This window comes from Roseivivax sp. GX 12232 (assembly GCF_021272185.1).
Taxonomy (GTDB): Bacteria; Pseudomonadota; Alphaproteobacteria; order Rhodobacterales; family Rhodobacteraceae; genus Roseivivax.
Window position 1 is genome coordinate 618,973 of the sequence record NZ_JAJSEC010000001.1, and the last position, 111,874, is coordinate 730,846.

Below are 111,874 nucleotides of genomic sequence, written 5' to 3' on the forward strand. Positions count from 1 at the left end.
CCGCGGATGTTGGCGGCGGCGACCTGCATGGTCAGCTCGCCCTGCGTCACTTCCCAGGAGACGACGCAATCGGGGCGCTTGGCCTCGATGTAGCCGCCGAGTTCCTGCATTTCGCTGCTCATGGGCGGGTCTCCTTCAGCGTGTCAGCGTGCCGGTGCGGCGGATCTTCCGCTGCAGCGCCATGACCCCGTAGAGCAGCGCCTCCGCGGTCGGCGGGCAGCCGGGCACATAGACGTCCACCGGCACCACCCGGTCGCAGCCGCGCACGACGCTGTAGCTGTAGTGGTAATAGCCCCCGCCGTTGGCGCAGGAGCCCATCGAGATCACGTAGCGCGGCTCGGGCATCTGGTCGTAGACCTTGCGCAGCGCCGGCGCCATCTTGTTGGTCAGCGTGCCCGCGACGATCATCACGTCGGACTGGCGCGGGCTGGCGCGCGGCGCCACGCCGAAGCGCTCGAGGTCGTAGCGCGGCATCGAGGTCTGCATCATCTCGACCGCGCAGCACGCCAGGCCGAAGGTCATCCAGTGCAGCGAGCCGGTGCGCGCCCAGTTGATGATGTCCTCGGTCGAGGTCAGCAGGAAGCCCTTGTCGGTGAGCTCCCGGTTGAGGTCCTGAACGGCGACGTCGCGGTCGGCGGCGGCCTTGTTCGCGCCTGTCATCACTCCCATTCGAGCGCCCCTTTCTTCCATTCATAGGCGAAGCCGATGGTGAGAACCGCGAGGAACACCATCATCGACCAGAAACCCGCCATCGAGATGTCCTGGAAGCCGACGGCCCAGGGGAACAGGAAGGCGATCTCGAGATCGAAGATGATGAACAGGATCGACACCAGGTAGAAGCGCACGTCGAACTTCATGCGTGCGTCGTCGAAGGCGTTGAACCCGCATTCATAGGCCGAGAGCTTCTCGGGGTCGGGGTTGCGCACGGCCAGCACCAGAGCGGCGAGGATGAGCACCAGGCCCAGGCCGATGGCAATGGCGAGGAAAACGAGGATCGGGAGGTATTCCCTCAGCATCTCTTCCACGGGGGTCTGTCCTTTCCATTCGCTGGCCGGAGAGCCTACGGATTACGGCGCGGATCACCGGTTGCTAGTCGGTCTTGCCACCATCTATCCGCGCCGCCATGGGGGGTCAACGGGGCGCGGCGAAGTGCCGGGGTCCCCGGTGCCCCCCATCGGGGCGCGGCGCTCCGGGCGCGGCGCGCGGCCTGTGCCTGCCGCCGGGGGCTCTGCGCCTGGGCGCGGGGCCACGGGCAGGCCGGCGGGCGCGGGCCCGGTGTCGTCGTGGCGGAAGCATAACAGACCACCCGGCGGCGGAGCAAAGAGGTGGGACGGCGGGGCGATTCCGTGACGTGGCGGCGGGGGTCGCGGCCGCGCGGGTGCCGGGTTTTTGATCGTTTAGCGTGGAGTTTGGGGGCTGTGGTGCCTCCTTAGGCCATCGGATGGCGTTCCATCACCCGTTGCGTCGGAAGAGCAGCGCTCCCCTGCCCCGCCTTACGCGCCGAGCCGGACGTCCGTTCAGTCCCCACCCATGCGCGACCAAACATCCCCCCTGCCCCGCCCGCCCAAACAAAAATGCGCCCGCCGAAGCGGACGCATTCTTGCACTCAATCGCGCGCGGAGGGTCTTCACCCGCGGCTCATTCCCCTGACCGCGGATCACCGCGGCGCGATCACTGACCACTTGCACAATTGTCCCGCGAACAAATCGGGAGTCCGCGGATGTCCGAGACCCGGACGTCACTGGTCCAACCCATCGGGCCGCCCGGAGCGTCCTACCCGCGCTTGCCCGCACATTGGACAAGGCTGGAGGCCCGGCACACCGACCCGCACTGACACTATACCACACTCGTTAAGGCCATTGTTTCCCTGGCCGGTCACTCGTCACGCCCCTGCGCTCCATACGCCACGCTCCGGGGCTCACCGTTTCAGGGTTCGCCGCCGGGACACCCCCGCGTCCCGGCCGGCTCCCCGGCGCGCCGCTCCGTCACACTCGGACCGGCGCGCGCCGCCGGAAGACCTCTCATCTATCTCCCGGCAGGGATGACACTAGCAGCTCGCCCGCGGCGCTTCATGGCAACGGGAGCATAGGAAACGCGCATTTCGGATCGCCGACCTATCCCTTCGGATAGGAATGTGGGCGGCAAGGGGCCGCGAGGCCCGGCGGAGGCGGATTTCCTTTAAGCTTCAAAGGGTCACGGGCGCCCGAATGCGAGGTGCGCCGCGAATCTGGCGCGGCGCACGCGGGCCCGCAGGTGACAGCGCCGCAGGCAAAGAGGCACGGCGCGCGGGGCCCCGCAGACGACAACGCCGCACCCCGAGGGGCGCGGCGCAGCTCTTAGCATGGCTCCCGGCGCTCGAGCGCTCTCAGCCCCCGGCCCAGCGCGGCTTGCGCTTGTCGAAGAAGGCGGTCAGCCCCTCCTCGGCCTCCGCCGTCTCCCAGCGGTCGGCCAGCGCGTCGATCGCCATGTCGACATCCGCCTCCGAGACCCGGCCCGCCAGCGCGGCGAGCAGCGCCTTGGCCTCGGCCACGGCCCCCGGTGCGCAGGTGAGATAGGGCGCGACCTCGGCCTCGACCGCGGCATCAAGCGCCTCGGGCGCCACCACGTCCTTCAGGAGGTTCAGCCGCACGCCTTCCTCGGCCGGGAAGATCCGCCCGTTCATGAAGATCTCGCGGGCCTTCGCGGCGCCCATCTTGGCCACCACGTAGGGGCCGATGTTGGCGGGCAGGAGCCCCAGCCGCACCTCGGTCAGCCCGAGCTTGGCGCCCACCACCCCGATCGCCGCGTCGCAGACCGAGATCAGCCCGACGCCGCCGCCGAAGGCATTGCCGTGGATGCGCCCGATCAGCGGCTGCGGCAGACGCGCCAGCGCGCCCAGCGCCTCGGCGATGCGGCGGCTTTCGCGCTTGCGCGTCGCGGCGTCCATCTCGCGCTGTTCGCGCATCCAGGCCAGGTCGCCCCCGGCGCAGAAGGTGGGCCCTTCGGCGGCCAGGATCACGACCCGGACCTCGGGGTCGCGGGCCAGCGCCTCGGCGGCCTCCACGAGCTCGGTCATCATCTGCGCCGACATCGCGTTGTGTTTCTCGGCCCGCGCCAGGGCCAGCGTGGCCACGCCGCGCGCGTCGCGGCTGACATTCACCAGGTCTGCCAAAGTCCTCTCCCTTACGTCTTCGCGCCCGCGGACGCCTGCCGCAGCCCGCGCGCGATCTCGGCCGCCTCGGCGATGCGCGCGAGGTCGAGCCCGGTCTCATAGCCCAGTTCCGCAAGCCGCGCCGCGACCGTCTCGGTTGCCACGTTGCCCTTGGCGCCGGGCGCATAGGGGCAGCCGCCGAGCCCGCCGACCGCCGCGTCGAAGACCCGGAGCCCGCGCGCCAGCGCCACCTCGATGTTCTCGACCGCGCGGCCCGATGTGTCGTGGAAATGCCCGGCGAGCCGCGCCGCCGGCATCTCCTCCAGCACCGCGCCCAGCATGGCGTCGACCGCCTCGGGGCGGCCCTGCCCGATGGTGTCGCCGAGGCTCACCTCGTAGACGCCCATCTCGCGCAGCGCAGCGGCGACGCGGGCCACCGCCTCGGGCGCCACCGGCCCGTCGTAGGGGCATTCGACCACGCAGGAGATATAGCCCCGGACCGGCAGCCCGGCCGCGCGCGCCGCCTCGGCAACCGGGGCGAAACGCTCCAGGCTCTCGGCGATGCTGGCGTTGATATTGGCCTTGGAGAAGCCCTCCGAGGCCGAGCCGAAGATCGCCACCTCGTCGGCGCGGGCGGCCAGCGCGCCCTCGAGCCCCTTCATGTTCGGCGTCAGCGCCGCGTAGGAGACCCCCGGCGCGCGCCGGATCGCGCCCAGCACCTCGCCGGAATTGGCCATCTGCGGCACCCACTTGGGGCTCACGAACGAGGCCACCTCGATGCGCCGGAAGCCCGCCGCGCTGAGGCAGTCGATCAGCCGCACCTTGTCGGCGACGGAGATCTCGCCCTTTTCGTTCTGCAGCCCGTCGCGCGGGCCGACCTCGAATATCTCGACCGTCTCGGCCATGGCTCAGCCCTCCCAGGCGGGGTAGAAATCCTTGGCGTAAAGCCGCGCGCCTTCGCCCGGCAGGCTCGCTGCGAAGGCGGGCCGCGCGGTCATCCGGGCATACCAGGCCGCGAGCCGAGGGAAGTCCTCGATCGGCGCGAAATGCCGCGCCATGTAGATCGCCTGCGCCACGCCGATGTCGGCGGCGGTGGCGCGCCCGGCGGCCAGGTGGTCGCGCCCCTCGAGCCGTGCCTCGAGCGCGGCGTAACATTTGCCGAGCCGCGCCGCCTCGAGCTTCATCACCACCGGCGAGCGCATGGCGTCCTCGTAGAGCATGATGTGCTGCTGGGTCAGCGCCGCGGCGTGCTGGCTGAGGGTCTCGGCGAAATGCAGCCAGATCAGCCAGTCGGCCCGGCCCTCGTCGCCCGGCGCGACGCCCAGCCCCGCCTCTGGGAAGCGCTCGCAGAGGTATTCGGCGATGGCGCCGGTCTCGAAGAGGATCTCGCCGTCGATCTCGAGGCTCGGCACCCGGCCCGCGGGCGACAGCGCCAGGTAGTCCGGCGCGCGCAGGCTCTTGTCGAAGGGACGCTCCACCACCTCGAAGTCGAGGCCCAGCTCGTGCAGGAGCCAGAGCGTCCGCATCGAGCGGGTCTGGGGCGCGTGGTGCAGCCGGATCATGCCGCCGCCTCGCCGTCCTCTTCGAGCCGCAGAAGCGCGGCGCCGGCCTCGACCTGGTCGCCCTCGGCGACCATGACCTCGGCCACGGTGCCGGCGCGCCCGGCCTTGAGCCCGTGCTCCATCTTCATGGCCTCCAGCACCGCGAGCCGCTGGCCCGCCTCGACCGCGTCACCGGCGGCGACCAGCACCTGCGCCACCCGGCCCGGCATCGGCGCCTCGATCACATCGGCGGAATGCGCGGCGGCGGCGCGGGCCAGCGGGTCGACCACCTCGAGCCCGATGCCGTGATGGGCAAAGACGGTGATCCGCTCGCCGTGGCGCACGCCGCCCTGGGCGGGCATCCCGTCGAAGCGCCAGGCGTGCCCATGGCGTTCGGCCAGGACCGTGGCGCCGGGCAGCTCGACCTCGATCCGGTCGGCGCCGCGAGCACGCAGGTAGACGACCAGGTCCTCGCCGCCGCGCTTCAGCACCAGGCGCTGCGAGAGCGGCTGCCAGAGCGCGAAGCCCTGCTGCGGGGTCGCGGGACCGTCGAGGCCCGCCGCGATCAGCGCTGCCTCGGCCAGATGCGCCGCCGCCAGTTCCGGCACCTCGGTCAGCGCCTCGAGGTCGCGGTCGATCAGCCCGGTGTCGACATCGCCGGCCGCGAAGCCCCGATGCGCGGCCAGCGCGCCCAGGAAGGCCAGGTTGGTGACCGTGCCCGCCACCTCGGTCTCGGAGAGCGCGCGCGCCAGCCGCCGCAGCGCGATGGCGCGGGTCGGGCCCTGGGTGACGATCTTGGCGATCATCGGGTCGTAATATGGGGTGATCACGTCGCCCGAGCGCACCCCGGTATCCGAGCGCGCGCCCTCGGGAAAGCGCAGGTGATCGAGCCGCCCGGTCGCGGGCAGGAAGCCCTTGGGCACGTCCTCGGCGTAAAGCCGGGCCTCGAAGGCATGACCCTGAAGCGGGATCTCCTCCTGGCCCAGCGGCAGCGGCGCCCCGGCGGCGACGCGGAGCTGCCATTCCACCAGGTCGAGGCCGGTGACCGCCTCGGTCACCGGGTGTTCGACCTGCAGGCGGGTGTTCATCTCCATGAAGAAGAACCCGTCGGGCGAAAGCCCGCCCGAGCCGTCGACGATGAACTCCACCGTGCCCGCGCCCTTGTAGCCGATGGCCTCGGCGGCGCGCACCGCGGCGGCGCCCATGGCGGCGCGCATCTCGGGCGTCATGCCGGGGGCCGGGGCTTCCTCGATGACCTTCTGGTGGCGGCGCTGGAGCGAGCAGTCGCGTTCATAAAGATGCACCGCCGAGGTCCCGTCGCCGAAGACCTGCACCTCGATGTGGCGCGGCTTGGTGACGAATTTCTCGATCAGCACGGCGGCATTGCCGAAGGCGCCCTTGGCCTCGGCCCGGGCCGAGGCCAGCGCCTCGGCGAAATCGCCCTCGGCCTCGACCTTGCGCATGCCCTTGCCGCCGCCGCCCGCGACTGCCTTGATCAGCACCGGGTAGCCGATGCGTCCGGCCTCGCGCGCCAGGAGCGCGTCGTCCTGGTCGGCGCCGTGGTAGCCCGGCACCACCGGCACGCCGGCCTCTTCCATCAGCGCCTTGGCCGCGTCCTTGAGGCCCATGCGCCGGATCGCATCCGCCGAGGGGCCGATGAAGGTCAGCCCGGCGGCCTCCACCGCCTCGACGAAATCGGGGTTCTCGGAAAGGAAGCCGTAGCCCGGATGGATCGCCTCGGCGCCGCTTGAGAGCGCGGCCTCGATGATGCGCTCGCCGTCGAGATAGCTTTCCGAGGGCGCCGGCGGGCCGATATGCACCGCCCGGTCGGCCAGCGCGACGTGCCGCGCGTCGCGGTCGGCGTCGGAATAGACCGCCACCGTGCCCACGCCCATGCGCCGGGCGGTCTCGATCACGCGGCAGGCGATCTCGCCGCGGTTGGCGATCAGGATCCTGTCAAACATCCGCGCCGCCTTTCCCTTGCTTGTGCCAGTGGTTCCGCGCGCCGGATCGGGTCTCGTTGATCATCATCGGGGCCCTCCTCACATCCGGAACACGCCGAAGCGCGTGTCCTCGATCGGCCGGTTCAGCGCCGCGCGGAGCGAGAGCGCCAGCACCTCGCGGGTCTTGCGCGGGTCGACGACACCGTCGTCCCAAAGCCGCGCCGAGGCATAAAGCGGGTGCGACTGGCGCTCGAACATCTCGATGGTGGGGCGCTTGAACTCGGCCTCGGCAGCCTCGGACCAGCTTTCGCCGGATTTCTCCATCGCTGACCGCTTGACCGTCGCCAGCACGCCCGCGGCCTGTTCGCCGCCCATGACCGAGATCCGGCTGTTGGGCCAGGTCCAGAGGAAGCGCGGGCTGTAGGCCCGGCCCGCCATCCCGTAGTTGCCCGCCCCGAAGGAGCCGCCGACCAGCATGGTGATCTTCGGCACGCTGGTGGTAGCCACGGCGGTCACCATCTTGGCGCCGTGCCGGGCGATGCCCTCGTTTTCGTATTTCCGCCCGACCATGAAGCCGGTGATGTTCTGCAGGAAGACCAGCGGGATCTTCCGCTGCGAGCAGAGCTCGACGAAATGCGCGCCCTTCTGCGCGGCCTCGGAGAACAGCACGCCGTTGTTGGCGACGATGCCCACCGGGCAGCCCTCGACATGGGCGAAGCCGGTGACCAGCGTGTCGCCGAAGCGCGGCTTGAACTCGTCGAAGCGCGAGCCGTCGACGACGCGGGCGATGACCTCGCGGATGTCATAGGGCGTGCGCAGGTCGGCGGGCACCACGCCGAGGATGTCCTCGGGGTCGTAGGCGGGCGGCTCGGGGCTTTCCCAGCGCACGCCCGCGGGCTTGTCGCGGTTGAGCCCGGACACCGCGCGGCGGGCAAGCGCCAGCGCGTGGTAGTCGTCCTCGGCGAGGTAGTCCGCGACGCCCGAAAGCCGGGTGTGCACGTCGCCGCCGCCCAGGTCCTCGGCGCTGACCTCCTCGCCGGTGGCGGCCTTCACCAGGGGCGGGCCGGCGAGGAATATCGTGCCCTGGTCCTTCACGATGATCGTCACGTCGGACATCGCCGGCACATAGGCGCCGCCGGCGGTGCAGGAGCCCATGACCACCGCGATCTGGGGGATGTTCTTGGCGCTCATCTGGGCCTGGTTGTAGAAGATCCGCCCGAAGTGGTCGCGGTCGGGGAAGACCTCGTCCTGGTTGGGCAGGTTAGCCCCGCCCGAATCCACCAGGTAGATGCAGGGCAGATGGTTCTCCTCGGCGATCTCCTGGGCGCGCAGGTGCTTCTTGACGGTCATCGGGTAATAGGTGCCGCCCTTCACCGTGGCGTCATTGGCCAGGACCATGCAGTCCTGCCCAGAGACCCGCCCGATGCCCGCGATGGCGCCCGCCGCGGGCGCGGCGCCGTCATACATGTCATGCGCCGCCGTGGCGCCGACCTCGAGAAAGGGCGAGCCGGGGTCGAGCAACCCCGCCACCCGGTCGCGCGGCAGCATCTTGCCGCGGTCGAGATGGCGCTGGCGCGCCCGCTGGCCGCCGCCCGCCGCGGCCTGGGCCGCCGCCTCCTCGACCACCCGCAGCGCCTCGAGATGGGCGGCGCGGTTGGCCTTGAACTCCTCCGATCCGGCCATCGCCTGGGATTGCAGTTTCACGACCGCTCCTCCTTGGTCTCGGCCCGGGCCCGGGCCTTCAGTTCCTTGCGGATCACCTTGCCCGTGACCGTCATCGGCAGGGCATCGAGAAAGGCGACCTCGCGGGGGTAGAGATGGCTGGCGAGCCGCGCCCGGACCCAGCCTTTCAGTTCTTCGGCCAGCCCTTCCGTCTCTGCGCCGGGGCGCGGGACGACATAGGCCTTCACGATCTCGCCGCGGATCTCGTCGGGCTTGCCCACGACGCCCACCGTGGCAACGGCGGGATGGGTGAGCAGGCAGTCCTCGATCTCGGCGGGGCCGATGCGGTAGCCCGCCGAGGCGATCACGTCATCCTCGCGCCCGACGAAGCGCAGGTAGCCGTCCTGCCAGGTGCCGCGGTCGCCGGTCAGCATCCACTTGCCGCGGAACTTGGCCGCCGTGGCGCGAGGATTGCGCCAGTATTCCAGCATCATCGCCGCCGAGCCGCGCTTGACCGCGATGTCGCCCTCGCCCTCGGTCTCGAGGCCCTCGGCGTCGATCACCGCGAGCCTGTGGCCGGGCACCGGGCGGCCGATGGCCCCGGGCTTCGGCTCGAAGAGCGCCGCGCAGGAGGAGGCCACCATGTTGCATTCGGTCTGGCCGTAGAACTCGTTGATGGTCACGCCCAGCGCCTCGCGGCCCCAGGCCAGCATCTCGGGGCCGAGCGGCTCGCCGCCCGAGGCGACCGAACGCAGGCCGGGGATCGTGGCGCCCTCGGCCTTGAGCATGCGCAGGACGGTGGGTGGGAAGAAGACGTTCTTCACCCCCGCCTCGGCGCAGATCCGGGCGCAGTCGGCGGGTGTGAACTTCGCCGTCCGCGCCGCGACCACCGGCACGCCCAGCGCCAGCCCGGGCATCAGCACGTCGAAGAGCCCGCCGATCCAGGCCCAGTCGGCCGGCGTCCAGAGGACGTCGCCGCGCTGGCCGAGGAAATCGTGGCTCATCTCCACGCCGGGCAGATGGCCGGTCAGGATGCGGTGGCCGTGCAGCGCGCCCTTGGGCCGCCCGGTGGTGCCGCTGGTGTAGATCAGGACCGCCGCGTCGTCAGGTTCGGTCGGCACGCCGGCCTTGGTGCCGCCGGCGTGGCGCGGCAGGCTCTCTCCGGTGACGAGCCCCAGCCCGAAGCCCGCGAGCGCCGCCTGCCCCTCGGCGTCGGTGACCACCACGCCCAGGCCCGAATCGTCGATCCGGGTCTCCAGCGCCTCGCGGCCGAAGAGCTTGAACAGCGGCACCGAGATCGCGCCGAGCCGCCAGGCCGCGACATGCGCCGCCGCGCAGAGCGGCGATTGCGACAAGAGCACGCCGACCCGGTCGCCGCGCATCACGCCCTTCTCGATCAGCGCCACCTCGACCCGTCGCGACAGCTCCCAGAGCTGGCCGTAGGTCACGTCGCGCCGCCCGCCGCCGGAGAGGTCGATCAGCGCGATGCGCTCGGGCTCGACCGCCGCCCAGCCGTCGCAGACCTGATGCGCCAGGTTCAGCTCTTCCGGCAGGTCCCAGTGGAACCCGGCGAAAAGCGCGTCATAGGGGCGTTTTCGCAGCATCAGCTCAGCCGCCTTCCGGCCCGACCTGGCGTTCCAGCCCGCCGAAGCGGTTGACGTAATAGGTGTAGTGCCGCGCCGGGTCGTGCGGCTCGGACCCGCAGATCACCACCAGCCAGCCCGCCCCCTCGGGCGCGGGCCGCGCCCGGCAGTCCGACGGCGCCCCGGGCCCGGTGCCCGCCGCGCGCCGGTCGGCCAGGTAGCGCTCGGCATAGGCCGCGATCACCTCGGTCTCGGAGACATTGGCCACGAGCCAGCCCTGCCGCCAGCCGAAGAGGCCGGCGAGCGCGACGATCAGCGCGAAGGGCAGGAACAGGGCCCATCTGGGCATCACCCCATCGCCGCCATGAGCTCTCGGCCGACCAGCATCCGCCGGATCTCGGAGGTGCCGGCGCCGATCTCCATGAGCTTGGCGTCGCGGAAGATGCGGCTCACCGGGGTCTCGTTCATGAAGCCCGCCCCGCCCATGGCCTGCACCGCCTGATGCGCCTGTTTCATCGCCTCCTCGGAGGCATAGAGGCAGCAGGCGGCGGCGTCCTGGCGGGTGACCTCGCCGCGGTCGCAGGCCTTGGCGACCTCGTAGACATAGGCGCGCGCCGAGTTCATCGCCGTGTACATGTCGGCGATCTTGCCCTGCATGAGCTGGAACGACCCGATGGGTTTGCCGAACTGCTTGCGCTCGGCCAAATAGGGCATGATCTCGTCGAGGCAGGCGGCCATGATGCCAAGCCCGATGCCCGCCAGCACGACGCGCTCGTAATCGAGCCCCGACATCAGCACCTGCACCCCGCGGCCCTCTTCGCCGAGGACGTTCTCGAAGGGCACCTCCACGTCCTCGAAGACCAGCTCGGCGGTGTTCGAGCCGCGCATCCCGAGCTTGTCGAAATGCGGGCTGGTGGAGAAGCCCTTCATCTCCTTCTCGACCAGGAAGGCGGTGATGCCCTTGGAGCCCGCGTCGGCGTCGGTCTTGGCATAGACCACCAGCGTGTCGGCGTCGGGGCCGTTGGTGATCCAGTATTTCGAGCCGTTCAGCACGTAACGGTCGTTGCGCTTCTCGGCGCGCAGCTTCATCGAGACGACATCCGAGCCCGCGCCCGCCTCGGACATGGCCAGCGCGCCGACATGTTCGCCCGAGACCAGCCGCGGCAGGTAGTGCTTGCGCTGCTCCTCGTTGCCGTTGAGCCGGATCTGGTTCACGCAGAGGTTGGAATGCGCCCCGTAGGACAGCGAGACGCTGGCCGAGGCGCGGGCCACCTCCTCGATGGCGACGGTATGGGCCAGATAGCCCATCTCGGCGCCGCCAAACTCCTCCTCGACGGTCACGCCCAGAAGGCCCAGCTCGCCCATCTCGCGCCAGAGCTCGTTGGGGAAGGCATTGGTCCGGTCGATCTCGGCGGCCAGCGGCTTCACCCGCTCCTGCGCCCAGCCGTGCACCGTCTCGCGCAGGGCGTCGACATCCTCGCCCAGGTCGAACTTCATCACCGCGTTGAACATCGGCCTGCCTCCTCCCGGCATTTATTGAACAACCGTTCTATTCCCTACTCCCCCGGCCCCGGTCCCGTCAATGGCCCCGGAACCTCGGCCCCGGGGGCAGGGTTGCATGGGAAGCACCTGATCGAAAGGATTTCCACATGGCAACCGACCTCAAGGATATGTTCTGGAAACGCATGGATGACGTGCAGGCGGGGCTGCTCTCGGCCGCCGGCGAGCGCCCGGTGCCCATGGCGCCGCATGCCGACCGCGACGAGAAGGCACTGTGGTTCATCACCGCCCGCGGCTCGGCCGCCGATCGCGCCGGGCACAGCGGCGACGACGCGAGCTTCCAGGTCGCCGATCCGAAGGCGAACCTCTATGCCAACCTCGACGGCAAGATCACCATCGTCGACGACGGCGACAAGCTCGACGAGATCTGGAGCGCCGTGGCCGGGGCCTGGTTCGAGGACGGCCGCAACGACGAGGCGGTGCGCCTGGTGAAGTTCACCCCGCACGAAGGCGAGGTCTGGGCGACCGAGAAATCGGCCGGGTTCCTCTACGAGATCGCCCGCGCGCAGGTCTCCAACCACACGCCCGACGCGGGCGAGCACGGCCGGCTGGCGTTCTGATCGCCGCCGCTGAATGGTTCAGAGAGAAGGCCCGGTCCGGCGCGACCGGGCTTTTTCATTAGGGGGAAGAGGGTGTGCGGGCTGGCGCTGAAGGGGGCCGGGACCGTCCGGCTTTCTCAGCCGGCCTTGGTTGGCGGACCTCGGCGCGGGAGAGCTGCCAACGCGGGGCGCACCGTCAGTCTGGCACCCGGATACGCGACCACCAGCCGCCGGGCAGATGCCCTGCCCCGCCCATCTCTCCGCTCCCACAACCGCCCATCACGGCGCCAACGCGGCGATCTCCTCGTGCAGGATGCGGGCGATGAGCTGGCAGTCCTCGACCGTGAAGGTCAGCGGCAGCCGCAGGTCCATCAGCCCCTTCAGCACCCGGTCGGTGCGCCGGAGCGGCAGCGGCGCGGCGTAGTGCCAGTGATCGTAACGCGAGGTGAAACCGCGCGGCGTCTCGGCGCCGAACCACTTCAGCTCCACGCCCCGCGCGCCCGCGCGGCTCACCAGCTCGGCCAGCCGGTCCTCGGGCCAGTCCAGCGCCAGGAACTGGAAGCTCGACCCGACGAACGCCTCGGCCTCGGGGCGATGCGGCAGGGTGATCCCCGGCGCGCCCCAGAGCCCGGCCTCGAGCGCGCGGTAGCGCTCCAGCCAGTCCGCCGCCCGCGCCTCGAGCCGCGAGAGCTGCGGGCGCAGGATCGCCGCGCGCAGGTTGTCCATCCGCCCCGAGATGTTGGGCACCTCGTAGCGCAGGTTCTCGAAAGCCTCGGGCCCCGGCGCGGCGAGGTGGCGCTCATACAGCATGTAGCTGCCCGACAGCAGGATCATCCGCGCCGCCAGCCCCTCGTCGTCGGTGATCAAGAGCCCGCCCTCGCCGGAATTGGCGTGTTTGTAGGTCTGGGTCGAATAGCAGCCGATCACCCCGTGCCGCCCCGAGGGCACACCGTTCCAGCGCGCGCCCATGGTATGGGCGCAATCCTCCACGAGGATCAGCCCGGCCTCGCGGCAGACCTCGGTCAGCCGGTCCATGTCGGCGATATGGCCGCGCATATGCGAGAGCATCAGCACCCGCGCCTCGCCCGCCTTTTCGGCCAGGTCGTCGAGGTCGATGGTCAACTCCTCGGTGGTCTCCACGAAGACCGGCCGGGCACCCAGCGCGGCGATGGCGCCGGGCACCGGGGCCAGCGTGAAGGCATTGGTCAGGACCGGCTCGCCCGGCCCCACGCCCAGAGCGCGCAGCGCCGCGCCCAGCGCGTAGCCGCCCGAGGCCACCGCCAGGCAGTAGCGCGCGCCGGTCAGCGCTGCGAAGTCCTGTTCGAGAAGCGCGGCCTCGCCCAGCTCGCCCTCGGCGAGGTTGTAGCGGTGCAGCCGCCCGTGGCGCAGAACCGCGAGCGCGGCCTCAATCCCTTCCTCGGGGATGGCCTCTTGCTGGGTGAAATTGCCGGTAAACCTGTCGCTCATGGCGCCCGAGAACACGCGCAAACGCAGCCCGCGTCAATCGCTCATGCGGCGCCGAGCAGGCGGCCTGCAGTCGCGGGCAGCTCGTCGAAATGGTCGATCACCGCCTCGGGCAGGAGCCGCGAGATGCCGCGCCCCTCGGGGCCGAAGCCCACCAGGATCGAGGGCAGCCCCGCCGCGCGGGCGGTCTCGCGGTCGGTCTCGGTGTCGCCGACCAGGCAGGCGCGCCCCGCCGTGCCCCCGGCGGCGGCGATGGCCGCGTGCAGGGGCGCGGGATCGGGCTTGCGCACCGGCAGCGTGTCCGCCCCGATGAGCGAGGCGAAGGCCCCGCGTACGCCCAGTTCACGCAGGAGTGCCTCGGCCAGGGCCTCGGGCTTGTTGGTGCAGATCCCCACGGCGAAGCCCTCGGCCGCCAGCCGCTCCACCGCCGCCATGGCGCCTGGATAAAGCGTGGTGTGGACGGCGATGCGCGCGCCGTAATGCTCCAGCAGGCGCGAATACCAGCGGTCGACCTCGGCCTCATCCGAGCTGCCGGCGCGCTCGAGACCCAGCCGCAGCATCGCCCGCCCGCCGCGGAAGGCGGTCAGCGCGTCGCCCTCGGGGTCGAGCCGCGCGGCGAGTTCCATCTCCGCGAAACAGGCATTGGCCGCGGCGATCAGGTCGCCGCTCGTGTCGGCCAGCGTGCCGTCCAGGTCGAAGATCACCGTGCGCATGTTTCCGCCCTCTTGTCACAGCCCGACACAACCCGTGATGGAGAATGCCTTGCTGCCATGAGCCGTCCGGTTAAAACGGGCCCGGTGTCAAAGCAAAGAGATTTTTTATGAGCATTGCCCTCGTCATTCTGGCCGCCGGCAAGGGGACCCGGATGGACTCGGACCTGCCCAAGGTCCTGCACAAGATCGGCGGCGCGCCGATGCTGCATCACGCGATGCAGGCCGGCGCCAGCCTCGAGCCCGAGCGCTGCATCGTCGTCGCGGGCCATGGCGCCGAGGCGGTCACCAAGGCGGCGCGGGACTACGACCCCGACTGCGAGGTGGTGATCCAGTCCGAACAGAAGGGCACCGGCCATGCCGTGGCCCAGGCCGAGGCGGCGCTGGCCGATTTCGACGGCGACGTGATCGTGCTGTACGGCGACACCCCCTTCATCAGCCACGAGACGCTCGAGGCCATGGCGGAGGCGCGCGGGCGCTCGGACGTGGTGGTCCTGGGCTTCGAGGCGGCAGACCCGGGCCGCTACGGGCGGCTCGTCACCAACGGCGACCACCTCGAGAAGATCGTCGAGTTCAAGGATGCGACCGAGGCCGAACGCGCCATCACGCTGTGCAACTCGGGCGTGCTCTCGGCCGATCGCGCGACGCTTTTCGGGCTGATCGGCAAGACCGGCAACGACAATGCCTCGGGGGAATATTACCTCACCGACATCGTCGCGCTGGCCCGCGCCGAGAACCTCAGCGCCACCGCGGTGACCTGCGCCGAGGCCGAAACCCTGGGCATCAACTCGCGCGCCGAGCTGGCCGAGGCCGAGGCCGCCTTCCAGGCCCGCGCCCGCGCCGTGCTGATCGGTGACGGGGTGATGATGCAGGCCCCCGACACCGTCTTCCTGAGCTTCGACAGCGTCATCGGCCGCGACACCGAGATCGAGCCCAACGTGGTCTTCGGCCCCGGCGTCACCGTGGAAAGCGGCGCGCACATCCGCGCCTTCAGCCACCTCGAAGGGGCGCATGTCTCGCGCGGCGCGGTGGTCGGCCCCTATGCCCGCCTGCGCCCCGGCGCCGAGCTGGCCGAGGACGTGCATGTCGGCAATTTCGTCGAGATCAAGAACGCCTCGCTGGCCGAGGGCGCCAAGGCCAACCACCTGAGCTACCTGGGCGACGCCGAGATCGGCGCCGGCGCCAACATCGGCGCGGGCACGATCACCTGCAATTACGACGGGGTCTTCAAGCACAAGACCTCGATCGGCGCGGGGGCCTTCATCGGCTCCAACACCATGCTGGTCGCCCCGGTCAGCGTGGGCGACGCGGCGCTGACCGGCTCGGGGTCGGTCATCACCGAGAACGTGCCCGACGGCGCGCTGGCGCTCGCCCGCGCGCGCCAGGACACCAAGCCCGGCTACGGCAAGCGTCTGATGGAGATGCTGCGGGCCAAGAAGCGCAAACTTCAGGAAGGAGCACGCTGATGTGCGGGATCATTGGAGTCCTGGGCCGCCATGAGGTCGCGCCCGTTCTGGTCGAGGCGCTGCGCCGCCTCGAATATCGCGGCTATGACAGCGCCGGCATCGCGACCGTGCACGACGGCACGCTCGACCGCCGCCGCGCGGTGGGCAAGCTGGTGAACCTCTCGGACCTCCTGGTCCACGACCCGCTGCCGGGCAAATCCGGGATCGGGCACACCCGCTGGGCCACCCATGGCTCGCCGACCGAGGTCAACGCCCACCCCCACAAGGCCGGGCCGGTCGCCGTGGTGCACAACGGCATCATCGAGAACTTCCGCGCCCTGCGCGCCGAGCTGGCCGAGGACGGCCGCGGTTTCACCACCGAGACCGACACCGAAACCGTGGCGATGCTCTGCCAGAAATACATCGACGGCGGGATGAACCATGTCGCCGCCGCCGAGGCCACCATCGCCCGGCTCGAAGGCGCCTTCGCGCTGGTCTTCCTGTTCGACGGGCAGGAGGACCTCATGGTCGCCGCCCGCAAGGGCAGCCCGCTGGCCGTCGGCCACGGCGAGGGCGAGGTCTACGTGGGCTCCGACGCCATCGCGCTGGCGCCGCTGACCGACCGGATCACCTACCTCGAGGAAGGCGACCGCGCGGTTCTGACCCGCGAGACCGTGGAGATCCGCGACGAGGCCGGCAACCTGGTGAACCGCCCGGTCAAACAGGTGCGGATCGACGCCGCCCGCGTCGACAAGGCGGGCCACAAGCATTTCATGGCCAAGGAAATCGCCGAACAGCCGACGGTGCTGGCCAGCGCGCTCAACGCCTATCTCGACGGCGACCATATCAACCTGGTCGAGGGCGGGCTCGACCTGACCCGGGTCGAGCGGCTGACCATGGTCGCCTGCGGCACCGCCTTCTACGCCTGCCTCACCGCGAAATACTGGTTCGAGAAGCTCGCGGGCCTGCCCGTCGAGGTCGATATCGCCTCGGAGTTCCGCTACCGCGAGCCGCCGATCAGCCCCGGCACCACGGCGCTTTTCGTCAGCCAGTCCGGCGAGACCGCCGACACGCTGGCCGCCCTGCGCTACTGCCGCGACCGCGCCGACCGGATCCTGTCGGTGGTCAACGTGCAGGAAAGCTCGATCGCGCGGGAAAGCGACGTGGCCCTGCCGATCCATGCCGGCGCCGAGATCGGGGTGGCCTCGACCAAGGCCTTCACCTGCCAGCTCAACGTGCTGCTGCTCCTGGCGCTCGAGGCGGCGGTGCAGCGCGGGCGCATGACCCCCGAGGAGAAGGCCCGGCACCTCGCCGACCTGCGCGCCCTGCCCGGCGTCTTCAACGTGGCTCTGGAGCGCGACGCCAGCATCGCCGAGGCCGCCCGCGACATGGTCGAGGCCCGCGACGTGCTCTTCCTGGGGCGCGGGCTGATGTATCCGCTGGCGCTGGAAGGCGCGCTGAAGTTCAAGGAAATCAGCTATGTGCACGCCGAGGCCTATGCCTCGGGCGAGCTGAAGCACGGGCCGATCGCGCTGATCGACAACAGCGTGCCGGTGGTGGTCATGGCGCCGCGCGACTCGCTCTTCGACAAGACCGTGTCGAACATGCAGGAGGTCATGGCGCGCGGCGGACAGGTGCTGCTGGTGACCGATGCGCCGGGCGCCGCCGAGGCCGCCGAGAACGTCTGGCGCAGCATCGTGCTGCCCGAGGTCTCCGAGGTGCTGGCGCCGCTCCTCTACGCGCTGCCGGCGCAGCTCCTGGCCTATCACGCGGCGGTGGCCAAGGGCACCGACGTGGACCAGCCGCGCAACCTGGCGAAATCCGTCACGGTGGAGTGAGGCCGGGGGGCCTCTGGGCTCTGGCCTCTGAGAGACAAGGAAAGCCCCTGGCGCCGTGGGATGCGACAGGGGCTTTTTCATCTGCGGGGCCAGGGGCTTGGCGGGGCGGCCCTACCGCCCTTTCCGCTCGGCCTTTCGACCGCACGGAGGGGCGTCTCGGTATGGGTCCACAGCGCAACGCGCTCGCCCTGCCCCTGACAAGCCCCGCCTTACGCGCCCTCGGCGCGGGTGTAGACCGTGACCTCGGGCAGATCGGTCAGCGCCACGCCCAGAAGCCGCATCGCGGGCAGCGAGAGGCGGCTGCCGCTGCCCTCGGGCGCGGGGCGCAGCTCGACCTGGGCCGAGGTGCCGTCGGCCAGTTCCACCCGCCCCGGCGTCACCGCGTCGACCAGCGGCGTCTCGAGCCAGAACCCCGGCTCCGCCGGCGCCCCGAGCGAGACCACCACCGTGCCAAGCGCACTGTCCCCGGCCGATCCGGGCGCGGCGGCGGCGGCGCGCTCCTCTTCGCTGGTGGTGTCGAAGGCCTCGGCGCTGGCCGCCCCGGTGGGCGGCGCGGCGCGGGCCGGGCTCTGCGCCTCGGCGCCCGCTTCGGCCGAGGCCCCGGCGCTGCCCCCGGCGCCCGAGGCGCCGAAGCCCTCGACCTGGGAACAGCCCGCCAGGAGGCCGGCACAGAGAAGCGATGCGATGCGGATGGACTGCATGTGGATAGACCTTTGTCGTGCCTGTGACTCACCGCGGATACTTGCCCGCGTGACCGCGAATTACTAGGGTCTCACCATGACTCCCAAGCTCATCGATCCGTTCCATCGTCCGATCAGCTACCTGCGCGTCTCGGTCACCGATCGATGCGACTTCCGCTGCGTCTATTGCATGTCCGAAAACATGCAGTTCCTGCCCAAGAAGGAGCTTCTGACGCTGGAAGAGCTCGATCGCATGTGCTCGACCTTCGTGCGGCTCGGCGTCGAGAAGCTGCGCATCACCGGCGGGGAACCGCTGGTGCGTCGCGACATCATGACGTTTTTCCGCGCCATGACCCGGCATCTCGACGCGGGCGACCTGAAGGAGCTGACGCTGACCACCAACGGCAGCCAGCTCGAGCGCTTTGCCAAGGATCTTTATGACGCGGGCGTGCGCCGGGTGAACATCTCGATGGACACGCTCGACGAGGGCAAGTTCGCCGACATCACCCGTTGGGGCCGCCTGCCCCAGGTGCTGCGCGGCATCGACGCGGCCCAGGCCGCAGGCCTGCGGGTGAAGATCAACGCCGTGGCGCTCAAGGGCTTCAACGAGGACGAGCTCTTCCCGATGACCGAATGGGCGGCCGAGCGCGACATGGACCTGACCTGGATCGAGGTCATGCCGATGGGCGACATCGGCAACGAGGACCGCATCGACCAGTACTGGAAGCTCACCGACCTGCGGGCGCGGCTGGCCGAGGAGTACACGCTGACCGACCTGCCCGAGAGCACCGGCGGGCCGGCGCGTTACGTCCGGCTCGAGGAGACCGGCCAGAAGATCGGCTTCATCACGCCGCTCACCCATAACTTCTGCGAGAGCTGCAACCGCGTGCGGCTGACCTGCACGGGCGAGCTGTTCATGTGCCTCGGCCAGGAGGACAACGCCGATCTGCGCAGCGCGCTGCGCAACCATCCCGGCGACGACGCGCCGCTGGAGGCGGCGATCCGCTCGGCGATCGACCGCAAGCCGCGCGGGCATGACTTCGATTATTCGCGCCAATCCGTCGACGGGCGGGTGTCGCGCCACATGAGCCATACGGGCGGCTGACCTTGCGGTGAAAGACAGCGCCTCTCTTCTGAACGAGATCGGCCCGGAGATCTGGGTCGCCGAGGGGCCCGTGCTCACCGCGCTGGTGGGCTTTTCCTATCCGACCCGGATGACGGTGATCCGGCTGGCCTCGGGCGAACTGGTGCTCTGGTCGCCGGTGGCCTATTCCAGCGCGCTGCACGACGCGCTCCGGGCGCTGGGGCGGCTGCGCTACCTGGTGGCGCCGAACACGCTGCACGACAGTTTCATCGACCAGTGGATCGGCGCGGCCCCACAGGCGGCGCTTCTGGCCCCGCCGCGGCTGGCCGAGATGCGGGGCGACCTGCCCTTCTCGGGCGCGCTGGAAGAGCCGCCCGCCGCCTGGGCGGGAGAAATCTCGCTGCAGGTGATCGAGGGCAATGCCATCACCGACGAGGTCGTGGCCTTCCACCACCCCAGCGGCACGGTGATCTTCACCGATCTGATCCAGCAGTTTCCCGAGGATTGGTTCACCGGCTGGCGCCGGCAGGTGGCCAAGCTCGACCTGATGACCGGGGCGCATCCCGAGGTGCCTCGCAAGTTCCGCAGCACCTTCGGCGACCGCAAGGCCGCGCGCCGCGCGCTCGAGACGGTCCTGGCCTGGCCCGCCGAGCGGCTGGTCATGGCGCATGGGCCGGTGATCCACAGCGGCGCGCAGGCCGAGATCGCCCGGGCCTTCCGCTGGCTGATGCGGGAGTGAGGCGGGGCGGGCGCTGAGGCGCCGGCCGGAGGGGGCTAGGCGCTGTGGGCATAGCCCTCGGGGGCCGAAGGGTGGCGCAGGCGAAGAGCCCTAGCGCGCCGAAGGGTAGCGCGAAGGCTTAACCTCAAAGACCTGAAGGACGGCCCGCGGGCTTCGCCCGCTGCCCCGTGACCGTCTGCCCTAGACGCCCGGCCCCAGCCCGCAAAGGCCAAAGCCCTCCTGCCAAAACAATCCCCGCGACGGCCCGGCCCTCACCCTTTCAGGCGTCAGGCCCGGCCCGCCGCGGGGCGCCTCTCACTCGTTCCAGGCGCGGTCCTCGCCGCCGAGACCGCCGATCTGCATCCGCGTCGGAAGGCCGATGCGGTCGAGCACCTCGAAGAAGGGCTTGGGGTCCAGCTCCTCGACGTTCTTCATGGTCTTGGCGTCCCAATCGCCCTGGGCGATCAGCATGGCCGCCGCGACCGGCGGCACGCCTGCGGTGTAGGAGATGCCCTGGCTGCCCACTTCCTCGTAGGCTTCCTTGTGGTCGGCGACGTTGTAGACGAAGAGCTCGACCTCCTCGCCGTCCTTCACCCCGCGCACGAGGTCGCCGATGCAGGTCTTGCCGGTGTAGTCAGGCGCCAGGCTCGAGGGATCGGGCAGGCAGGCCTTCACCACCTTCAGCGGCACCACCTCCTGGCCCTCGGCCAGGGTCACCGGCTGCTCGGAGAGAAGCCCGATGTTCTTCAGCACGGTGAAGACGTTGATGTAGTGATCGCCGAAGCCCATCCAGAAGCGCACGTCGGCCTCGGGATAGTTGGTCGCCAGCGAATGCACCTCGTCGTGGCCCGACTGGTAGGCGCGCTGGCTGCCGACCACCGGCAGGTCCCAGTCGCGCCCGCTCTCGAACATCGACTTCTCCTTCCACTGGCGGTCTTCCCAGTAATAGACCGTGCCGGTGAACTCGCGGAAGTTGATCTCGGGGTCGAAGTTGGTGGCGAAATACTTGCCGTGCGAGCCCGCGTTCACATCCACGATGTCGATCGAGCGGACCTCGTCCATGCGGTCGATGGCAAAGCGCGCGAAGGCGTTCACCACGCCCGGATCGAAGCCCGCGCCGAGGATCGCGGTCACGCCCTTCTCGGCGCAGAGGTCGCGCTTCTTCCACTCGTAGTTGGCATACCACGGCGGGGTCTCGCAGATCTTGTCGGGCTCTTCGTGGATCGCGGTGTCGATATAGGCCGCGCCGGTCTCGATGCAGGCGTCGAGGACATACATGTTCACGAAGGCCGAGCCCACGTTGATCACGATCTCGGCGCGGGTGTCGCGGATGAGCTGCGCCACGGCGGGTGTGTCGCGGGCGTCGATCTCATGCGCCGAGAGCGCCCGATCGGTCTTCATCGCGCCTTTTTCGCGCACGCTGTCGATGATCGCCTCGCATTTCGAGAGCGTCCGCGACGCGATATGAATGTCGCCCAGAATATCGTTGTTCTGCGCGCATTTATGCGCCACGACCTGCGCGACGCCGCCGGCGCCGATGATGAGAACGGAATCCGTCATGGCGGTCCCCCTTGTCGTCTCGGGTGGGTTTGCCCCGCTCAGGAGAGCGCGGCGCGGAAATCCTCGTAGCCGAAGTCGCGCACCAGCCTCTCGGTGCCGTCGAGCTCGCGGATGGCGATGGCGGGCATCTTCACGCCGTTGAACCAGTTTTTCTTGACCATGGTGTAACCGCCCGCGTCGGCGATCGACAGCCGGTCGCCCGGCGACAGCGCCTGAGGAAAGCGGAACTCGCCGAAGATGTCACCGGCGAGGCAGGACTTGCCGCAGATCATCCATTCCTCGGGGCCGGCGTCGGGCAGCATCTTGCCGCTCTCGCGGTAGATCAGGAGGTCGAGCATATGCGCCTCGACCGAACTGTCGACGATGGCGAGGTTCTTGCCGTTGTGCAGCGTGTCGAGCACCGTCACCTCGAGCGAGGTCGAATTGGTGATCGCCGCCTCGCCGGGCTCGAGGTAGACCTGCACCTCGTTCTCGCCCGCAAAGCGCTTCAGCCGTTCGGCCAGCTGCTCGAGCGGATAGCCCTCGCCGGTGAAATGGATGCCGCCGCCGAGGCTGATCCAGTCCATCCTGCGGATCAGATGGCCGAAGCGCGCCTCGATCTGGTCGAGCATGGCGTCGAACCGGGCGAAATCGGCGTTCTCGCAGTTGTTGTGGAACATGAAGCCCGAGATCAGATCGGCCACCGGCTCGATGTCCTCGGGCGCATGTTCGCCCAGCCGCGAGAAAGGCCGCGCGGGGTCGGCGAGGTCGAAATCCGAGGTCGAGACGCCGGGGTTCACCCGCAGCCCGCGGGTGTGCCCGGCGCTGCGACCTTCGAAGCGGCGGAGCTGGTTCGCGGTGTTGAAGATCACCTTGTCGGAGACCGAGAGCACCTCGTCGATCTCGTGCTCGGCCCAGGCCACGGAATAGGCATGGGTCTCCTTGCCGAAGGTCTCGGCGCCGAGCTTCACCTCGAAGAGCGAGGACGAGGTCGTGCCGTCCATATACTCGCGCATGAAGTCGAAGACGCCCCAGCTGGCAAAGCACTTCAGCGCCAAGAGCGCCTTGGCCCCGGAGGCCTCGCGCAGCCAGGCGATCTTCTCCATGTTGGGCTGAAGTCGGGCCTTGTCGATCAGGTAATAGGGCGTCTGCATCGGGCGCTCTCCCCTCCTCGCTGCCGCGGCGTTGCGCGCCATATAAGTCCCCGTGCCGCGGGGGGCAAGAAACTGCGGGGAATGGCGGGGGATATGGCTGTTGGGGAGGCTCCCTGCGGGCGGACCGGGTGGTGGTTTGCGCAAACCCCGTGCCATGCGCGTGGCGGGGTGCGGGCGCTGGTGGGTGGCGGTGACGGGTGGAGTGTGGCGCGGTCCGGCGTGGGGCTGGGTCTTATGCTCCGCCGCCTACGCTCCGAGGTGAGCCGGGCGGAGCGATTGGCTCTCCGCGCCCCCCGGCCCTGGGCCACTCACCCTCAGCCCGATCCACACAGCACCACCCCACCAACCGCCTTCCCCCGCACCGAAAACCCACACCCGCGGCGGGATGTCGCATTCGTGAGTGAACTCGCCCCGCTTCTCTGCTACCGTTTTCATAGCGTTAAGGGACGCGGTCCGGCCTACCGGGCGATGGTGGTCTTCTCCCGGATGTGGCTGGCACATCGGAGGATGCCCTATGGTCAAAACAATCGGAAATCCGCTGTCATGGACGATGCACGGCCTGGCCGATGCGGCGGGTCATGTCACCCAGACGGTCGAGCGCATCGGCGGGCAGGAGCATGTCACGCCCAGGGTCAGGGCCCTCACCCACGAGGACCTGCGCGAGGCGCTGCGACGGGGCCGGGCGGATTTCGCCGCGGCGCGGACCGACGTGATGTTCATCTGCCTGATCTATCCCGCCATGGGGCTGATGCTGGCGGCCCTCGGGCTCAACATGAACATGCTGCCGATCCTCTTCCCGGTGGCGGCGGGCTTCGCGCTCCTGGGCCCCTTCGCGGCGGTCGGGCTCTACGAGGTGAGCCGCCAGCGCGAGGCCGGACAGGAGGTCTCCTGGCTGGCGGCGCTGAACGTTATCCGCTCGCCGAACTTCGGGGCCATGGTGGTCCTGGGGCTCTATCTCGCGGCGCTCTTCCTGGCCTGGCTCCTGACCGCCCATGCGATCTGGGCGCTGACCCTCGGCCCGGTGCCGCCGGCCTCGATCGCGGAATTTGCCAGCGCGGTCCTGACGACAGGCGCGGGCTGGGCGATGATGGTGATCGGCATCGCGGTGGGCTTCGTCTTCGCGCTGGCGGTCCTGGTGACCAGCGCGGTGAGCTTCCCGCTGCTGCTCGACCGCAACATCGGCGTGCCGGCGGCCATCGCCACCTCCTACAAGGTGTTCCGCGCCAATCCGCGGATGATGATGACCTGGGGCGCCATGGTCGCCACGCTCCTGGTCTTGGGCTCGATCCCGGCCTTCATCGGGCTGATCATCGTGCTGCCGCTCCTGGGCCATGCGACCTGGCACCTCTACCGCCGCGCGGTGCGCTTCTGAGCGGAGGGTTGTGCGGCCGGTTTCGGGGAACCGCTAGAGAGTGAAGGGGCGCGCTCGGGCAGACCCGGCGCGCCCCATTCTTTAGCGGCGGGCCCGCGATCCGATGACCGCCCTGCCCGCCGAGCAGCAGCTTACCGCGTCCCGGCCCGCGCCGCGTAAAGCGCCACGGCGGCGGCGTTGGAGACGTTCAGCGAGCCGAAGCCGCCGGCGAAGTCGATGCGTACCAGCGCGTCGCAGGTCTCACGGGTCTTGGGGCGCAGCCCCGGGCCCTCGGCGCCGAGGACCAGGGCGACGGCGCGGTCGCCGGCCTCCTCCAGCGCCACCTCGAGGCTGACCTCGGCGGTGCCGTCGAGGCCGAGCACCAGGTAGCCCATGTCCTTCAGCTGCTCCATCGCGCGGGCCAGGTTCACCTCGCGCAGGTAGGGCTGGCGTTCGAGCGCCCCCGAGGCGGTCTTGGCCAGGGCGCCGGTCTCGGGCGCGGAATGATGCTTCGTGCCGATCACCGCGCGGGCGCCGAAAACCTCGGCGGAACGCAGGATCGCGCCCACGTTATGCGGGTCGGTCACCCGGTCGAGCAACACCACCCGCGGCGGGCGTGTGCCGTCGCCCTGGGCCACCTCGACAAGCGGCCCCCAATCGAGCGGCTTCACCTCGAGCGCCGCGCCCTGGTGCACAGAGCCCGGATCGAGCGGTGCCGCGAACTTGCGCGGATCGCTGATCTCGGGCTCGATCCCGGCCTGCGCCAGGGCCTCCTTCAGCTTCTCCGCGGCGTTCGGCGTCAGCACCAGGCGCAGCTTCTCGCGCGCGGGATTCTCCAGCGCGTCGCGCACCGCGTGCAGGCCGAAAAGCCAGACGGTTTCGCCCGCCGAAGCCCGGCGCGCCTGTTCCTTCTCGATCACCCAGCGGGGTTTCTTCGCCATCGCTCATGCCCTTCGCGTTAAGGCCTTTCCCCTGTCGAAACCCGCGGGCCAAAGCAAGGGATTTTCCGGTTGACGGGAAATTGGGCCATCTGTATTCGACCCACCACGCGCCGGGGCAGCCCGGTGTCGGGCGACGAGCTGCAAGGTGCGGCAGCGGACTGTAAATCCGCCGGGGAGACCCACGCCTGGTTCGATTCCAGGGTCGCCCACCACTTCCCCCCTTCCTTTTCAGGCACCTTGTTCCGCCGCTCAGCGGGTCAGGCCGAAGCGCGCCGCGCCGTAGGGCGCGAGGTCGATATTGGGCCGCCGGTCGAGCATCGCCTCGGCCAGGAGCCGCCCGGTCTTCGGGCCCGCCGTCAGCCCGACGTGGTGATGCCCGACCCCGGCCCAGAGACCCTTCGGCCCGACCTCGCCCAGAAGCGGCAGGCTGTCGGGCAGACCGGGGCGATGACCCATCCAGCGCGTCGCGCCCTGCCAGTCGAGCCCGGGGAAAGCCCGTGCGCCTTGCTTGCGGATCAGCGCGAAAGGCGCCTCGGACGGGCCCGCCTCGGTGCCGCCGAACTCCAGGACACCGGCGAGCCGGGTGCCCGCGGCCATGGGCGTCGCGACAAAGGCGCCCTCGGCGACCATGAGCGGCTGGCGCGGGCCGCCGTCACCGCTGGCGAGCTGGTAGTGGTAACCGCGTTCGCTTTCGAGCGGCAGCGTGAGGCCCAGTCCCGCCAGAAGCGCCCGCGCGCCCACGCCCGCGGTGACCAGCACCCGGTCGGCGCTGAGCGCTTCGCCCCCGGCCATGACCCCGGACACGGCGCCATCCTCGATGCGCAGCGCGTCGACCTCGGTCCGGTGGAGCCTGCCGCCCTCGGCCTCGAAGGCGCGGGCCAGCGCCGCGACATAGCCGCCGGGGTCGGCGACAAAGCCGTGATCCTTCAGGACCGCGAGGCAGCCCAGCCCCGGCCCCAGCGCCGGGTCGTAGTCGCGCACATCCCTCCCCGCGATGCGCAGATGCCGGAACCCGGCCTGCGCCTTGATCTCGAGCGCGGCGCGGTCGGCCTCATAGGCCCCGCGCGTCCGGGTAGGCATAGACGTAATCCGAACGCGCGAGATAGGCCGCGGCCTCGGTGCCCCGGGCCAGCGCCTCATGCGCGGCGACCGCATCGGTCACAAGCTCGCCCAGCGCCGCGCCGATGCGCGCGACCTCGGCCCGGCCCGCGTGGCGCGCGGCGCGCAGGAGCCAGGGCAGGAGCTTCGGCAGGTAGGACCAGCGCAGGAACAAGGGCTTGTCGCGGTCGAGCAGCATGCCCGGCGCCGCCCGGATCGCGCCCGCGTCGATCGAGGGACGCACCGCCGAGGCTGCCAGCACGCCGGCATTGCCGAAAGAGGCCCCCTGCCCCGGCGCGTCCCGGTCGATCAGCGTGACCTCGGCGCCCATGCGCCGCAGCCAGAGCGCCGATGAGACGCCCACGATCCCGGCCCCGATGACCACCACCCGCATGGGATCAGAGCTTCGAGGAGATGACGCCGGTCGCGAAGCCGCCCATGCGCAGCTCTCCGAAGAGCCGCTGGTATTCGATCTTCGGACAGCGGTTCTGGATCACGTCGATGCCGCGGGCCTCGGCTTTGGCGGCGGCCTCCGGGCTTTCCACGCCGATCTGCATCCAGACGGTGCGCAGCTTCGGGAAACGCTCCAGCGCCTCTTCGACGATGCCGGGCACCGCCTCGGAGCGGCGGAAGATGTCGACCATGTCGATCTCGGCGCTGACATCCGCCATGCCGCCCGCGACCTCGCGACCGAAGAGCGTCTTGCCCGCGTGGCCGGGATTGACCGGATGCACCTCGAAGCCCTTGGTCGAGAGGTAGCGCCCGACGTAATGGCTTGGCCGCACCGGGTTCGGCGAGACCCCGATCATCGCGATCACCCGGGTCCGCTTCAGCACGTCGCGCAGGAAGGCGTCGGAATAGCTCATGCCGTCCTCCCGAGGCCCGGAACGGAAAAAGGCGCCCGGGCCAAAGCCCGGACGCCAGTCACGGAACGAGGGACAGTGAAGGTGTCGCAGGCGTTCCGAGCCTGCGAGCCTTCTAATAATGTGGGCGCGAAAGTCACAGTTTGTAGCCCGGTCGCGAAAGCGTGAACAAAAGGGTTGCAGTTTCCGATTTTTTCATTCCGCCGCCTGTGCCGCTGCTTCGGTCCGCAACATCTGCCAGACCCGATGCGGGGTGAAGGGCATGTCGGCCTGGCGCACCCCGCGCTCCCAGAGGGCATCCTGCACGGCGTTGGAGACCGCGGCAAGCGCGCCCACGGTGCCGGCCTCGCCGCAGCCCTTCATGCCCATCGGGTTGGCGGTCGAGGGCACCGGCTCGGTCTCGAACCGGAAGAAGGGCAGATCCGTCGCGCGCGGCATGGCGTAATCCATGAAGGAGGCGGTCAGAAGCTGGCCGGTCTCGTCGTAGACGACCCGCTCCATCAGCGCCTGGCCCGCGCCCTGGGCGATCCCGCCGTGGACCTGGCCCTCGACCAGCAAGGGATTGATGAGATTACCGAAATCATCGACCACCTGGTAGCGGTCGATCTCCACCTCGCCGGTGTCGGGGTCGATCTCGACCTCGACCACATGGCAGCCGTTGGGGAAGCTGCGCGCCTCGAGCGCCTCATGCGCGGAGAAGCTCAGAAGCGCCGTCTCGCCCTTCGCGCGGGCCATCTCGGCCACCTCGAGAAGCCCCGGCGTCTCGTTCGAGCCGGGGATGCGGAAGCGTTCGTCGTCGAAGCTGACCTGGTCCTCGGGCACGTCGAATTCCCGCGCGAGGAAGCCCGAGAAGGCGTTGACGATGTCCGAGACCGCCTTGAGCGTCACATTGGCCTGCACCGTGACCGAGCGCGAGCCGCCGGTGCCGCCGCCGCGCGCGATGAGGTCCGAATCACCCTGCACGACGCGGATCTTCTCGACCGGGATGCCGCTCTGGTCCGAGAGGAACTGCGCATAGACGGTCTCGTGCCCCTGGCCGTTCGACTGGGTGCCGACGTAGATCACCGCGCCCGCTTCCTCGAATTCGACGCGCACGCCCTCGTCGGGGGCGCCGAGGATCGCCTCGATGTAGCAGGCCAGCCCCTGGCCACGCAGCCGGCCCTTGGCCTCGGAGGCCGCGCGGCGCGCGTCATAGCCGGGCAGATCCGCCGCCGTCTCGGCATGGGCCAGCACCCGGGCGAAATCGCCGACGTCATAGGTCTCGCCGGGGACGGTCTTGTAGGGGAAGGCCTCGACCGGGATGAAGTTGCGGCGCCGCAGCTCCCAGGGGCTCACGCCCAGCTCGCGGGCGGCGCGGTCCATCATGCGTTCGAGCACGTAGATCGCCTCGGGCCGGCCGGCGCCGCGATAGGCGTCGACCTGGCAGGTGTTGGTGAAAAAGGCCTCGGACTGCAGGTAGGCGGCGGGCACGTCATAGACGCCGGTCATCACCCGGCTGAAGAGCTGGGTCTGCATGAGCGGGCCGAACTGGCTGGCATAGGCCCCGAGGTTGAAGCGCGTGTCGACGCGGTAGCCGATGATCCGGTGGTCGGCGTCGAAGGCGAGCTGCCCGCGCGAGACCAGGTCGCGGCCCATGTTGTCGGAAAGCATCCCCTCGCCCCGCTCGGCGGCCCAGCGCACCGTGGCGCCCAGCATGCGCGCGGCCTGGGCGACGACGAAATACTCCGGGTAGACCATGGTCTTCATGCCGAAGCCGCCGCCGACGTCGCCGGTGGTGACATGCACCGCGTCCTCGGCAAGGCCCAGCACCTTGGCGAGCTGGCTCTTGTGGGTCCAGACGCCCTGGCTCGACATATCGAAGCTGAGCCGCGCCCCGTCCCAGGAGGCGGTGCAGGCCCGGCCCTCGAGCGCATTGGCGATGATCTTGTTGTCCTCGACCTCCAGGTCGACCACATGCTCGGCGCGCTGAAAGGCGGCGCTCACGGCCTCCTCGTCGCCGAGCCCGAAGGTGAAGGCGCGGTTGTCGGGGGCCTCGGCGTGCAGCGGCTCGCCGCCCGGCGCCATCTCCAGGTGGACGGGCAGATCCTCGATCTCGGGCATGATCAGCTCGGCGGCATCCTTGGCCGCGTCGAGCGTCTCGGCCACCACCAGCGCCATAGGCTCACCCACGAAGCGCACGCGGCCCTCGGCCAGGATCGGGCGCCGCGGCGCGATGCCCGGGCTGCCGTCGCGGTTCTTGACCATGACGGTGAAGAGCCCCTCAGTCACCCCCGCCGCGCGCAGGTCTTCGGCGGTCAGCACGAGGCGGACGCCCGGGGCCTGTTGCGCCTCCTCGATGTCGAGCGCGGTGAGGCGCCCATGCGCCACCGGCGCGCGCAGGAAGACGCCGTAAAGCGCCCCCTCGGGCACCGTGTCATCGGTGTAGCGGCCCGCCCCGGTAAGCAGCCGCAGGTCCTCGCGGCGGGTGACGGGCTGGCTCTTGCCGAACTTCTCCATGGGGGCCTCCGGGCGTTGATCTCGCCCGGACCTTAAGGCCCCGCGCCTCAGTGTCCAGTGGGCCCGCCCGCGCCGCTGAGGGTCACGGTCTCGGCGCGGCCATAGCCGTTGAAGGCGGTGGCGATGGCGCTCGAATAGGCGCCCATGCCGGGGATCACCAGGTAGTCGCCCTCGGCCAGGTCCTCGGGCAGGGGCAAGGGTTCGGGCAGCCGGTCGAGGCTGTCGCAGGTCGGCCCGAAGACGATGCGCGGGCGCATCGGGCCTTGGCGGGGCGGGCCCTCGGGGCTGAGGCAGGTGACCCCGCCCCCAGCGCTCAGGTCGCGCCATTCGGCCAGGTGGCCGTAGATCCCGTCGGCCAGGAAGACCGAGGCGCCGCTGGTGGCTTTCACGGGCACCGCGAGCGAAGCGGCATCGGCGACCAGCGCCCGCCCGGGCTCGCAGAGAAGCGCCGGGGCCTCGGGCCCGAAGGCGCGGGCGACCGTCTCCCCGATGGCGGTGAAGATCGCGCCGAGGTCGGGCTCCGCCCCGCCCCGCGCGGCCGGAAAGCCGCCGCCGACATTCAGCCGGGAGAGCCGCACGCCGGCCTCGCGGGCGACGCGCGCGGCGGCCTCGATATAGGCGACCCAAGCGGCGGGATCGGCGCATTGGGTGCCGGGATGGAAGCAGATCGAAGGCCGGGCGCCCGCCTCGGCGGCGGCGACCAGCAGCAGCACCGCCGCCTCGGGATCGGCGCCGAATTTCGCGCCGAAGTCATAGGCCGCGCCCTTGACCGGCAGCTTCAGCCGCACGCTGACCTCCTGGCCGCGCAACGCGCCCAGCTTCGCCAGCTCGCCCGGCCGGTCGACCGACCAGGAGCGCACCCCGAGCCGCCGGGCATGGGCGATCTCGGCCTTGGCGCGCACCGGGTTGTTGTAATGCAGCGCCGCCCCCGGCAGCACCGAGGCGAGCCAGTCGATCTCCTCGGGCGAGGCGACGTCGAAGGCCGCGATGCCCTCGGCGGCCAGGGTTTCCAGCACCGCGCGCGCCGGGTTGGCCTTGACCGCATAGGTCACCTCGCCGGGGAAACCCGCGCGGAAGGCGCGCGCCCGCGCGGACAGTGCGCCCGGCCGGAAGTAGAGCACCGGCCCCTCGGGCCGGGTCGCGGCGAGATGCGCCGCCTCGTCGGAAAAGATGCGTTCCTGCCGGACCAAAGCTGCCTCCTGCCTGTCGTTATGCCTTCAGTCTCGGGCAGAATTTCGTCGCTTTCACTTGGCACTTCCTGCAGAGTGAGAAAGATTTTGGGCAGATCTCAGGGTGAATCATGCAGATTGACGACATGGACCGGCAGCTCATCGCGCTCCTGGCCGAGAACGCCCGCGCCCCGGTGGCCAAGCTCGCGCGGGCGACGGGGCTCGCACGCACCACCGTGCAGGCCCGGCTCGACCGGCTCGAGCGCGGCGGCGCCATCGGCGGCTACACGATCCGCAAGGGCCCGGGGCTGACCCCGGCGCTGACCGCCTCGGTCCTGGTCTCGGTCGAACCCCGCGCCGAGCCCGCCGTGATCCAGCGCCTGCGCGCCCTGCCCGGGGTGATGCGCGCGACCACGACCTCGGGGCGGACCGACCTCCTGGTCGAGGTCACCGCCGAGACCACCGAGGCGCTCGACGCCCTGCTCGACCGGATCGGCGAGGCGAAGGGGGTTCGCTCCTCGGAGAGCCTGATCCACCTGACGACGAAGATCGCGCGGTAGGGCGCGCGCCCGGCTGGCGTCGATTTTGGGTCGGGGTCGCCAAAGGCCGTGCTCCGCCCTCGGGAACGCCCCGGCCCGACACCCCCACCCGCAAGCTCAAGCCCTCCAGCCCGCTCCCGCGCCGGACAGCCCAAGCCCCCCACCACACACCACCACACCCCCCGCCCCCTCTGTTCACCCGGCCAAGCATCCGCTAGGAGGAGCGCCGAACCCGATACCCCGGCCAGCGACAAGGGGCGCATATGGCGCGACATCTCATCACCTCCGCGATCCCCTACATCAACGGGATCAAGCATCTCGGCAATCTCGTGGGCAGCCAGCTGCCCGCCGATCTCTTCGCCCGCTACCAGCGCGCGCGCGGCCACGAGGTGCTCTTCCTCTGCGCCACCGACGAGCATGGCACCCCCGCCGAGCTCGCCGCCAAGAAGGCCGGCCAGCCGGTCGCCGACTATTGCGCCGAGATGCACAAAGTGCAGTCCCGCATCGCCGAGGGCTTCCGCCTCTCCTTCGACCATTTCGGGCGCTCCTCCTCGCCGCAGAACCACGCGCTGACCCAGCATTTCGCCGGGCGGCTCGACGCGGCGGGGCTGATCCGCGAGGTCTCGGAGACGCAGATGTATTCGCCGCAGGACGGCCGCTTCCTGCCCGACCGCTACATCGAGGGCACCTGCCCGAACTGCGGCTTCGAGAGCGCCCGCGGCGACCAATGCGACAATTGCACCAAGCAGCTCGACCCGGTGGACCTGATCGATCCTCGCTCGACGATTTCGGGCGCCACCGACCTGGAGATGCGCGAGACCAAGCATCTCTTCCTCTGCCAGTCGCAGATGAAGGACGAGCTCGAGGCCTGGATCGACGGCAAGGCCGACTGGCCGGTGCTGACCACCTCGATCGCCAAGAAATGGCTGAACGACGGCGACGGGTTGCAGGACCGGGGCATCACCCGCGACCTCGACTGGGGCATCCCGGTCAAACGCGGCGACGCCGACTGGCCGGGCATGGAGGGCAAGGTCTTCTACGTCTGGTTCGACGCGCCGATCGAATATATCGCCAGCGCCCAGGAATGGGTCGAGGCCGGCAAGGGCACCGACTGGCAGCGCTGGTGGCGCACCGACGCGGGCGCCGAGGACGTGCGCTACACCCAGTTCATGGGCAAGGACAACGTGCCTTTCCACACGCTGTCCTTCCCCGCGACGATCCTCGGCTCGGGCGAGCCCTGGAAGCTCGTCGACTACATCAAGTCGTTCAACTACCTGAACTACGAGGGCGGGCAGTTCTCCACCTCGCGCGGCCGCGGCGTCTTCATGGACCAGGCGCTCGAGATCCTGCCGGCGGACTACTGGCGCTGGTGGCTCCTGAGCCATGCCCCCGAAAGCTCCGACGCCGAGTTCACCTGGGAGAACTTCCAGAGCTCGGTGAACAAGGACCTCGCCGATGTCCTGGGCAATTTCGCCAGCCGGGTGACGAAGTTCTGCCGCTCGAAGTTCGGCGAGCAGGTGCCCGAGGGCGGCGCCTTCACGGAGCGCGAACGCCAGCTCGTCGCCGACCTGCAGGAGAAGCTCGGCGAGTATACCCGCCAGATGGAGGCCATGGAGGTCCGCAAGTCCGCCATGGCGCTGCGCGGGATCTGGGTGCTCGGCAACGAATACCTGCAGGAGGCCGCGCCCTGGGCCACCTTCAAGGAGGACCCCGCGCAGGCGGCCATGCAGATCCGCCTCGGGCTGAACCTGATCCGGCTCTTCGCGGTGCTCTCCGAGCCCTTCATCCCCGATGCCGCCGCCCAGTTGCTGGAGGCCATGCAGGACCCCGAGGCCGCCTGGCCCGAGGATGTCGACGCCGCGCTGCAGGCGCTCGCGCCCGGCCACGCCTTCACGGTGCCCGATGTGACCTTCCGCAAGATCACCGACGCCGAGCGCGAGGACTGGCAAGCGCGCTTCTCCGGCCGCCGGGACTGACAAAGGCCACTCCGGCGTGCGCCGGGCCCCGCTCACAAGCCCGGCCCCGCGCGCGCCCTCTCGGTCCCAACGCCCAAACCCCGACCTCACAACCCGCGCGCCGCCGGACAAAACGCGCGCGCGCCCAACCCGCGCCCGCCTCAACTTAAAGCGCAGCACACCCCACCCGCACCCCACCCCACCTGCTTCAGGTTGGCAAAAATACCTCGGGGGTGAATGCGGGCGGCACGCCCGCTGAGGGGGCAGAGCCCCCCGGTCCGGGGCGCCGCAGGCGGCCCGGACCCACCAAACTGCCAAAAACCAACAAAAAAAAGACGCGCCCCGCTATGGGGACGCGCCTTCGAGGTTTGTCTTGGATCTCGGCTTAGGCTGCCTTGATCTCGACAAGTTCGATATCGAAGTTCAGGTCCTTGCCTGCAAGGGGGTGGTTCGCGTCGAGCGTAACTTCGCTGTCGTTCACCTCCGCCACGGTCACCGGCATCACCTGGCCGTTCGGCGTCTGCACCTGCAGCTGGGTGCCGATGTCGAGCGGGATATCCTCGGGGATCTGCTCGCGCGGGACGGCCTGGAAGGCCTCGTCCTGGCGCTGGCCATAGGCTTCGTCCGCGGGGATCTCGACCGACTTCTTGTCGCCGACGGTCATGCCCGGCAGTACCTTGTCGAGGCCCGGAATGATCTGGCCCGAGCCCACGGTGAACTCGAGCGGGTCCCGGCCGGCGCTCGAATCGAAGGTCGAGCCATCGGTCAGGGTTCCGGTATAATGAATAAGAACGGTGTCGCCGGTTTTCACCTCGGTCATGGAACATCCAATTCTGTTCTGGGAGTGGGTTTCGGCGAGGCCGCAGCTGGGCAGGTTCTCGCCACTTGGCGCAAATACTAAGGATTCCGGCTTGCGAATGAAAGGGGGCGCGGCGAATTCGCTGCCGGGAACTGGCGGTGCGGGCTGCGTGTTGCTCCTGTCCAGACGCCGGGGCGGCCCCGATGCGGGGTGTGACCGGCGCGACATGCACACCAAGGCTTGACCGGCCGTCATCTTGCCCGGCCGGGCGAAGCGCAGACAATGGGCAGATACCGGCAAGGCTGCTCGAACCGAAGGGGACCGTCCATGATCAACCGTCGCACATTCGTCGCCGCCGCCACGGCCGCGCTGGCGGCACCGAGCCTGGCCCGCGCCCAGGGCTTCCAGCTCGAGCCGATCTACCAGCCGCAGACCGTGAAGGTGAAATCCTCGCTGGCGCCGCAGCAGATCATCGTGCTGCCGCGGGCGCATTTCCTCTATTTCGTCGATGCGCCGGGACAGGCGCGCCGCTACGGCGTCGGCGTCGGCCGCGCCGGGCTCGAGTTCCAGGGCGAGGCGGTGATCGAGGTCAAGAAGGAATGGCCGACCTGGCGCCCGACCGACGAGATGATCGAGCGCGAGCCCGAGGCCTACGAGAAGTTCCGCGGCACCGACTACGTGCAGCCCGGCGGGCCGAACAACCCGCTTGGCGCCCGCGCGCTCTATCTCTTCCAGAACGGCCGCGACACCTTCTACCGCATCCATGGCACCAACCAGCCCTCCTCGATCGGGCGCTCGGTGTCGAACGGCTGCATCCGGATGATCAACGATCACGTGATCGACCTCTACAACCGGGTGCCCACGGGGACCAAGGTCACGGTCATCTGAACGTGGGCGGACCCGGGCCAGCGCGGCGGATCGAGTTCGATCTGATCGTCGTCGGTGCCGGACCGGCGGGAAGCGCCGCGGCGGCTTCGGCGGCTTCGGCGGCCCGGGCGGGGCTGTCGGTGGCGCTGGTCGACCGCGCCGACTTCCCGCGCGACAAGCTCTGCGGCGGGGCCTTCTCGGGCCGGGCGCAGGGCGCCTTCGCCCGGGCCTTCGGGGGCGAGATGCCCGAGGCGCCGCATCTGACCCGGAGCGCGATCACCTTCGGCGCCTTCGGCGAGACGCTCGGGCATTTCGAGGACATCCCCCCGATCCATCTGACCATGCGGCGCAGCCTCGACCTGGCGCTTTTCGAGGCCGCCCGTGCCGCGGGCGCCCGGACCTTCACCGGCCAGGCCCCCGAGGCGCTGGCGCTCGACGGCGCCCGCCCCTCCCTGCGGGTGGGCGAGACCGAGCTGTCCGCGCCGCTTCTGATCGGCGCCGACGGGGTCTCGAGCGGCGTCGCCCGCGCGCTCTTCGGGCGGCCGTTCGATCCCAAGGAGATCGGCTTCGCGCTCGAGGTGGAACTGCCCGAGGACAGCGACCCGACCGGGTTCCGCATCGACTTCGGTGCCGCCGCCTGGGGTTATGGCTGGGTCTTCCCGAAGACCTGCGGCACGACGGTGGGCCTTGGCGGCATCCACGCGCGGAACCCCAAGATGCGCGAGAGCCTCGCGGCCTACCTGGCGGAGCGCGGCGTCAGCGGCACGCCGCGCATCAAGGGCCAATACCTGCCCTTCGGCGCACCGCGCCGGGTGCCGGGGGCGGGCCACGTCTTGCTTGCGGGGGACGCGGCAGGGCTGGTCGATCCGATCACCGGCGAGGGCATCGCCTATGCCATGGAAAGCGGCCGGCTTGCCGCCGAGGCCGCAGAGGCCGCGCTCTCCGAGGGCCGCCCGGAGCGCGCGCTGATCCGCTATCGCCGGGCGCTCGGTCCCACCCATCGCGCCATGGCCCATGCCCGGCTGATCCGCCCGGTGCTGTTCCAGCCGCTCCTGCGCGACGCCTTCGTCGCGGGCTTCCGCAACTCGCGCAGCCTCAAGGACGACTACCTGCGGCTCCTGGCCGGAGAGCTGGAATATGCCGACATCACCCGCAAGCTCGCCGCGCGGATGCCGCGGCACATCTGGCGGGCGCTGACGCTGCCGCGCGACAAACGGCACGGGATCGCCGCGCGCCTGCCTTGAAGTTGCCGCAAATGAGGGGCGTAAACGGTTTATTGACGCCCGGCAGCGAGGCTGCCCGAAGCTCCCTCAGGAAAGGCGCGGAATGTTGGTGATCGCCCTCATCGCAGCAAGTCTCGCAGGTGCCGTGGCCAGTGCCGCCGGCTGGGCCTTCTTCGGGATGAGCCTCGGGGCGGCGTTCACCCTCTACGTTCTGGCCTCGCTGCTGGGCGTCAGCCTCTTCGCCGCGGCCCTGCTGCTGCGCCCGGACCTGCACGACGCCTGAAGGGCGCGCATCTTCCCCACAGATCCGACAGGCTGATCCTGCGGCCGCCGGTGCCGCCCGGCCCGGGACCCTGCCCGCGCCGGTTGCGGCTCAGCCCATCATGTAGAGCACGAGCAGAATCGGGATCACGCCCGCGGCGGCGATGTTGAACAATTTCGCGGCGTGCGCGAGCCCGCGGAAGGCCGGGCTCTGGTCGAAGGCGGACTTCGTGGCGAAGGCCGCATAGGCCAGCCCGCCGGCCTGACCGTCCTCGATGTCGCGGTGGCGCATGAGCTGCGCCTTCTGCCGGCTGTAGCGCTCAAGCATCTCGTTTCGTGTCATTTTCCTGCTCCTCGTCACCAAATGACCCCGGGGGTTTTCCCATCTTCAGAAATGGCGCGCGGAACCCGTCCGGCAAGTGCGTCCCCGGTCAATCACGGCTTCGTCAGCGCATTTCGGAGGCGCGCAAAAATTCTTGCCAGACGCGACAAAAAAAAGAATCCTGCCCTTGCTGCGTTACGACAATCGACCTGCTCCTTCGACCAAGGCCAGTCTCTCGATTTCCACTGACTAGGCCGGCCTGCCGCAATACCGCGGGCAGGACTATACTACGACTAAGGAGCACGACGATGGCCACTGGCACCGTCAAATGGTTCAACACCACCAAGGGTTACGGCTTCATCGCCCCGGAATCCGGCGGCAAGGATGTCTTTGTCCACATTTCGGCGGTCGAGCGGTCCGGCCTCACAGGCCTCGCCGACAACCAGAAAGTCAATTACGAGCTGCAGACCGGTCGCGATGGCCGGGCTTCGGCGGTCAACCTCGAGCTGGTCTGACCGAGGGCACATCCTCATGTGACCGAAAAGGCGCCCCGGCGGGGGCGCCTTTTTTCATGGTCGGGGGAAGGTGCGATTGGTCCTTGATGCCTGCGGGAGCGCGGCCTGGCAACGCCGGGTGACGCGCCGCGACCAAGTCACCCCGGCAGCCCCCTGCCCCCGGACCTCACTCCGCCCGCGCGCGCTCGATCAGGTCGAGCACCACCGGCCCAAGGTCCTCGACGATCCGCGCCACGCCCTCGGCGTTGGGGTGGATGCCGTCGGGCTGCATGTAGGCCCGCGCCGCCTCGGCGGTGTCGCTCTCTTCGGTCAGCGCGGCGAAATAGGCGGGATAGAGCAGCGTGTCATAGGCTTGCGACAGCTCGGGATAGATCGCGTCGAAGGCCTGCTTGTAGTCCGGCCCGTAGTTCGAGGGCGCCTCCAGCCCGACCAGCAGCACCGGCAGCTCGCGGGCGCTGGCCTCGGCCAGGATCCCGTCGAGATTCTCGCGGGCGACCTCGGGGGCGATGCCCCGGAGCATGTCGTTGCCGCCGAGCGCCAGGATCATCGCGTCGCTCTCGGGGCTGAGCGACCAGCCGACCCGCGACAGCCCGCCCGCGGTGGTGTCGCCCGAGACCCCGGCGTTCACGATCTCGGCATCGGCCCCCGCCGCATCGAGCCAGCCCTGCAGCACCGGGACCAGCCCTTCGCCCTGCGCGAGCCCATAGCCCTGCGTCAGCGAGTCCCCCAGCGCCACCACCTCGAGGGTTTCCGCCTTGGCCGCGCCGGCACCCGCCGCCAGCAAAACCACCGCCGCCAGCGCGTTGAAGGCGCCGGGACGCGCCCCATATGTGAACGAATTGAACATTTGCACGGGCGGGAATTTGCGCGACATGGCCTCACCTTCGGATCACGTTCTTTCGCTTGAAGATGTGACCTTGAGCCTGAACGGCAATGCCGGGACGGTCGAGATCCTGCATGACATCACGCTTTCGGTGACCAAGGGCGAGACGCTGGGCCTCATTGGCCCCTCGGGCTCGGGCAAGTCCTCGCTCCTGATGGTCATGGGCGGGCTCGAGCGCGCCAGCGCCGGGCGGGTCTCGGCGCTCGGGCGCGACCTGACCGCCATGGACGAGGACGCGCTGGCGCGCTTCCGGCGCGATCACATGGGCGTGGTCTTCCAGTCCTTCCACCTGATCCCGACGATGACGGCGCTGGAGAACGTCGCCACGCCGCTGGAGCTCGCGGGCGACCGCGACGCCTTCGACAAGGCCCGCGCCGAGCTCGAGGCCATCGGCATCGGGCATCGCGCCGATCACTACCCGTCGCAGATGTCGGGCGGCGAACAGCAGCGCGTGGCCCTGGCCCGCGCCGCCGCGCCCCGGCCCGAGATCCTCCTGGCCGACGAGCCCACCGGCAACCTCGACGGGGTTAATGGTGCTGCGATCATGGACATGCTCTTCGGGCTGCGCGACCGCCACGGCGCGACGCTGGTGCTGGTCACCCATGCCCCCGACCTTGCCGCGCGCTGCGACCGGGTGGTGACGCTGAACGACGGGCGCCTGGCCTCCGAGAAGATGGCCGAGGCGGCGGAATGAGCTTTCGGACAGCGGCGACCTTCGCCCGGCGCGAGCTGCGCGGCGGTCTCAAGGGCTTTCGCGTCTTCCTGGCCTGCCTCGCGCTTGGCGTCGCCGCCATCGCGGGCGTCGGCTCGGTGCGCTCGGCGATCCAGGCCGGGCTCGAGGACCAGGGCGCGGTCCTGCTGGGCGGCGAGGCGGAGGCGCAGTTCACCTACCGCTACGCCACCGAGGAAGAGCGCGCCTGGCTCGACAGCGTCTCGACCGAGATCTCGGAAGTGGTGGACTTCCGCTCCATGGCGGTGGTCGGCGAAGGCGAAAGCGCGGAGCGCGGGCTGACCCAGATCAAGGCGATCGACGGCGCCTATCCGCTGCTCGGCCAGGTCGTGCTGGCCCCGGAGATGCCGCTTTCCGAGGCGCTTGCGGGCGACGGCGCGGTCATGGCGCCGATCCTCGCCGACCGGCTGGGGCTCTCCCCCGGCGACGACTTCCGGCTGGGCTCCAAGACCTTCACGCTCTCGGCGATCCTCGAGACCGAGCCCGACGACGCGGGCGGCGGCTTCGACCTCGGCCCCCGGACCATGGTGCGGACCGAGGCGCTCGAGGGCGCGGGGCTTCTGGAACCCGGCACGCTGTTCGAGACCGAATACCGGATGCTCCTGCCCGAGGGCACCGACCTCGACGCGATCAAATCCGAGGCCGAGGACCGCTACCGCGACGCCGGCATCCGCTGGCGCGATGCGCGGAACGGCGCGCCCGGCACCGCGCGGTTCGTCGACCAGCTCGGCGGCTTCCTGGTGCTGGTGGGCCTGTCTGGCCTGGCCGTGGGCGGGGTCGGTGTCTCGGCGGCGGTGCGGGCCTACCTGGCGCGCAAGACCTCGGTCATCGCCACGCTGCGCACGCTGGGCGCCACGCGCGAGACGATCTTCCTCACCTATTTCCTGCAGGTCGGCGTGCTGGCGGTCGTGGGCATCGCCATCGGTCTGGTGCTGGGCGCGGGCGTGCCCCTGGCCTTCGCGCCGCTCATCTCGGACGCGCTGCCGGTGCCGACGCTCTTCACGCTGCACCCCGCGCCCTTGGCCGAGGCCGCGCTTTACGGCGTGCTGACCGCGCTTCTCTTCACGCTCTGGCCGCTGGCCCGCGCCGAGGAGGTCCGCGCCGCGACGCTCTTCCGCGACGCGCTCTCCTCGGCCAAGGCGCTGCCCGCGCCGATCTACCTGGCGGTGACCGCGCTTCTGCTGGTCACGCTGGTCGGCGCGGCCATGGTCTTCTCGGGCGATGCGGAGCTGACGCTCTGGACCGCGGGCGGCATCCTCGGCTCGCTCCTGATCCTGGTGGGCGCGGCCTACCTGATCCGCTTCGCGGCGCGCGCGGCCACCACCGGGGCGCGCGGGCGCCCGGCGCTCAGATGGGCCCTGGCCTCGATCGGCGGCCCGCGCGAGGAATCCGCCTCGGTCGTCCTGTCGCTGGGCCTCGGCCTCGCCGTCCTGGCCGCCATCGGCCAGATCGACGGCAACCTGCGCAGCGCCATCGACCGCGACCTGCCCGAGGTGGCGCCCTCCTATTTCTTCGTGGACATCCAGAAGGACCAGATGGAGGGCTTCCGCGAGATCGTCGACGACCCGGCGGTGAGCCGCGTTGACAGCGCGCCCATGCTGCGCGGCGTCATCACCGAGATCAACGGCGCGCCGGCGACCGAGGTGGCGGGCGATCACTGGGTGGTGCGCGGCGACCGGGGCATCACCTATGCCGCCCAGCCCGACGAGCGCACCCGCGTCGTCGCCGGGGAATGGTGGGCCGAGGACCACAGCGGCCCCGCCGAGATCAGCTTCGCCCAGGAAGAGGCGCAGGAGCTGGGCCTGTCCCTCGGCGACGTGATCACCGTCAACATCCTCGGGCGCGACATCAGCGCCGAGATCACCTCCTTCCGGGTGGTGGATTTCTCCACCGCGGGCATCGGCTTTGTGATGACCATGAACCCCGCCGCGGTCGAGGCGGCGCCGCATACCTTCATCTCCACCGTCTATGCCGACCCCGAGGAGGAGGCCCGCATCCTGCGCTCCGTCTCGGAGGCTTATCCCAACATCACCGCGATCGGCGTGCGGGACGCCATCGACCGGGTCTCGATCCTGCTCGACGGCATCGCCGAGGCGGTGCGCTGGGGCGCGGCGGCGACGCTGGTCACCGGCTTCCTGGTCTTGATCGGCGCGGCGGCGGCGGGCGAACAGGCGCGCACCTACGAGGCGGCGGTGCTGAAGACGCTGGGCGCGGGCCGCCCGCGCATCCTGAAAAGCTTCGCGCTGCGCTCGGCGCTCCTGGGCGCGGGCGCGGGGCTCGTGGCCATCGTCGCGGGCATCCTCGGCGGCTGGGCGGTCTCGGTCTTCCTGATGGAGACCAGCTACGCGGTGATCTGGCCCTCGGCGCTCGGCATCGTGGCGGGCGGGCTGGTGGCCACGCTGCTGGCCGGGCTCGCCTTCGTCTGGCGGCCCCTTGCCGCCCGGCCGGCCCAGGTGCTGCGCGCCCGGGAATGAGACTTGGCACGGGGGCGGGGCTGGTCTACCCCTCGCCCCCGCGCACCAAGACAACAGGAGCCCCCGGCCCATGTCCGACAGCCTTCCCGCCCCGATCACCACGCTGACCCGCGCGCAGAAGCGCCAGGTGCTGAACCTCGTCCGGCGCACCGCCCGGGCCGAGATCCTGCCGCGCTTCCGCCGGCTCGCGCCTTCCGAGATCGCCACCAAGTCCGGCCCGCAGGACCTTGTGACCGAAGCCGACCGTGCCGCCGAGGCGATGCTGACCCGCGGCCTGCAGCAGATGTTCCCGCATGCGCTGATCGTCGGCGAAGAGGCCGCCTCGGAGCATCCCGAGATCGAGACGGGCATCGCCGAGGCCGAGATGGCCTTTCTCGTCGACCCGGTGGACGGGACCTGGAACTACGCCAACGGGCTCTCGACCTTCGGGGTGATCGTCTCGGTGGCGCGCTACGGCGTGCCGGTCTTCGGGATGCATTACGACCCGGTGATGGACGATTGCATCTGGGCCGACAGCGAAAGCGCCGCGGAATTCGTGAAGAGCCGCCGGGGCGCGCTGCCGGTCCGCGCCGGTGGCGGCGGCGAGATCAAGGATCTGGCGGGCTTCGTCGGGCTGAGCCTCCTGCCCGAGGAGAAGCGCGCCTCCATGGCCGCGACCTTCCCGACGCTCCTGCGCGCGATGCAGCTGCGCTGCGGCTGCCATGAATACCGGGTCTTTGCGCAGGGCGGGGTGGATTTCGTCTTCTCCGCCGGGCTGACGCCCTGGGACCACACCGCGGGCGCGCTGATCGCGAAACAGGCGGGCGGCCATGTGGCGATGCTCGACGGGTCGGACTACCGCGCCGGCCGGCGCGAGGGCTACCTGCTCGCCGCCGCCGACAAGCCCACCTGGGAGCGGCTGCGCGACCTCTGGTCGTTCCTGCTGGACTGAGGGGCCTCGGGGCCGGGCGGGCCTGCTGTGGGAGCTCTCAGGCGGCTGTGAGGGCCGAGGGGCCGGTCCCGCCCCGTCGAGGGCCTGCTGTAGGACCTCTCGGGCCGTTGTGAGGCCCGAGGAGGCCCTGCCCGGCCCCTACATGGCCCCGACAGGCCCCGGTCCTCTCGCGGCACCACCATCGCCCCCTGCCCTACAGCACACCGGCTCCTGCCCTACAGCACACCGGCCCCTGCCCTGCGTCGCGGCCGCCCCCTGCCCGATCCCCCTCGCCCCAACGCAAACGCGCCCCGGACCAGATGGCCGGGGCGCGTTTCGCTTGTCCTCATAGAAAGCCCGAAAGCCCTATTCCGCCGCCTCGGCGTAGTCCTCCATCGGCGGGCAGGTGCAGATCAGGTGCCGGTCGCCGTAGACGTTGTCGACGCGGTTGACCGGCGGCCAGTACTTGTCGACCCGGAAGGCGCCCGGCGGGAAGCAGCCCGCCTCGCGGCTGTAGGGCCGGTCCCAGTCCTTCACCAGGTCCTGCATGGTGTGCGGCGCGTGTTTCAGCGGGTTGTTCTCCGCATCCATCCGGCCTTCCTCGATCGCCCGGATCTCCTCGCGGATCGCCAGCATGGCGTCGCAGAAGCGGTCGAGCTCGGCCTTGGTCTCGCTCTCGGTCGGCTCGACCATGAGCGTGCCCGAGACCGGCCAGGACATGGTCGGCGCGTGGAAACCGCAGTCCATCAGCCGCTTGGCGATGTCGTCCACCGTCACGCCCGCGGTCTTCTGGAAGGGCCGCACGTCGAGAATGCACTCATGCGCGACGCGGCCGTTCTCCTGGCCCTTGTAGAGGACGTCATAGGCGCCCTCGAGCCGCTTGGCGATGTAGTTGGCGTTCAGGATCGCCACCTTGGTCGCCTGGGTCAGCCCGGCGCCGCCGGTCATCTTGATGTAGGCCCAGGAGATCGGCAGCAGCGAGGGCGAGCCGAAGGGCGCCGCCGAGACCGGCCCGGGCGCCTGGCCCGACACCGGGTTCGAGGGCAGATGCTCGGCCAGATGCGCCTTCACGCCGATCGGCCCCATGCCGGGACCGCCGCCGCCATGCGGAATGCAGAAGGTCTTGTGCAGGTTCAGGTGGCTGACGTCGCCGCCGAGGTCGCCGGGCTTGGAGATCCCGACCATGGCGTTGAGGTTCGCCCCGTCGATATAGACCTGCCCGCCGTGCTGATGGGTGATCTCGCAGACCTCCTTCACCGTCTCCTCGAAGACCCCGTGGGTCGAGGGATAGGTGATCATGATCCCGGCCAGGTCGGCGGAATGCTTCTCGGCCTTGGCGCGGAAATCCTCGAGGTCGATGGAGCCCATCTCGTCGCATTTCACCGGCACGACCTTCCAGCCGACCATCTGCGCCGAGGCGGGGTTGGTGCCATGGGCGTTGACCGGGATGAGGCAGACCTTGCGGTGCCCCTCGCCGCGGGCGGCGTGATAGGCCGCGATGGTCAGGAGCCCCGCGTATTCCCCCTGCGCACCGGAATTGGGCTGCATGGAGATCGCGTCATAGCCGGTGATCGCGCAGAGCTTCTCGTTCAGATCGGTGATCAGCTCGGAGTAGCCCTCGGCCTGGTCCTTGGGACAATAGGGATGCAGCATCGAGAACTCCGGCCAGGAGATCGGCATCATCTCGGCGGCGGAGTTGAGCTTCATCGTGCAGGAGCCGAGCGGGATCATCGCCCGGTCGAGCGCCAGGTCGCGGTCGGCGAGACGGCGCATGTAGCGCATCATCTCGGTCTCCGCGCGGTTCATGTGGAAGACCTCGTGCTGGAGGTAGTCCGACCGCCGGATCAGCCCCTCGGGCAGCCGGTAGTCGGCGACCTCGGCGTAGTCGCGCTCGATCCCGCAGGCGCGCCAGACCGATTCGATCTTCTCGGGGCGCGTGGTCTCGTCGAGCGTGATGCCCACGCGGGTGCGGCCCACCGGGCGCAGGTTCACCCCCTCGCGCACCGCGGCCGCCAGAATGCCCTTCTGGAAGAGCCCCACGTCCAGCGTCACCGTGTCGAAGAAACTGTCGTTCTCGACGGCGAAGCCCGCCTCTTCGAGCCCCTTGGCCAGGGTCGCGGCCTTGAGGTGGATGCGCTGCGCGATGGCCTTCAGCCCTTCGGGTCCGTGGAAGACCGCGTAGAAGCCCGCCATGACCGCGAGAAGCGCCTGCGCGGTGCAGACGTTCGAGGTCGCCTTCTCGCGGCGGATGTGCTGCTCGCGGGTCTGCAGCGCCAGCCGGTAGGCGCGGTTGCCATGGGCGTCGACCGAGACGCCGACCAGACGGCCGGGCAGCGCGCGCTTGTAGGCGTCCTTGGTGGCGATATAGCCCGCGTGCGGCCCGCCATAGCCCATCGGCACGCCGAAACGCTGGGTGGTGCCGACGGCGATGTCGGCCCCCATGGCGCCCGGCTCCTTCAGGAGGCACAGCGCCATCGGGTCGGCCGAGACGATGCCGAGCGCGCCGGCCTCGTGCAGCCGCGAGATCACCTCGGAGAAATCCGAGAGCCCGCCGTAGGTGCCGGGATACTGGAAGATCGCGCCGAAGACCGAGGCCGGGTCCAGATCCTCGGGGGCGCCCACCACCACCTCGATGTCGAGCGGCGCGGCGCGGGTCTTCATCACCTCGATGTTCTGCGGGTGGCAGTTCTCGTCGATGAAGAAGGTCTTGCTCTTGGACTTGGCCACCCGGCCCGCCATGGTCATCGCCTCGGCGCAGGCCGTGGCCTCGTCGAGCAGCGAGGCATTGGCGATCTCGAGCCCGGTGAGGTCCGACACCATGGTCTGGTAGTTCAGGAGCGCCTCGAGCCGGCCCTGGCTGATCTCGGGCTGATAGGGCGTGTAAGCCGTGTACCAGGCGGGATTTTCCAGGATGTTGCGCTGGATCGCCGGGGGCGTGACCGTGCCGTGGTAGCCCTGGCCGATCATCGTGGTCAGAACCTTGTTCTTCTTGGCGATCTGCCGCATCTCGAAGATCAGCTGACGCTCCGACAGCGGTTCGCCGAAGTCGAGCGGCGCCTCCTGCCGGATGTTCTTCGGCACCGTCTGGTCGATCAGCGCGTCGAGGTCGGCGACCTCGAGGGTCGCGAACATCTCGTCCATTTCCGCCGGAGACGGGCCGATGTGGCGCCGGTTGGCGAAGTCATAGGGGTCGTAATCGGTGGGATTGAAGCTCATCTCCGCCTTCCCTCGAAATCGGGGGCCGGCGCCACGCCCTTGCTGGCGCGCCGCGGCCCGGTTGGTCCCTGTCCGCCCGCCGGCCCGGTGCCGGTTCAGGCGATGAATTTCTTGTAGGCCGCGTCGTCCATATACTCGTCGAGCGCCGAGGCGTCCTCGATCTGCATCTTGAAGAACCAGGCCTCGCCCTCGGGGTCGTCGTTGACCTTGGAGGGGTCGTCGACGATGGCGTCGTTGACCTCGATGATCTCGCCGTCGAGCGGGGCGAGGATGTCGGAGGCGGCCTTCACGCTCTCGATCACCACGACCTCGTCATCCTTGGAGACGGTCTTGGGCGCATCGGGCAATTCGACGAAGACCACATCGCCAAGCTGTTCGGCGGCATGTTGGGTGATGCCCACGGTCACGACGTTCTCGTCGTCGATCTCGAGCCATTCGTGTTCTTCGGTGTATTTGGTCACGCGGGGTTCCTCGTTCTTTCTGGTCAGCGTTTGAAATTGGCCGCGACGAAGGGCAGCTTCGCCACGGCGACCGGCAGGCGGCGGCCGCGCAGCTCGCCATATAGGACGGTGCCCGGCGCGGTCAGGGCGGCGGGCACATAGCCCATGGCCACCGGGCCGCCGACGCTGGGCCCGAAGCCGCCCGAGGTGATCACGCCGACCGGCTCGGCGCCGTCCTCGGCGGCAAAGAGCGCCACGCCCTCGCGCATCGGCGCGCGGCCCTCGGGGGTCAGCCCGACCCGCACGCGCGAGGCGGATTCGGCCAGTTCGGCGTGGATGCGCCCGGCCCCGGGGAAGCCGCCGGCGCGGGCGCCATCGGCGCGGCGGACCTTCTGGATCGCCCAGGAAAGCGCCGCCTCCACGGGCGTCGTGGTCTCGTCGATGTCGTGGCCGTAAAGGCAGAGCCCGGCCTCGAGCCGCAGGCTGTCGCGGGCGCCGAGCCCGATCGGCGCCACGTCGTCATGCGCGAGGAGCTTGCGCGCGAAGTCCTCGGCGGCATCGGCGGGCACGGAGATCTCGTAGCCGTCCTCGCCGGTGTAGCCCGAGCGCGAGACCCAGAGCTCCACGCCGTCGACGACCACGTCGCGCACATCCATGAAGCGCATCTCGGCGACCTCGGGGGCCAGCGCGGACAGCACCGCCTCGGCCTTGGGGCCCTGCAGCGCCAGGAGCGCCCGGGTGGTCACATGTTTGACCACCACATCGGGCTCGAGCCCCGCGCGCAGCCGCGCGATGTCGGGCGCCTTGCGGGCGGCATTGACCACGAGGAAGAGGTGATCGCCCTTGTTGGCGACCATCAGGTCATCCTCGAGCCCGCCCGCGTCATTGGTGAAAAGCGCATAGCGCTGGCGGCCTTCCTTCAGGCCGATGATATCCTGCGGCACCAGCGTCTCGAGCTTCTCGGCGGCGGCGGCCTTGCGCGGCACCAGGAGCACCTGGCCCATGTGGCTGACGTCGAAGAGCCCGGCCTTCTCGCGGGTGTGCAGATGTTCCTTCAGGACGCCCATGGGGTATTGCACGGGCATGGAATAGCCCGCGAATTCCACCATCTTGCCGCCGAGCTCCTCGTGCAGGGCATGCAGCGGGGTCTTCAGAAGGCCCTCTTCGGTGCGGGCCTCGCCGGCCTCGGGCGCGGCGCCGTCGCAGCCCGGCGCATGGCCGCCGTCGGGCCCATGCGGCATCCCGCAGCCGCAGTCATGGCTCTGCCAGTCGGCGTATTTGTCGGCTGTCCGCTCGGTCACGGCGTCCCCTCCGTCGTCTCGGCCGGCAGCGCGCCGCCGGCACAGGTGGCGGCGGACATATGCCCGCCGGGAACGCCCCCTCTGTCCCGGTGCCTGAGATCGCTATCCCTTCGGCGGACCCGCCGCGCCTCGGCGCGCGGGCCTCTCTCCAGAGTGTTGACCAGCAACGGTCCTGAAGCCTGAGAGTTTCCGGGGCGGTTGCTCCTTCGGCACCGGCCTTGGCCGGTTCTCCCGCTGCTGCGGCCAGACGTTAATCGAGCACCTTCGCGGAGGCAAGCGGCTGCTCGACCAGCGCGAAGAGCTTGTCGAGCGCCGCGTTGTCATCGACCAGATAGGAGAGCGAGAACTCCTCGAGCGCGTCGAAGAAGGCCTCTCCGGCGCTGTGCAAGACGCCCTGCAGCCGGCAGGCGCCGACCAGCGGGCAGGTGTTGCCCTTGGCCAGGAAGCACTCGGCCAGCGCCGATTTCGCCTCGAAGGCCCGGAACAGCGCGCCGAGGCGGATCTCGCCCGGCTCGCGGCCCAGTTTCAGCCCGCCGTGTCGCCCACGTCGGGTCTCGATATAGCCCAGCTGCGCGAGCTGGTTCACGATCTGGCCCAGATGATGTTCGGATGCGTTGCAGGCTCCCGCGATTTCCGACTTGGTCACAAGCCGGTCGCGATGCACCGCGCAATACATCAAGACACGAACCGCGATATTGGTTCGTTTGGTGACGCGCATCGGTCCGCCTCCCGAATGCCGCTTGGATTTTGGGCGTGCAGTGAGGGCTACACGCGGTTGATTCTCGGCACCATGCAGCCTTAAAGGGTCACATGACCACACCTTTTTTCTTCGGCTACGGGTCCCTGGTGAACCAGCGCACCCATGAAAACCGCCCCGCGCATGTGGCCCGGGCGGCCGGCTGGCGCCGTGCCTGGGTGGCCGTCGAGGCCCATCCGCTGGCGGTTCTGACCGCGGTTCCGGCCGCCGGCGACGAGATCGAGGGCCTGATCGCCGCGGTCCCCGGCGGGGACTGGGAAAAGCTCGATCAGCGCGAGGCGGAATACGACCGACTGGATGCGACATCGGTCGTCGTGCACGAGGTGGAGAACCTGGCCTCGATCGCGATCTACTCGGTGCCCGCGGCGACCCGGACCCCGGCGCATGCGGGTCGGCCGATCCTACTGAGCTACCTCGACGTGGTGCTGCAGGGCTATCTCGACATGTTCGGCGAGGCCGGCGCGCAGCGGTTCTTCGAGACCACCGACGGCTGGGACGGCACGCCGATCCTCGACGACCGCGCGACGCCGCGCTACCCGCGCGCCCAGCGGCTGACGGCAGGCGAGACCGCCTGGGTCGACGCGGCGCTCGCCGAGCGGGGGTTGAAGGTGACCGGGTAGGGGTGAAGCGGGGTGTGCGCGGGGTGTGGGGCGAAGCGCCCGGCCCGAGTGTGGGGCGAAGCGCCCGGCCCCGGCAATCGCGACACCACCTCCCCTCCCGCTCCCCCTTCCAACACGCCCCACCAGAGGGCGCGCGCCGGACCGGGGGCCGGCGCTGCTGACCTCCGAGCTATGCGCTTTATCCCCGCAAGGTCATTGCTAGAGGCGATTTAAGCACACCACCCCAAGGAGCGCCGGCCCATCGGGCCGGTCCGGCGCGCGCCCGGCATCTTCGATGCTTTTCGGGCGCAAGGGGGCGCTTCGGGGGCAGAGATAGTTAGGGGGTGTTGGCGTTGGAGGGGCGCGGGGGCTGCCTTGGGGCGCTTTTACCGCCCACAGGCTCCATGATCAGGCGTCAGCGCCGCGCTACCCCCGACCAACCGGCCCGGAGACAACCCAAAACGCCCTCAGCCCCCTCACCCCTTCTTCGCCCGCACCACCTGCATCAGCGGCATCACGTCGGCCATCTCGGGCCCGCGGTCCATGCCGGTCACGGCGCGGCGGAGCGGCATGAAGAGACCCTTGCCCTTGCGGCCGGTCTGCTCCTTCACCGCCTGGGTCCAGGTCGCCCAGGTCTCCGCGTCATAGGGCGGCTCGGGCAGGAGCGTCATGGCCTCGGCCACGAAATCCGCGTCCTCCGGGTCGATCTTCGGATCGCCGCCTTCCGAGAACATCCGCCACCAGCCGGCGAGATCACCGCGCGTGGTGATATTCTCCCGCGCCACCTGCCAGAACAGCGGCGCCTTGTCCTCGGGCACGCCGAGGGCCGCGATCTCCTCGGCCACGTCCTCGTAGGAGAGCCGGTGCAACTTGCGCGCGCTCAGCGGATAAAGGTCGTTCACGTCGAACTTCGTCGGCGCCGAGCCGAACTGCGAGAGTTCGAACCCCTCGGCCACCTCCTCGAGCGAGAGCCGCAGCTCCACCGGCTGCGAGGAGCCGAGCCGCGCCATCAGCGACCAGAGCGCCTCGGGCTCGACGCCCGCCTCGCGCAGGTCCTTGAGCGCCAGCGTGCCGAGCCGCTTCGAGAGGCTCTCGCCCGCGGGGCCGGTCAAGAGCGAGTGATGCGCGAAGGCCGGGTGATCGGCGCCGAGCGCGGCCATGATCTGGATCTGCGTCGCGGTATTGGTCACATGGTCCGAGCCGCGCACCACATGGGTCACGCCGAACTCCACGTCGTCGACCACCGAGGCCAGCGTGTAGAGGAACTGCCCGTCGGCGCGGATCAGCACCGGGTCCGAGACCGAGGCCGCGTCGATGGAGATCGCGCCGAGGATGCCGTCTTCCCATTCGATGCGCTGGTGCTCGAGCTTGAAGCGCCAGTGCCCGTCGCCGCGCTCCTGGCGCAGCGCCGCCTTCTCGTCCTCCGAGAGCGCCAGCGCCGCCCGGTCGTAGACCGGCGGGCGGCCCATGTTGAGCTGCTTCTTGCGCTTCAGGTCGAGCTCGGTGGGGGTCTCGAAGGCCTCGTAGAACCGGCCCTTCTCGCGCAACTCGTCGGCCGCGGCATGGTAGCGCTCGAGCCGTTCGGACTGGCGCTCCACCCGGTCCCAGCCGAGGCCCAGCCACTCAAGGTCGCGCTTGATGCCGTCGACGTATTCTTCCTTCGACCGCTCGGGGTCGGTGTCGTCGATGCGCAGGATGAAGGTGCCGCCGGCCTTCTTCGCGATCAGGTAATTCATCAGCGCAGTGCGCAGGTTGCCCACGTGGATATGGCCGGTGGGCGAAGGGGCGAAGCGGGTGACGGTCATGGTCCTGTCCCGGGCTTTGGGGTGACTACGAAGGCTGCGTCTTTCACAAAGGCCGGGTCTTGTCCATATCGCGGCCCTTGCGTGGGGCCCGGCCATGGGTCAAGCCTCGGGCCTGATGCTGCCCGGTTTTGCGAGGTTTCCCATGCGCGCCTTTCTCGCCCTGCCCCTGCCGCCCTCGGATGCCGAGGTGCTGGAGGCCATGGGCGAACGGCTGGGCTTCGGCCGCGCGCTGCCCTCGGAGTCCCTGCATCTGACGCTGGCCTTCCTGGGCGAGGTCGAGGAGGCGCTCCTGCGCGAGGCCGCCGATGCGCTCGAAACCCTGAGCCCGCCGCGCTTCCAGTTCCGGCTTTCCGGCATCGCGAGCTTCGGCACCGCGCTGGCCATGGAGGCCGAGGGCGGTGCCGCCCTGCGCGACCTGCAGGCGCGGGTGAAGTCGCGGCTCGTCGGCGCGGGGCTGGTGCTCGAGCGCCGCCGTTTCCGCCCGCATGTCACCTTCGCCCGCCTGCCCGAGCGGCTGACGCCCGAGGAAGAGGGCAAGCTCGCGCGCTTCCTCGGGGTGGAGAGCCGCATGGCGGTCGAGGAGATCCCCGCCGAGGAGGTGGTGCTCTACGAGTCGATCCTGACCAAGGACGGCCCGGTCTACGAGCCGCTGGCGGAGTTCCCGCTGAGCTGAGGGGGCGGGCGTTGCGCGCGACGTCGACGGAGGGCGCGCGCCGGACCGGGGGCCGGCGCTGCCGACCTCGGAGCGAGGCGCTTTATCCACGCAAGGTCAGGGCTCGCAATGAGCTATGCACGCCACCCCAAGAAGCGCCGGCCCAAGGGGCCGGTCCGGCGCGCGCCCGGCACCTTCGGTGCTATTCGGGCGCAAGGGGGGCGCGGGGAATTGAGGTGTCGGCTTGTGCAATGAGCACTGGGCAGAGTTGGCGCCATGCCACCCTCTCGACACGCTCCGCCAGAGGGCGCGCGCCGGACCGGGGGACGGCGCTGCTGCCCTGCGAGCTATGCGCTTTATCGCGGCAAGGTCAGGGCAAGCGATAAGCTGTGCACGCCATCCCAAGAAGCGCCGGCCCATCGGGCCGGTCCGGCGCGCGCCCGGCACCTTCGGTGCTATTCGGGCGCAAGGGGGGCGCGGGCGGTGATTGGGGCGCGAAGTTATCGGTGGTGGGGTTTTCGGCGGTGGAGGAAGGTCGCCACCGTCTTAAGGAACGCACCGTTGCTGCCCAAGCCGCGACCGTCTAACCGTAGCCCCGCACCTCTCACCAAAGCGCCGACCATCACACCGAGCCCCCAAAGCCCCCTCAACTCCCCCGCACCGGCCAATGCCGCGCCAAATCCTCGAGCCCGGCGCGGATCAGCTCGCCCAGCACCCCGGTGTCGATCCGCTCGAGCCGGGTCACGTAGAGACAGGACCGCCCGGTGCGATGCGGCCCGAGGCGCGCGAGCAGCGGGCCGAAATCGGCGTAGCCCGGCAGGATGTAGATCGACAGCGCCGAGGCCCGCGGCGAGAAGCCGGTCGCCAGGAAATGCCCCGAGCGCCCCGAGGCATAGGTGTAATCGTAGCTGCCGTAACCGACGATGCTCTCGCCCCAGAGGACCGGCTCCCAGCCGGTCGCGGCGCGGAAGATCGCGTCGAGCGCCACGCCCTCGGCGCGCCGCCGCTGGGGCGTCACACATTCGAGGAACGCGGGCACCGAGGCGCCGGTCGGGCGGGTCTTCAACTCTGCCATGCCCCCAGCCTGCCCCGAATCGCGGCCTTTGCCCAAGCGCCTCTGGTCATCGCGTCCGCCCCGCCCCACATTCGCGGGACGTCAGACGCGAGACGGGAGAGACAGGTGCCCGAGGTCAGCCTCGAAGAGATGGAAGAGATGGCGCGGCGGGCGATCGCCGCCCTGCCCCCGGCCTTCGCGCGCGGGGCGGCCGAGATCGTCCTGCGCGTCGAGGACTGGCCCGACGCGGAGATCCTGCGCGAGCTGGAGATCCCCGACCCGATCGAGCTCACCGGCCTCTACGACGGCATCCCGATGACCGAGAAAAGCGTCGCCGACCCGGCCCCCTGGCCGGACACGATCTGGCTTTACCGCGAGCCGATCCTGGCCGAATGGCGCGACCGCGGCGATGTCGAGATCGAGGACCTCGTGGCCCATGTCACCGTGCACGAGCTGGCGCATCACTTCGGCTGGTCCGACGAGGACATCGCCACGATCGACCGCTGGTGGGAATGAGCGCGGCCTAGCTCGCCCGCGCCCCGAACCCGCGGCCTGGCTCGCCCGCGCCCCGAAGCCGCGGCCCGGAGGCGGACAAGCCCCGCGCGCCCCGCCTACCGCCGCCCGTCGCGCCAGCGGTTCACCACCGGGTAGCGCCGGTCGAGCCAGAAGGCCTTGGGCGTCAGCCGCACCCCCGGCGCCGACTGGAAGCGCTTGTATTCCGAGAGATAGAGCAGGTGCTCCACCCGCACCGCGTCGGCGCGGTCGAAGCCCGCCGCCACGCAGTCGTCGATCGAGCCGTCCTGTTCGATCAGCACCTCGAGGATGCCGTCCAGCACCTCGTATTCGGGCAGCGAATCGCTGTCCTTCTGATCGGCGGCCAGCTCCGCCGAGGGCGGTTTGGAGATCACCCGCTCGGGGATCACCAGCCCCTCGGGGCCCTTCATCCAGCTGCGGTGATTGGCGTTGCGCCAGCGGCAGGTCTCGAAGACGCGGGTCTTGTAGAGATCCTTGATCGGATTGTAGCCGCCCGCCATGTCGCCGTAGATCGTGGCATAGCCCACCGCGACCTCGGACTTGTTGCCGGTGGTCAGGAGCATCTCTCCGAACTTGTTCGACAGCGCCATGAGCAGGAGCCCGCGCAGCCGCGACTGCAGGTTCTCCTCGGTGACATCCGGCGCGCGGCCCTCGAAGAGCGGCGCCAGCGTCTCGGTGATCGCGTCGCGGCCTTTGGCGATCGGCACGAAGTCGTAAGGCGACCCGAGGTTGCCGGCCACCGCCTTGGCGTCCTCGAGCGAATGCTCCGAGGTATACTCCGAGGGCAGCATCACGCAGCGCACGTTCTCGGGCCCGATGGCATCGGCGGCGATCACCGCGACCAGCGCCGAATCGACCCCGCCCGAGAGCCCCAGCAGCACCTTGGAGAAGCCCGACTTGCCGAGGTAGTCGCGCAGCGCCTCGACCATGGCGCGGTAGTCCTGTTCCCAGGTGTCGGGCTGGGCGGCGATCGGGCCGGGCTCGGCGCGCCAGCCGGCCTCGGTGCGGGTCAGGTCCACATGCGTCACGGTCTCGTCGAAGACCGGCAGCCGGCAGGCGAGCTGCCCGCCGGGGTTCAAGACGAAGGAGCCGCCGTCGAAGACCTGGTCGTCCTGGCCGCCGACCATGTTGAGATAGATCAGCGGCAAGCCGGTCTCGACGCTGCGCGCGACCATGTGGTTCAGCCGTTCGTCGTGTTTCTCGCGGTGGTAGGGCGAGCCGTTGGGCACCAGCAGGAACTCCGCGCCGGTCTCCTGGTGGGTCTCGGCCACGTCCTCGAACCAGGCGTCCTCGCAGATCGGGCTGCCGATCCGGGTGTTGCCCACCGCGTAGGGCCCGCCCATCGGCCCCGGCGTGTAGAGCCGCACCTCGTCGAAGACCGCGTAGTTCGGCAGGTGGTGCTTGAGGACCGCGGTGCGCACCTCGCCGCCCTGCAGGATCAGGTAGCCGTTGAAGAGCTCGGCGCCCTCGAGCCAGGGCGCGCCGATGGCCAGCGCCGGGCCCTCGGCGCAGTCGCGGGCGAGCGCGCGGACCTCCTCGATGGCGGCGGCGTGGAAGGCGGGCTTCTGGATCAGGTCCTGGGTCTGGTAGCCGGTGATGAACATCTCGGGCAGCGCCACGAGGTCGGCCCCCGCCGCGCGGCCCGCCTCCCAGGCGTCGCGCGCCTTGGCGCGGTTGCCGGAGAGGTCTCCGAGGGTCGGGTTCAGTTGCGCCAGCGTCAGCCGGAACTTATCGGGCATGATCCGTCACCTTGCAGTGGTTTGCCGCCCACATAGCAGAACGCCACGCGAGGGGAAGTGTGGGTGGGGGTGTTGGGTGGTTGGGCGGCGGGGTGGTTGGGTGGTCGCGGGTGGCTTGGTGGATGTGTGGACGACCGGATGGCGGATGACGGTTGATCTGAAGGACGACGGTGATTGTACGGACGGCATCCCGTGTTGACGCTTGGAGAGCTCGCGCGGCCGCTCCCAGGCGCCCGGAACCACAGCACAACCAAGCCCACCAGAGGGCGCGCGCCGGACCGGGGGCCGGCGCTACCGCCCTCCGAACTGCGCGCTTAATCCACGCAAGGTCAGGGCTAGCGATGATCGGCGCACACCACTCACAAGAGCGCCGGCCCAAGGGGCCGGTCCGGCGCGCGCCCGGCATCTTCGATGCTATTCGGGCGCAAGAAGGCGCAACGCTCTCCAAGGTCGGGGGCCAACAAGTGTCCGGCATCTCCGATGCTGTTCGGGCGCAAGAAGTGGGTCTGCGACGGCTGGGGCGCCAAAATGAGTGGCGTTTGGGTGTTCGGGCCCATTTGGCGGTGAGTGGCACCAAGGCCCACCACCCGAAATCCCAAGACACCTCCCCCCTGCCACCCAACCGCCCCCCTCCCCCTCTCCGGGAAAGCCGTTGTGTCAGCCCCCCGCCTTCACTAGTTTCGACACAAGCCCGCAGCACGCGGCCAATCTGGGCGGGGCAGAGCAGACATGGCATTCCACAAGGGACTTTCGCGCGCGGCGCTCCTGGCCGCGCTCTTCGCCGCAGCCGGGGCGGGGCTCGCCCAGGACGGCGAGGTCATCACCAAGCAATACGACGACGGCGGCGTCTACGAGGGCACCTTCCAGGACGGCCTCCAGCACGGCACCGGCACCTACCGCCTGCCCAATGGCTACGAATACACCGGCGAATGGGTCGCGGGCGAGATCCGCGGCCAGGGCGAGGCGCGCTTTCCCAACGGCTCGGTCTACGAAGGCGAGTTCGAGGCCGGCAAACCGGACGGCGTGGGCCGGATCATCTTCGCCGACGGCGGCACCTACGAGGGCACCTGGGTCGACGGCAAGATCACCGGCAAGGGCATCGCCGTCTATGCCAACGGCGTGCGCTACGAGGGCTCCTTCCGCAACGCCCTGCACCACGGGCGCGGCACCATGACCTCGCCCGGCGGCTACACCTACGAGGGCGACTGGGTGAACGGCCAGAAGGAAGGCAACGGCACGATCACCTACCCCGACGGCTCGGTTTACGAGGGCCGGGTCTCGGCCGGCCAGCGCGACGGCGAGGGCAAGCTGACCATGCCCGACGGGCTGATCTACGAAGGCATGTGGGACGACGGCCAGATCGACGGCACCGGCACGCTCACCCAGCCCAACGGCGATGTCTACGAGGGCGAACTCGTGGCCGGCCGCCGCGAGGGCCAGGGCAAGGTCACCTATGCCAACGGCGATGTCTACGAAGGCGCCTTCGTCGCCGACCAGCGCGAGGGTGAGGGCACCTTCCGGGGCCAGGACGGCTATGTCTACACCGGCCAATGGGTCGGCGGCGAGATCGAGGGCCAGGGCCGGGTGAGCTATCCCGACGGCTCGGTCTACGAGGGTGAATTCGCGGGCGATCTCGCCAATGGCCGCGGCAAGATCACCTATCCCGACGGCTCGACCTACGAGGGCGACTGGGTCGAAGGCGTGATCGAAGGCCAGGGCCGCGCCGAATACGCCAACGGGCTGGTCTACGAAGGCGGCTTCGTGAACGCCAAGAACCACGGCCAGGGCGTGATGACCTACCCCGACGGCTACCGCTACGAGGGCGCCTGGGTCGAGGGCGAACGCGAAGGCCAGGGCACCGCCACCTATCCCGACGGCACGGTCTACACCGGCGGCTTCCAGGACGGCGAGCGTCACGGAGAGGGCCGGATCGAGATGCCCGACGGCTTCAGCTACGAGGGCGACTGGGACAATGGCGCGATCTCCGGCGAGGGCGTGGCGACCTATGCCAACGGCGATGTCTACGAGGGCACCTTCGTCGAGGGCAAGCGCCAGGGCGAGGGCACCATGCGCTACGCCACCGGCGAGGAAGCCAGCGGCGACTGGGTCAACGGCGCCCTGACCGGCGGCACCGCGGAGGCGAGCGGGGCCTCGGAGGCGGGTGACGGCGAGGACGGCGCGGACGGCGAGGACGGCGAAGCGGGCGAAGGCAACTGAGGGTCTAGGCGGGGCGGGTGACGGCTCGAGCGAGGCAGCCCCAAAAGGATGCGGTCCCCAGAGGATGCAGCCCCCGAAAAGGTGGGACTCTGCACCCCCGCCCAACCCTTGGGAAACCATCCCCGCCCCCTGGGCATAGATCCACCCCACACCTAGAAAGCCCCCGCCCCCAGAGCAGGCGCAGGGCGCGCGGCGGAACGGGGGCCGGCGCTACTGACCTCCGAGCAGCGCGCTTTATCCCAACAAGGTCAGGGCTAGGGGATAGCTAAGCACGCCACTCACAAGAGCGCCGGCCCAAGGGGCCGGTCCGGCGCGCGCCCTGCGCCTGCGGCGCGGTCCGGGCGCAGGTTGCGAGAGCGGTTGGCGCAGCGCGCAACTCCGACGCAGAAGGCGTCACCCGCCGAAACCCAGATCAGAATGGCGTGAAACCCGGGTAATCTTCCCCAATCGCCCCCCGCGCTCTGCCTAGATCTCCTCGCAGGCTACCTCGGAACGCCTCACCACCGCACCGCCCCAAAGGAGACCGCCATGCCGACCGAGAAACTCACCTTCCCCGGCGCCAATGGCGACCTTCTCGCGGGCCGGCTCGACCTGCCGGCAGGGCCACCCCGCGCCGCCGCGCTCTTTGCCCATTGCTTCACCTGCGGCAAGGACATCGCCGCCGCCCGCCGCATCGCGGGGCAGCTCGCCGCCGAGGGCTTCGCGGTCCTGCGCTTCGACTTCACCGGCCTCGGCCATTCCGGCGGCGAGTTCGAGAACACCTCCTTCACCTCGAACGTGGATGACCTCGTGGCCGCCGCCGAGGCCCTGGCCGCCCGCGACCTCGCGCCTGCGCTGCTGATCGGCCATTCGCTCGGCGGCGCGGCGGTGCTGAAGGCCGCGGGCCAGATCCCCTCGGCCCGGGCGGTGGCCACCATCGGCGCGCCCTGCGACCCCGGTCATGTCACCCATAACTTCGCCGCCGCCCTGCCACAGATCGCCCGCGAGGGCGTCGCCGAGGTCTCGCTGGCCGGGCGGCCCTTCCGCATCGGCCAGGGCTTCGTCGAGGATGTCTCAGAGGCCCGGCTCGCCCCTGCCATCGCCGGGCTGAAACGCGCGCTCCTGGTCCTGCACGCCCCGCGCGACGCCACGGTCGGGATCGAGAACGCCACGGCGATCTTCTCCCACGCCAAGCATCCGAAAAGCTTCGTCACGCTCGACGAGGCGGACCACCTGGTCAGCCGCCCCGAAGACGCCGAATACGCGGCCTCGGTGATCACCGCCTGGGCCCGGCGCTACCTCGATCTGCCCGCGCCGCCCGCCCGCCCCGAAGCGCCCGAGGGCGTGGTGCGCGTGACCGAGAACGACGCCGCGGGCTTCCTGCAGGACGTGGTCGCCGGGCCGCATCACATCACCGCCGACGAGCCGGAAGCGGTGGGCGGCAGCGACCAGGGGATGACGCCCTACAACCTGTTGTGCGCGGCGCTCGGCGCCTGCACGGCGATGACGCTCCGGCTCTACGCGCGCCGCAAGGGGCTGCCGCTGACCCATGTCGAGGTCGACGTCTGCCACGACAAGCGCCACGCCGAGGACGCCGCCTCGGGGGGTGCCAAGGTGGATGTCTTCCACCGCGTGCTGCGACTCGAAGGGGATCTCGACGAGGAGACGCGGGCGCGGCTCCTGGAGATCGCCGACAAATGCCCGGTGCACCGGACGCTGGAGCCCGGCGCGAAGGTGGTGACGGCGTTGGGGTGAGGGCGTGTTGGGCGCGGAGCTTACGCGGCAGGCTCCACGCGGCGCTCCGCCTGGATCGGCGCCCGGGGTGAGGGGCCTGTTGCGCGCGAAGCCTGCGTGCGTCGGGCTTAATGGTTCGCTCCGCGCAGATCGGCGCCCACGGGTGAGGGGCGTGTTGGACGCGGAGTCTGCCTGCGGCGAGTTCAACGGTTCGCAGCGCCCGGTCCCTCCTTGCGCCCAATTCGGCCCAGCGCCCCTGCACGCCAGGCGCTGTTGCGCTGCCGACGCCCTCCATCACCCCCCCCTCTCACCAAGCCCACCAGAGGGCGCGCGCCGGACCGGGGGCCGGCGCTTCCGCCCTCTGAGCTGCGCGCTTTATCCCAACAAGGTCAGGGCTCAATGTGAGCTATGCGCGCCACCCCAAGGAGCGCCGGCCCATCGGGCCGGTCCGGCGCGCGCCCGGCACCTTCGGTGCTATTCGGGCGCAAGGGGCGCTGGCTGGAGGCGCAGCCCTTCGAACTGACGCATAGACGAACTGGGGGTTCTTGGCAGCGCCCAGGGTTCAAAAAGAGCGCTTGGGCTGCGGGCGTAAGTTGCTCTGAAGGCTCTGAAGGCTCTGAAGGCTCTGAAGGCTCTGAAGGCTCTGAAGCGGCGTGGCCCGAACGTCAGCGACGGTCCACCGGGTTTCACTCCAAGCCCTAACAAACAGCCCCAGCCAACTGCCTAGAGCATCCCCACCCTCAAACCACCTCCCCATCCGACAACCGCCGCAAAAAATCCTCCGCCTCGTTCCGGATCGTCTCCTGCTTCTCCGCGCCCATCCGGTCCCAGGTCGCATACATCTGCGCCATCCGCGGGTTCTTCGCGAATCGCTCCCGGTGGCGGTCCATGAAATGCCAGTAAAGGAGGTTGAACGGGCAGGCCCCCTCGCCGGTCTTGGTCTTCACGCTGTAGGCGCAGTCGCCGCAGTAATCCGACATCCGGTCGATATAGCTGCCCGAGGAGACATAGGGCTTCGAGGCGATCACCCCGCCGTCTGCGAACTGGCTCATGCCCACGGTATTGGGCGCGGTCACCCATTCGAAGGCGTCGAAATAGACCCGCATGTACCACTCCTCGACCTCGGCCGGGTCGATGCCCGCCAGAAGCGCGAAGTTGCCGGTGACCATGAGCCGCTGGATGTGATGGGCATAGGCCTCCTCGCGGGTCTGTTCCACGGCCTTCGCAAGACACCGCATCCGGGTCTCCGCCCCCCAGTAAAGCGGCGGCAACCCGCGCTGGTGGTTCAGCCAATTGCGCCGGGGATACTCCGGGCCCTCGCGGAAATAGATCGCCCGCATGTATTCGCGCCAGCCGATCACCTGGCGGATGAAGCCCTCGGCGGCATTGATCGGCACATCGCCTGCGCGCCAGGCCGCCTCGACCGCGTCGCAGACCTCGCGCGGGTCGAGGAGCCCGATGTTCATGTAGCCCGAGATCACCCCGTGATAGAGAAAGCGCTCCTCCCCCATCATGGCGTCCTGGTAGTCGCCGAAGCGCGGCAGGGCGGTCTTGACGAAATGCGTCAGCGCCCGGCGCGCCTCGCCCTGGTCGGTGGCGAACCAAAAAGGCCGGGTCTCGCCGAAGCTGTTGCCGAAGCGGCGCTCGACGAGGTCCAGCACCTCCTCGACCGTCTCGTCGGGGGTAAAGCGCATCGGCCCCGAGGCCGCGATCTCGCCCGGGGCGGGCTTGCGGTTGTCGTGGTCGAAGTTCCACTGGCCGCCCGCGGGCTTGCCCTCCTCCATGAGGTAGCCCGTGGATTTGCGCATCTCGCGGTAGAAATACTCCATTCGGAGGCTCTTGCGGCCCCGCGCCCAATCCTCGAACCAGTCGAGATCGGTGAGGAAGCGGTCGTCGGTCAGCTGGGTGACCTTCAGCCCCATCTCGTCGAGCGCGGCGATCAGGCGGAACTCACCGGGCTGGGTGGCGATCACCTCGCTGGCGCCCAGCTCCTCGGCCCGGCGCAAGAGCTCGCCCGGGATCGAGCCGCTGTTCTCGGTGTCGTCGAGCGCGGTGTAGCGCAGCTCCCAGCCCGCGTCGCGCAGCCGCGCCGCGAACTTGCGCATGGCGGCGAAGATCAGCGCGATCTTCTTGGGGTGATGGGCGACATAGCCCGCCTCCTCGGCGACCTCGGCCATGACCACCACGTCGCGCTCGGGGTCGGCCGCGCGCAGCGCCGAGAGCCCCTCGGAGAGCTGATCGCCCAGGACCAGGACCAGCCGGCTCACCAGGGGATCTCCGAGAAGGCGTAGTCGTAGAAGCCGCCGGTATGCGTGGGCTCGAGCTGTTCCAGCACGTCGGCCAGCCGCGTCGCGGCCTCGCCGGGGCTCACGGTCGGGTGCTTGTCGGCGTATTTCTCGGTGAAGGCCGTGGCCACGGTGCCGGGATGCAGCGTCACGCAGGCCAGGTGCCGGTGCGAACGGGCGAACTCCACCGCCGCGCCATGCACGAGCTGGTTCACCGCCGCCTTGGCGGTGCGGTAGGAATACCAGCCGCCGATCTGGTTGTCGCCGATCGAGCCGACCCGCGCCGAGAGCACCGCCATGACCGCGCGCTCGCGCCGGGGCACCAACGGCAGGGCGTGTTTCAGGACCAGCGCCGGGCCCAGCGCGTTCAGCCGGAACTGCGCCAGCGCCGCCTCGGGGTCGAGCTCGCGGATGGTCTTCTCGGGCCGCGCGCCGCCGATCTCGAGCGCGCCGGTGGCGCAGAAGACCAGGTGGTAGGGCCCCTCGAGCGCCCCAAGCGCCGCCGCGACCGAAGCCTCGTCGGTCACGTCCAGCCCGTCGCGGGACCGCGACAGCCCGGTCACCTCCATGCCCCGCTCTTCCAGCTCGGCGGCCAGAGCCGATCCGATGCCGCCCGAGGCGCCTATCACCAATGCGCGTTCCATGCCGCCGGACCTAGCCGCGCCCTCCCCCGCGTCCAGCGCCGCGACAGTCGACCGCAGCCCGCGCGCGCCGCCCCACGCATGGCCCGTCGCGCGCCCTCACCAGCCCGCACACCCCCACCCAGGCCTGACCGGGCTGAAAATACCTCTCGGGGGAGCGCGAGGGGGCAGACAGCCCCCTCGCCCTCACCAAAGAACGCCACAGCATGGCCCGGCGCGCCCCCCTCACCTTCCCACGCAACCACCCCCAGGCTTGACCGGGCCACAAATACCTCTCGGGGGAGCGCGAGGGGGCAGACAGCCCCCTCGCTCCCTCAACGGGCTCCAAGGTCAGACAAAAGCACCAACCGCCAAACCCAGCGCCAGAAAAACCGGACCGCACCACCCCTCAGCCGAAGGGATCCTCCGGGTAGCCCACCCCCATCAGGTAAAGCCCCTGCGGCGGCGCGACCGGCCCGCAGGCGGCGCGGTCGGCGGCGGCGAGCGCGCGGGCCACGTCCTCGGGTGCCCAGGCGCCGGCGCCCACGCGCTCCAGCGTGCCCACGAAGGAGCGCACCTGGTTGTGCAGGAAGGAGCGCGCGCGCAGGGCGAAGCGGATCTCGCGCCCGGCCTCGGTCTCGCGCTCGGTGATCTCCAGCGCGTCGAGGGTCTTCACCGGGCTTTTCGCCTGGCACATGGTCGAGCGGAAGGTGGTGAAATCATGCTTGCCGACCAGATACGCGGCGCCCGCGCGCATGGCCTCGAGGTCGAGGGGTTTCTGCACCTGCCAGACATGGCCCGCCTCCAGCACCGCCCGGGCGCGGCGGTTCAGCACCCGGAAGAGATAGCGCCGCTCGCCGGCGGAGAAGCGGGCGTGGAAGTCCTCGCTCACCCGCGCGGCGGCGCGGATCGCCACGGGGGCGGGCTTCAGGTGGTAGTTCAGCGCCTCCTGCAGGCGGAAGGGCGTCCAGTCCTTGGCCAGATCCGCATGGGCGACCTGGCCGCGGGCATGCACGCCCGAATCCGTCCGGCCGGCCGCGGCGATCGTATGCGGGCCGGGCTCGAGACGCGCGAGCGCGGCCTCGATCGCGCCCTGCACCGAGGGCTGATCGGCCTGGCGCTGCCACCCGGCGAAGGGGGCGCCGTCATATTCCACCAAGAGCGCGTAACGGGGCATGGAACCTGCGCCTAGCCAAAGCCGGGGCGCGCGGCAAGAGGGCGGCGCGGGCGAAGCCCCGGCCCACCGCAACCGCCCGGCGCTCTGGCAGCCCGGCGCGCAAGCGCTTATCTTCCCCCGAGGCAAGGCAAAACAGGCGCAAGCGGAACGCGGAGGCGGTTTGATTTTCGACGAGCTGGCAGACAGGCTGACGCGCGGCGCCGAGGCCGTGGGCGACCGGGTCTCGGGGGCCTTCTTCGAGCCGGTGATCCGGCTCGGGGTGACCGGGCTCGCGCGGTCGGGCAAGACGGTCTTCATCACCGCGCTGATCGCCAACCTGATGGAGCGCGGCCGCATGGGCCAGCTCGCCGCCGCCGCCGAGGGGCGGATCACCGCGGCCTACCTGCAGCCCCAGCCCGACGACACGCTGCCGCGCTTCGACTACGAGACGCATCTGGCCGCCCTGACCTCGGCCAGCCCGCATTGGCCCGAGAGCACCCGGGCCATCTCGGAGCTGCGGCTCTCGCTGCGGGTCAAGCCGACGGGGTTCCTGGGCGGCTTCCAGGGGCCGCGGACGGTGCATCTCGACATCGTGGATTACCCCGGCGAATGGCTGCTCGACCTGGCGCTTCTGGAGAAAAGCTACGCCGAGTGGTCGCGCGAGACCCTGGCGCGGCTCGAAGCGCGGGACACGGCGGAGGACTTCCGCGCGGCCCTTTCCGAGACCGACCCCGGCGCGCCGCTCGAGGAGGCCCGCGCCCAGGCGCTGGCCCAGCGCTTCACGCGCTACCTGCAGGCGGCGCGCGAGGCGGGCTATTCCGACTGCACCCCGGGGCGCTTCCTGCTGCCCGGCGATCTCGCGGGCTCGCCGGTCCTGACCTTCGCGCCGCTGCCGCCCGGCGGCTCGGCCCCGCGCCGCTCGCTCTACCGCGAGTTCGAGCGCCGCTACGAGGCTTACAAGTCCCGCGTCGTCAAACCCTTCTTCCGCGACCACTTCGCCCGGATCGACCGGCAGGTGGTGCTGGTCGATGCCCTGGGCGCGGTGCACAAGGGGCCCGAGGCGCTCGAGGATCTGACCCGCACCATGGCGGAGATCCTGACCGCCTTCCGCCCCGGCCCCAATGCCTTCCTGAGCCAGCTTCTGCGCGGGCGGCGGGTGGAGCGCATCCTCTTCGCCGCGACCAAGGCCGACCACCTGCACCACAGCCAGCACGACCGGCTGGCGCGGCTGATGCAGGCGATGACGCGGGCGGCCTCGGACCGGGCGGAGTTCGCCGGTGCCAAGACCCGCGCCATGGCACTCGCGAGCCTGCGCGCCACCGTCGAGGAGAGCCGCGAGGTCAAGGGCGAACGGCTCGACTGCGTGCGCGGGCGGCTCCTGGAGACCGGCCGCGAGGCGGCGCTCTGGCCGGGCGAGCTGCCCGAGGATCCGCGCGCGCTCCTGAACGGCGGCGCGGGCGACTGGCTGGCGGGCGACTACGGCGGCATGGGCTTCGCGCCCGCACCCCTGTCGCTGCGCCCCGGCGACGGGCCGCCGCACATCCGGCTCGACCGCGCCGCCGAATTCCTGATCGGAGACCGCCTGTGAGCGAGCGCAAACGCCCCGTCCTGATCGAGCTCGACGAGAGCAGCCCCGCCGCCCCCGGCCCCGCCGAGGCGCCGCCGGTGCCCGAGACCGGCCCGGGCGGCGCCCCGCCCGAAGGCGCGGCCATGGCCGCCGCCGCGGCGCTGGCGGGGCGCCGCACCTCGCGGCTGGCGCGCTGGTTCTGGGGGCTTGCAGGCGCGATCCTGGTCTCGGTCCTCTCGGTCGCGGCCTGGGGCTTCGTCACCGGGCTGATCGCCGCCAACCCGATCCTCGGCTGGCTGATGACCGGGCTTTTCGGGCTGTTCCTGCTGGTCTGCCTGATGATCGCGGTGAAGGAGATGTCGGCCTTTGCCCGGCTGGCGCGGCTCGACCGGCTGCAGCGCAAGGCCGAGACGGCGCGCTCGGGGCAGAACCTCGACAGCGCGCGCGAGGTGATCTCGGGGCTGATGACGCTTTATGCGGGCCGCGAGGATGCCCGCTGGGGCCGCGAGCGGCTGGCCGAACGCCAGGCCGAGGTGCTCGACGCCGAGGCGCTGCTGGCGCTGGGGGAACGCGAGCTGCTCGCCCCGCTCGACGCCCGCGCCGAGGCCGAGGTCAAGGCGGCCGCCCGGCAGGTCGCGGCGGTCACCGCGCTGGTGCCCCTGGCCTTCGCCGATGTGGCCGCGGCGCTCTCGGCGAACCTGCGGATGATCCGGCGCATCGCCGAGATCTACGGCGGCCGCTCGGGCACGCTCGGGGCCTGGCGGCTGACGCGGGCGGTCTTCTCGCATCTCGTAGCCACCGGCGCGGTGGCGGTGGGCGACGACATGATCGAGCCGATCCTCGGCGGCGGGCTTTTGGCGCGGGTGTCGCGGCGCTTCGGCGAGGGGCTGGTGAACGGCGCGCTGACCGCCCGGGTGGGCGTCGCCGCCATGGAGGTCTGCCGCCCCCTGCCCTTCACGCCCGAGCGCCGCCCCTCGGTGCGGCGCATCGTGACGACCAGCCTGACGGGGCTGTTCGAGAAGAAGTCCGGCGGGGCCTGAGGCGGGTTCGGCGGCGGCCTTTTGGCGGTCGCTTGGCCGAAGCGGTGCGCCGATGGCGGGGCGTTCGGCGCGAAGGGCTACCCGTAGACAGGCCCGGCCTCCCGCCCCACGCGCAGCCGCCCGCTATCCGACCCGAACAAACAGGCCCGCCCCACTCCGGGACGGGCCTTCGCGTGGCTCAGGCCGCCGAGGCGCTTACTGCGCGGCGTCACCGGCCGGGGCGGCGCCTTCCTCGGCCGCGGGGGCGGTCGGGGCCGCCTCGCCCTGAGCCGGGGCCGCGCCATCCGCCGGTGCGGCGCTGTCGTCCGCCGGGGTGGTCTCGACCGGACCGGTGCCGCCGCCGATCACGCTGAAGCCGAAGATCAGCGCGACGATCAGCCCGAGCACCACGAAGATGCCCGAAAGCGCGCTCCGGCCCGAGCGCGGCGCGGCGATCGGGTCCTTCACCTGCCCGGTGTAGGGGTTCATGTCGTGGCGCGTGTGGTCGCTATAGGCCATGTCTGGTTCCTTTCGCTGGCTGCGCCCCCGGTGGGCCCTTGTCTGGGCCTTGCGCGCCGCAGCGGGGATGCGGCGGCGGGGGCACCGGGGACAGTCTGGACCACAAACGCGCCACGCCGAGCGCCGGGTTCGCGCCCTGCCCCGGCTGGGCCAGCGCCCGCCGAAAGCCGCCCCGCGCCCCGGCCGGTTCCCGCCGCGCCGCACCGCGGCAGGGCCCGGCCCCCTGCCCGCGGGCGGATTTCCGCCCGTCCGCGCGCCGGTTTCCGCCGGAACACCCCCATCCCCACGCCCTCTGGACCATCGCCCCGCCCGCGCCTATAACCCCGGCCAAGATGACCCTGATCCCGATCATCCAGCGAATTATCTGCCCGGCGCCGTGCTGATACGGTCCGCCGGGACAAAGGCGTCTGCCCCGCCGCGCCGCCCCTCATCGTGACACCCCAATTCCGTTTCCGAGGACGCCCGAAATGTGCGCCGACACCGTGACCGACACGCCTGACTACAAGGACACGCTGAGCCTTCCCAAGACCGATTTCCCGATGCGCGCGGGCCTGCCCAAGCGCGAACCCGACTGGCTCGCCCGCTGGGAGGAGATCGGCGTCTACGACCGCCTGCGCGACAAGGCCGAGGACCGCCCGGCCTTCACGCTGCACGACGGCCCGCCCTATGCCAACGGCCACCTGCACATCGGCCACGCGCTGAACAAGGTGCTGAAGGACATGGTGGTGCGCTCGCAGCAGATGATGGGCCGCGACGCGCGCTACATCCCCGGCTGGGACTGCCACGGCCTGCCGATCGAATGGAAGATCGAGGAGCAGTACCGCGCCAAGGGCATGGACAAGGACGCCGTCGACATCGTCGACTTCCGGCAGGAGTGCCGCAAGTTTGCCGAGGGCTGGATCGACGTGCAGCGCGACGAGTTCAAGCGGCTCGGCGTCACCGGCGCCTGGGACCGGCCCTATCTGACCATGGACTACCGCGCCGAGCGCATCATCGCCGGCGAGTTCCAGAAGTTCTTGATGAACGGCACGCTCTACCAGGGCTCCAAGCCGGTCATGTGGTCGCCGATCGAGAAGACCGCCCTGGCCGAGGCCGAGGTCGAATACCACGACAAGGAAAGCTTCACGATCTGGGTGAAATTCCCGGTGGTGGACTTCTCCCTGCCCGAGGCCGACGTCTCGGACGAAGAGGCCAGCGACGCCGAACGCGAGGCCGTGGTGCAGGCCCGCGCCGAGGCGCGCGAGACCTTCGTCGGCGCCAATGTGGTGATCTGGACCACCACGCCCTGGACCATCCCCTCGAACAAGGCCGTGGTCTTCGGCGAGGACTTCTCCTACGGGCTCTACGAGGTCACCGGCACGCCCGAGGAATGCTGGGCCTCGGTGGGCGAGCGGTTCATCCTGGCCGACAAGCTGGCCGAGCAGACCTTCACCCGTGCCCGCCTCGAGGAAGGCCAGTGGCGCCGCCTCCGCGACGTGACGCCCGCGCAGCTTGCGGCGCTGAAGCTCGCCCACCCGCTGGCCGGGGCCGAGGGCGGCGAGGGCGAATGGGACGGGCTGCGCGACTTCCGCGCCGCCGATTTCGTCACCGACGAGGAAGGCACCGGCTTCGTGCATTGCGCGCCCTCGCACGGGATGGAGGAATACGACCTCTACCGCGGGCTGGGGATGCTCGACCAGGTGATCACCTACAACGTGATGGACGACGGCTCCTTCCGCGAGGACCTGCCGTTCTTCGGCGGCACCCGGATCCTCAAGGAGAACGGCAAGGAGGGGAACGCCAACAAGGCGGTGATCGACAAGCTCGTCGAGGTCGGCGGCCTCTTGGCGCGCGGCAAGATCAAGCACTCCTACCCGCATTCCTGGCGCTCCAAGGCGCCGGTGATCTACCGCAACACGCCGCAATGGTTCGCCGCCATCGACCGCGACGTGGGCGACGGGCAGGACGCGCTCGGCACCACGATCCGAAAGCGCGCGCTGACCGCCATCGACCAGGTGACCTGGACGCCGCGTTCGGGCCGCAACCGCCTGCACGCGATGATGGAGGCGCGGCCCGACTGGGTGCTCTCGCGCCAGCGCGCCTGGGGCGTGCCGCTGACCTGCTTCACCAAGAAGGGCGCGCGGCCGACCGACCCGGGGTTCCTCCTGCGCGACGAGACCGTGAACGCCCGCATCCTCGAGGCCTTCGAGACCGAGGGCGCGGACGCCTGGTACAAGGAAGGCGCCAAGGAGCGTTTCCTCGGCAACGACTACGACCCGAACGACTGGGAGCAGGTCTTCGACATCCTCGACGTCTGGTTCGACAGCGGCTCGACCCATGCCTTCGTGCTGGACGACCGCGAGGACGGCGCCGCGGACGGGATCGCGGACCTCTACCTCGAGGGCACCGACCAGCACCGCGGCTGGTTCCACTCCTCGCTCCTGCAAAGCTGCGGCACCCGCGGCCGGGCCCCCTATCGCGGCGTGCTGACCCATGGTTTCACGCTCGACGAGAAGGGCAACAAGATGTCCAAGTCGCTGGGCAACACCATCGTCCCCGAGGAGGTGGTGAAGCAATACGGCGCCGACATCCTGCGGCTCTGGGTCAGCCAGTCGGACTACACCGCCGACCAACGCATCGGGCCGGAGATCCTGAAGGGCGTGGCCGACAGCTACCGCCGGCTGCGCAACACGCTGCGGTTCCTCTTGGGCAATGTCGCGCATTACGACCCCGCCCAGGCGGTGGCCCCCGCCGATATGCCCGAGCTGGAGCGGCTGATCCTGCACAAGCTCGCGGTGCTCGACGGCGTGGTGCGCGAGGGCTACGACGCCTATGACTTCCAGAAGGTCTTCCAGGCGATCTTCAACTTCGCCACCATCGACCTGTCATCCTTCTACTTCGACATCCGCAAGGACGCGCTTTACTGCGATCCCGAGGACAGCCTGGTGCGGCGCTCGGCGCTGACGGTCCTGGACCTGCTCTTCGAGCGGCTGACCACCTGGCTCGCGCCGGTCCTGGTCTTCACCATGGAGGAGGTCTGGCTCGAACGCTTCCCCGGGGCGGGCAGCTCGGTGCACCTGCAGGACATGCCCGAGACCCCGGCCGACTGGCGCGACGACGCGCTGGCCGAACGCTCCGAGGTGGTGCGCGCGGTGCGCCGCGTGGTCACCGGCGCGCTCGAGGAGAAGCGCCGCGACAAGGTGATCGGCGCCTCGCTCGAGGCCGCGCCTGTGGTGCATCTGACCGAGGAGGCCGCGGCGGTCGTGACCAACCCCGAGACCTTCGCGACGCTCTGCATCACCTCGGACATCACGCTGACCACCGATCCCGCCCCCGAGGGCGCCTATCGCCTGGCGGAGGTGCCGGGCATCGCGGTGGTCTTCGCCGAGGCCGAGGGCCAGAAGTGCCAGCGCTGCTGGAAGATCCTGCCGGACGTGGGCCAGCACGCCCATACCGATGTCTGCGCGCGTTGCGACGCCGCGCTCGACTGAGCCTGCGGCGCCCCACAAAGTTAAATAACTTTGTGGGGCGCCAAAATCTTATCTAAGATTCTGGCGCGGCCCGCGCCCCGAGCACTGGACAAGTCCGCAGAGAGACAGGACCATCCCGCGCATGAGCGACACGCCCACAGCCCAAGCCTACCAGGTCCTCGCTCGGAAATACCGGCCCGAGACCTTTGCCGATCTGGTCGGCCAGGACGCCATGGTGCGGACCCTGAAGAACGCCTTCGCCGCCGACCGCATCGCCCAGGCCTTCATCATGACCGGCATCCGCGGCACCGGGAAGACCACCACCGCGCGGATCATCGCCAAGGGCATGAACTGCATCGGCAGCGACGGCTCCGGCGGGCCCACGACCGACCCCTGCGGCCAGTGCGAGCATTGCCAGGCGATCATGGAAGGCCGCCATGTCGACGTCCTCGAGATGGACGCGGCCTCGAACACCGGCGTCGGCGACGTCCGCGAGATCATCGACAGCGTGCACTACCGGGCGGCCTCGGCGCGCTACAAGATCTACATCATCGACGAGGTTCACATGCTCTCCACGAGCGCGTTCAACGCGCTCCTGAAGACGCTGGAGGAACCCCCCGCCCATGTGAAGTTCATCTTTGCCACCACCGAGATCCGCAAGGTGCCGGTCACGGTGCTCTCGCGCTGCCAGCGCTTCGACCTGCGCCGGATCGAGCCCGAGGTGATGATCGGGCTGTTGCGCCGCATCGCCGACCGCGAGGAGGCGCAGATCGCCGAGGACGCGCTGGCGCTGATCACGCGGGCGGCCGAGGGCTCGGCGCGGGATGCGACCTCGCTTCTCGACCAGGCGATCAGCCATGGCGCCGGCGAGACCACCGCCGAGCAGGTCCGCGCGATGCTGGGGCTGGCCGACCGGGCCCGCGTGCTCGACCTCTTCGAGACCATCATGCGCGGCGATGCGGCGGGCGCCCTGGCGGAACTCTCGGCGCAATACGCCGATGGCGCCGATCCCATGGCGATCCTGCGCGACCTCGCCGAGATCACCCATTGGATTTCCGTGGTGAAGATCACCCCCGAGGCGGTCGAGGATCCGACCATCTCGCCCGAGGAGCGCACCCGCGGCCAGAGCCTGGCGCAGTCGCTCGGCATGCGGCCCCTGACGCGCATGTGGCAGATGCTGTTGAAGGCGCTCGAGGAGGTGGCCGCCGCGCCCAACGCCATGATGGGCGCCGAGATGGCGGTGATCCGGCTGACCCATGTGGCCGAGCTGCCCTCGCCCGAGGAGCTGCTGCGCAAGCTCCAGTCCGAGAGCCCGCCTCCCGGCCCGCCGGGCGGCGGTGGCGGCGGTGCCGGGCTGGGCGCCCGGGGCGGTGCCTCGGCGCAGCAGGGTGCCCAGGGCGCGCCCGCCCCCACCCATGCCGGGCCTTCGGGCCCCTCGGCGCAGTCGGGCTCGGCCGTCCGCGCGCTGGCCGCCGAGGAGGCCTTGGCGCGCTATCCGACCTTCGAGCATGTGATCGAGCTCATCCGCGCCCATCGCGACGGGGTGCTGCAGGTCGAGGTCGCGAAATACATCCGCCTTGCCGCCTATCAGCCCGGCCGGATCGAGTTCACCCCGACCGAGGATGCGCCCCAGGACCTGGCGCAGCGGCTCGGCGCGGCGCTCACCCGTTGGACCGGCAACCGCTGGGCGGTCACCCTGGTCAACGGCTGCGAGGCGCCGACGATCTACGAGACCGAACACGCCGCGGAGCTGGCGCTTGAACAGGAGGCCGCTGGCCACGACATGGTGAAGGCGGTCCTCGAGGCCTTTCCCAAGGCGCGCATCCTCAAGGTGCGCACTCCCGAGGAAGAGGCCCAGGAGGCCGAGGCCGAGGCGCTGCCCGAGGTCGAGGACGAATGGGACCCCTTCGAGGACGACTGACGGAACCGACGCGCGGGGCCCCGGAGGCCTCGGCGAGATTCAAAGGAGAGACGAGATGTTCAAGGGACTTGGCGGCCTGGGCGACATGGGCAAGATGATGAAGGCGGCCCAGGAGATGCAGGGCAAGATGGCCGAGCTGCAGGAAGAGATGCACAACATCGTGGTCGAGGGCGAGGCCGGTGCCGGCCTGGTGAAGGCGCGCTGCAGCGCCAAGGGCGACCTGAAGTCGCTCGACATCGACCCCTCGATCTTCAACGGCGACGACAAGGAAGTGGTCGAGGACCTGATCCTGGCGGCGATCAAGGACGCCCAGGCGCGCGCCCAGGAGCGCCAGCAGGAAGAGATGTCCAAGCTGACCGAGAGCCTGGGCCTGCCCAAGGACATGAACCTGCCGTTCTGAGGCCCGGGGATTTGGCCGAACGCTCCGAGATCGACGCCCTGATCGAGATGATGGCGAAGCTGCCGGGGCTCGGGCCGCGCTCGGCCCGGCGCGCCGTGTTGCATCTGATCCGCAAGCGCGCGGTGCTGCTGCAGCCCCTGGCCGAGCAGATGCAGGTGGTGGCACGGAGCGCCCGGGAATGCCTGAGCTGCGGCAATATCGGCACCACCGAGGTCTGCGGCATCTGCGCCGATCCGCGCCGCGCGAGCGGTATCCTCTGCGTGGTCGAGGATGTGGCCGACCTCTGGGCGATGGAGCGCTCGGGCGTCTTCAAGGGGCGCTACCACGTGCTGGGCGGCACGCTCTCGGCCCTGGACGCGGTGGGGCCCGAGGAGCTGCGCATCCCGAAGCTCGTGGAGCGGGTCTCCGAGGAGGGTGTCGAGGAGGTGGTCCTGGCGCTCAACGCCACCGTCGACGGGCAGACCACGGCGCATTACATCGCCGACCAGCTCGAGGGCTCGGGCGTGGCGCTGTCCTCGCTCGCGCAAGGCGTGCCGATCGGCGGGGAGCTCGACTACCTCGACGACGGCACGATCACCGCGGCGCTGAACGCGCGGAAGCGGATTTAGGGTTGCGGGCTGTTGGGCTTGGGCCGGTGGGCTTGGGCTGCGTCGGTTGGTGATGAGCTGGCAGGCCGGGTTGGTCTAGCGAGGGTGCCGAGGGTTGGTCCCTTGCGAGGCAGCGCGCTTTCTAGACACACACTTCTCAAAGTGACATTGCACGGATCTGGGATTTTCGCTCTCGGCCCCAAGGGCAAGGCCCCGTTGAGTCACGCAACCCGCGTTCGGCGGCTTGTTGCCCCCTGAACCCGCGCAGCAATCACCTCCCCAACACAAAGCGCGACCGCTCGCCCCCTCCCAAAACGCTCCCACGTCGCCCCCTCTCCCAACAGAGGGCGCGCGCCGGACCGGGGGCCGGCGCTGCCGACCTGTGAGCTCCAGCGCTTTATCCCGGCAAGGTCAGGACTAGAGAAAGGCTAAGCGCACCACCCACAAGAGCGCCGGCCCAAGGGGCCGGTCCGGCGCGCGCCCGGCACCTTCGGTGCTGTTCGGGCGCAAGGGGGGTGCGGGTGGTGAGTGGCGTGCGATGTGTCGGCGGGGCGGTGCGGCGCAAGGCCCCGTTGGTGGACACCAACTCCCCCCCCAAACAAAAAAGGCCCGCGCCAGCGGCACGGGCCCTTCCGAACGCTTCGAACCCCGGCCTCAGCCGCGCTCGTTCTCGTCCTCGTCTTCCTCGTCGTCGCTGCTCTCCGGCAGGTTGAAGAAGGACTCCGCGTCGGCGTAGTTCTCGTTGCCGCCCGAGGTGCCCTCGTCCTCGTCCTCGCCGCGCGGGTCGGAGAGCGAGAAGCTCTCCAGCCCCTCGATCGAGGAGGGCAGCCGCGGCTCGGTGTCCATGCCCAGCGACTGCTCGGTCGAGACGAGCTTGCGGCGCTCGTCGTCGTTCATCACCTGCTCCTTGCCCTTGGAGGCCTTGGCCACCGCGGCATCCAGCTCGGACTGGCGGCAGAGCCCCAGCGCCACCGGGTCGATGGGCTGCAGGTTGGAGATGTTCCAATGCGTGCGCTCGCGGATCGACTGGATCGTCGGCTTGGTGGTGCCGACGAGCTTGGAGATCTGGCCGTCCGACAGCTCGGGGTGGAACTTCACCAGCCAGAGGATCGCCGCCGGGCGGTCCTGCCGCTTGGAGAGCGGCGTGTAGCGCGGGCCGCGCCGCTTGTCCTCGTCGACCGCGGCGGGGTTGTGCTTCAGCTTCAGCTTGTGCAGCGGATCGGTCTCGGCCTTGTCGATGTCGTCCTGGGTCAGCTGGTTGTTGGCGACCGGGTCGAAGCCCTTCACGCCCCCGGCCACGTCGCCATCCGCGATGCCCTGGATCTCGAGCTCGTGCATGCCGGTGAAATCGGCGATCTGCTTGAAGGTCAGGGTCGTGTTGTCGACGAGCCAGACCGCGGTGGCCTTGGGATGCAACAGCTTGGCCATGATCTCTCCTTCAATAGTCTTTCTGCGCCCCCCAGGCTTCGGGCCCAGGGAGGTCCCGGGCGGTCCGGGACGGTTTCCGTTGTCGGGGAACTTGCGCGCTATATAGTCCGGCCATGCGTCGGATGAAAGAGCAAATCACCGCCCTGGCCTTGGGCCTCGCCCTGGCCCTGGGGGTCGTCCCGCCGGGCGCCGGCCCGGCCCGCGCCGAGGGCGAGCCCGCGGGCGTCTTCGACTACTACGTGCTGGCGCTTTCCTGGTCGCCGACCTGGTGTGCGCTCGAGGGCGACGCCCGCGGCTCGCCGCAATGCGCGCCCGAGCGCGACGCGGGCTGGATCCTGCACGGGCTCTGGCCGCAGTTCGAGGAGGGCTGGCCGGCCTATTGCCCGACCACGGAACGCCCGCCCTCGCGGGCCATGACCGGCGACATGGCGCGGATCATGGGCACCTCGGGGCTCGCCTGGCACCAGTGGAAGAAACACGGCACATGCTCGGGGCTGAGCGCGGCGGAGTATTACGCCAAGGCCGAGGCGGCCTTCGACAGCCTCACCCGCCCCGGGGTCTTCGCGCGGCTGGAACAGCCGGTGCGCCTGCCCGCGTCGCTCGTCGAGGAGGCCTTCCTGAAGGAAAACCCCGGGCTCGCGCCGGACATGCTGACGGTGACCTGCCGGTCAGGGCGGATCCAGGAGGCGCGGCTCTGCCTGACCCGCGACCTCGCGCCGCGCGACTGCGGGGCGGACGTGGTGCGGGACTGCCGGCTGGATGACGCGCTGATGGCGCCGATCCCCTGAGCGGGGCTCGCCGCGCGGGGGCTGGGCGCTGGGTGGCCCATCGGTCCGGTGGAGCGGTCGGGGAGCTGAGACCTGCTCTGGCGCTATGACCCCCGGCGGGCCTTGGCGGATGCGTGCGGGCGGCGGCACCACACACCGGCCCATCCAACCACCACGCGCCCCGCCCACACCAGCAACTCTCCGCCCCCAAGCCCAAGCCACATTCCGCCCAGCCTGCCCTCCAGCCCCCCCTGCGACAAAGGCAGCGCGAGATCGCATCTATACAGAGCCCGTCAAAGGCGCTAATGGGACGCCTTCGGGCCTCCGACCACGGCGGCCGCGGCGCGGCTCTTCCGCGCCGGCACTTTACTGAGAACGGTTCCCCCTCATGCTCCAGCCCCTATCCGATGCGCTCGCCGAGCGCGGTTACGACACGTTGACGCCGGTGCAGGAGGCGGTGACCGACCCCGCGCTGGCCGAGGCCGACCTCCTGGTCTCCGCGCAGACCGGCTCGGGCAAGACGGTGGGCTTCGGGCTGGCCATCGGGCCGACGCTGCTGGGCGACGCCGAGACCCTCGACCGGCCGGGCATCCCGCTGGCGCTGATCGTCGCGCCGACCCGCGAGTTGGCCTTCCAGGTCACCCGCGAGCTCGACTGGCTTTATGCCCGCACCGGCGCGCGGGTCACCGCCTGCGTCGGCGGCATGGACATGCGCGCCGAGCGCCGCGCGCTCGAGGCCGGGGCGCATATCGTCGTCGGCACGCCGGGGCGGCTTGTCGATCACATCCGGCGCGGGGCGCTGGACCTCTCGGGCCTGCGCGCGGTGGTGCTGGACGAGGCCGACGAGATGCTCGACCTGGGCTTCCGCGAGGACCTGGAGTTCATGCTGGGCGAGGCGCCCGAGACGCGCCGGACGCTTCTCTTCTCGGCCACCGTGCCGCCGGCCATCGTGACGCTGGCGCAGCACTACCAGCGCGAGGCGGTACGGGTGACCACCCTGTCGGAGCGCGGCCAGCACGCCGATATCGCCTACCAGGCGCTGCAGGTCGCCCCGCAGGACGCCGAGACCGCGATCATCAACGTGCTGCGCTTCCACGAAGCGCAGAACGCCATCGTCTTCGCCAATACCCGCGCCACGGTGAACCGGCTGACCGCGCGCTTTGCCAACCGCGGCTTCCAGGTGGTCTGCCTGTCGGGCGAGCTGAGCCAGGCCGAGCGCAGCCATGCGCTGCAGGCCATGCGCGACGGCCGCGCCCGGGTCTGCGTCGCCACCGACGTGGCGGCGCGCGGCATCGACCTGCCGAACCTCGAGCTGGTGATCCACGCCGAACTGCCGACCAACGCCGAGGGCCTGCTGCACCGCTCCGGCCGGACCGGCCGCGCGGGCCGCAAGGGTCTCTCGGCGCTGATCGTGCCGCCGAAGCTGACCAAGCGCGCCGAGCGGCTCCTGAAGAGCGCCCGGGTCAGCGCCGAATGGACCCAGGCGCCCGGCGCCGAGGAGATCCTGCGCCGCGACGAGGAGCGGCTCCTGGCCGATCCGACCTGGCAGGAGGCGATCTCCGAGGAGGAGGCCGGGTTTGCCACCCGCCTGCTCGAGAACCAGAGCCCCGAGGCCGTGGCCGCCGCCTACCTGCGGCTCTACCGCCAGAGCCATTCCGCCCCCGAGGAGCTGTCGGACCCCGAGGCGCGCCCCGCGCCCAAGGCCCGCGCGCCCTTCGGCCCGAGCGCCTGGGTGGCGCTCTCGGTCGGCCGCGACCAGCGCGCCGAGCCGCGCTGGATCCTGCCGCTTCTGTTGCGGGCCGGCGGGCTCGACAAGGCGGCGATCGGCGCGATCCGCGTGCAGCCGCGCGAGACCTTCGTGGAGATCGCCGAACCGGCGCTGCCGCTCCTGATGGAGAAGCTCGGCGCCGAGGGCGAGATCGAGGAGGGCCTGCGCCTGCGTCTGCTGGACGGGGCCCCCGACCTCGACCGCCCCGCCCCCGCCCCGCGCGACCGCAAACCGCGCCCCGAGCGTGGGGATCGGTTCGAGAAGGGTGATCGGCCTGCGAGGGGTGAGCGGTTCGAGAAGTCCGACCGCCCGGCACGGGGTGAGCGCTTCGAGAAGAGCGACCGACCCGCACGGAGCGACCGTTTCGAGAAATCCGACCGCCCGGCGCGTGGTGATCGGTTCGAGAAAGGCGACCGCCCCGCACGGGGCGATCGCTTCGAGAAGTCCGACCGCCCGGCGCGGAAGGACCGCTTCGACGCCTCCGAGCGGCCGCAGCGCAAGCCGCGTCCGGCGCAGGGCGAGGGCGAGGCGCGCAGTGCGGGCCCCCGCAAGGGCAAGCCCACGGACAAGGGCGAGGGGCGCGGCGCGCCCTGGGGCCCGAAGCCCCGCGGCAAGGGCCCTCAGCGGCCCATGGGCGCCAAGCCGAAGCCCGGGGCCAAGCGCCCCGAGCAAGGCGAGGCCGGACCTCGGCGCGGCAAGCCCAAGGCGCGCTTCGACCGCTGAGCGGGTTGCGCTCGATTTGAACTAGGAAAGGCGTCGACCTCAGCGGGTCGGCGCCTTTTTCTTTGGGTGGTTTGATGTGGGCTTGGGGCGTGAGGCACGGGCCTTGGCCTTGGCCTTGGCCTTGGCCTTGGCCTTGGCCAGCGATGATGCACGCGGTTAGGTCCGTCGAGTGCGCCAGCGCCTCAGCTGAACCTCGGCAACTTCAAACGCTGCCAGCCTCAGCCGCTCCAAGCGCCCCCTCACCCACCACACCCCGTCGCCGTCTCCGGCCCGGCGTAGGGCCGCAGCACCGAGGTGCTGAGCGCCCGCCCGTCGAAGCGCACCGCCAGGACCTCGCGCCAGGCGCCGTCGGCTAGGACCAGCGCGGGGCCCTCGGGGCAGGCGCGCAGGCCGCCGAAGATCCGGGGCTCGCCGATCCGGTGATTGCTGACGCCGGTGAGCCGCGCCACCTCGCGCAGGCCGTCCCCCTCGATGTGGAACAGGCGCAGCACGCGCGCCAGATGCGGGCGGTCGACATAGGCGATCTCGATCACCCCGTCGCCGTCGAGATCCCCCGCGCCCGCGGGCGCCAGCCAGCGGTGGGTCTGGCCGATGAAGGCGCCGCGCGCGAGCGGCACCAGCCCCGCGCCGTCGAACCGCCAGATGGCCAGCCGGGCGCCCTTTTCGGCATGGGTCTCGACGGTGATCACTTCCGGCGCGCCGTCGCCGGTCACATCGGCGAGCCGCGGCGCGGTGTCCTCGAAGACCATGGGCGCGTCCCAGTGCACCCGGTGGCGGCTGCCGTCGGTCAGCGTGACCACGAGGTCCTCGTATTCCACCGCGTCGCCCAGGACCCCGTGGGCGTAGCGCGTGGTCGGCCCGTCATAGCGGGCCGCGGCGATCTCCTGCGCCGCGATCGGCGCGGCAAGGCCCGAGAGCGCCAAGAGCGCCAGGAGCCCCGCCGCCAGCCGCATCTCAGATCTGCTTCTCGGGCATCTGCACCCGCAGCCCGTCGAGCGCGTCCGAGACCTTGAGCTGGCAGGTCAGCCGCGAGCGCGCCGGATCGGGCTCATAGGCGAAGTCGAGCATGTCCTCTTCCATGTCCTCCTTCGGGGGCAGCTTCTCGATCCAGGCGGGATCGACGTAGACATGGCAGGTGGAACAGGCGCAGGCGCCGCCGCAGTCGGCCTCGATGCCGGGAATGCCGTTGTCGCGCGCGCCCTCCATCACGGTCAGCCCGTTCTTCACGTCGACCTCGTGCTCGGTGCCGTTGAACTCGACATAGGTGATCTTCGCCATGGCGGCCGTTCTCCTCGTTTTCTGTTGCGCCTTACCTAGCAACCCTGCTGGCGGGATAAAGACCCCACGGGCCCGGATTGCCCCGAAGGGGCGGATGTTCTATATTCGTTCTCATGCAGATCCGTCCCTCCCGCCCCGCAGCCGCCGTCCGGGCCCGCGCCGACGGCAGCGACTGGCCGCGCCCGCCCGCCTGCCTGACGGCCGCCGAGCTCGACCTGCCGCCCGAGGGCGCGCGGGTGGCGGTGGCAGGGCTGGTGATCCTGCGCCAGCGGCCGGGCACCGCCAAGGGGGTGATCTTCATCACCCTCGAGGACGAGACCGGCGTGGTGAACGTGATCGTCTGGCGCAAGCTCTACGAACGCTTCCGCCGGGCGGTGATCTCGGGGCGGATGCTGCGGGTCACCGGGCGGCTCCAGCGCGAATCGGGCGTGACCCATGTCATCGCCGAGGAGGTCGAGGACATCTCGCCCCTGCTCGACCGGCTGCTCAGCGCCCCGGAGACGCTTTCCCGCGGGGCGGAAAGCGGCTAGTCTGCGCGCGACGACGCGGCAGAAAATCCAGAGCAGCCAATATGTTCCCCAAACCGGCCCGGACCGCCTGCCTGGTCACGACGCTTGCCCTGGCGGCCTGCGCGCCCGCCGGCCCCGGCGAGGAGGCCTCCGCGCGGCCCGGCTTCAACACCATGGGGCTCGGCGACGACGATTCCCGGCCCGCGCCCGAGGGCGGCTGCTACGCCACCGAGCGGGTGCCCGCGGTCTATGCCCAGGTGCCCGGCCAGGTGCAGGTCGTCCAGGCCGAGCGCGACGCCGAGGGCAATGTCACCGCGCCGCCGGTCTACCGCAACACGCTGGTGCCGAAGCTGGTCCGCCCGCGCGAGGAGATGCGCTTTCCCGCGCCCTGCCCGCCGGTCTTCACGCCGGAGTTCATCGCCTCGGTGCAGCGCGCGCTTTCGGCCCGGGGGCTCTACGCGGGCCCGGTGACAAGCCGGATGGACGCCCGGACCCGCGCCGCGATCCGCAGCTTCCAGGAGGCCCGGGGGCTCGAGAGCGACAAGCTGGCGCTGGAGACCGCGCGCGAGCTGGGCCTCGTCGCGGTGGAGCTGCCCGGGACGGAGGGGTAAGGGCGTGGCTTGGGGGTGGCGGTGACGGAGCATCCTCGCCGCCATTTCTGCCCGGTCGGCCCCCTCTAGATATCTGTAACTATTACAAAAAATGCCGGCGCCGAGCGCGGCCAGCGCCTGGTTGGCCGCCCTCTGGCCCTGCCCTGCCCGACCGGACTCAATCGCCCCGGGCTCGCGCCAGCACCGAGCATCGGCATCGGCATCGGCATCGGCATCGGCATCGGCATCGATGCAATTCCCCGCCCCACCCCGCAACGCAATAGGCCGGGCAAAAGCCCGGCCTACCGTCAGATCACAGGGTCGTCTCCGCGCCGCCTCGCGCGGCGAGCGGCTCACTCCTCGCCGAGGCTCAGCGCCACAAAGCGCGGGTCGTCGTTGCGGCGGATCAGCAGCAGGATCGAGGTCCGCCCGGCGTCGCGCGCCGCGGCGATCCGGTCCTCGAGGTCGGCGATCTCGGCGACCGGCGACTGGCCGGCCTCGGTGATCACGTCGCCCGCGCGCAGGCCCTTGTCGAAGGCCTCGCTGGCCTCGTCGACCTCGGTCACGACCAGCCCTTCGCTGCCCGGCTCGAAGCCGAACTCCTCGGCCAGCTCCGGGCTCGCGGGCGAGAGTGTCAGCCCCAGGAGGTCGGTCGAGCTGGGCGCCTCGGGCGCCTCCTCTTCCGGCGTTTCCTCGGAGCCCGAAGCCTCGGCATCCTCGCGGCGGCCCAGCGTGACCATCAGCGTCTCGGTCTCGCCCTCGCGGTTGACCACCACGCGCACGGTCTTGCCGACTTCGGTGTTGCCGACCTGGCGCACGAGGCTGCGGGTGTCCTCCACGTCGCGGCCGTCGAAGCGCACGATCACATCGCCCGAGAGCATGCCCGCGTCCTTGGCCGGGCCGTCGGGCACATCGGTCACCAGCGCCCCCGCGGCGGCGGCGAGGTCCATGGCCTCGGCCACGTCCTCGGTCACGTCCTGAATGCGCACGCCGAGCCAGCCGCGCCGGGTCTCGCCGAACTCGCGCAGCTGGTCGACCACCCGGGTCACCACGTTCGAGGCCATGGAGAAGCCGATGCCGATCGAGCCGCCGGTGGGCGAGAGGATCGCGGTGTTCACCCCGATGACCTCGCCCGAGAGGTTGAAGAGCGGCCCGCCCGAGTTGCCGCGATTGATCGCCGCGTCGGTCTGGATGTAGTCGTCATAGGTGCCCGAGAGCGCCCGGTTGCGCGCCGAGACGATGCCCGCAGAAACCGAGAAGCCCTGGCCCAGCGGGTTGCCCATGGCGATCACCCAGTCGCCCACCCGGGCGCCGTCGCTGTCGCCGAAGGAGACGAAGGGCAGCGCGGTCTCGGCCTCGACCTTGAGAAGCGCGATGTCGGTGTTGGGGTCGGTGCCGACCACCTCGGCGGGCAGCTCCTCGCCCGAGAAGAATTCGACCAGGATCTCGTCGGCGCCCTCGATGACGTGGTTGTTGGTGACCACGAAGCCATCCTCGGAGATCACGAAACCCGAACCCAGGGCCGAGGAGCGGCGCGGCCGCTGGCCGGGGCCGTTGCGGTCCTGGAACTCGCGGAAGAAATCCTCGAAGGGCGAGCCCTCGGGCACGATGCCCTCGGGTCCGGCGCGGCCTTCGACCATGGTTTCGGTGGTGATATTGACCACCGCCGGGCTGACCCGGTCGGCAAGATCGGCGAAGCTGCGCGGCGCGTTGCCCTGGGCCGCGGCGAAGACCGCCTGGGCCAGGAGGAACAGCACCGAGAGGCTGGCGATCCAGAAATAGCCAAGCGCGCGGCGCGCCAGGTCGTCGTCGCCGGTGCGGGCGATGGCAGATGCGTGAGAGGTCAATTCCGGCTCCCTTTACCTCGAAATCCCTGCGGCGGCCCGGCCTGACGGCGGGGCACCTGAGGAAAAGATAGGCGCTTTCCCGCAGCTCTCAAAGCGCGAAGCGTCGGGTCAAGAGCTTGTGAGACATGGAAAGCGCGGGGCGGCGCGGGAGGGGCCGTCCTGGGGGATCGGGTTGTGCGGGAGGTGGCGGCGCTTGGGGTGTGCGCGGCGTAGTCACCGGAGGCTCGGGCTCTGTCGGAGAGAACGGTGCGCGTCGCCGGGCGGCTTGGCCCGGAGCGGCGGCACCAATAGCGTGACGCGCGGCCCGCTGGCCCCGCGCGCCTCTCAATGCGCGAACCAGAGCACCACGATGCCGCTGGCCAGCGTCACTAGGCCCAGGAGCCGCCGGGTCTCGAGCGGCATGGCCGAGAGCGCCTCGAGCAGGCGTTCGACAAGCGAAGGGGCCAGCGCATAGGCCAGCCCCTCCACGATCAGTGCTCCGGCGAGCATGACAAGGACGATCTCGCCCGTCATCGCGCTCAGTTCGTCGGCTGGGCGCTGTCCTCGCCGTCCGAGGAGCCCTCGCCTTCGGTGTCACCCTCGGTGTCGGCTTCGGCCTCGCCGCCGCCTTCCACCTCTTCGGGCTCGGGCGCCGGGCCGTCGCCGACCGGGCCCATGCCGTCGCCTTCGGGGTCGATCTGGTCCCGCGCGCTTTCCGGCAGGTCGGGCGAGATCTCGGTCTCGGGCGCCAGCTCGCGCAGCCGCTCGATGTCGGTGTCCGAGATCTTCACCGCCGAGAGGCCCTCGGCCCGGATCGCGTCGAAGAGCGGGCCGACGAACTCGCTCTTGGGCGAGATCACCAGCGTCGAGTTGTCCCGCTGCAGCGAGCGTTCGAGCGCCGAGAGCGACCGGTAGAAGGAGAAGAACTCCGGGTTGTCGCCGAAGGCCTCGGCGTAGACGCGGTTCCGCTCGGCGTCGGCCTCACCACGGATGATGTCGGCCTCCCGCGTCGCGTTCGAGGTGGTCTCGACCACGGTCCGGTCGGCCGCCGCACGGACCCGCTGGGCCGCCTCGTTACCGCGGGCGATCTCGTCGGCGGCCTCGCGTTCACGCTCGGCGCGCATCCGCGCGAAGGTCGCCTCGAGGTTCTGCTGCGGCAGGTTGGTCTGCTTCAACCGCACGTCGACGATCTGCAGGCCGAGGCTCGAGGCCTCGCTGCGCGCCTGTTCGCGGATCCGCAGGGCCAGGCCGCGGCGTTCTTCGGACAGGATGGTGTCCGAGGTCACCTGATCGGCACCCAGCACCTCGCGGATCTGGGCGTTCAGGATCGAGGACAGCCGGTCCTCGGCGGCGCGGATGCCGCCGACGCCCACCGCCTGGCGGAACTGCACCACGTCGGAGATGCGGTAGCGCGCGAAGGCGTCGACCACCAGGCGGCGGTCATCCGAGGGCGTGACCTCGATGGTCTCGGTGTCGAGCGACAGGATGCGGTCGTCGTATTTCACCACGTCCTGGATGAAGGGCACCTTGAAGCCCAGACCGGGCTCCTCGCGGACCTGCTTGATCTGGCCGAACTGGAGCACCAGCGCCTTCTCGCGCTCGTCGACGATGAAGATCGCCGAGAGGAAGACGAAGATCGCCGGCACCAGGACCAGCAGAAGGAGATTGAGCTTTTTCATCAGTTCGACCCTCCCGACTGCTGGGACTGGTTGCCGCGCCGGTTCAGCTCGTTGAGCGGCAGATAGGGCAGCACGCCCTGGCCGTTGCCGCCCGCGGCCTCGTCGAGCACGATCTTGTCGATGTCGCCGAGCGTGCGCTCGATGGTCTCGAGGTAGAGACGGCGCTGAGTCACTTCCGGGGCCTCGTTGAATTCCTGCGCGACCGAGATGAAGCGGGACGCCTCACCGATGGCCTCGTTGACGACGCGGGCGCGGTAGGCCTCGGCCTGTTCCAGCGTCTGCGCCGCTTCACCGCGGGCCTCGGCGAGGACGCGGTTGGCATAGGCGTCGGCCTGGCGCTGCAGGCGGTCGCGTTCCTGTTCGGCGGCCTGCACCTCGCGGAAGGCGTCGATCACCTCGTTCGGCGGGTCCGCCTGGTCGAGGTTCACACGCACCACGTTGATGCCGCTGTCGTATTCATCCAGCGTCTCCTGGATGTTCTGCAGCGCCGTATCGGCGATCAGACCACGGTCGCGGTTGAGGATCGGGGCCAGGTTCGAGGCCGCGATGATCTCGCGCATGACCGATTCCGACACCGCCTGCACGGTGAGCTGCGGGTCGCGGATGTTGAACAGGAGCTTGGCGGGATCCTTGATGTTCCAGACCACCTGGAACTCGATGTCCACGATGTTCGCATCGGTGGTCAGCATCAGCCCGTCGCCGTTCTGGCCGCGGCGCACGCCGATGTTCTCGGTCCGCTCGGAGGTGACGTTGACCACCTCGTAGCTCATCACCGGCCAGGGCGCGAAGTTCAGGCCCGGATCGCCGGTCGAGGAGTATTCACCCAGGAACAGCTCCACAGATTGTTCTTCGGGACGCACGGTGTAGAGGCTCGAGAAGAGCCAGACGCCCAGCACCACGGCACCGCCGAGGATCAGCGTGCCGCGCGAGAAGCCGCCCGGCCCGCCGGAGCCGCCGCTGCCGCCCTGGCCGCCGTCGCCCTTGCCGCCCATGAGGACGCGCAGACGCTCCTGGCCCTTGCGCACCAGCTCGTCGATTTCCGGCATCTGGTTGTTGTCCGGGCGCCGGCCACCGCCGCCGCCTCCCTGCGGGCGCTGGGGGCCGTTGTCCCTGCCGCCCGAGCCGCCGCCGCCGCCCCAGGGGCCGCCGCTATTTCCAGCCATCGTAATCCTTCCCTTTGGTCATCGCCGGTTCCTGTCCTTTTAGCTGTGCAGGCCCGGCCTCATTTCAAGCTGTGCGCACCGGCTGGCGCATGGTCACGATCTCTTCGGACATCGTCGGATGCACCGCGCAGGTGCGGTCGAAGTCCTCTTTTGTGGCGCCCATCTTCACCGCGACGCCCGCGAGCTGGATCATCTCGCCCGCGCCGGGCGCGACGATATGACAGCCCAGGACCGTGCGGTTTTCCTTCGAGACCACCAGTTTCATCAGCACTCTATCGGGTTTTCCGATGAAGGCCGAATGCATCGGGCGGAAGGAGGTGCAATAGACCTCGACCTCTTCCTGTTCGGCGGCCTTCTCCTCGGTCAGCCCGACCGAGCCCAGTTCCGGCTGGGTGAAGACCGCCGAGGGGATCAGCGCGTGATCGACCGGCGTCGGGTTGCCCTTGAAGACGGTCTCGACGAAGGCCATGCCCTCGCGGATCGCCACCGGCGTCAGGTTCACCCGGTCGGTCACATCGCCGATGGCATAGACCGAGGGCACCGAGGTCTGACTGTAGTCGTCGACCTCGACCTTGCCGCCGCGGCCGAGGCGCACGCCGGCGTCCTCGAGGCCCATGCCCGAGGAATTGGGCGCCCGCCCGGTGGCGAAGAGCACCGCGTCGAAGACCTTCTCGCGGCCCGAGGTGGCCTTGACCCAGACCGGGCCGGTCTTGCCTTCGGCCGACCGGCCCTGGCCGGTGCCCTTCATGCTGCTGTCGCCGACCATGGCGCCGGTCTCGCCGACGCCGGCGCCCATGTGGGCGGCATCGGCGTCACGCGCCTCGGCCTCGTCGGCGGGGCACATCTCGACGATGTTGGTGCCGGTGTGCAGGTCGATGCCGCGGGTCTCCATGGCGTCGGCGATGAGCCCGCGGGCCTCGTCGTCGAAGCCGTTCAGGATCTGCGCGCCGCGGATGTATTGCGAGACCTCGACGCCGAGCCCGTGCAGGATGCAGGCCATCTCGCAGGCGATATAGCCGCCGCCGACGATCAGGACCGACTTCGGCAGCTCGTCCATCAGGAAGATGTCGTCAGAGACCATGCCGAGATCGGCATTGGGGATGTCGGGCCGGACCGGGTGGCCGCCGGTGGCGACGAGGATGTGCTTGGCGGTCTTGGTGGTGCCGTCGGAAAGCTCGACCGTATGGGCGTCGCGCAGGGTCGCGCGGGTGTCGAACCGCTCCACGTTGGCCTTGTCGAGAAGGCTCTTGTAGACCCCCTCGAGCCGGTCGAGCTCGGTGCGGAGCTGCTTGGAGAAGACCGTCCAGTCGAAGCCGTCGGCCTGCATCGACCAGCCGTAGCCGCGGGCCTCTTCGGGGACGTGGCAGAACTCGGAGGCGAAGACCATGAGCTTCTTCGGCACGCATCCCCGGATCACGCAGGTGCCGCCGTAGCGGCTTTCCTCGGCCAGGGCGACGCGGGCGCCGGCCTCGCTGGCCGCGATCCGGGCCGCGCGCACGCCGCCGGAGCCGCCGCCGATCACGAAGAGATCGTAGTCGAAATCGCTCATGCCTCACCCTATCAGCCGTTTGCGGGCATGGTAGACCACAGGGCCGCGGTGAAGGCCAGCCGCCAATGGGTCAAAGCCCCGTGCGCGAGGGGTGACGTTAGGCGCGGAAATCGGCCGCTGGGCGCCGCCCCCGGCCCCTAGGCCGGCTCAGTCCGAGAGGTCGCGGAAGAGGTTGTCGTCCTCGACGAAATCGAGCCGGTTCTCGGTCACCGTGCCCTCGTTGATGTCGCGCGTCTCGACCCGGCCGTCGCCGTAGCCCACGATCACCTTGTCGCAGATGTCGATGAACAGCCCGTTCTCGACCACCCCGGGCATCTGGTTCAGCACCAGCGCCATCTGCCGGGCATTGCCGATCCGGCCCAGGTGCAGGTCGACGATGTAATTGCCCTCGTCAGTGATGAAGGGCCGGTCGCCCGTCATCCGCAGCGAGCTTTTGCGCCCCATGACGTCCATGGAGATCAGCGTCTCCTCGATCAGCGCCTGGGTGGTCTGCCAGCCGAAGGGCACGACCTCGACGGGCAGCGGGAAATGCCCCAGTGCCGAGACCTCCTTGGCGGCATCGGCGATCACCACCATCTGGTCCGAGGCGGTGGCCACGATCTTCTCCTGCAGAAGCGCGCCGCCGCCGCCCTTGATCAGGTTCAGGTCGCCGTCGAACTCGTCGGCGCCGTCGATAGTCAGGTCGAGCCAGCGCGCCTCGTCGAGCGAGATCACCTCGATCCCGACCTCGCGGGCCAGTTCGGCGGTGCGCGTCGAGGTCGGCACGCCGCGGATCTCGAGCCCGTCCTCGCGGACCATCTCGCCCAGGCAGCGCACCAGCCAGGCGGCGGTCGAGCCGGTCCCGAGGCCGACACGCATGCCGTCCTGCACCAGTTCGGCAGCGGTCTTGGCGGCCACGAACTTGGCCTTGTCAATGGGCGAGAGCTCTGTGGACATGCGATCCCCCGGATGTAAGCAGCGCCGCCCTTATAGGACGCAAGCCCGGCAGGTGCGAGGGGTCATTCGGGCAGGGAGGCGCGAAAATGGCGCCCCGGGGCGGCAATCGGGGGCCAAGGGGCGCCCGGCCCGCTGCACTGGCCAGCCCGCCCGGGATGTGGGAAACCCGGCGGAAAGTGCCGCTTTCGGACCATGGCGCGCGCGCCGCGCCGCTATGGTGGCGGCGGATCTGCAAGGGAGAACCGCGATGTTCCTGTCGGTCTTCGAGATGTTCAAGGTCGGGATCGGCCCGTCCTCCTCGCACACCATGGGCCCGATGGTCGCCGCGGCGCGCTTTCTCGCCGCGATGCGGGCCTCGGACTACAGCTTCCGCGGGCTGCGCGCCTCGCTGCATGGCTCGCTGGCCTTCACCGGGCACGGCCATGCCACCGACCGCGCGGTGATCCTGGGGCTCGCGGGCTTTGCCCCCGACAGCTACGACGCCGAGAAGGCCGAGGCCGCGCTCGCGCGCATCGCCGAGACCAAGCGGGTGACGCCCGAGGGGCTGCCCGAGCTGACCTTCGACCCCAAGACCGACCTGGTCTTCGACTATGACGAGAGCCTGCCCGGCCATGCCAACGGCATGCGGCTCGCCGCGACCGACGCCCAGGGCGACGTGCTTTTCCAGGAGGTCTATTACTCCGTCGGCGGCGGCTTCGTCCTGACCGAGGCGGAACTGGCCGAGGGCCGCGACACCGACCAGGGCCCGCCGGTGCCCTACCCCTTCAAGACCGGCGAGGAGATGCTGGGCATGGCCCGCGCCTCGGGGCTCTCGGTGGCGCAGATGAAACGCGCCAACGAGCTGTCGCGCGGCCCGCGCGCCAAGCTCGACCAGGGGCTGACCCGGATCTGGGAGGTCATGGAGGGCTGCATCGACCGCGGGCTCGCGGGCGACGGGCGGCTGCCGGGCGGGCTCGAGGTGCGCCGCCGGGCCGGCGCGATCCGCGAGGCGCTCGAGGCCGAGCGCGGCATGAACCTCACCGCGCCGCATACGATCAACGACTGGATTTCGACCTATGCCATGGCGGTCAACGAGGAGAACGCCGCCGGCGGCCAGGTGGTCACCGCGCCGACCAACGGCGCGGCGGGCGTGGTGCCCGCGACCATCCGCTACTGGCTCGACCATGTGCCCGGCGCCTCGCGCGAGCGGCTGCCGGACTTCCTGCTGACCGCCGCGGCGATCGGCGGGCTGGTGAAATACAACGCCTCGATCTCGGGCGCCGAGGCCGGCTGCCAGGCCGAGGTCGGCGCCGCGGCGGCCATGGCGGCGGCGGGGCTCTGCGCGGTCCTGGGCGGCACCCCCGAGCAGGTGGAGAACGCCGCCGAGATCGCGCTCGAACATCACCTCGGCATGACCTGCGACCCGGTGAAGGGCCTCGTGCAGGTGCCCTGCATCGAGCGCAACGGCCTTGGCGCGATCAAGGCCGTCTCGGCGGCCTCGCTGTCGCTGAGGGGCGACGGGCAGCACCTCGTGCCGCTCGATGCCTGCATCGAGACCATGCGCCAGGTCGGTGCCGACATGTCCGAGAAATACAAGGAAACCTCGCTCGGCGGGCTGGCGGTCAACGTGCCCAATTGCTGATTGCCGCGCGGCACCCCCGGGCCTAGTGTCTTCGGTCTAGACGGATCAACGGGCGGATCATGGTGGCGGACGGCAGTTCAGACAGGGAAGACGCGCTGACCGACTACCGGCGGATGCTCCTGATCCGCCGCTTCGAGGAAAAGGCCGGCCAGCTTTTCGGCATGGGCCTGATCGAGGGCTACTGCCATCTCTGCATCGGCCAGGAGGCGGTGGTCGCGGGGCTCGAACGGGCGCTGCGCCCGGGCGACCGGCGCGTCGCCTCCTACCGCGCGCATGGACACATGCTGGCCGCCGGAATGGAGCCGGGCCGGATCATGGCCGAGCTTCTGGGCCGCGCGGCGGGCTATTCGCGGGGCCATGGCGGCTCGATGCATATGTTCAGCCCGGACGACGGCTTCTACGGCGGCCACGGGATGCTGGCCGCCCAGGTGCCGATCGGCGCCGGGCTGGCCTTCGCCGAGCGTTACAGGCGGTCGAACAACATCACCGTGGCGAGCTACGGCGATGTGGCCGCGAACCTCGGGCCGGTGGCCGAGACCTATCACCTGGCCGCGCTCTGGGCGCTGCCGCTCCTCTTCGTGATCGAGAACAACCAGGACGGCGCGGCGCGCAGGGGCCCGGGCCTCAGCGACCGCGCGGCGGCCCATGGCATTCCCGTGGCCCGGGTCGACGGCATGGATGTGACCCGCGTCGCCGAGGCCGCCGAGACCGCGGCGCTGCACGTCCGCGCCGGCAAGGGCCCCTATCTGATCGAGGCGCAGACCTACCGCTACCGGGGCCATTCCATGGCCGATCCGGCGAAATACCGCACCCTCGACGAGATGCAGAAGGTCCGCGCCGAACGCGACCCGATCGCCCGCGAACGCGCCCGGCTGGTCACCGAGGGGCTGTCGGAGAAGACCCTCAAGGAGGTCGACGCCGAGGTGAAAGAGGTTGTGACCGCGGCGGCGGAGTTCGCCCGCGCCAGCGCCCCCGCCCGCCCCGAGGGCATCGCCCCGGCGCTTTCCGCCGAGGTGCCGCGATGAGCCGCGAGATCACCATGCCCGCGCTCTCGCCCGCCATGGAGGAGGGCCGCCTGGCGCGCTGGCTCGTCGCCGAGGGCGACTTCGTCGAGGAAGGCGACGTGATCGCCGAGATCGAGACCGACAAGGCGGTGATGGAGTTCGAGGCCCCGGCCTCGGGCGTGATCGACGCCTTCCTGGTCACCGAGGGCGGCGCGATGATCGCCGTCGAGACCCCAATCGCCCGGCTGCGCGACGGGGGCGCTGCGACGCCGCCCCCGGCGGAGGCACCCGCGCCGACGCCCCCGGCCAAGACCCGCCCGCGCCGCGCCCGCGCCGAGGCCCCGCAGGAGACCGTCCGCGAGGCGCTCCGCCAGGCGCTCATCGCCGAGATGCGCGAAGACGAAAGCGTCTTTCTCATCGGCGAGGAGGTCGGCGCGGCCCATGGCGCCTACAAGGTCAGCCAGGGGCTGATCGAACGCTTCGGCGCGGCCCGGGTGATCGACGCGCCACCCTTGCATTCGGCGATCATGGGGCTGGCCACGGGGGCTGCCTTCGCCGGGCTGCGCCCGGTGGTCGAGGTGCTGAACCTCTCCTACGCGCTGCAGGCGCTTGATCCCTTGATCAACTCCGCCGCGATGACCGGCAGCATGTCGGGCGGCACGCTCGACTGCCCCCTGGTCCTGCGCGGCCCGCATGGCGCGGGCGAGCGCATGGGCGCCCAGCACAGCCATGATTTTGCGGCCCTTCTGGCGCGGGTGCCGGGACTGAAACTGGCCGCCCCCTATGCCGCCGAGGATGCGGGGGCGCTCTTGCGCGCGGCGATCCGCGACCCCGGGCCGGTGGTGCTTCTGGAAAGCGACCGGCTATACGGCCAGGCCTTCGAGGTGCCCGAGGCCCCCGCCCTGCCCTGGGGCCAGGCGCGGATCTGGCGCGCGGGCGAGGATGTGACGCTGGTGGCCTATGGGCCCGCGGTGGGGCTGGCCCGGACGGCCGCCGAGCGGCTCGAGGACGAGGGCGTCTCGGCCGAGGTCATCGACCTGCGCTGCCTGCGCCCCTGGGACCGCGAGACGCTTTTGGAGAGCCTGAAGAAGACCCACCGCTGCGTGGTGATCGAGGAAGGCTGGCCGGTTGCAAGCTTCGGCAAGGAGATCGCGACAACGCTCGTGCAGGAGGGCTTCGACTGGCTCGACGCGCCCATCGCCACGCTCGGGGCGGCAGACCTCGCCCTGCCCGCGGCGGGGCCGCTCGAGGATGCCGCCCTGCCCGGGGTCGAGGCCGTCCTGCGCGCCGCGCGGGCGGTGCTTTACCGATGAGCACGGTCGAGGTCCTGGGCCGCGACGCCGCGCGCGAGGCTTACCGGGTCCGCACCGAGGCGGGCACGGCGCTGGTGCCCGAGGTCTTGATGCAGGACCTGCGCCCCGGCGAGCGGCCGAGCCACCAGGAGGCCTACGAATGGATCGCCCGCCACCGCCGCGAGATCGCGCGGGCGGTCGCGGCGCTGGCCTCGGGCGCGGAGCCGCGCGCGCCTTTCGAGATCGTGACCCTGGAGCGCGGCGCATGAGCCGGGTCTTCGCCTCGCCCTATGCGCGCCACCTCGCCAAGGCGCGGGGGATCGACCTTGCGGGCCTGCGCGGGTCGGGCCCCGGCGGGCGGATCGTGGCGGCGGACTTGGAGAAAGCGGCGGAGGTGGCAGCGGCGGCGCAGTCGGAGCAAGCGCAAGCGCGGGTCGAGCCAGCGCAGGCGCCGAGCCCCACGCCGGGCGACCTGCCCCCGGCCCCCGCCGCCATCCTAAGACGCAGCGTCGAGACCGCCGGACCTTTGAGCGCCGCCGAGCGCGCGGCGCGGATCGCCGCGGTGGCGGAGGCCACAGGCGCGGGCGCGCTGCCGCTGGTCGACCTGGCCGATCTCGGCGTCGAAAGCCTCGATCCCGCCCTGCCGGAGGGAGCCTCTCTCGCGCTGGGTGTCGGAGAAATGGCAGGCCGCCTTACGCTGGCCCTGGCGCTGGCGCCGCGGGGCCCCGCGGCCGAGGCCGCCGCGCGGCTCCTCGACCGCATCGCCCGGGCGCTTGCGGCACCCGGGGAATAAGGCCCGGGCCTTAGCCCTTGCCGGCGAACAGGTGATCCATGCTGACCGAGGGCTGGTCGCAGCCCGCTTCGCCCACGATGCGCGCGGGCACGCCCGCCACGGTCTTGCAGGGCGGCACCTCGTCCAACACCACCGAGCCCGCCGCGATCCGCGAGCAATTGCCGACCCGGATGTTGCCCAGCACCTTGGCGCCCGCGCCGATCAAGACGCCGTCGCCGATCTTGGGGTGGCGGTCTTCCTCTTCCTTGCCGGTGCCGCCCAGGGTCACCGAATGCAGCATCGAGACGTTGTCGCCCACGCGCGCGGTCTCGCCGATGACGATGGAATGGGCGTGGTCGATCATGATGCCCCGGCCGATCTTGGCGGCGGGGTGGATGTCGACGCCGAAGACCTCGGAGCAGCGCATCTGGAAAAGCGCCGCCAGGTCGCGCCGTCCCTCGCGGTAGAGCCAGTTCGCCACGCGGTAGGATTGCAGCGCCTGGAAGCCCTTGAAAAACAACAGCGGCTGCACGAAGCGGTGGCAGGCCGGGTCGCGCTCGTAGACCGCGACGATATCGGCCCGCGCGGCCAGCGCCAGGTCGGGGTCCGAGCCGTAAGCCTCGTCGCAGATCTCGCGCAGGATCTGCTCGGAAATCTCGCCCGAGGTCAGCTTCACCGCGATGCGGTAGCTCAGGGCCCGCTCGATGGTCTGATGGTGCAGCACCGAGTAATGCACCATCCCGCCGAGCAGCGGTTCGTCAGAGACGATTTCCTCGGCTTCTTCCATGATCCGGGTCCAGACCGGATCGATTTCTTTGAGGTTCGTCCTGGTTTCCGCCATGGCGTCTCTCCTTTGCCGCCGGGACCTTATCAGATAGGGTCGGGGAAGCGAAACGCCAAGCTGTGAGACAAGGGATCACAACCTTGAATGACCAGGATCTCGCGCGCTTCCGCCACCTGATCGAAGAGCGGCTGGCCGCGCTGGACGAAGAGGACCGGCTGGGCCGGGGCGGGCAGTCGACGGTGGAGCTCGATCAGCAGGCCGTGGGGCGGCTGTCGCGGCAGGACGCGCTGCAGAGCCAGGCCATGGCCAAGGCCACCCAGGCCCGGCGCGACGGGATGCGCCACGGGCTGGGGCTGGCGCTCGAGCGCATCGCCGAGGGCGAGTTCGGCTATTGCGAGGACTGCGGCGAGGAGATCGCCGAGAAACGCCTGGCGCTCGATCCGACGGCGCGGCGCTGCATCTCCTGCGCCAGTTGAGCCGCCTGCCTCAGGCGGTGATCACCAGTTCCGCCGCGGGCCCCGGGCCGAAGCGCGCCGAGAGCTGCGCCACCGAAAGCGTCACCGGCCCGCCCGCCAGGTCCGCAGCGCGGTCGGGCCCGGGGTAGGTCCAGGCCGGCGTCACGACCTCGGCCTCGCGCAGAAGCACGCCGGCGCGGCTGATCCGCACCAAGTAGGCCTCGCGCTCCTCGCCCAGCGGCACCTCGGGCCGGTCCCAGTCGTCGCCGTCGATCCGGGTCCGGCGGATCCAGCCGATCGCCAGGTCGCCGCCCGATCCCTGGGCGCTCAGGTGCACCGGCGCATAGGGCCGCAGGCCGATCCCCTCGAAGGCATGCACGACATGGGCATAGGTCGGATCGTCGATGGGGCGCGAGGCCGGGCCGTAGCGGTAATGCCGGGGCTGGCGCCGCTCGCTCGCGGCGAGGTCGATCTGCTCCAGCGCTCCGCCCAACCGCACGATGCGCGAGCCGGCGGGCCAGACCTCGGGCATCAGCGCGTCGCTGCCCGCCTGCCCGCGCAGCCGGGCCGAGAGAAGCCAGCGCCCGCCGCCCAGCGCCTGGACGTCGCGGGCCTGGAAGACCTCCCAGTTGCCGGGGCTGCCGTCGCCCAGCGCGAAGGCATTGCCGCCGCCGAAGAGCGCCGCCTCCGAGATCGACTGCAGCGCCCCCGGCCCCAGCGCCACTTCGAGCGCCGGGCCCATGTCGTAGCGCCCGGCGGGCGCGCGCAGCAGCGGGCTTTGCGTCTCGCCCATGAGCGCCCGGCGGGGCAGCAGCCGGTTGAGCCGGTAGTCCGCATCCTCGAGCGCCGAGAAGAGCGCCACCGGCCCCGGCCCGGGCCAGGGCTCGGCGCTGGCGGCGACATGCGGGGCATGGGGCAGCTCGTCCCCGGTCAGGAGCGGCAGGTCGAGGAAGACCGCCGTGACCGGGGTCGCGGCCAAATAGGGGGTCAGCCGCGCCGGACTCTCGGCCATGGCGGCGGGAGTATAGGCGGCGGGGTCGATGCGCACCGCCTCGATGAGTTGCCGGTCGGTGACCTCGACCCGGTCGACGCGGGCGGTGACGGGGCCGCCCGGGCCGGGCAGCGCCAGCACGTCGCCCGCGCGCAGGCCCAGCCCCGAGGGCGGCAGGGCCAGGCTCAGCCTGTCGCGCGCCAGCCGCGCCTCGGCGAGCCAGCGCTCCACCACCTGCCGCCCCTCGGCGCGGGTCAGCGCCAGGGTGACCTCGCTTTCCGCCACCGCATGGGTGCGGTCCTGCGGCAGGACGGCCTCTTCGGCGACGGTGTCGTGATCGCCCTCGGCCTCGTAGAAATGCAGCCGCACCCGCCCCGACAGCGCCGCCTCCCCGGCGCGGGTCTGGACCAGCGGCTGGTCGAGGTCGGGGTGCTCGGCGAGCCGCTCGGGGTCGAGCGCCTGTGCCTTGCGCCCCTCGCGCATGAGGAAGACCAGGCAGCCCTCGCGCTCCACCGCGTCGAAGCCATAGACCAGCATCAGGGGCTGCAGCGCCTGGCGGGCGTCCGAGACCTCGGGGATCACATAGCCGCGCACCATGCCCACGAGGTCGCTGGTGTCATAGGCGGTCAGCCCCGCGCCCGCGCAGATCTCGGCCACGACATCCGCCAGCCGCCGCGAGGAGAGCCGCCCGGTGATCCAATGCCCGCGCCGGTAGTTGACCCCGTCGCTCCAGCGTTCGGTGAGGCTCGGGAACCAGGGGAAGGGCCGCGCGTCCCAGGCCCAGACGAAGGCGCGGGACATCTCGACCATGGGCCCGCCGTAGAGCGGCGAGACCGGGTTGTTGGCGGGATCGCCCCAATGCAGGTGCATGGCGCGCAGATACTGGCGCTGGATGTCCTCGTCCGGGAGCCCGTTCGAGCCGCGCGGCAGGGCGCTTTCCGAGGACTTCGGGTCAAGGAAGACATTCGGCTGGTTGGTGCCCTTGTCGACGGCGGGGCAGCCAAGCTCGGTGAACCAGATGGGTTTCGAGCCCGCGACCCAGGCGGTCGGCGCGGCCTGGCGGATGCCGCCGATGCGGTCGTGGTGCGAATGGCTCCACCAGCCCTGCAGGTCCTTGGTGCGGAACACCCAGTCCTCGCCATGGGCGCTGTCGCGGATCGGGCTGCGGCGTTGGGCGGCCTCGGCCTCGGGGCTCGAGTAATACCAGTCGAAGCCCTCGCCGCCCTCGATATTGGCGTCGAGATAGGACAGCTCGTGCACCCGGTGCCAGCCGGCCTCCGCGTCGAGGTGGTCCGCGCCCTCGCGCCAGTCGGAGAGCGGCATGTAGTTGTCGATGCCGATGAAATCCAAGTCCGGGTGTGCCCAGAGCGGGTCGAGGTGGAAATAGAGATCCCCCGAGCCGTCCTCGGGCCGGTGGTTGGCGTATTCGGACCAGTCGGCGGCATAGGTCAGCTTGACCTCGGGGCCGAGGAGCGCGCGCACCTCGACCAGCAGATCGGTGAGGCCCGTGACAAAGGGAAAGCCCTCGTGGTCGCGGATCGCGGTCAGCCCGCGCAGCTCGGAGCCGATGCAGAAGGCCTCGACCCCGCCCGCCGCCCGGGCCAGCGCGGCCTGGTGCAGGATGAAGCGCGAAAAGCTCCATTCGGCGGGGCCGGAATAGGTGATCTTGCGCCCGCTGACGGTGAAATCCGCCGCCCGCGCGGTGCCGAGGAAAGCCGCCACCTCGGCCCGGGCCAGCGCGGTGCCCTCGGTCGAGCCCGCCTGCCCCGGCGCGCGGGCCAGGGTGATCCGCCCACGCCAAGGGAGCGGCGGCTGTTCGGCGCGGCCATAGGGGTCGGTCTTGCCGTTGCCCGCGAGCTGGTCCATCAGGATGAAGGGGTAGAACATCACCGCCTTGCCGCGCGCCTTCAGCGTCTCGATCGCCTCGATCACCGCGCCGTCGGCGGGGGTGCCGCCGTAGACCGGCTTGTCGTCCAGATGCGGCACCTGGAAGGCGCTGGTACGGGTCAGCCCCGCGACCGACCAAGGCATGCCGCCGGCCTCGTCGGTGCGCTGCTCGACCTTGGGGCGCAGCTCGCAGAGCCCGCAGCGCAGGTCATCGCCGAACCAGCTGACCACCAGCGACACCGCCTCGCAGCCCGGCGCCTGGTCGCCCAGCGCATCGAGCGCGCGGGTCAGATCGGCGACCTCGGCGGCGGTGGTGACATTGATGGCGCCCGAAGGATCGCTGCCGCCGCCGTAGTAGAGCTTCGATGTGGCCAGCGTGTATTCGCCGCTGCCCGGCAGAAGCGCCACACCTTTCAGGAGCGCGGGCATGTCGTCCTCGGCGGTGGCGGGTTTGACCACCTCGAAGGAGAGCTGCGGCACCCGGTTGCCGAAATCCTCGAGCTTCAGATCCTCGATCACCACGTAGGCGGTGCCGCGATAGGCGGGCACCTGGCCCGCGCCCTCGACCGCCTCCATCTTGGGGTCGGGCATCTGGTCCGCATCGCCGGTGTAGACCCGGATCATCAGGTCCTCGAGCGAGATCTCCACCCCATCCGCCCAGGCCCGGGTGACCCCGGCGATGGGCCCTTCGCAGAGCGCCAGCGCCAGGCTGACCGAGTAGTGGTAGGTGGTGATCTCGGGCGTCGCGGGCGCGCCCTTGCCGCCGTCGCCGCCCTCGGTGCGGGTGGTCTCGGTGAAGCCGGTGGTCCAGATCACCTGCCCGCCGACCCGCGCCCGGCCCCAGAGCCGCGGGATCGCGCGGCCCTCGCCGGAATTGGCCAGGTGGAAGCGTTCGACCCGGCCGGTCTCGACCCTCTCGCTGCCCTGGCCGAGCAGCGACTGGTCGATCGCCCGGCCCAGCGCCGCCCCCGCGAAGCGCCCCCAGGCCACCATGGAGAGCCCCAGGAAGGAGCCGCCGAGCGAGCCGCCGAAGGCCGCGCCCGCGGCGGAGAGAAGGATGGTTGCCATCAGTCGGGACCTTTCGCGGGGTCGGGGAAGGAGAAGCGCGCCACCACGCGGCGGGCCCAGGGCGCGGTGAGCGCCGATTCGACGACGCCATGGCCGGAATAGGCATGGATGAAGCGCGGCGCTTGGCCCGCCTCGGACAAGAGCCCCAGGTGCTTGGCGACCGCGCCCGCGCGCATGCGGAAAAGCAGGATCTGCCCGGGCTGCCAGGGGGCCTCGGGGGCCACGGGGGTCAGGTGCCGCAGCGCCGCCTGCCAGAGCGCCTCTTCGCCCCGCGGCTCGGCCCAGTCGCGGCTGTAGGCGGGCACTTCCTCGGGCTCGGCGCCGTGCCGCTCGCGCCAGAGCCCCCGGATCAGCCCGAGGCAGTCGCAGCCCGCGCCCCGGACCGAGGCCTGGTGCAGGTAGGGCGTGCCGATCCAGCCGCGCGCTTCGGCCACGATGCGCGCCCCGCTCATCGCCGGCTCCCGCCCGAGGTCTCGCCGGTATTGGCGGGATGCACGACCAGCCAGTCGTCCCCGGGAATGTCGGGAAAGCCCTGGTAGTTCAGGAGGTTGTCGAACTTCTCGCGGCAGGTCTCGAACCGCTTGTCGCAGCCCGCCACAAGCCGCAGCCCGTCGCCGGAGGCCAGCGGCGCGCGCAGGGGCTCCCAGAGGGTCAGCCTCCGGGTCATGCCCTCAAGGCGGTCCTCCTTGATCCAGCCGGACAGCCCCGCAGCCGCCCCCGAGGTCACCTCGAGCCGCCCGCGCGCGAACCAGCCGTCGGCGAAGCCGCCCGCGTCCTCCAGCATGATCGCCCCCTCGGCATCCTCAGCCCCGAGCGGCCCCTCCCAGGCATAGCCCGGCGCCCCGGTGTCGACGCGGCAGCTGGCATCGCCCAGGACCGCCGTGCAGGGGCGCTGGAAGATCCGCCCCATGGGCCGGTTGAGCCGGTCCGAGAGGCCGCGCAGCTCGGCCTGGAAGGTGCCGCCCGCGCGGCGGATCTCGCCGATGGTGCCGCGAAACAGCACCTGCCGCGCGGTGATGTCCTGCCAGTTCACCAGCCAGGCCAGCACCTCGGCGCCGTCGTAGCGCCCGGCCTCGATGTCGGCCTCGGAGATCGCCGCATCCGACAGCGCGCCCAGCGCCTCGGAATTGTCGACCGACAGGCCGCTGCCCTGTTCCAGCGCCCGGGCGGTCAGCCCGGTGTCGGCGCGGAAGGTCAGCCCGCCGAAGGCGAGGTCGCGGTCGTGATCGGTGAAGCCCAGCCGCAGCCCGTCGGGGCGCGTCACCTCCCAGCAGCGCACCACATGGGTGACCCCGCCGCCCAAGTGATCGAGCAGCGCCGCGCCCTCGCCCTGCCCGCTCATGCCCGCACCTCCACGACCGGCACGTCGGGCACTTCGCCGGCCTGAAAGGTCGCCGCGCTGCTGCGGATCGCATCGGTGTCGAAGCGCACCGGCACGTCGAACTCGAAGCCCGCGGTCACCGCCACCCCGGCGATCGGCGGCTCGAAAAACCGCACCAGCCCGGTGGCGTGGTCGACGGTGAAATCCACCCCGGCGCTGCGTTCGGTGTCGTGCAGGCCCAGGCGCACGCTGCCCGGCACCGGCTTGGTGATCTCGCGCCGGTAGCTCTGGGCGCCCGAGCGGTAGAGCTTGACCAGCTGGAACTCCGCGGTCTCGCCGTCGCCCTCGGCGATCACCTGGTCCTCGAAATGCACTGCGCGCGAGGGGGCGCAGGACTTGAAGTCGGCCCAGTCCTTCCAGCGGAAGGCATGCAGCCGCCCCTGCCGGGCCTCGAAGAAGGCCACCACCTCGGCGATGTCGTCGGGCGCGCTGAGGCCGACGCCCGCGTCGTAGCGGCGACGCGACTGCGCCCAGGGGGTGTTGCGCTCTTCGTGGCCGTTGGCGAGGGTCACCACCTCGGTGCGGCGCTCGGGCCCGCCCAGCGCGCCGAAGCTCAGCCGCGGGGGAAATCTCACGTCGTGGAACATCGCTTGGCCCCTCCGGCTTAGCGGTTGCGCCCGCCCTGGCCGATCATCCGCGCCATGCGGGCGGCGATCTGGCTTTGCGAGCGTTCGAAACTGGCAAGATCGGGGGTGGTGACATGCATCACCACCTGCACCGGGGCGCCTTGGGCCCCGCCCGCGCGCACGCCGAGCTTGCCGTCGGCACCGCGCGCCAGCGGCAGGATCGCCTCGGGCCCGGCCTCGCCCATGAGCCCCATGCCGCCGCGCATCGGGAAGCTGACCGGCCCCGAGACCACCCCGCCCGAGGCGAAGGGCATGACCCGCCCCTGGGCGAAGCCCGCGCCCTTGGCGAAGGGCGAATGCGCGCCGAGGACCGCGTTGACCCCGCTCGAGATAAGCCCGCCCAGGTGATCTGTCACCGGGTCGATGGCGGCGCGATAGGCGGTGTCGACCATGGCCTGGGCGACCTGGTTCAGCGCCTGGCTGAGGCTCATCCCGTCGAGGATCACCCCGTCGATCGCCGAGGACAGCCCCGAGGACAGCGCCCGTTGCAGCCGCCGCACCCCGCCGCCGGTGGCCGCGAAGGTCTCGTGGATGCGGCGCATCTCGGCGTTGAAGCCCGCCGCCATGCCGCTGGCCCCGGCCAGGGCGGTGTCGAGCGCGTCGATCTCGGCTTCGAAGGTCTCTGGGTCGGTCATGGGCGGGTCTCCTTGGGCAGGTCGGGAAAGGCGTGCATCAGCGCATCGAGCCGCGCGCGGCCCATGGGCGGCGGCCCGGCGCGGGCGCCGAGGATCAGCCGCAGCTCGGCGGGGGTCAGGGCCCAGAACCGCTCGGGCGAGAGCCCGCCGGGCGGGGCCAGCATGGCGCGCATCAGCCCGGGCCAGTCGAAGCGCGCGCTCATCCCGCGCCCCCTTCGTCCGGCAGCGCGAAGGCGCGGGCTAGCAGCAACGCGGCGGCGCGGGCGGCGGCCACCGGCCCGCCGGCGATCTCGGCGGCCATGAGGTCGCGCGGCCCGCCCTGCCAGCCGCCGCCGCGCAGCCCCGCGACGATCAGCGCCAGCACGTCGCGGCTGGAAAAGCGCCCGGCCTCGAAGCGTTCGGCCAGGGCCACCAGGCTGTCGGTGCCCAGCGCCGCCTCCAGCTCGGCCAGCGCTCCGAGCGTCAGCCGCATGACATGGGCCCGCCCGTCGATCTCGATCTCCACCTCGCCGCGCCAGGGGTTCGCCATGGGCTCAGCCCGCGTCCGCGACGAAGTTCAGCAGCCCCGCCGAGGCGAGCGAGACCTCGAAGGTCGCCTCGCCGTCGTGGGTGCCGGCATATTCCAGCGCGGTGAGCTGGAAGGGTCCGGTGATCGTGCCGAAATCCGGGATCACCACCTGGAAGTCGGGCGTCTCGGCGGCGAAGAAGATCTGCCGGGCGCGTTCGTCGGTGGCGGCGTCGCGGAACACCCCCGAACCCGAGAGCGCGGCGCTTTTCACCCCCGCCCCGCCCAGGAGCTCGCGCCAGCCGCCCTGGCTTTCGAGCGAGGTCACATCGACCTGCTCGGCGTTGAAGGCGATACGCGTGGCGCGCAGCCCCGCCATGGTGACGAACTGGCCGTCGCCGGTCTGGTCGACCTTGATCAGAAGGTCCTTGCCGTTCTGGGCGCTCATGGTGCTCTCCTTTGGGGGATCTGTCTCAGGTGGCCTCGACGCGGGCGCGGTAGCGCAGCGCGATGCGGCGGCGCCCGTCGCGGGCGTGGCGAGCCTCGGCCTTGCGGAAGGTGAGCGCGACAAGCCGGCCCTGGCCAAGGGTCAGCCCCGGGGCCTCGAGCGCCGCGCCGATGGCGGCGGCCGCGCGCTTGGCGTCGCGGAAGCCCGCGGCGCTGGAGAAGACGTTGACCTCGACCTCGTGCCAGGCGCCCCGGCCGCCCATGTCGGAGGCGTCGCGCACCACCTCGGGGCCGAGAGTCACATAGGTCTCGGGCAGCGCGCCCTCGGGCAGGGCGTCGTAGACATGGGCACCGACCAGCGCGGTCAGCGCGGGATCGCCGCTCAGCCGGGCGAAGAGTGCCGTTTGCAGCGCCTCGGAGATCGCGTAGCTCATGCGCCCGCCCTCTCTTCCACGGTCAGGACCAGGTAGCGGGCGGCGGCATCGGCCTCCTGCACCGCGAGGATCTCGAGCACCCGCCCGCCGAGCCGCAGCCGGTCGGTGACCCGTGGGCGCGAGGCGCTGCCCTCGGGCAGGGCGCGGATGGTGACGCGGTAGCCGGCCCGCGCCAGCGCCCCGCCCGCGCCGCGGCCCTCGCGGCCCGCGCGCGGCGTCATCTCGGCCCAGAGCGTGCCGAGTGCCTGCCAGCCGCCCGCCTGACCGCCCGCGCCGTCGGGCGCGGTCAGCCGGCGTTCCAGCGTCACCCGGCGCGAGAGTTTGGGCGCGCTCATGCCGAGAACCCCAGCCGCACCGGGCGGTAGCGCGCAAGCAGGCTCGAGACCCCGAAGGGCATGCAGCCCGCGGGCAGCGCCGTGTCGGTCCGGTGGTCGTAGAAATGCGTCGCCAGCATCAGCACCGCCTGGGCGAGATCCGGCGGCAGCGCGTCGAAATCGGCGCCATAGCCCGCGGTGAAGCGCAGCTCGGCGCTGCCGCCCTCGGGCACGGCGGGCAGCTCGGGGCCCAAGGGGCAGACGCGCGCACCCTGCCCGTCCCGGTCGAGCCGGTAGCGCGTCGCGGGCACGAGTTCTGCCGCACCGGTGCGGTCGATCAGGGTCAGGCTCTCGATCGCCGTGACCGGGGCCAGGCCCAGCGCCTGCCCCTCGGCCCGGCGCCAGGCCGAGAGCGTCAGCAGGAAGCGCCGGGCGATCAGCGCGCGGGCGGTGCGGCCCTCGATGGCGGTCAGCGCGGCGCGCAGGAAGGAGGCCAGGACCGCGTCCTGCAGGTCGTCCTCGGCAAAGCCCGAGCCCATCCTGAGGTGCCGCTTCAGCGCATCGACCGGCAGCGCGGCCTCGGGCACGGGGGTCTCTTCGGTCAGCATCATGGCGGGGGGTGTCCTCGGATCGGGGCGGGCACGGGTCTTGGATCAGGGTCTTGGAGGGGGGCGGCGGGCACAGGGCTCCGCCGCCCCCCCGGGGGTCGGGCGCGGGGATCAGCTCGCGGCGATGCGCAGAAGCTTGATTGCGGCGAAGTCCGACACGTCGCCGCCGACGCGCTTGGTGGCGTAGAACAGCACATGCGGCTTGGCGCTGAAGGGGTCGCGCAGAACCCGCAGGTCGGGCCGTTCGGCGATCGTGTAGCCGGCGCGGAAGTCCCCGAAGGCGATGGGCGTGGCCCCGGCGGCGATCTCGGGCATGTCCTCGGCGATCACCACCCGGTAACCCAGGAGCCGCGCCGGTTCGGCGCTGGCGAAGCCGTCCGACCAGAGGTGTCGGCCATCGGCGTCCTTGAGCTTGCGCAGCGCGCCCGCGGTCTTGGAGTTCATCACGAAGACCCCGCCCGCGCGGTATTCGGCCCCGAGCGCATAGACCAGCTCGATCAGCGCGTCGCCGTCGCCCACATCCGCCGTGGCGCCGCTCGGCACGGTGCCGATCTGGCCCCAGGCCCAGGCCGCCTCGTCGACCTGCGGATGGGTCAAAAAGCCCGTGGGCTTGTCGATCCCGTCACCCGAGACGAAGGCCGCCGCCTCGGCGCGGGCGAATTTCTCGGCGATCCGCGCGGCGAGCCAGGCCTCCACGTCGAAGGCCGCGTCGTCGAGCAGCCGCTGCGAGGCCTTGGGCATGGCGTTCAGCTCGAAGAGCGGCACCGAGATCCGCTCGATCGTGGGCGTGCCGGTCTCGCTGGTGGCGGCGGTCTCGTTGGCCCAGCCCGCGCCGGCGTCGTTGCGGTCGATCAGCACGTCGTAGGAGCTGGCCTCGACGTTGACGACATTGGCCACCGCGCGGATCGAGCCGCTGGCCGAGAGCACCGCGGCGATGCTGGCCGAGGTCTCGGGGTCGACGAGATAGCCGCCGTCGGAATTGACCTGGGTGGTCATCGCCTTACCCTCGAGGGTCAGGCCGCGCAGGGCCTCCTCCTCGCCGCTGCGCAGATAGGCGGTGAAGGCTTCCTGGTGCGGCGCCCCGGCGGGCGTGGCCCCGGCCAGCGCCGGGCGGGCCGCGCGGATGGCGGATTTTCGATCAAGCATGGTCAGTCGCTCTTCCTGTGTGTCGAGTTTCTCGTAGAGGTCGGCCCGCATCGCGGTGATGTCGCCGATCAGCCCGGCCAGCGCCTGGCCGACCTCGGCCATCGCGCCGCCGTCACCGCCCCGCGGCGCGGTCGCATCCGTGTCGCTCATCCCTTGGCTCCCTTCTGCCCCGGCGCGGCGCTGTCGCCCGCCATCTCGCGACGGAGCCGCCGGAGCGTCTCCGCCAGCTCGCGCCAGGCCGCGGCGCCCGGGCTGTCGCCCTTGCCCGCGACCCGCGCACTGGGAAGCATCGGGAAGGTCACCAGAGAGACCTCCCAAAGCTCCAGTTCGGTCAGGACCCGCTGGCCCCGGTCGTTCTTGGTGGCGCGGAGCGTGCGGTAGCCGATCGACAGCCCGTCGATGGCGCCCGCGCGCACCAGTTCGGCGGCCTCCTCGGCGCGGGCCACCCCGCGCAGGAGCCGGCCTTTCACGCGCAGCCCGGTGGCGTCCTCGGCCACTTCGGACCAGACGCCGATCGGCTGGGCCGGGTCGTGCTGCCAGAGCATCCGCACCGCGCGCCCCTCCTGGGCGAGCCGCTTCAGCGAGGCCGCATAGGCCCCCGGCGCCACCACGTCGCCGCCCTGGTCGCAGGCCCCGAAGCGCGAGGCATAGCCCGCGAGCTCGAGCCCCTCGCCGACCGTGACCGGCGCCTCGAAGCGGCATAATTTATGTTCCAGTTCCATGACTTGCCCTTTCCCCCGCCTCACGGGACCACGCTCAGAAGACCGGCCGCGCCCTGCACCAGGATCGCCGCCACCACGCCGTAGACCGCAAGCCAGAGCCGCCGCTCGAGCCGGGCGATCAGCGCCTCGATCCGGTCGAGCCGCTGGCCAAGCGTGGCGAACTGCAGCTCCGAGAGCCGCTCGTGCGCGGCGAGCTGCAGCCCGGGGGCGCAGTCGAAGCTCTCGGCAGGGCGGCGGGGCGCACTCATGGCTGTGCCTCGCCCTCGCCCTCGGCCAGCGGCGGCAGCCCCAGGAGACGGCGCTTTTCGCCCGCGCTCAGGAAGTCCGCCCCGGCGATCCGCGCCCATTGCTGGTCGCGCTCGGCGGCGAGCGCCGGCACCTGGTCGAGGTCGGGCTTGAGGCTCAGATCGGCGCCGAGATGCGCCGAGAGCCAGGCCCCGAGCCGCGCCCCGACGCGGGTCGCCAGCGGCAGCACGGTCAGCCGGTAGAAGGCGCGATGGGCTTCCTGGTAGTTGGCATAGGTGGCCTCTCCGGGGATCCCGAGGAGCATCGGCGGCACCCCGAAGGCGACCGCGATCTCGCGGGCGGCGGCCTCCTTGGACTTGTGGAACTCCATGTCCGAAGGCGAGAAGCCCATGGGCTTCCAGTCGAGCCCGCCTTCGAGCAGCATCGGCCGCCCGGCGTTGCGCGCGCCCATGTGGTAGGCCTCCATCTCGCCCACCAGCCGGTCGTATTGCTCGGGGCTGAGCGTGCCCGGCCCCTCGCCCCCGGTGTAGACGATCGCCCCCGAGGGTCTGGCGGCATTGTCGAGCAGCCCCTTCGACCAGCGCGAGGCGGCGTTGTGCACGTCGAGCGCCTGGGCCGCGGGCTGCAGGGGCGAGAGCCCGTAGTGGTCGTCCAGTGGGTGGAAGCATTTCAGGTGGCAGATCGCGCCCGCGGGCGCCTCGGCGGGAAAGCGGTGGGTGCGGCCGCCGACGGTGTAATCATAGGCCTCGGGCCAGCCGTCGGGCCCGGGCACCAGCCGCATCCGGTCGGAGCGCAACACGTGCAGCTCGAGCGGCCGGCCGGTGGCGGTCGAGACGACCTCGAGGTAGCCGTCACCGGCGAGGAGGAGCTGGCCGTAGAGCGCCTCGAGAAGCTCCGCCTGCCCCTGGCCGGGGTTCGGCCGGGAAAGCAGCGCCAGGAGCGGGTGGCTCTCGTAGCGCTGGCGGGCATCCTGCAGGACCAGCGGCAGGGCGGCGGCGGCCTCGGCCACCAGCTTCACCGCGCGGAAGCCGATCGGGTTGCCGGCAAAGCCCGTGCGGGTCAGCGAGGCGCTGTCGCGCGGCGACCAGGCGATGCGCCCGGCGCTGGCCTGGGCCAGGATCGGGCCCGTGGCCGAGGCCTTGGTGCCCGGCGCGGATGCTGCGGTCTTGCGGAAGAAGTTGACGCCCATCTGGCCCGGCCCTCGCTGCTCGCCGCCGGGCATGTCCCCGCGGCATGAGAGGCAGGATCGGGGTTGGGCGGTTAACCACGTCTGAGCGGGGCGCGCGGTGGGGGGGTGTGGGGCGCAACGGGGGTGGGGAGTGGAGGGAGTGGGCGCTGGGGCGGGTGGCACATCCTTGGTCGGCGGGCGCATCCAGAACGCTCGCCGGGACGGAGGCCGCGACAGACAGACAACGATAGCGCTTCCTCCCGGCCAAGGTCCTCCCAGCGCAGCCCCTCCTCTCAACAAGCGCCACAGAGGGCGCGCGCCGGACCGGGGGCCGGCGCTGCCGACCTCGGGGCTAAGCACTTTATCCCAGCAAGGTCAGGGCTAGGGGATAGCTATGCGCACCACTCACAAGAGCGCCGGCCCAAGGGGCCGGTCCGGCGCGCGCCCGGCACCTTCGGTGCTATTCGGGCGCAAGGGGGCTTTGGCTGGAACTGGGCAGGCGAGGGGCGGACATTGGGCAGAGCGGCGAGGGATTGAACGCGGGCCTTGGCCTCCTCGAACTGCCGCACGCTTTCGGTGCTGTTCGGGCGCAAGGTGGGGCGTGGCGTGTCGGCGATCAGCGGAGGTCCAAGCCTGTTTCGGCGCAAAAGCCAGAGCGCCAGCCCACACCCCCTCACAACCCCCGCACCCCCGGCACACCCCGCTTCCCCGTCCCGAGGCACAGCTCGCTCAGCGCCCAGACCAGCGCGTCGACCCGGTCGGGCGAGCCCTGCCCCTCGTAACCCGTCGCGGTCATCCGGCACATCTCGTCCTCGAGCGCGCCAAGCCCGCGCAGATGCGCCACCCGGCCCTGTTCGTAGAGCGCCGCCACCGGCTCGGCGCGGGCCACCTTGCCGCGGGAGGCGCGGACCTTGCGCAGGGCGACCTCGGGGTCGATGGCGCGCAAGACCGCCTCGACCATGTCGCCACCCTGGTTGACCTCGGCGACCATGCGCTCGGCCTGCCAGCGGGCCATGGCGCCCAGCGCGGCCTCGGCCCAGCCCTTGGGGCTGACGCCCTGGACGGTGGCATCCTCGAGGACCACCGCCCCGCCACCCCGCGCGAGCCCCGCGACCACGATCCCGCAGGCGTCCGAGGTCCGGTGCCCGGTCGCGGGCGGGTCCACCGCCACCACGACGCGCGCCAGCTCGGGCACCTCGGAGCACCCCGCCGCCGCCAGCATGTCGCGGGTCCAGAGCGCGCCCGGCACATCCTCCAGAAGCGCGCCCTCGAGCTCCTGCCGGCCGAGCCGGGTGCCGGCGTAGCGCGCCTCCATCTCCGCCAGGAAGCTCGCCGCGAGATTGGCGCGGTTGGCCGCGGTCGGCGCATGGCTGACCACCGTCGAGCCCCGCGCCAGAAGCCGCTTCAGCGCAGGGACATTGCGCGGCGTGGTGGTCACGCAGGCCTGCGGCAGCGCGCCGAGCCGCAGCCCGAACTGCAGCATGTCCCAGACTTCCTCGGCCTTGCGCCACTTGGCCAGCTCGTCGGCCCAGGCGGCGTCGAACTGCGGGCCGCGGAGCGCCTCGGGCTCCTGCGCCGAAAAGGCCATGGCCTCGGCGCCGTTCGGCCAGACCAGGCAGCGCCGGGTGGCCTGCCAGACCGGCCGCCGGTCGGGCGGGCAGCAGGCCAGGATGCCGCTGTCGCCGAAGACCATGACCTCGCGCACCTGGTCGAGCGTCTCGCCCAGAAGCGCCAGGCGACGGCACCGCCCGGGATCGCGCGGGCGCGGCCCCTCGACCTGGGTCCGCACCCATTCGGACCCGGCCCGGGTCTTGCCCGCGCCGCGCCCGCCCAGGATCACCCAGCTGCGCCAGTCGCCCGGCGGGGCCAGTTGATGCGGCAGCGCCCAGAGCTCGAAGAGATAGGGCAGCGCGATCTCGGTGCCGGGATCAAGTTCCATCCCCGCCGCCCAGGGCGCAGCCGCAGCGTGGCAGCCGGGCCAGCCGGCAGCGAAGTTCCTCGCGGGCGGCCTCGAGATCGAGCCCCCAGTCGCCGGCGATCCCGGCCTTCTCGCGTTCGATACGGACAAGTTCCGCCTCCGTTTCCCTCAGGGCCCTGAGCCAGTAGCGGCTCTCTTCCAGGAGCTTCTTGCCCTGGCTCTTGTCGTCGCGGCCGATCTCGCCCGCGCGGATCTTTTCCTTGAGATCCCCAAGCGCCAGCCGCAGCTCGGCCAGGGTTTCGAGGAACGCGAGGCGTTCCTCCTCGAGCGCGCTTTCGCGGCCCATGGGGTCGATCAGGCTCATTTTAAGGTCCCTCCGCTCTGCCCCTGCTGTCCGGTGTCCGGGGCCCGCCACGGACCGGCCAGAGGCACGACCCGAGGCGCCCCGGACAGGTCAAGCCTGCGGGCACGCGGGTTCCGGGGCGGTGAGCCCGCCGCGCTTTACCGGATCGAAGGAAAGGTTCTCAGGGCGTCAACGGCCAGATCATCGGGATCATCAACGAGGAGACCACCGCGATCAGGATGTTCATCGGCACGCCCACCTTGAGGAAATCGGTGAACTGATAGCCGCCCGGGCCATAGACCAGCGTGTTGGTCTGGTAGCCGATGGGCGTGGCGAAGGCGCAGGAGGCCGCCACCATGACCGCCACCACCAGCGGCCGGGGGTCGATGCCCAGCGCCTCGGCCAGCGAAATGGCGATCGGCGTCATCACCACCGCCACCGCGTTGTTCGAGACCATCTCGGTCAGGACGCTGGTCAGCGCGAAGACCGCGAGGATCACGAAGACCCCGTCGAGCCCCTGCATCCAGGGTGCGATCCAGCCCGCGATCATGCCCACGGCGCCGGTCTCCTCGAGCGCGGCGCCGATGGCGAGCATGGCAAAGATCAGTGCCAGGAGCTGGCCCTCGACGAATGAAAAGGCCTCGTCGGCGTCGATGCAGCGGGTCAGGAGCACCACCGCGACGGCCACCACGGCCAAGGCCAGGATCGGGGCGACGCCCAGGGCCGCCAGCACCACGATGCCCGCCAGCGCCAGGACCGCGATCGGCGCATGACCACGCCGGAAGGCCCGGGCCGAGGGCTGGGAGACATCGACCAGGGCCATTTCCTCGGCCAGGCGCTTGATGTCGTCGGGCGCGCCTTCAAGCAGCAGCGTGTCACCGACCCGCACCACCAGGTCGTCGAGCTGCCGCCCGATGTTCTGGTTCCGCCGGTGCACCGCCAGCGGGTAGACGCCGAAGCGCCGCCGCAGCCGCAGCGCGCCGAGCGAGCGGCCGACCATCTTGCAGCCCGGGGTGATCAGCACCTCGACCGTGGTGGTCTCGACCGAGGAGACCTGGTCGACGCGCTTCAGCGACTTGTTGCGCTGGAGGCTCAGAAGCTCGGTCATCTGGGTCCGCAGGACCACGCGGTCGCCGACCTCGAGCTCGACCCCCTGCAGGTTGCGGCGCAGCGACTGGTCGCCGCGGATCACGTCGATCAGCCGCACGCCCTCGCGCTTGAAGAGCTGGACGCTCAGCACCTCGCGGCCGACCAGGTTGGAATCGGGTGGGATCACCGCTTCGGTGAAGAACTTCATCCGGCTGCGGTCCTGCAGCATCCCCGCCATGGAGGAGCGCTCGGGCAGGACTAGGGGCCCCATGAAATAGAGGTAGGTGACGCCTACCAGCACCAGCACGATGGCCAGCGGCGTGACCTCGAAGATGGTGAAGGGCTCGAGCCCGCGGCTCCGGGCGACACCGTCGACCAGCAGGTTCGTCGAGGTGCCGATCAGCGTCAGCATGCCCCCGAGGATCGCCGCGTAACTGAGCGGGATCAACAGCTTGGAGGGTGCGAGCCCCAAGGTCCGCGCAAGCTGCACGAAGATCGGCAGCATGACCACGACCACCGGGGTGTTGTTCATCACCGCCGAGGCCGCGACCACCACCACCATGATCGTGAAGAGCGCGAGCTTCGGCCGCTTCTGCGCCTTGTCCTGCGCGTAATTGGTGAAGGCCTCCAGGGCCCCGGTTCGGACCAGAGCCCCCATGACCACGAACATCGCCGCGATGGTCCAGGGCGCGTTGTTCGACAGGACCGAGAGCGCCGCCTCATAGGGCAGCGCGCCCAGCACCAAGAGCACCGCCACCCCGCCGATCGCCACGACCTCGACCGGGTAGAGCTCGGTCACGAAGAGGATCAGCATGCCCAGGATGACGGCCATGGTGATATAGGCCGCGGTGTCCTGGCTGAATTGAAAGATATCCATCTAGGCTCGCAGCTCTTCCCCGCCTGACGTCGCATATTGCAGATGCGGGCAGGCGGCAGCAAGCGTTCGCGGCACCGCAGCGTGCGGGGAGGACGCCAGCGCCCCGGCACTGCTGCCGGACCGAGCGCCGGACAGGGCGCCGGGTCTCAGAACGGCACGTCGTCGGCGGCGCAGACGAAGCGCGAGACGACCTTCTTGGTGCCCGCCTTCTCGAAGTCAACCTCGAGCTTGTCACCCTCGATGCCGACGATGGCGCCATAGCCGAACTTCTGGTGAAAGACCCTTTCGCCCATCACGTAGGACGAGGTCGCGTCGAGGTCGATCACCTGGTGGCGCGCCTCGCGGGGCTGGCTCATCGGGCGCTCGCCCGAGCGCGCCTGCAGCCGCTTCCAGCCGGGGCTGTTGTAGACATCGGCGCGGCTCGCGCGGTCGTGCAGGTCGCTGGCCGAGCGCGCCATGATCTCGGGCGAGGCATGGGCCGCCATACCCGCCGCCCCGTAGCCGCCGCCGTAGAGCCCCGGCGGGGTCAGCACCTCGACATGGGCCTCGGGCAGCTCGTCGATGAAGCGCGAGGGCATCTGGCTTTGCCATTGCCCGAAGACCCGCCGGTTGCCCGCGAAGGAGATCGTGCAGACCTCCTCGGCGCGGGTGATTCCGACATAGGCCAGCCGCCGCTCTTCCTCGAGCCCCTTCAGCCCCTGTTCGTCCATCGAGCGCTGCGAAGGAAAGAGCCCGTCCTCCCAGCCCGGCAGGAAGACCGCCGGGAACTCCAGACCCTTGGCCGCGTGCAGCGTCATGATCGAGACCTTGGCCCCGCCGTCGTCGCTTTCGTTGTCCATGACCAGGCTGACGTGTTCGAGGAACCCCTGCAGGTTCTCGAAGCCCTCGAGCGCCTTGACCAGCTCCTTGAGGTTCTCGAGCCGGCCCGGCGCCTCGGGCGTCTTGTCGTTCTGCCACATGCCGGTGTAGCCCGATTCGTCGAGCACGATCTCGGCCAGCTCCATGTGGCTGATCTCGGGCGGGCCGTAGTCGTAGCGCACCGCCTCGGGCCCGGCCTCGGTGTCGAGCACCGCGTCGGGGTCGGTCTCGACCTGCACCAGCGGGCCGCGCACCATCCGGCCCCAGCGCGCCAGGTCGTCGACCAGCGCCTTGAGCGCGACGCCGCCCTTGCCCTTGATCGCGCCCTCCTCGGCGGCGATGCGCGCGCCCTCCAGAAGGCTCACCCCGTGCGAACGGGCGGTCTGCTGGATGGTCTGCTGCGCCTTGTCGCCCAGCCCGCGCTTGGGCACGTTCACGATGCGCTCGAAGGCCAGGTCGTCGCCGGGCGAGACCACCAGCCGGAAGTAGGCCATGGCGTCGCGGATCTCCATGCGCTCGTAGAAGCGCGGGCCGCCGATCACCCGGTAGGGCAGTCCGATGGTGAGAAAGCGGTCCTCGAAGGCGCGCATCTGGTGCGAGGCCCGCACCAGGATCGCCATGTCATCCAGCGAATAGGGCCGCATCCCGCGGGTGCCGCCCTGCATGGACTCGATCTCATCGCCGACCCAGCGGGCCTCTTCCTCGCCGTCCCAATGGCCGATGAGGCGGACCTTCTCGCCCTCCTGGGCTTCGGTCCAGAGCTCCTTGCCGAGCCGCCCCTCGTTGCCCGCGATCACGCCGCTGGCGGCGGCCAGGATATGCGGGGTGGAGCGGTAGTTCTGCTCGAGCCGCACCACGTGGGCGCCGGGAAAATCCTTCTCGAAGCGCAGGATGTTGCCGACCTCGGCGCCGCGCCAGCCGTAGATCGACTGGTCGTCGTCGCCCACGCAACAGACGTTGCGATGCCCCGAGGCCAGGAGCCGCAGCCAGAGATACTGCGCCACGTTGGTGTCCTGGTATTCGTCCACCAGGATGTAGCGGAACCAGCGCTGGTATTGCGCCAGCACGTCCTCGTGGCGCTGGAAGATCGTGACCATATGCAGAAGCAGGTCGCCGAAATCCACCGCGTTCAGCTCGCGCAGGCGGGCCTGGTATTCGGCATAAAGCGCCGGGCCCTCGTGGTTGAAGGCGCTGGCGTCGGCGGCGGGCACTCGGTCGGGGCCGATGGCGCGGTTCTTCCAGCCGTCGATCACCCCGGCGAGCTGCCGTGCCGGCCAGCGCTTCTCGTCGATGCCGCGCGCCACGATGAGCTGTTTCATCAGCCGCTGCTGGTCGTCGCTGTCGAGAATTGTGAAGTTCGACTTCAGCTCGACCAGCTCGGCGTGGCGCCGCAAAAGCTTCACGCAGATCGCGTGGAAGGTGCCGAGCCAGGGCATGCCCTCGACCGTGTGGCCCAGCATCTTGCCGACCCGGTTCTTCATCTCGCGCGCGGCCTTGTTGGTGAAGGTCACGGCGAGGATCTCGTTCGGGCGGGCGCGCTGGGTGTTCAGAAGATGCACGATGCGCGCGGTCAGCGCCTTGGTCTTGCCGGTGCCGGCCCCGGCCAGCATGAGCACCGGCCCGTCCAGGGTCTCGACCGCCTCGCGCTGCGCGGGGTTCAGCTCGTCCAGATAGGGCGCGCCCCGCGCCTGCATGGCGCGCGCCGACAGCGAGGCGCCCTCGAAGGCGTCCATTTCGTCGAAACTGCTCATGGCGCGAATGTAACCGCGGCGGGCGGCGAAAGAAAGACGGGGTTCACCAATTGTTCACTTCTCGGCGGGTATCACTGTGTCGCGCCGGGCCGGGGCGTGAGGAATGCGCCGGCCCTCCCGCCGCGCGGCCCTTGCTGAGGCCTCGCGGAGCTTGACGACGGATGTTGCCCATGACCGCTTCCGCCGCGCCATCCGCCGCCACCGCAGGTCCTTCGGGGCCCGCGCCGGGCGGCACCGCGCCCCTGACACCCGCCGCATCCGCGGCCGGCCCTGCCGCCGCGCGCCAGGCGCTGCGCCAGCGCGGGGCGCGGCTCCGCCGCCGGCTGACCCGCATCGGCCTCTCGCTGGCCTTCGTCGCCGCCGTCGGCAGCGGCATGACCGCGATCACCGTGCTGGCCCCTGCCCCGGTCATCGACTGGAGCCTGCGCGACGCCATCGTCTCCGACGCCATGCTCTGGCGCCAGCGCCTGCTCGACCAGCTCGAACGGGGCAGCGACACCTTCGCCCGCGCCGCGGTGACCGAGGCCGACGAGGGCTACCTGATGGGCATCCCCAAGGCCTCGAATCTCTACCGGCTGAAGCTCTTCGACGCCGAAGGACGGGTGTTCTGGTCGACCCGCCCGGATCTCGTGGGCGCCACGATCTCCTCGCCCGAACTGCTCGAGGTGCTGGCCGCCGGCGCGGTCTTCTACGAACAGGAGAAGAAGGCCCCCTCCGAGATCGACCAGCACCGCTTCCACATGCTCACCAGCGAGATGGAGCATGGCGCGCATGATCACGACATCGCCGAGATGTATACCCCGGTGATGGAAAACGGGCGCATGGTCGGCGCGATCGAGTTCTACGCCGATCTGACCACCCTGCGCGAGCCGCTGGTCGACAAGGCCCGCGCGGCGCTGGCGCTTCTGACCGTGCTGGTGACCCTGGTCGCCGCCGGGGCGGTGGTGATCAGCGGGCGGCGCAGCAAGGCGCGCTACCTCGCCATGCGCGACCGCGCCGCCGCCGAGAAGACGGGCCTCGAACGGCAGATGCGGCTGGCGCGCGACGTCCAGCTCCTGGGCGAGTTGAACGAATGGCTGCAGTCCTCCGCCTCGCTGGATGAGCTCTTCGAGATGGTCGCGCGCTTCATGACCCATATGCTCCCCGAGGTGGAAGGCTCGGTCTACGTCTATTCCAACAG

At 70.6% G+C, this 111,874-nt stretch carries 102 protein-coding genes, 1 tRNA gene and 1 riboswitch (2 of these 104 running past the window's edge); of the genes, 38 read left to right on the forward strand and 65 right to left on the reverse strand.

Annotated elements, in window-relative coordinates; genetic code table 11:
- The 11 genes from LR948_RS02835 to LR948_RS02885 all read right to left on the reverse strand — a co-directional run.
- Positions 1 to 122, reverse strand: partial view of an NADH-quinone oxidoreductase subunit C gene (locus tag LR948_RS02835; protein ID WP_232752408.1) — the 5' end (the start) only. The gene continues 490 nt to the left of window position 1, outside the view; the window shows 122 of its 612 coding nt (coding positions 1-122); it begins with the start codon at positions 120 to 122; its stop codon lies off the left edge, out of view.
- 13 nt (positions 123 to 135) lie between these two features.
- The gene (locus LR948_RS02840) at positions 136 to 660 is read right to left on the reverse strand and encodes an NADH-quinone oxidoreductase subunit B family protein (protein WP_232752628.1); all 525 of its coding nucleotides are present in this window, start codon (positions 658 to 660) and stop codon (positions 136 to 138) included.
- Positions 660 to 1,025, reverse strand: a complete 366-nt coding sequence (locus LR948_RS02845; RefSeq protein WP_232752409.1) for an NADH-quinone oxidoreductase subunit A — start codon at positions 1,023 to 1,025, stop codon at positions 660 to 662. The genes LR948_RS02840 and LR948_RS02845 overlap by 1 nt, the downstream gene beginning before the upstream one ends.
- A gap of 1,340 nt (positions 1,026 to 2,365) precedes the next feature.
- Complete coding sequence (locus LR948_RS02850; RefSeq protein ID WP_232752410.1) at positions 2,366 to 3,151, reverse strand: crotonase/enoyl-CoA hydratase family protein; 786 nt, start codon at positions 3,149 to 3,151, stop codon at positions 2,366 to 2,368.
- An 11-nt stretch (positions 3,152 to 3,162) separates the two neighbouring features.
- Positions 3,163 to 4,035 carry a hydroxymethylglutaryl-CoA lyase gene (locus tag LR948_RS02855; protein ID WP_232752411.1) on the reverse strand — a complete coding sequence of 291 codons (873 nt, stop codon included), beginning with the start codon at positions 4,033 to 4,035 and terminating at the stop codon, positions 3,163 to 3,165.
- 3 nt (positions 4,036 to 4,038) lie between these two features.
- Positions 4,039 to 4,692 carry a glutathione S-transferase family protein gene (locus LR948_RS02860; RefSeq protein WP_232752412.1) on the reverse strand — a complete coding sequence of 218 codons (654 nt, stop codon included), beginning with the start codon at positions 4,690 to 4,692 and terminating at the stop codon, positions 4,039 to 4,041.
- Entirely contained in the window at positions 4,689 to 6,635 is a 1,947-nt protein-coding gene (locus LR948_RS02865; protein ID WP_232752413.1) for a biotin carboxylase N-terminal domain-containing protein, read from the reverse strand. The genes LR948_RS02860 and LR948_RS02865 overlap by 4 nt, the downstream gene beginning before the upstream one ends.
- Positions 6,636 to 6,713: 78 nt before the next feature.
- The gene (locus LR948_RS02870; protein WP_370634850.1) at positions 6,714 to 8,318 is read right to left on the reverse strand and encodes a carboxyl transferase domain-containing protein; all 1,605 of its coding nucleotides are present in this window, start codon (positions 8,316 to 8,318) and stop codon (positions 6,714 to 6,716) included.
- A complete protein-coding gene (locus LR948_RS02875; protein ID WP_232752414.1) occupies positions 8,315 to 9,880 on the reverse strand; it encodes an AMP-binding protein in 1,566 nt (521 codons plus the stop codon). Before LR948_RS02875 ends, LR948_RS02870 begins: the two co-directional genes overlap by 4 nt.
- Positions 9,881 to 9,884: 4 nt before the next feature.
- Positions 9,885 to 10,208 carry a hypothetical protein gene (locus LR948_RS02880; RefSeq protein ID WP_232752415.1) on the reverse strand — a complete coding sequence of 108 codons (324 nt, stop codon included), beginning with the start codon at positions 10,206 to 10,208 and terminating at the stop codon, positions 9,885 to 9,887.
- A complete protein-coding gene (locus tag LR948_RS02885) occupies positions 10,208 to 11,371 on the reverse strand; it encodes an isovaleryl-CoA dehydrogenase (RefSeq protein ID WP_232752416.1) in 1,164 nt (387 codons plus the stop codon). The genes LR948_RS02880 and LR948_RS02885 overlap by 1 nt, the downstream gene beginning before the upstream one ends.
- A gap of 137 nt (positions 11,372 to 11,508) precedes the next feature.
- On the opposite strand from LR948_RS02885, the gene LR948_RS02890 reads away from it, so the two are divergent.
- Positions 11,509 to 11,979 (forward strand): pyridoxamine 5'-phosphate oxidase family protein, encoded by a 471-nt coding sequence (locus LR948_RS02890; protein ID WP_232752417.1) that lies wholly within the window; start codon positions 11,509 to 11,511, stop codon positions 11,977 to 11,979.
- A 258-nt stretch (positions 11,980 to 12,237) separates the two neighbouring features.
- On the opposite strand, the gene LR948_RS02895 is transcribed toward LR948_RS02890, so the two are convergent.
- A complete protein-coding gene (locus tag LR948_RS02895; protein ID WP_232752418.1) occupies positions 12,238 to 13,425 on the reverse strand; it encodes a DegT/DnrJ/EryC1/StrS aminotransferase family protein in 1,188 nt (395 codons plus the stop codon).
- Between the two features lie 41 nt (positions 13,426 to 13,466).
- Positions 13,467 to 14,135: an HAD-IA family hydrolase gene (locus LR948_RS02900; RefSeq protein WP_232752419.1), complete on the reverse strand. Its 669-nt coding sequence runs from the start codon at positions 14,133 to 14,135 to the stop codon at positions 13,467 to 13,469.
- 107 nt (positions 14,136 to 14,242) lie between these two features.
- Between LR948_RS02900 and glmU the strand changes: the two genes are divergently transcribed.
- Positions 14,243 to 15,598, forward strand: coding sequence for a bifunctional UDP-N-acetylglucosamine diphosphorylase/glucosamine-1-phosphate N-acetyltransferase GlmU (glmU, locus tag LR948_RS02905; RefSeq protein ID WP_232752420.1), 1,356 nt, complete (start codon positions 14,243 to 14,245; stop codon positions 15,596 to 15,598).
- Positions 15,598 to 17,415 (forward strand): glutamine--fructose-6-phosphate transaminase (isomerizing), encoded by a 1,818-nt coding sequence (glmS, locus tag LR948_RS02910; protein ID WP_232752421.1) that lies wholly within the window; start codon positions 15,598 to 15,600, stop codon positions 17,413 to 17,415. The genes glmU and glmS overlap by 1 nt, the downstream gene beginning before the upstream one ends.
- Before the next feature lie 209 nt (positions 17,416 to 17,624).
- On the opposite strand, the gene LR948_RS02915 is transcribed toward glmS, so the two are convergent.
- Positions 17,625 to 18,116, reverse strand: a complete 492-nt coding sequence (locus LR948_RS02915) for a D-galactarate dehydratase (protein ID WP_232752422.1) — start codon at positions 18,114 to 18,116, stop codon at positions 17,625 to 17,627.
- Positions 18,117 to 18,192: 76 nt separating this feature from the next.
- Here LR948_RS02915 and moaA point away from each other — a divergent pair, with 76 nt between their 5' ends.
- The gene (gene moaA, locus LR948_RS02920; protein ID WP_232752423.1) at positions 18,193 to 19,200 is read left to right on the forward strand and encodes a GTP 3',8-cyclase MoaA; all 1,008 of its coding nucleotides are present in this window, start codon (positions 18,193 to 18,195) and stop codon (positions 19,198 to 19,200) included.
- Positions 19,201 to 19,207: 7 nt separating this feature from the next.
- Positions 19,208 to 19,918 carry a DUF4336 domain-containing protein gene (locus tag LR948_RS02925; protein ID WP_232752424.1) on the forward strand — a complete coding sequence of 237 codons (711 nt, stop codon included), beginning with the start codon at positions 19,208 to 19,210 and terminating at the stop codon, positions 19,916 to 19,918.
- Positions 19,919 to 20,212: 294 nt separating this feature from the next.
- On the opposite strand, the gene LR948_RS02930 is transcribed toward LR948_RS02925, so the two are convergent.
- Entirely contained in the window at positions 20,213 to 21,457 is a 1,245-nt protein-coding gene (locus LR948_RS02930; RefSeq protein ID WP_232752425.1) for a saccharopine dehydrogenase family protein, read from the reverse strand.
- Between the two features lie 38 nt (positions 21,458 to 21,495).
- Positions 21,496 to 22,590: a carboxynorspermidine decarboxylase gene (locus LR948_RS02935; RefSeq protein WP_232752426.1), complete on the reverse strand. Its 1,095-nt coding sequence runs from the start codon at positions 22,588 to 22,590 to the stop codon at positions 21,496 to 21,498.
- A 514-nt stretch (positions 22,591 to 23,104) separates the two neighbouring features.
- Between LR948_RS02935 and LR948_RS02940 the strand changes: the two genes are divergently transcribed.
- Positions 23,105 to 23,962 (forward strand): DUF2189 domain-containing protein, encoded by an 858-nt coding sequence (locus LR948_RS02940; RefSeq protein ID WP_232752427.1) that lies wholly within the window; start codon positions 23,105 to 23,107, stop codon positions 23,960 to 23,962.
- A 131-nt stretch (positions 23,963 to 24,093) separates the two neighbouring features.
- Here LR948_RS02940 and rlmB read toward each other — a convergent pair whose 3' ends face one another.
- Complete coding sequence (gene rlmB / locus LR948_RS02945) at positions 24,094 to 24,882, reverse strand: 23S rRNA (guanosine(2251)-2'-O)-methyltransferase RlmB (RefSeq protein WP_232752428.1); 789 nt, start codon at positions 24,880 to 24,882, stop codon at positions 24,094 to 24,096.
- Positions 24,883 to 25,010: 128 nt separating this feature from the next.
- On the opposite strand from rlmB, the gene LR948_RS02950 reads away from it, so the two are divergent.
- Positions 25,011 to 25,094: transfer RNA gene (locus LR948_RS02950), tRNA-Tyr, on the forward strand.
- A 37-nt stretch (positions 25,095 to 25,131) separates the two neighbouring features.
- Here LR948_RS02950 and LR948_RS02955 read toward each other — a convergent pair.
- The 5 genes from LR948_RS02955 to LR948_RS02975 form a co-directional block, all read right to left on the reverse strand.
- Entirely contained in the window at positions 25,132 to 25,962 is an 831-nt protein-coding gene (locus tag LR948_RS02955; protein WP_232752429.1) for an FAD-binding oxidoreductase, read from the reverse strand.
- Entirely contained in the window at positions 25,934 to 26,374 is a 441-nt protein-coding gene (locus tag LR948_RS02960; RefSeq protein ID WP_232752430.1) for an FAD-dependent oxidoreductase, read from the reverse strand. The genes LR948_RS02955 and LR948_RS02960 overlap by 29 nt, the downstream gene beginning before the upstream one ends.
- Before the next feature lie 4 nt (positions 26,375 to 26,378).
- On the reverse strand, positions 26,379 to 26,846 hold the full coding sequence (locus tag LR948_RS02965; RefSeq protein ID WP_232752431.1) for a CoA-binding protein: 468 nt from the start codon (positions 26,844 to 26,846) through the stop codon (positions 26,379 to 26,381).
- A gap of 192 nt (positions 26,847 to 27,038) precedes the next feature.
- On the reverse strand, positions 27,039 to 29,339 hold the full coding sequence (locus tag LR948_RS02970; RefSeq protein ID WP_232752432.1) for a xanthine dehydrogenase family protein molybdopterin-binding subunit: 2,301 nt from the start codon (positions 29,337 to 29,339) through the stop codon (positions 27,039 to 27,041).
- A 47-nt stretch (positions 29,340 to 29,386) separates the two neighbouring features.
- Entirely contained in the window at positions 29,387 to 30,529 is a 1,143-nt protein-coding gene (locus LR948_RS02975; RefSeq protein WP_232752433.1) for a type III PLP-dependent enzyme, read from the reverse strand.
- A 110-nt stretch (positions 30,530 to 30,639) separates the two neighbouring features.
- On the opposite strand from LR948_RS02975, the gene LR948_RS02980 reads away from it, so the two are divergent.
- A complete protein-coding gene (locus tag LR948_RS02980; protein ID WP_232752434.1) occupies positions 30,640 to 31,068 on the forward strand; it encodes an Lrp/AsnC family transcriptional regulator in 429 nt (142 codons plus the stop codon).
- A gap of 242 nt (positions 31,069 to 31,310) precedes the next feature.
- Complete coding sequence (metG, locus tag LR948_RS02985; protein WP_232752435.1) at positions 31,311 to 33,023, forward strand: methionine--tRNA ligase; 1,713 nt, start codon at positions 31,311 to 31,313, stop codon at positions 33,021 to 33,023.
- Between the two features lie 364 nt (positions 33,024 to 33,387).
- Here metG and LR948_RS02990 read toward each other — a convergent pair whose 3' ends face one another.
- The gene (locus LR948_RS02990) at positions 33,388 to 33,822 is read right to left on the reverse strand and encodes a peptidylprolyl isomerase (RefSeq protein ID WP_232752436.1); all 435 of its coding nucleotides are present in this window, start codon (positions 33,820 to 33,822) and stop codon (positions 33,388 to 33,390) included.
- Between the two features lie 306 nt (positions 33,823 to 34,128).
- Between LR948_RS02990 and LR948_RS02995 the strand changes: the two genes are divergently transcribed.
- From LR948_RS02995 to LR948_RS03005, 3 genes are all read left to right on the forward strand, one after another.
- Positions 34,129 to 34,689 (forward strand): L,D-transpeptidase, encoded by a 561-nt coding sequence (locus LR948_RS02995; protein WP_232752437.1) that lies wholly within the window; start codon positions 34,129 to 34,131, stop codon positions 34,687 to 34,689.
- Between the two features lie 2 nt (positions 34,690 to 34,691).
- Positions 34,692 to 35,912 (forward strand): geranylgeranyl reductase family protein, encoded by a 1,221-nt coding sequence (locus tag LR948_RS03000; protein WP_232752438.1) that lies wholly within the window; start codon positions 34,692 to 34,694, stop codon positions 35,910 to 35,912.
- An 82-nt stretch (positions 35,913 to 35,994) separates the two neighbouring features.
- A complete protein-coding gene (locus LR948_RS03005; RefSeq protein ID WP_232752439.1) occupies positions 35,995 to 36,174 on the forward strand; it encodes a hypothetical protein in 180 nt (59 codons plus the stop codon).
- Positions 36,175 to 36,264: 90 nt separating this feature from the next.
- Here LR948_RS03005 and LR948_RS03010 read toward each other — a convergent pair whose 3' ends face one another.
- On the reverse strand, positions 36,265 to 36,495 hold the full coding sequence (locus tag LR948_RS03010; RefSeq protein WP_232752440.1) for a hypothetical protein: 231 nt from the start codon (positions 36,493 to 36,495) through the stop codon (positions 36,265 to 36,267).
- A gap of 287 nt (positions 36,496 to 36,782) precedes the next feature.
- Here LR948_RS03010 and LR948_RS03015 point away from each other — a divergent pair, with 287 nt between their 5' ends.
- Positions 36,783 to 36,989: a cold-shock protein gene (locus LR948_RS03015; RefSeq protein WP_232752441.1), complete on the forward strand. Its 207-nt coding sequence runs from the start codon at positions 36,783 to 36,785 to the stop codon at positions 36,987 to 36,989.
- A gap of 166 nt (positions 36,990 to 37,155) precedes the next feature.
- On the opposite strand, the gene LR948_RS03020 is transcribed toward LR948_RS03015, so the two are convergent.
- On the reverse strand, positions 37,156 to 37,863 hold the full coding sequence (locus LR948_RS03020; protein WP_370634852.1) for an arylesterase: 708 nt from the start codon (positions 37,861 to 37,863) through the stop codon (positions 37,156 to 37,158).
- Here LR948_RS03020 and LR948_RS03025 point away from each other — a divergent pair.
- The 3 genes from LR948_RS03025 to LR948_RS03035 all read left to right on the forward strand — a co-directional run bounded on the left by LR948_RS03025 (position 37,862) and on the right by LR948_RS03035 (position 42,007).
- Positions 37,862 to 38,566 (forward strand): ABC transporter ATP-binding protein, encoded by a 705-nt coding sequence (locus LR948_RS03025; RefSeq protein ID WP_232752442.1) that lies wholly within the window; start codon positions 37,862 to 37,864, stop codon positions 38,564 to 38,566. The two genes, LR948_RS03020 and LR948_RS03025, sit on opposite strands and share 2 nt — an antisense overlap.
- Entirely contained in the window at positions 38,563 to 41,076 is a 2,514-nt protein-coding gene (locus LR948_RS03030) for an ABC transporter permease (protein ID WP_232752443.1), read from the forward strand. The genes LR948_RS03025 and LR948_RS03030 overlap by 4 nt, the downstream gene beginning before the upstream one ends.
- 70 nt (positions 41,077 to 41,146) lie before the next feature.
- Positions 41,147 to 42,007, forward strand: a complete 861-nt coding sequence (locus LR948_RS03035) for an inositol monophosphatase (RefSeq protein ID WP_232752444.1) — start codon at positions 41,147 to 41,149, stop codon at positions 42,005 to 42,007.
- Positions 42,008 to 42,352: 345 nt separating this feature from the next.
- Here LR948_RS03035 and gcvP read toward each other — a convergent pair whose 3' ends face one another.
- The 4 genes from gcvP to LR948_RS03055 form a co-directional block, all read right to left on the reverse strand.
- Positions 42,353 to 45,202, reverse strand: coding sequence for an aminomethyl-transferring glycine dehydrogenase (gcvP, locus tag LR948_RS03040; protein ID WP_232752445.1), 2,850 nt, complete (start codon positions 45,200 to 45,202; stop codon positions 42,353 to 42,355).
- 95 nt (positions 45,203 to 45,297) lie between these two features.
- A complete protein-coding gene (gene gcvH, locus LR948_RS03045) occupies positions 45,298 to 45,663 on the reverse strand; it encodes a glycine cleavage system protein GcvH (protein WP_232752446.1) in 366 nt (121 codons plus the stop codon).
- 23 nt (positions 45,664 to 45,686) lie between these two features.
- Positions 45,687 to 46,943, reverse strand: coding sequence for a glycine cleavage system aminomethyltransferase GcvT (gene gcvT / locus LR948_RS03050; protein ID WP_370634853.1), 1,257 nt, complete (start codon positions 46,941 to 46,943; stop codon positions 45,687 to 45,689).
- A 157-nt stretch (positions 46,944 to 47,100) separates the two neighbouring features.
- Positions 47,101 to 47,187, reverse strand: a riboswitch (glycine riboswitch).
- 6 nt (positions 47,188 to 47,193) lie between these two features.
- Positions 47,194 to 47,661 carry an Rrf2 family transcriptional regulator gene (locus tag LR948_RS03055; protein ID WP_232752447.1) on the reverse strand — a complete coding sequence of 156 codons (468 nt, stop codon included), beginning with the start codon at positions 47,659 to 47,661 and terminating at the stop codon, positions 47,194 to 47,196.
- Positions 47,662 to 47,753: 92 nt separating this feature from the next.
- Here LR948_RS03055 and LR948_RS03060 point away from each other — a divergent pair, with 92 nt between their 5' ends.
- Positions 47,754 to 48,320, forward strand: a complete 567-nt coding sequence (locus tag LR948_RS03060; protein WP_232752448.1) for a gamma-glutamylcyclotransferase family protein — start codon at positions 47,754 to 47,756, stop codon at positions 48,318 to 48,320.
- A gap of 455 nt (positions 48,321 to 48,775) precedes the next feature.
- On the opposite strand, the gene gltX is transcribed toward LR948_RS03060, so the two are convergent.
- Complete coding sequence (gene gltX / locus LR948_RS03065; RefSeq protein ID WP_232752449.1) at positions 48,776 to 50,104, reverse strand: glutamate--tRNA ligase; 1,329 nt, start codon at positions 50,102 to 50,104, stop codon at positions 48,776 to 48,778.
- A gap of 142 nt (positions 50,105 to 50,246) precedes the next feature.
- On the opposite strand from gltX, the gene thpR reads away from it, so the two are divergent.
- The gene (gene thpR, locus LR948_RS03070) at positions 50,247 to 50,777 is read left to right on the forward strand and encodes an RNA 2',3'-cyclic phosphodiesterase (RefSeq protein ID WP_232752450.1); all 531 of its coding nucleotides are present in this window, start codon (positions 50,247 to 50,249) and stop codon (positions 50,775 to 50,777) included.
- A 625-nt stretch (positions 50,778 to 51,402) separates the two neighbouring features.
- On the opposite strand, the gene LR948_RS03075 is transcribed toward thpR, so the two are convergent.
- Positions 51,403 to 51,831 carry a DUF1801 domain-containing protein gene (locus LR948_RS03075; protein ID WP_232752451.1) on the reverse strand — a complete coding sequence of 143 codons (429 nt, stop codon included), beginning with the start codon at positions 51,829 to 51,831 and terminating at the stop codon, positions 51,403 to 51,405.
- Positions 51,832 to 51,960: 129 nt separating this feature from the next.
- Here LR948_RS03075 and LR948_RS03080 point away from each other — a divergent pair, with 129 nt between their 5' ends.
- A complete protein-coding gene (locus LR948_RS03080) occupies positions 51,961 to 52,326 on the forward strand; it encodes a metallopeptidase family protein (RefSeq protein WP_232752632.1) in 366 nt (121 codons plus the stop codon).
- Positions 52,327 to 52,421: 95 nt separating this feature from the next.
- Here LR948_RS03080 and LR948_RS03085 read toward each other — a convergent pair whose 3' ends face one another.
- The gene (locus LR948_RS03085; RefSeq protein ID WP_232752452.1) at positions 52,422 to 54,083 is read right to left on the reverse strand and encodes an NAD+ synthase; all 1,662 of its coding nucleotides are present in this window, start codon (positions 54,081 to 54,083) and stop codon (positions 52,422 to 52,424) included.
- A gap of 729 nt (positions 54,084 to 54,812) precedes the next feature.
- Between LR948_RS03085 and LR948_RS03090 the strand changes: the two genes are divergently transcribed.
- Complete coding sequence (locus LR948_RS03090; RefSeq protein ID WP_232752453.1) at positions 54,813 to 56,300, forward strand: MORN repeat-containing protein; 1,488 nt, start codon at positions 54,813 to 54,815, stop codon at positions 56,298 to 56,300.
- 528 nt (positions 56,301 to 56,828) lie between these two features.
- Entirely contained in the window at positions 56,829 to 58,034 is a 1,206-nt protein-coding gene (locus tag LR948_RS03095; RefSeq protein WP_232752454.1) for a bifunctional alpha/beta hydrolase/OsmC family protein, read from the forward strand.
- 719 nt (positions 58,035 to 58,753) lie between these two features.
- On the opposite strand, the gene LR948_RS03100 is transcribed toward LR948_RS03095, so the two are convergent.
- The 3 genes from LR948_RS03100 to truA all read right to left on the reverse strand — a co-directional run bounded on the left by LR948_RS03100 (position 58,754) and on the right by truA (position 62,095).
- A complete protein-coding gene (locus LR948_RS03100; RefSeq protein ID WP_232752455.1) occupies positions 58,754 to 60,280 on the reverse strand; it encodes a cryptochrome/photolyase family protein in 1,527 nt (508 codons plus the stop codon).
- Entirely contained in the window at positions 60,277 to 60,942 is a 666-nt protein-coding gene (locus LR948_RS03105; protein WP_232752456.1) for an SDR family NAD(P)-dependent oxidoreductase, read from the reverse strand. Before LR948_RS03105 ends, LR948_RS03100 begins: the two co-directional genes overlap by 4 nt.
- A 385-nt stretch (positions 60,943 to 61,327) precedes the next feature.
- On the reverse strand, positions 61,328 to 62,095 hold the full coding sequence (gene truA / locus LR948_RS03110) for a tRNA pseudouridine(38-40) synthase TruA (RefSeq protein WP_232752457.1): 768 nt from the start codon (positions 62,093 to 62,095) through the stop codon (positions 61,328 to 61,330).
- Between the two features lie 160 nt (positions 62,096 to 62,255).
- Between truA and LR948_RS03115 the strand changes: the two genes are divergently transcribed.
- Positions 62,256 to 63,662, forward strand: coding sequence for a YcjX family protein (locus tag LR948_RS03115; protein WP_232752458.1), 1,407 nt, complete (start codon positions 62,256 to 62,258; stop codon positions 63,660 to 63,662).
- On the forward strand, positions 63,659 to 64,681 hold the full coding sequence (locus LR948_RS03120; RefSeq protein WP_232752459.1) for a TIGR01620 family protein: 1,023 nt from the start codon (positions 63,659 to 63,661) through the stop codon (positions 64,679 to 64,681). Before LR948_RS03115 ends, LR948_RS03120 begins: the two co-directional genes overlap by 4 nt.
- Positions 64,682 to 64,876: 195 nt before the next feature.
- Here the strand turns inward: LR948_RS03120 and LR948_RS03125 are convergent, their stop codons facing one another.
- A complete protein-coding gene (locus LR948_RS03125) occupies positions 64,877 to 65,179 on the reverse strand; it encodes a hypothetical protein (protein ID WP_232752460.1) in 303 nt (100 codons plus the stop codon).
- A gap of 467 nt (positions 65,180 to 65,646) precedes the next feature.
- Here LR948_RS03125 and ileS point away from each other — a divergent pair, with 467 nt between their 5' ends.
- The 4 genes from ileS (at position 65,647) to recR (ending at position 71,557) form a co-directional block, all read left to right on the forward strand.
- Positions 65,647 to 68,649, forward strand: a complete 3,003-nt coding sequence (ileS, locus tag LR948_RS03130) for an isoleucine--tRNA ligase (protein ID WP_232752461.1) — start codon at positions 65,647 to 65,649, stop codon at positions 68,647 to 68,649.
- Positions 68,650 to 68,761: 112 nt separating this feature from the next.
- Entirely contained in the window at positions 68,762 to 70,549 is a 1,788-nt protein-coding gene (locus tag LR948_RS03135) for a DNA polymerase III subunit gamma/tau (protein WP_370634865.1), read from the forward strand.
- A 55-nt stretch (positions 70,550 to 70,604) separates the two neighbouring features.
- Positions 70,605 to 70,949 carry a YbaB/EbfC family nucleoid-associated protein gene (locus LR948_RS03140; RefSeq protein WP_232752463.1) on the forward strand — a complete coding sequence of 115 codons (345 nt, stop codon included), beginning with the start codon at positions 70,605 to 70,607 and terminating at the stop codon, positions 70,947 to 70,949.
- An 11-nt stretch (positions 70,950 to 70,960) separates the two neighbouring features.
- A complete protein-coding gene (recR, locus tag LR948_RS03145) occupies positions 70,961 to 71,557 on the forward strand; it encodes a recombination mediator RecR (protein ID WP_232752464.1) in 597 nt (198 codons plus the stop codon).
- A 633-nt stretch (positions 71,558 to 72,190) separates the two neighbouring features.
- Here the strand turns inward: recR and LR948_RS03150 are convergent.
- Positions 72,191 to 72,964: a DUF1013 domain-containing protein gene (locus tag LR948_RS03150; RefSeq protein WP_232752465.1), complete on the reverse strand. Its 774-nt coding sequence runs from the start codon at positions 72,962 to 72,964 to the stop codon at positions 72,191 to 72,193.
- A gap of 122 nt (positions 72,965 to 73,086) precedes the next feature.
- Here LR948_RS03150 and LR948_RS03155 point away from each other — a divergent pair, with 122 nt between their 5' ends.
- On the forward strand, positions 73,087 to 73,752 hold the full coding sequence (locus LR948_RS03155) for a ribonuclease T2 (RefSeq protein WP_232752466.1): 666 nt from the start codon (positions 73,087 to 73,089) through the stop codon (positions 73,750 to 73,752).
- A gap of 367 nt (positions 73,753 to 74,119) precedes the next feature.
- Positions 74,120 to 76,222: a DEAD/DEAH box helicase gene (locus tag LR948_RS03160; protein ID WP_232752467.1), complete on the forward strand. Its 2,103-nt coding sequence runs from the start codon at positions 74,120 to 74,122 to the stop codon at positions 76,220 to 76,222.
- Positions 76,223 to 76,461: 239 nt separating this feature from the next.
- Here LR948_RS03160 and LR948_RS03165 read toward each other — a convergent pair whose 3' ends face one another.
- Positions 76,462 to 77,175 (reverse strand): VCBS repeat-containing protein, encoded by a 714-nt coding sequence (locus tag LR948_RS03165; protein ID WP_232752468.1) that lies wholly within the window; start codon positions 77,173 to 77,175, stop codon positions 76,462 to 76,464.
- Between the two features lies 1 nt (position 77,176).
- Complete coding sequence (locus LR948_RS03170) at positions 77,177 to 77,500, reverse strand: 2Fe-2S iron-sulfur cluster-binding protein (protein ID WP_232752469.1); 324 nt, start codon at positions 77,498 to 77,500, stop codon at positions 77,177 to 77,179.
- Between the two features lie 113 nt (positions 77,501 to 77,613).
- Between LR948_RS03170 and LR948_RS03175 the strand changes: the two genes are divergently transcribed.
- Together LR948_RS03175 and LR948_RS03180 are read left to right on the forward strand one after the other, a co-directional pair.
- The gene (locus LR948_RS03175) at positions 77,614 to 78,030 is read left to right on the forward strand and encodes an OB-fold nucleic acid binding domain-containing protein (RefSeq protein ID WP_232752470.1); all 417 of its coding nucleotides are present in this window, start codon (positions 77,614 to 77,616) and stop codon (positions 78,028 to 78,030) included.
- A 41-nt stretch (positions 78,031 to 78,071) separates the two neighbouring features.
- Entirely contained in the window at positions 78,072 to 78,620 is a 549-nt protein-coding gene (locus LR948_RS03180) for a peptidoglycan-binding protein (protein ID WP_232752471.1), read from the forward strand.
- 332 nt (positions 78,621 to 78,952) lie between these two features.
- Here the strand turns inward: LR948_RS03180 and LR948_RS03185 are convergent, their stop codons facing one another.
- The 6 genes from LR948_RS03185 to rpiA all read right to left on the reverse strand — a co-directional run bounded on the left by LR948_RS03185 (position 78,953) and on the right by rpiA (position 85,752).
- On the reverse strand, positions 78,953 to 80,446 hold the full coding sequence (locus LR948_RS03185; RefSeq protein ID WP_370634854.1) for a Do family serine endopeptidase: 1,494 nt from the start codon (positions 80,444 to 80,446) through the stop codon (positions 78,953 to 78,955).
- Between the two features lie 324 nt (positions 80,447 to 80,770).
- Positions 80,771 to 80,959 carry a DUF2065 domain-containing protein gene (locus tag LR948_RS03190; RefSeq protein ID WP_232752472.1) on the reverse strand — a complete coding sequence of 63 codons (189 nt, stop codon included), beginning with the start codon at positions 80,957 to 80,959 and terminating at the stop codon, positions 80,771 to 80,773.
- Positions 80,960 to 80,964: 5 nt separating this feature from the next.
- Entirely contained in the window at positions 80,965 to 82,104 is a 1,140-nt protein-coding gene (hflC, locus tag LR948_RS03195) for a protease modulator HflC (protein ID WP_232752473.1), read from the reverse strand.
- Positions 82,104 to 83,267, reverse strand: coding sequence for an FtsH protease activity modulator HflK (gene hflK / locus LR948_RS03200; RefSeq protein ID WP_232752474.1), 1,164 nt, complete (start codon positions 83,265 to 83,267; stop codon positions 82,104 to 82,106). Before hflK ends, hflC begins: the two co-directional genes overlap by 1 nt.
- A 64-nt stretch (positions 83,268 to 83,331) precedes the next feature.
- Positions 83,332 to 84,816 (reverse strand): FAD-dependent oxidoreductase, encoded by a 1,485-nt coding sequence (locus LR948_RS03205; RefSeq protein ID WP_232752475.1) that lies wholly within the window; start codon positions 84,814 to 84,816, stop codon positions 83,332 to 83,334.
- A gap of 147 nt (positions 84,817 to 84,963) precedes the next feature.
- Complete coding sequence (gene rpiA / locus LR948_RS03210; RefSeq protein WP_232752476.1) at positions 84,964 to 85,752, reverse strand: ribose-5-phosphate isomerase RpiA; 789 nt, start codon at positions 85,750 to 85,752, stop codon at positions 84,964 to 84,966.
- 247 nt (positions 85,753 to 85,999) lie between these two features.
- Between rpiA and LR948_RS03215 the strand changes: the two genes are divergently transcribed.
- Genes LR948_RS03215 through LR948_RS03235 form a run of 5 tightly spaced genes read left to right on the forward strand, consistent with a single transcriptional unit; the run spans position 86,000 to position 90,462 of the window.
- Positions 86,000 to 87,373: an L-serine ammonia-lyase gene (locus LR948_RS03215; RefSeq protein ID WP_232752477.1), complete on the forward strand. Its 1,374-nt coding sequence runs from the start codon at positions 86,000 to 86,002 to the stop codon at positions 87,371 to 87,373.
- A 59-nt stretch (positions 87,374 to 87,432) separates the two neighbouring features.
- Positions 87,433 to 88,398, forward strand: coding sequence for a thiamine pyrophosphate-dependent enzyme (locus LR948_RS03220; protein WP_232752478.1), 966 nt, complete (start codon positions 87,433 to 87,435; stop codon positions 88,396 to 88,398).
- Positions 88,395 to 89,690, forward strand: a complete 1,296-nt coding sequence (locus tag LR948_RS03225) for a pyruvate dehydrogenase complex E1 component subunit beta (RefSeq protein ID WP_232752479.1) — start codon at positions 88,395 to 88,397, stop codon at positions 89,688 to 89,690. Before LR948_RS03220 ends, LR948_RS03225 begins: the two co-directional genes overlap by 4 nt.
- Positions 89,687 to 89,938, forward strand: coding sequence for a hypothetical protein (locus LR948_RS03230; protein WP_232752480.1), 252 nt, complete (start codon positions 89,687 to 89,689; stop codon positions 89,936 to 89,938). The genes LR948_RS03225 and LR948_RS03230 overlap by 4 nt, the downstream gene beginning before the upstream one ends.
- On the forward strand, positions 89,935 to 90,462 hold the full coding sequence (locus tag LR948_RS03235; RefSeq protein WP_232752481.1) for an E3 binding domain-containing protein: 528 nt from the start codon (positions 89,935 to 89,937) through the stop codon (positions 90,460 to 90,462). Before LR948_RS03230 ends, LR948_RS03235 begins: the two co-directional genes overlap by 4 nt.
- A gap of 10 nt (positions 90,463 to 90,472) precedes the next feature.
- Here LR948_RS03235 and cysE read toward each other — a convergent pair whose 3' ends face one another.
- Positions 90,473 to 91,282 (reverse strand): serine O-acetyltransferase, encoded by an 810-nt coding sequence (cysE, locus tag LR948_RS03240; protein WP_232752482.1) that lies wholly within the window; start codon positions 91,280 to 91,282, stop codon positions 90,473 to 90,475.
- An 83-nt stretch (positions 91,283 to 91,365) separates the two neighbouring features.
- Between cysE and LR948_RS03245 the strand changes: the two genes are divergently transcribed.
- Positions 91,366 to 91,701, forward strand: a complete 336-nt coding sequence (locus LR948_RS03245; RefSeq protein ID WP_232752483.1) for a TraR/DksA family transcriptional regulator — start codon at positions 91,366 to 91,368, stop codon at positions 91,699 to 91,701.
- Between the two features lie 10 nt (positions 91,702 to 91,711).
- Here LR948_RS03245 and LR948_RS03250 read toward each other — a convergent pair whose 3' ends face one another.
- The 19 genes from LR948_RS03250 to LR948_RS03340 form a co-directional block, all read right to left on the reverse strand.
- On the reverse strand, positions 91,712 to 95,626 hold the full coding sequence (locus LR948_RS03250; RefSeq protein WP_232752484.1) for a glycoside hydrolase TIM-barrel-like domain-containing protein: 3,915 nt from the start codon (positions 95,624 to 95,626) through the stop codon (positions 91,712 to 91,714).
- The gene (locus LR948_RS03255) at positions 95,626 to 96,078 is read right to left on the reverse strand and encodes an NlpC/P60 family protein (RefSeq protein WP_232752485.1); all 453 of its coding nucleotides are present in this window, start codon (positions 96,076 to 96,078) and stop codon (positions 95,626 to 95,628) included. Before LR948_RS03255 ends, LR948_RS03250 begins: the two co-directional genes overlap by 1 nt.
- Positions 96,075 to 96,968 carry a DUF2163 domain-containing protein gene (locus LR948_RS03260; RefSeq protein WP_232752486.1) on the reverse strand — a complete coding sequence of 298 codons (894 nt, stop codon included), beginning with the start codon at positions 96,966 to 96,968 and terminating at the stop codon, positions 96,075 to 96,077. Before LR948_RS03260 ends, LR948_RS03255 begins: the two co-directional genes overlap by 4 nt.
- Entirely contained in the window at positions 96,965 to 97,594 is a 630-nt protein-coding gene (locus tag LR948_RS03265; protein ID WP_232752487.1) for a DUF2460 domain-containing protein, read from the reverse strand. Before LR948_RS03265 ends, LR948_RS03260 begins: the two co-directional genes overlap by 4 nt.
- Before the next feature lie 17 nt (positions 97,595 to 97,611).
- Positions 97,612 to 98,268 (reverse strand): phage tail tape measure protein, encoded by a 657-nt coding sequence (locus tag LR948_RS03270; RefSeq protein ID WP_232752488.1) that lies wholly within the window; start codon positions 98,266 to 98,268, stop codon positions 97,612 to 97,614.
- A complete protein-coding gene (locus LR948_RS03275; protein ID WP_232752489.1) occupies positions 98,265 to 98,471 on the reverse strand; it encodes a phage tail assembly chaperone in 207 nt (68 codons plus the stop codon). The genes LR948_RS03270 and LR948_RS03275 overlap by 4 nt, the downstream gene beginning before the upstream one ends.
- The gene (locus tag LR948_RS03280; protein ID WP_232752490.1) at positions 98,468 to 98,797 is read right to left on the reverse strand and encodes a gene transfer agent family protein; all 330 of its coding nucleotides are present in this window, start codon (positions 98,795 to 98,797) and stop codon (positions 98,468 to 98,470) included. Before LR948_RS03280 ends, LR948_RS03275 begins: the two co-directional genes overlap by 4 nt.
- Positions 98,798 to 98,801: 4 nt before the next feature.
- Positions 98,802 to 99,221 carry a phage major tail protein, TP901-1 family gene (locus LR948_RS03285; protein WP_232752491.1) on the reverse strand — a complete coding sequence of 140 codons (420 nt, stop codon included), beginning with the start codon at positions 99,219 to 99,221 and terminating at the stop codon, positions 98,802 to 98,804.
- A 25-nt stretch (positions 99,222 to 99,246) separates the two neighbouring features.
- Positions 99,247 to 99,654, reverse strand: a complete 408-nt coding sequence (locus LR948_RS03290; RefSeq protein ID WP_232752492.1) for a DUF3168 domain-containing protein — start codon at positions 99,652 to 99,654, stop codon at positions 99,247 to 99,249.
- Entirely contained in the window at positions 99,651 to 99,989 is a 339-nt protein-coding gene (locus tag LR948_RS03295; protein WP_232752493.1) for a head-tail adaptor protein, read from the reverse strand. The genes LR948_RS03290 and LR948_RS03295 overlap by 4 nt, the downstream gene beginning before the upstream one ends.
- Positions 99,986 to 100,579, reverse strand: coding sequence for a head-tail connector protein (locus LR948_RS03300; RefSeq protein ID WP_232752494.1), 594 nt, complete (start codon positions 100,577 to 100,579; stop codon positions 99,986 to 99,988). Before LR948_RS03300 ends, LR948_RS03295 begins: the two co-directional genes overlap by 4 nt.
- Before the next feature lie 108 nt (positions 100,580 to 100,687).
- Positions 100,688 to 101,872, reverse strand: a complete 1,185-nt coding sequence (locus LR948_RS03305) for a phage major capsid protein (protein WP_232752495.1) — start codon at positions 101,870 to 101,872, stop codon at positions 100,688 to 100,690.
- Positions 101,869 to 102,444, reverse strand: coding sequence for an HK97 family phage prohead protease (locus LR948_RS03310; RefSeq protein ID WP_232752496.1), 576 nt, complete (start codon positions 102,442 to 102,444; stop codon positions 101,869 to 101,871). The genes LR948_RS03305 and LR948_RS03310 overlap by 4 nt, the downstream gene beginning before the upstream one ends.
- A gap of 20 nt (positions 102,445 to 102,464) precedes the next feature.
- Positions 102,465 to 102,692: a hypothetical protein gene (locus LR948_RS03315; RefSeq protein WP_232752497.1), complete on the reverse strand. Its 228-nt coding sequence runs from the start codon at positions 102,690 to 102,692 to the stop codon at positions 102,465 to 102,467.
- Entirely contained in the window at positions 102,689 to 103,879 is a 1,191-nt protein-coding gene (locus LR948_RS03320) for a phage portal protein (protein ID WP_232752498.1), read from the reverse strand. Before LR948_RS03320 ends, LR948_RS03315 begins: the two co-directional genes overlap by 4 nt.
- Before the next feature lie 652 nt (positions 103,880 to 104,531).
- Positions 104,532 to 105,797, reverse strand: coding sequence for a DNA-packaging protein (locus LR948_RS03325; RefSeq protein ID WP_232752499.1), 1,266 nt, complete (start codon positions 105,795 to 105,797; stop codon positions 104,532 to 104,534).
- Positions 105,787 to 106,140: a hypothetical protein gene (locus LR948_RS03330; RefSeq protein WP_232752500.1), complete on the reverse strand. Its 354-nt coding sequence runs from the start codon at positions 106,138 to 106,140 to the stop codon at positions 105,787 to 105,789. Before LR948_RS03330 ends, LR948_RS03325 begins: the two co-directional genes overlap by 11 nt.
- 160 nt (positions 106,141 to 106,300) lie before the next feature.
- Positions 106,301 to 108,085 (reverse strand): SLC13 family permease, encoded by a 1,785-nt coding sequence (locus tag LR948_RS03335; RefSeq protein WP_232752501.1) that lies wholly within the window; start codon positions 108,083 to 108,085, stop codon positions 106,301 to 106,303.
- A 146-nt stretch (positions 108,086 to 108,231) separates the two neighbouring features.
- Entirely contained in the window at positions 108,232 to 110,694 is a 2,463-nt protein-coding gene (locus tag LR948_RS03340; protein WP_232752502.1) for an ATP-dependent helicase, read from the reverse strand.
- Between the two features lie 170 nt (positions 110,695 to 110,864).
- Here LR948_RS03340 and LR948_RS03345 point away from each other — a divergent pair, with 170 nt between their 5' ends.
- Positions 110,865 to 111,874, forward strand: partial view of a diguanylate cyclase gene (locus LR948_RS03345; protein WP_232752503.1) — the 5' portion only. It continues 1,135 nt past the right edge of the window; 1,010 of the gene's 2,145 nt are visible here — the first part of the coding sequence; the start codon lies at positions 110,865 to 110,867; the stop codon falls past the right edge of the window.

Bases quoted from the DNA above. Each gene is read 5' to 3' on its own strand.
- LR948_RS02840 (WP_232752628.1), bottom strand. From the start codon at position 660: ATGACAGGCGCGAACAAGGCCGCCGCCGACCGCGACGTCGCCGTTCAG.
- LR948_RS02855 (WP_232752411.1), bottom strand. From the start codon at position 4,035: ATGGCCGAGACGGTCGAGATATTCGAGGTCGGCCCGCGCGACGGGCTG.
- LR948_RS02860 (WP_232752412.1), bottom strand. From the start codon at position 4,692: ATGATCCGGCTGCACCACGCGCCCCAGACCCGCTCGATGCGGACGCTC.
- LR948_RS02865 (WP_232752413.1), bottom strand. From the start codon at position 6,635: ATGTTTGACAGGATCCTGATCGCCAACCGCGGCGAGATCGCCTGCCGC.
- LR948_RS02875 (WP_232752414.1), bottom strand. From the start codon at position 9,880: ATGCTGCGAAAACGCCCCTATGACGCGCTTTTCGCCGGGTTCCACTGG.
- LR948_RS02880 (WP_232752415.1), bottom strand. From the start codon at position 10,208: ATGCCCAGATGGGCCCTGTTCCTGCCCTTCGCGCTGATCGTCGCGCTC.
- LR948_RS02885 (WP_232752416.1), bottom strand. From the start codon at position 11,371: ATGTTCAACGCGGTGATGAAGTTCGACCTGGGCGAGGATGTCGACGCC.
- LR948_RS02890 (WP_232752417.1), top strand. From the start codon at position 11,509: ATGGCAACCGACCTCAAGGATATGTTCTGGAAACGCATGGATGACGTG.
- LR948_RS02895 (WP_232752418.1), bottom strand. From the start codon at position 13,425: ATGAGCGACAGGTTTACCGGCAATTTCACCCAGCAAGAGGCCATCCCC.
- LR948_RS02900 (WP_232752419.1), bottom strand. From the start codon at position 14,135: ATGCGCACGGTGATCTTCGACCTGGACGGCACGCTGGCCGACACGAGC.
- glmU (WP_232752420.1), top strand. From the start codon at position 14,243: ATGAGCATTGCCCTCGTCATTCTGGCCGCCGGCAAGGGGACCCGGATG.
- glmS (WP_232752421.1), top strand. From the start codon at position 15,598: ATGTGCGGGATCATTGGAGTCCTGGGCCGCCATGAGGTCGCGCCCGTT.
- LR948_RS02915 (WP_232752422.1), bottom strand. From the start codon at position 18,116: ATGCAGTCCATCCGCATCGCATCGCTTCTCTGTGCCGGCCTCCTGGCG.
- moaA (WP_232752423.1), top strand. From the start codon at position 18,193: ATGACTCCCAAGCTCATCGATCCGTTCCATCGTCCGATCAGCTACCTG.
- LR948_RS02930 (WP_232752425.1), bottom strand. From the start codon at position 21,457: ATGACGGATTCCGTTCTCATCATCGGCGCCGGCGGCGTCGCGCAGGTC.
- LR948_RS02935 (WP_232752426.1), bottom strand. From the start codon at position 22,590: ATGCAGACGCCCTATTACCTGATCGACAAGGCCCGACTTCAGCCCAAC.
- LR948_RS02940 (WP_232752427.1), top strand. From the start codon at position 23,105: ATGGTCAAAACAATCGGAAATCCGCTGTCATGGACGATGCACGGCCTG.
- rlmB (WP_232752428.1), bottom strand. From the start codon at position 24,882: ATGGCGAAGAAACCCCGCTGGGTGATCGAGAAGGAACAGGCGCGCCGG.
- LR948_RS02955 (WP_232752429.1), bottom strand. From the start codon at position 25,962: ATGCCTACCCGGACGCGCGGGGCCTATGAGGCCGACCGCGCCGCGCTC.
- LR948_RS02960 (WP_232752430.1), bottom strand. From the start codon at position 26,374: ATGCGGGTGGTGGTCATCGGGGCCGGGATCGTGGGCGTCTCATCGGCG.
- LR948_RS02965 (WP_232752431.1), bottom strand. From the start codon at position 26,846: ATGAGCTATTCCGACGCCTTCCTGCGCGACGTGCTGAAGCGGACCCGG.
- LR948_RS02970 (WP_232752432.1), bottom strand. From the start codon at position 29,339: ATGGAGAAGTTCGGCAAGAGCCAGCCCGTCACCCGCCGCGAGGACCTG.
- LR948_RS02980 (WP_232752434.1), top strand. From the start codon at position 30,640: ATGCAGATTGACGACATGGACCGGCAGCTCATCGCGCTCCTGGCCGAG.
- metG (WP_232752435.1), top strand. From the start codon at position 31,311: ATGGCGCGACATCTCATCACCTCCGCGATCCCCTACATCAACGGGATC.
- LR948_RS02990 (WP_232752436.1), bottom strand. From the start codon at position 33,822: ATGACCGAGGTGAAAACCGGCGACACCGTTCTTATTCATTATACCGGA.
- LR948_RS02995 (WP_232752437.1), top strand. From the start codon at position 34,129: ATGATCAACCGTCGCACATTCGTCGCCGCCGCCACGGCCGCGCTGGCG.
- LR948_RS03005 (WP_232752439.1), top strand. From the start codon at position 35,995: ATGTTGGTGATCGCCCTCATCGCAGCAAGTCTCGCAGGTGCCGTGGCC.
- LR948_RS03010 (WP_232752440.1), bottom strand. From the start codon at position 36,495: ATGACACGAAACGAGATGCTTGAGCGCTACAGCCGGCAGAAGGCGCAG.
- LR948_RS03015 (WP_232752441.1), top strand. From the start codon at position 36,783: ATGGCCACTGGCACCGTCAAATGGTTCAACACCACCAAGGGTTACGGC.
- LR948_RS03025 (WP_232752442.1), top strand. From the start codon at position 37,862: ATGGCCTCACCTTCGGATCACGTTCTTTCGCTTGAAGATGTGACCTTG.
- LR948_RS03020 (WP_370634852.1), bottom strand. From the start codon at position 37,863: ATGTCGCGCAAATTCCCGCCCGTGCAAATGTTCAATTCGTTCACATAT.
- LR948_RS03030 (WP_232752443.1), top strand. From the start codon at position 38,563: ATGAGCTTTCGGACAGCGGCGACCTTCGCCCGGCGCGAGCTGCGCGGC.
- LR948_RS03035 (WP_232752444.1), top strand. From the start codon at position 41,147: ATGTCCGACAGCCTTCCCGCCCCGATCACCACGCTGACCCGCGCGCAG.
- gcvP (WP_232752445.1), bottom strand. From the start codon at position 45,202: ATGAGCTTCAATCCCACCGATTACGACCCCTATGACTTCGCCAACCGG.
- LR948_RS03055 (WP_232752447.1), bottom strand. From the start codon at position 47,661: ATGCGCGTCACCAAACGAACCAATATCGCGGTTCGTGTCTTGATGTAT.
- LR948_RS03060 (WP_232752448.1), top strand. From the start codon at position 47,754: ATGACCACACCTTTTTTCTTCGGCTACGGGTCCCTGGTGAACCAGCGC.
- gltX (WP_232752449.1), bottom strand. From the start codon at position 50,104: ATGACCGTCACCCGCTTCGCCCCTTCGCCCACCGGCCATATCCACGTG.
- thpR (WP_232752450.1), top strand. From the start codon at position 50,247: ATGCGCGCCTTTCTCGCCCTGCCCCTGCCGCCCTCGGATGCCGAGGTG.
- LR948_RS03075 (WP_232752451.1), bottom strand. From the start codon at position 51,831: ATGGCAGAGTTGAAGACCCGCCCGACCGGCGCCTCGGTGCCCGCGTTC.
- LR948_RS03080 (WP_232752632.1), top strand. From the start codon at position 51,961: ATGGAAGAGATGGCGCGGCGGGCGATCGCCGCCCTGCCCCCGGCCTTC.
- LR948_RS03085 (WP_232752452.1), bottom strand. From the start codon at position 54,083: ATGCCCGATAAGTTCCGGCTGACGCTGGCGCAACTGAACCCGACCCTC.
- LR948_RS03090 (WP_232752453.1), top strand. From the start codon at position 54,813: ATGGCATTCCACAAGGGACTTTCGCGCGCGGCGCTCCTGGCCGCGCTC.
- LR948_RS03095 (WP_232752454.1), top strand. From the start codon at position 56,829: ATGCCGACCGAGAAACTCACCTTCCCCGGCGCCAATGGCGACCTTCTC.
- LR948_RS03105 (WP_232752456.1), bottom strand. From the start codon at position 60,942: ATGGAACGCGCATTGGTGATAGGCGCCTCGGGCGGCATCGGATCGGCT.
- truA (WP_232752457.1), bottom strand. From the start codon at position 62,095: ATGCCCCGTTACGCGCTCTTGGTGGAATATGACGGCGCCCCCTTCGCC.
- LR948_RS03125 (WP_232752460.1), bottom strand. From the start codon at position 65,179: ATGGCCTATAGCGACCACACGCGCCACGACATGAACCCCTACACCGGG.
- ileS (WP_232752461.1), top strand. From the start codon at position 65,647: ATGTGCGCCGACACCGTGACCGACACGCCTGACTACAAGGACACGCTG.
- LR948_RS03140 (WP_232752463.1), top strand. From the start codon at position 70,605: ATGTTCAAGGGACTTGGCGGCCTGGGCGACATGGGCAAGATGATGAAG.
- LR948_RS03150 (WP_232752465.1), bottom strand. From the start codon at position 72,964: ATGGCCAAGCTGTTGCATCCCAAGGCCACCGCGGTCTGGCTCGTCGAC.
- LR948_RS03155 (WP_232752466.1), top strand. From the start codon at position 73,087: ATGAAAGAGCAAATCACCGCCCTGGCCTTGGGCCTCGCCCTGGCCCTG.
- LR948_RS03160 (WP_232752467.1), top strand. From the start codon at position 74,120: ATGCTCCAGCCCCTATCCGATGCGCTCGCCGAGCGCGGTTACGACACG.
- LR948_RS03165 (WP_232752468.1), bottom strand. From the start codon at position 77,175: ATGCGGCTGGCGGCGGGGCTCCTGGCGCTCTTGGCGCTCTCGGGCCTT.
- LR948_RS03170 (WP_232752469.1), bottom strand. From the start codon at position 77,500: ATGGCGAAGATCACCTATGTCGAGTTCAACGGCACCGAGCACGAGGTC.
- LR948_RS03175 (WP_232752470.1), top strand. From the start codon at position 77,614: ATGCAGATCCGTCCCTCCCGCCCCGCAGCCGCCGTCCGGGCCCGCGCC.
- LR948_RS03180 (WP_232752471.1), top strand. From the start codon at position 78,072: ATGTTCCCCAAACCGGCCCGGACCGCCTGCCTGGTCACGACGCTTGCC.
- LR948_RS03190 (WP_232752472.1), bottom strand. From the start codon at position 80,959: ATGACGGGCGAGATCGTCCTTGTCATGCTCGCCGGAGCACTGATCGTG.
- hflC (WP_232752473.1), bottom strand. From the start codon at position 82,104: ATGAAAAAGCTCAATCTCCTTCTGCTGGTCCTGGTGCCGGCGATCTTC.
- hflK (WP_232752474.1), bottom strand. From the start codon at position 83,267: ATGGCTGGAAATAGCGGCGGCCCCTGGGGCGGCGGCGGCGGCTCGGGC.
- LR948_RS03205 (WP_232752475.1), bottom strand. From the start codon at position 84,816: ATGAGCGATTTCGACTACGATCTCTTCGTGATCGGCGGCGGCTCCGGC.
- rpiA (WP_232752476.1), bottom strand. From the start codon at position 85,752: ATGTCCACAGAGCTCTCGCCCATTGACAAGGCCAAGTTCGTGGCCGCC.
- LR948_RS03215 (WP_232752477.1), top strand. From the start codon at position 86,000: ATGTTCCTGTCGGTCTTCGAGATGTTCAAGGTCGGGATCGGCCCGTCC.
- LR948_RS03220 (WP_232752478.1), top strand. From the start codon at position 87,433: ATGGTGGCGGACGGCAGTTCAGACAGGGAAGACGCGCTGACCGACTAC.
- LR948_RS03225 (WP_232752479.1), top strand. From the start codon at position 88,395: ATGAGCCGCGAGATCACCATGCCCGCGCTCTCGCCCGCCATGGAGGAG.
- LR948_RS03230 (WP_232752480.1), top strand. From the start codon at position 89,687: ATGAGCACGGTCGAGGTCCTGGGCCGCGACGCCGCGCGCGAGGCTTAC.
- LR948_RS03235 (WP_232752481.1), top strand. From the start codon at position 89,935: ATGAGCCGGGTCTTCGCCTCGCCCTATGCGCGCCACCTCGCCAAGGCG.
- cysE (WP_232752482.1), bottom strand. From the start codon at position 91,282: ATGGCGGAAACCAGGACGAACCTCAAAGAAATCGATCCGGTCTGGACC.
- LR948_RS03250 (WP_232752484.1), bottom strand. From the start codon at position 95,626: ATGGCAACCATCCTTCTCTCCGCCGCGGGCGCGGCCTTCGGCGGCTCG.
- LR948_RS03255 (WP_232752485.1), bottom strand. From the start codon at position 96,078: ATGAGCGGGGCGCGCATCGTGGCCGAAGCGCGCGGCTGGATCGGCACG.
- LR948_RS03260 (WP_232752486.1), bottom strand. From the start codon at position 96,968: ATGAGCGGGCAGGGCGAGGGCGCGGCGCTGCTCGATCACTTGGGCGGC.
- LR948_RS03265 (WP_232752487.1), bottom strand. From the start codon at position 97,594: ATGTTCCACGACGTGAGATTTCCCCCGCGGCTGAGCTTCGGCGCGCTG.
- LR948_RS03270 (WP_232752488.1), bottom strand. From the start codon at position 98,268: ATGACCGACCCAGAGACCTTCGAAGCCGAGATCGACGCGCTCGACACC.
- LR948_RS03275 (WP_232752489.1), bottom strand. From the start codon at position 98,471: ATGAGCGCGCGCTTCGACTGGCCCGGGCTGATGCGCGCCATGCTGGCC.
- LR948_RS03280 (WP_232752490.1), bottom strand. From the start codon at position 98,797: ATGGCGAACCCCTGGCGCGGCGAGGTGGAGATCGAGATCGACGGGCGG.
- LR948_RS03285 (WP_232752491.1), bottom strand. From the start codon at position 99,221: ATGAGCGCCCAGAACGGCAAGGACCTTCTGATCAAGGTCGACCAGACC.
- LR948_RS03290 (WP_232752492.1), bottom strand. From the start codon at position 99,654: ATGAGCTACGCGATCTCCGAGGCGCTGCAAACGGCACTCTTCGCCCGG.
- LR948_RS03295 (WP_232752493.1), bottom strand. From the start codon at position 99,989: ATGAGCGCGCCCAAACTCTCGCGCCGGGTGACGCTGGAACGCCGGCTG.
- LR948_RS03300 (WP_232752494.1), bottom strand. From the start codon at position 100,579: ATGATGCTGACCGAAGAGACCCCCGTGCCCGAGGCCGCGCTGCCGGTC.
- LR948_RS03305 (WP_232752495.1), bottom strand. From the start codon at position 101,872: ATGAGCGACACGGATGCGACCGCGCCGCGGGGCGGTGACGGCGGCGCG.
- LR948_RS03310 (WP_232752496.1), bottom strand. From the start codon at position 102,444: ATGGAACTGGAACATAAATTATGCCGCTTCGAGGCGCCGGTCACGGTC.
- LR948_RS03315 (WP_232752497.1), bottom strand. From the start codon at position 102,692: ATGAGTGCGCCCCGCCGCCCTGCCGAGAGCTTCGACTGCGCCCCCGGG.
- LR948_RS03320 (WP_232752498.1), bottom strand. From the start codon at position 103,879: ATGGGCGTCAACTTCTTCCGCAAGACCGCAGCATCCGCGCCGGGCACC.
- LR948_RS03325 (WP_232752499.1), bottom strand. From the start codon at position 105,797: ATGGAACTTGATCCCGGCACCGAGATCGCGCTGCCCTATCTCTTCGAG.
- LR948_RS03330 (WP_232752500.1), bottom strand. From the start codon at position 106,140: ATGAGCCTGATCGACCCCATGGGCCGCGAAAGCGCGCTCGAGGAGGAA.
- LR948_RS03335 (WP_232752501.1), bottom strand. From the start codon at position 108,085: ATGGATATCTTTCAATTCAGCCAGGACACCGCGGCCTATATCACCATG.
- LR948_RS03340 (WP_232752502.1), bottom strand. From the start codon at position 110,694: ATGAGCAGTTTCGACGAAATGGACGCCTTCGAGGGCGCCTCGCTGTCG.